This window comes from Paenibacillus sp. FSL R5-0486 (assembly GCF_037975155.1).
GTDB lineage: Bacteria > Bacillota > Bacilli > Paenibacillales > Paenibacillaceae > Paenibacillus > Paenibacillus amylolyticus.
The window spans coordinates 230,686-346,028 of record NZ_CP150237.1; the positions used below are offsets into that span (position 1 = coordinate 230,686).

At 47.6% G+C, this 115,343-nt stretch carries 87 protein-coding genes, 17 tRNA genes, 3 rRNA genes and 1 riboswitch (2 of these 108 only partly in view); of the genes, 85 read left to right on the forward strand and 22 right to left on the reverse strand.

Features of this window, described 5'->3' with window-relative positions:
- On the reverse strand, nt 1-37 hold the start of the coding sequence (locus MKY01_RS01090; RefSeq protein WP_036616292.1) for a 2-keto-3-deoxygluconate permease. It extends 950 nt beyond the left edge of the window; 37 of the gene's 987 nt are visible here — the first part of the coding sequence; it begins with the start codon at nt 35-37; the stop codon falls past the left edge of the window.
- Nucleotides 38-204: 167 nt separating this feature from the next.
- A complete protein-coding gene (locus tag MKY01_RS01095) occupies nt 205-1,887 on the reverse strand; it encodes a PrpR N-terminal domain-containing protein (RefSeq protein ID WP_339285027.1) in 1,683 nt (560 codons plus the stop codon).
- 228 nt (nt 1,888-2,115) lie between these two features.
- Here MKY01_RS01095 and MKY01_RS01100 point away from each other — a divergent pair, with 228 nt between their 5' ends.
- The 24 genes from MKY01_RS01100 to MKY01_RS01215 all read left to right on the forward strand — a co-directional run bounded on the left by MKY01_RS01100 (nt 2,116) and on the right by MKY01_RS01215 (nt 35,597).
- Complete coding sequence (locus tag MKY01_RS01100) at nt 2,116-2,334, forward strand: hypothetical protein (protein ID WP_100526457.1); 219 nt, start codon at nt 2,116-2,118, stop codon at nt 2,332-2,334.
- Between the two features lie 306 nt (nt 2,335-2,640).
- Entirely contained in the window at nt 2,641-3,345 is a 705-nt protein-coding gene (locus MKY01_RS01105; RefSeq protein ID WP_282319720.1) for a PspA/IM30 family protein, read from the forward strand.
- Between the two features lie 36 nt (nt 3,346-3,381).
- Nucleotides 3,382-4,413: a TFIIB-type zinc ribbon-containing protein gene (locus MKY01_RS01110; RefSeq protein ID WP_339285030.1), complete on the forward strand. Its 1,032-nt coding sequence runs from the start codon at nt 3,382-3,384 to the stop codon at nt 4,411-4,413.
- Nucleotides 4,410-5,210 (forward strand): TPM domain-containing protein, encoded by an 801-nt coding sequence (locus MKY01_RS01115; RefSeq protein WP_339285032.1) that lies wholly within the window; start codon nt 4,410-4,412, stop codon nt 5,208-5,210. The genes MKY01_RS01110 and MKY01_RS01115 overlap by 4 nt, the downstream gene beginning before the upstream one ends.
- Before the next feature lie 78 nt (nt 5,211-5,288).
- Nucleotides 5,289-6,332 (forward strand): SPFH domain-containing protein, encoded by a 1,044-nt coding sequence (locus MKY01_RS01120; RefSeq protein WP_339285034.1) that lies wholly within the window; start codon nt 5,289-5,291, stop codon nt 6,330-6,332.
- A 189-nt stretch (nt 6,333-6,521) separates the two neighbouring features.
- On the forward strand, nt 6,522-6,749 hold the full coding sequence (locus tag MKY01_RS01125) for a DUF896 domain-containing protein (protein WP_339287056.1): 228 nt from the start codon (nt 6,522-6,524) through the stop codon (nt 6,747-6,749).
- Nucleotides 6,750-6,835: 86 nt separating this feature from the next.
- A complete protein-coding gene (locus tag MKY01_RS01130; RefSeq protein WP_339285036.1) occupies nt 6,836-7,792 on the forward strand; it encodes a ring-cleaving dioxygenase in 957 nt (318 codons plus the stop codon).
- 201 nt (nt 7,793-7,993) lie between these two features.
- Nucleotides 7,994-9,082: a low temperature requirement protein A gene (locus MKY01_RS01135; RefSeq protein ID WP_339285038.1), complete on the forward strand. Its 1,089-nt coding sequence runs from the start codon at nt 7,994-7,996 to the stop codon at nt 9,080-9,082.
- Nucleotides 9,083-9,349: 267 nt separating this feature from the next.
- Complete coding sequence (locus tag MKY01_RS01140; protein WP_127546427.1) at nt 9,350-12,133, forward strand: glycoside hydrolase family 3 C-terminal domain-containing protein; 2,784 nt, start codon at nt 9,350-9,352, stop codon at nt 12,131-12,133.
- A gap of 186 nt (nt 12,134-12,319) precedes the next feature.
- Entirely contained in the window at nt 12,320-12,511 is a 192-nt protein-coding gene (locus MKY01_RS01145; protein WP_017691199.1) for a hypothetical protein, read from the forward strand.
- Nucleotides 12,512-12,960: 449 nt separating this feature from the next.
- Nucleotides 12,961-13,725, forward strand: coding sequence for a copper homeostasis protein CutC (locus MKY01_RS01150; RefSeq protein ID WP_127546430.1), 765 nt, complete (start codon nt 12,961-12,963; stop codon nt 13,723-13,725).
- 30 nt (nt 13,726-13,755) lie between these two features.
- Nucleotides 13,756-15,216: an alpha-L-fucosidase gene (locus tag MKY01_RS01155; protein ID WP_127546433.1), complete on the forward strand. Its 1,461-nt coding sequence runs from the start codon at nt 13,756-13,758 to the stop codon at nt 15,214-15,216.
- A gap of 1 nt (nt 15,217) precedes the next feature.
- Entirely contained in the window at nt 15,218-16,999 is a 1,782-nt protein-coding gene (locus tag MKY01_RS01160; RefSeq protein ID WP_282319719.1) for a beta-galactosidase family protein, read from the forward strand.
- A 105-nt stretch (nt 17,000-17,104) separates the two neighbouring features.
- On the forward strand, nt 17,105-17,971 hold the full coding sequence (locus MKY01_RS01165; protein WP_339285048.1) for a sugar phosphate isomerase/epimerase: 867 nt from the start codon (nt 17,105-17,107) through the stop codon (nt 17,969-17,971).
- Nucleotides 17,972-18,264: 293 nt separating this feature from the next.
- Entirely contained in the window at nt 18,265-19,323 is a 1,059-nt protein-coding gene (locus tag MKY01_RS01170) for a Gfo/Idh/MocA family oxidoreductase (RefSeq protein ID WP_339285050.1), read from the forward strand.
- A 1,000-nt stretch (nt 19,324-20,323) separates the two neighbouring features.
- A complete protein-coding gene (locus MKY01_RS01175; protein ID WP_339285052.1) occupies nt 20,324-21,736 on the forward strand; it encodes an alpha-L-fucosidase in 1,413 nt (470 codons plus the stop codon).
- A gap of 530 nt (nt 21,737-22,266) precedes the next feature.
- Nucleotides 22,267-23,211 carry an ABC transporter permease subunit gene (locus MKY01_RS01180; RefSeq protein ID WP_223868815.1) on the forward strand — a complete coding sequence of 315 codons (945 nt, stop codon included), beginning with the start codon at nt 22,267-22,269 and terminating at the stop codon, nt 23,209-23,211.
- Between the two features lie 15 nt (nt 23,212-23,226).
- On the forward strand, nt 23,227-24,135 hold the full coding sequence (locus MKY01_RS01185; RefSeq protein WP_017691189.1) for a carbohydrate ABC transporter permease: 909 nt from the start codon (nt 23,227-23,229) through the stop codon (nt 24,133-24,135).
- 129 nt (nt 24,136-24,264) lie between these two features.
- Nucleotides 24,265-25,902: an ABC transporter substrate-binding protein gene (locus MKY01_RS01190; RefSeq protein WP_339285054.1), complete on the forward strand. Its 1,638-nt coding sequence runs from the start codon at nt 24,265-24,267 to the stop codon at nt 25,900-25,902.
- A 175-nt stretch (nt 25,903-26,077) separates the two neighbouring features.
- Entirely contained in the window at nt 26,078-28,297 is a 2,220-nt protein-coding gene (locus MKY01_RS01195) for a helix-turn-helix domain-containing protein (RefSeq protein ID WP_339285056.1), read from the forward strand.
- A gap of 45 nt (nt 28,298-28,342) precedes the next feature.
- On the forward strand, nt 28,343-30,655 hold the full coding sequence (locus tag MKY01_RS01200; protein WP_339285057.1) for a glycoside hydrolase family 3 N-terminal domain-containing protein: 2,313 nt from the start codon (nt 28,343-28,345) through the stop codon (nt 30,653-30,655).
- Nucleotides 30,652-33,798: an alpha-mannosidase gene (locus MKY01_RS01205; RefSeq protein ID WP_339285059.1), complete on the forward strand. Its 3,147-nt coding sequence runs from the start codon at nt 30,652-30,654 to the stop codon at nt 33,796-33,798. Before MKY01_RS01200 ends, MKY01_RS01205 begins: the two co-directional genes overlap by 4 nt.
- Nucleotides 33,799-33,836: 38 nt before the next feature.
- Nucleotides 33,837-34,712 (forward strand): sugar phosphate isomerase/epimerase family protein, encoded by an 876-nt coding sequence (locus MKY01_RS01210; protein WP_339285060.1) that lies wholly within the window; start codon nt 33,837-33,839, stop codon nt 34,710-34,712.
- A gap of 12 nt (nt 34,713-34,724) precedes the next feature.
- Nucleotides 34,725-35,597 (forward strand): sugar phosphate isomerase/epimerase, encoded by an 873-nt coding sequence (locus tag MKY01_RS01215; RefSeq protein WP_339285062.1) that lies wholly within the window; start codon nt 34,725-34,727, stop codon nt 35,595-35,597.
- 58 nt (nt 35,598-35,655) lie between these two features.
- Here the strand turns inward: MKY01_RS01215 and MKY01_RS01220 are convergent, their stop codons facing one another.
- Both MKY01_RS01220 and MKY01_RS01225 read right to left on the reverse strand, forming a co-directional pair.
- Nucleotides 35,656-36,417 (reverse strand): MerR family transcriptional regulator, encoded by a 762-nt coding sequence (locus MKY01_RS01220; RefSeq protein WP_339285064.1) that lies wholly within the window; start codon nt 36,415-36,417, stop codon nt 35,656-35,658.
- A 15-nt stretch (nt 36,418-36,432) separates the two neighbouring features.
- Entirely contained in the window at nt 36,433-37,308 is an 876-nt protein-coding gene (locus MKY01_RS01225; RefSeq protein ID WP_315371086.1) for a CPBP family glutamic-type intramembrane protease, read from the reverse strand.
- A 177-nt stretch (nt 37,309-37,485) separates the two neighbouring features.
- On the opposite strand from MKY01_RS01225, the gene MKY01_RS01230 reads away from it, so the two are divergent.
- From MKY01_RS01230 to MKY01_RS01240, 3 genes are all read left to right on the forward strand, one after another.
- The gene (locus MKY01_RS01230; RefSeq protein WP_017691180.1) at nt 37,486-37,713 is read left to right on the forward strand and encodes a hypothetical protein; all 228 of its coding nucleotides are present in this window, start codon (nt 37,486-37,488) and stop codon (nt 37,711-37,713) included.
- A gap of 79 nt (nt 37,714-37,792) precedes the next feature.
- Nucleotides 37,793-38,353, forward strand: coding sequence for a hypothetical protein (locus MKY01_RS01235; RefSeq protein ID WP_339285067.1), 561 nt, complete (start codon nt 37,793-37,795; stop codon nt 38,351-38,353).
- Between the two features lie 167 nt (nt 38,354-38,520).
- Nucleotides 38,521-38,949 carry a VOC family protein gene (locus MKY01_RS01240; RefSeq protein WP_036616351.1) on the forward strand — a complete coding sequence of 143 codons (429 nt, stop codon included), beginning with the start codon at nt 38,521-38,523 and terminating at the stop codon, nt 38,947-38,949.
- Nucleotides 38,950-39,065: 116 nt separating this feature from the next.
- Here the strand turns inward: MKY01_RS01240 and MKY01_RS01245 are convergent, their stop codons facing one another.
- Nucleotides 39,066-39,923 carry a hypothetical protein gene (locus MKY01_RS01245; protein ID WP_339285069.1) on the reverse strand — a complete coding sequence of 286 codons (858 nt, stop codon included), beginning with the start codon at nt 39,921-39,923 and terminating at the stop codon, nt 39,066-39,068.
- A gap of 220 nt (nt 39,924-40,143) precedes the next feature.
- Between MKY01_RS01245 and ytxJ the strand changes: the two genes are divergently transcribed.
- The 7 genes from ytxJ (at nt 40,144) to MKY01_RS01280 (ending at nt 50,355) form a co-directional block, all read left to right on the forward strand.
- Nucleotides 40,144-40,683: a bacillithiol system redox-active protein YtxJ gene (gene ytxJ / locus MKY01_RS01250; RefSeq protein WP_339285071.1), complete on the forward strand. Its 540-nt coding sequence runs from the start codon at nt 40,144-40,146 to the stop codon at nt 40,681-40,683.
- Nucleotides 40,684-41,107: 424 nt separating this feature from the next.
- Nucleotides 41,108-42,781, forward strand: a complete 1,674-nt coding sequence (gene kdpA / locus MKY01_RS01255) for a potassium-transporting ATPase subunit KdpA (protein WP_339287058.1) — start codon at nt 41,108-41,110, stop codon at nt 42,779-42,781.
- Nucleotides 42,782-42,989: 208 nt separating this feature from the next.
- Complete coding sequence (gene kdpB, locus MKY01_RS01260) at nt 42,990-44,990, forward strand: potassium-transporting ATPase subunit KdpB (protein ID WP_339287060.1); 2,001 nt, start codon at nt 42,990-42,992, stop codon at nt 44,988-44,990.
- Nucleotides 44,991-45,051: 61 nt separating this feature from the next.
- The gene (gene kdpC / locus MKY01_RS01265; RefSeq protein ID WP_339285072.1) at nt 45,052-45,612 is read left to right on the forward strand and encodes a potassium-transporting ATPase subunit KdpC; all 561 of its coding nucleotides are present in this window, start codon (nt 45,052-45,054) and stop codon (nt 45,610-45,612) included.
- A 100-nt stretch (nt 45,613-45,712) separates the two neighbouring features.
- Nucleotides 45,713-48,052, forward strand: a complete 2,340-nt coding sequence (locus MKY01_RS01270; protein ID WP_339285074.1) for a histidine kinase — start codon at nt 45,713-45,715, stop codon at nt 48,050-48,052.
- Between the two features lie 7 nt (nt 48,053-48,059).
- The gene (locus MKY01_RS01275) at nt 48,060-49,652 is read left to right on the forward strand and encodes an ATP-binding protein (RefSeq protein WP_339285076.1); all 1,593 of its coding nucleotides are present in this window, start codon (nt 48,060-48,062) and stop codon (nt 49,650-49,652) included.
- A 1-nt stretch (nt 49,653) separates the two neighbouring features.
- The gene (locus MKY01_RS01280; protein ID WP_127546488.1) at nt 49,654-50,355 is read left to right on the forward strand and encodes a response regulator; all 702 of its coding nucleotides are present in this window, start codon (nt 49,654-49,656) and stop codon (nt 50,353-50,355) included.
- Between the two features lie 117 nt (nt 50,356-50,472).
- On the opposite strand, the gene MKY01_RS01285 is transcribed toward MKY01_RS01280, so the two are convergent.
- On the reverse strand, nt 50,473-51,774 hold the full coding sequence (locus tag MKY01_RS01285; RefSeq protein WP_339285078.1) for an alpha-glucosidase/alpha-galactosidase: 1,302 nt from the start codon (nt 51,772-51,774) through the stop codon (nt 50,473-50,475).
- A 202-nt stretch (nt 51,775-51,976) separates the two neighbouring features.
- Between MKY01_RS01285 and MKY01_RS01290 the strand changes: the two genes are divergently transcribed.
- Nucleotides 51,977-52,798 (forward strand): AraC family transcriptional regulator, encoded by an 822-nt coding sequence (locus MKY01_RS01290; protein WP_339285079.1) that lies wholly within the window; start codon nt 51,977-51,979, stop codon nt 52,796-52,798.
- An 82-nt stretch (nt 52,799-52,880) separates the two neighbouring features.
- A riboswitch (cobalamin riboswitch) is annotated at nt 52,881-53,074 on the forward strand.
- Between the two features lie 718 nt (nt 53,075-53,792).
- Here the strand turns inward: MKY01_RS01290 and MKY01_RS01295 are convergent.
- From MKY01_RS01295 to udk, 4 genes are all read right to left on the reverse strand, one after another.
- On the reverse strand, nt 53,793-56,651 hold the full coding sequence (locus tag MKY01_RS01295) for a DUF5704 domain-containing protein (RefSeq protein WP_339287061.1): 2,859 nt from the start codon (nt 56,649-56,651) through the stop codon (nt 53,793-53,795).
- A gap of 538 nt (nt 56,652-57,189) precedes the next feature.
- On the reverse strand, nt 57,190-58,476 hold the full coding sequence (locus MKY01_RS01300; RefSeq protein ID WP_282319701.1) for an S-layer homology domain-containing protein: 1,287 nt from the start codon (nt 58,474-58,476) through the stop codon (nt 57,190-57,192).
- A gap of 333 nt (nt 58,477-58,809) precedes the next feature.
- Entirely contained in the window at nt 58,810-59,139 is a 330-nt protein-coding gene (gene csaA, locus MKY01_RS01305; protein WP_062837691.1) for a chaperone CsaA, read from the reverse strand.
- A 112-nt stretch (nt 59,140-59,251) separates the two neighbouring features.
- A complete protein-coding gene (udk, locus tag MKY01_RS01310; protein WP_017691162.1) occupies nt 59,252-59,884 on the reverse strand; it encodes a uridine kinase in 633 nt (210 codons plus the stop codon).
- A 312-nt stretch (nt 59,885-60,196) separates the two neighbouring features.
- Here udk and MKY01_RS01315 point away from each other — a divergent pair, with 312 nt between their 5' ends.
- The 4 genes from MKY01_RS01315 to MKY01_RS01330 all read left to right on the forward strand — a co-directional run bounded on the left by MKY01_RS01315 (nt 60,197) and on the right by MKY01_RS01330 (nt 65,569).
- Nucleotides 60,197-61,042, forward strand: coding sequence for a PRD domain-containing protein (locus MKY01_RS01315; protein ID WP_339285081.1), 846 nt, complete (start codon nt 60,197-60,199; stop codon nt 61,040-61,042).
- A gap of 126 nt (nt 61,043-61,168) precedes the next feature.
- Complete coding sequence (locus tag MKY01_RS01320) at nt 61,169-63,097, forward strand: beta-glucoside-specific PTS transporter subunit IIABC (RefSeq protein ID WP_282319699.1); 1,929 nt, start codon at nt 61,169-61,171, stop codon at nt 63,095-63,097.
- Nucleotides 63,098-63,145: 48 nt separating this feature from the next.
- On the forward strand, nt 63,146-64,603 hold the full coding sequence (locus MKY01_RS01325) for a family 1 glycosylhydrolase (RefSeq protein WP_036674654.1): 1,458 nt from the start codon (nt 63,146-63,148) through the stop codon (nt 64,601-64,603).
- Between the two features lie 6 nt (nt 64,604-64,609).
- Nucleotides 64,610-65,569, forward strand: a complete 960-nt coding sequence (locus MKY01_RS01330; RefSeq protein WP_282319698.1) for a 2-keto-3-deoxygluconate permease — start codon at nt 64,610-64,612, stop codon at nt 65,567-65,569.
- A gap of 104 nt (nt 65,570-65,673) precedes the next feature.
- Here the strand turns inward: MKY01_RS01330 and MKY01_RS01335 are convergent, their stop codons facing one another.
- Nucleotides 65,674-66,357, reverse strand: a complete 684-nt coding sequence (locus MKY01_RS01335) for a type 1 glutamine amidotransferase domain-containing protein (protein ID WP_074093101.1) — start codon at nt 66,355-66,357, stop codon at nt 65,674-65,676.
- Nucleotides 66,358-66,740: 383 nt separating this feature from the next.
- Between MKY01_RS01335 and MKY01_RS01340 the strand changes: the two genes are divergently transcribed.
- Complete coding sequence (locus MKY01_RS01340) at nt 66,741-67,205, forward strand: hypothetical protein (protein ID WP_282319697.1); 465 nt, start codon at nt 66,741-66,743, stop codon at nt 67,203-67,205.
- A gap of 114 nt (nt 67,206-67,319) precedes the next feature.
- Here MKY01_RS01340 and MKY01_RS01345 read toward each other — a convergent pair whose 3' ends face one another.
- Together MKY01_RS01345 and MKY01_RS01350 are read right to left on the reverse strand one after the other, a co-directional pair.
- Complete coding sequence (locus tag MKY01_RS01345) at nt 67,320-70,340, reverse strand: DEAD/DEAH box helicase (protein ID WP_282322247.1); 3,021 nt, start codon at nt 70,338-70,340, stop codon at nt 67,320-67,322.
- A gap of 5 nt (nt 70,341-70,345) precedes the next feature.
- Complete coding sequence (locus MKY01_RS01350; RefSeq protein ID WP_339285084.1) at nt 70,346-72,124, reverse strand: hypothetical protein; 1,779 nt, start codon at nt 72,122-72,124, stop codon at nt 70,346-70,348.
- A 280-nt stretch (nt 72,125-72,404) separates the two neighbouring features.
- On the opposite strand from MKY01_RS01350, the gene MKY01_RS01355 reads away from it, so the two are divergent.
- Nucleotides 72,405-73,223, forward strand: coding sequence for an endonuclease/exonuclease/phosphatase family protein (locus MKY01_RS01355; protein ID WP_339285086.1), 819 nt, complete (start codon nt 72,405-72,407; stop codon nt 73,221-73,223).
- Between the two features lie 162 nt (nt 73,224-73,385).
- Here the strand turns inward: MKY01_RS01355 and MKY01_RS01360 are convergent, their stop codons facing one another.
- On the reverse strand, nt 73,386-74,213 hold the full coding sequence (locus MKY01_RS01360) for a methyl-accepting chemotaxis protein (protein ID WP_017691152.1): 828 nt from the start codon (nt 74,211-74,213) through the stop codon (nt 73,386-73,388).
- A 599-nt stretch (nt 74,214-74,812) separates the two neighbouring features.
- On the opposite strand from MKY01_RS01360, the gene MKY01_RS01365 reads away from it, so the two are divergent.
- From MKY01_RS01365 to MKY01_RS01540, 36 genes are all read left to right on the forward strand, one after another.
- Nucleotides 74,813-77,056 (forward strand): glycoside hydrolase family 88 protein, encoded by a 2,244-nt coding sequence (locus tag MKY01_RS01365; RefSeq protein WP_339287063.1) that lies wholly within the window; start codon nt 74,813-74,815, stop codon nt 77,054-77,056.
- A gap of 262 nt (nt 77,057-77,318) precedes the next feature.
- Nucleotides 77,319-78,659, forward strand: a complete 1,341-nt coding sequence (locus MKY01_RS01370; protein WP_339285088.1) for an ABC transporter substrate-binding protein — start codon at nt 77,319-77,321, stop codon at nt 78,657-78,659.
- A gap of 47 nt (nt 78,660-78,706) precedes the next feature.
- Entirely contained in the window at nt 78,707-79,657 is a 951-nt protein-coding gene (locus tag MKY01_RS01375; RefSeq protein ID WP_036616398.1) for a sugar ABC transporter permease, read from the forward strand.
- Nucleotides 79,654-80,502: a carbohydrate ABC transporter permease gene (locus tag MKY01_RS01380; RefSeq protein WP_100526499.1), complete on the forward strand. Its 849-nt coding sequence runs from the start codon at nt 79,654-79,656 to the stop codon at nt 80,500-80,502. The genes MKY01_RS01375 and MKY01_RS01380 overlap by 4 nt, the downstream gene beginning before the upstream one ends.
- A gap of 28 nt (nt 80,503-80,530) precedes the next feature.
- On the forward strand, nt 80,531-82,399 hold the full coding sequence (locus MKY01_RS01385) for a sensor histidine kinase (protein WP_339285090.1): 1,869 nt from the start codon (nt 80,531-80,533) through the stop codon (nt 82,397-82,399).
- Complete coding sequence (locus MKY01_RS01390; RefSeq protein ID WP_339285092.1) at nt 82,396-84,000, forward strand: response regulator; 1,605 nt, start codon at nt 82,396-82,398, stop codon at nt 83,998-84,000. Before MKY01_RS01385 ends, MKY01_RS01390 begins: the two co-directional genes overlap by 4 nt.
- 51 nt (nt 84,001-84,051) lie before the next feature.
- Nucleotides 84,052-84,585, forward strand: coding sequence for a GNAT family N-acetyltransferase (locus tag MKY01_RS01395; protein ID WP_339285094.1), 534 nt, complete (start codon nt 84,052-84,054; stop codon nt 84,583-84,585).
- Nucleotides 84,586-85,216: 631 nt separating this feature from the next.
- A 16S ribosomal RNA gene (locus tag MKY01_RS01400) occupies nt 85,217-86,769 on the forward strand.
- Nucleotides 86,770-87,083: 314 nt separating this feature from the next.
- Nucleotides 87,084-90,009 (forward strand): 23S ribosomal RNA (locus MKY01_RS01405).
- An 80-nt stretch (nt 90,010-90,089) separates the two neighbouring features.
- Nucleotides 90,090-90,206, forward strand: a 5S ribosomal RNA gene (gene rrf, locus MKY01_RS01410).
- Together the 16S, 23S and 5S rRNA genes with 17 tRNA genes alongside form the textbook arrangement of a ribosomal RNA operon.
- 38 nt (nt 90,207-90,244) lie before the next feature.
- A tRNA-Ile gene (locus tag MKY01_RS01415) sits at nt 90,245-90,318 on the forward strand.
- Between the two features lie 35 nt (nt 90,319-90,353).
- Nucleotides 90,354-90,429: transfer RNA gene (locus MKY01_RS01420), tRNA-Ala, on the forward strand.
- 1 nt (nt 90,430) lies between these two features.
- Nucleotides 90,431-90,506, forward strand: a tRNA-Asn gene (locus tag MKY01_RS01425).
- Nucleotides 90,507-90,510: 4 nt separating this feature from the next.
- A tRNA-Glu gene (locus MKY01_RS01430) sits at nt 90,511-90,582 on the forward strand.
- A 6-nt stretch (nt 90,583-90,588) separates the two neighbouring features.
- Nucleotides 90,589-90,664: transfer RNA gene (locus MKY01_RS01435), tRNA-Val, on the forward strand.
- 17 nt (nt 90,665-90,681) lie between these two features.
- Nucleotides 90,682-90,755, forward strand: a tRNA-Met gene (locus tag MKY01_RS01440).
- 27 nt (nt 90,756-90,782) lie between these two features.
- A tRNA-Asp gene (locus MKY01_RS01445) sits at nt 90,783-90,860 on the forward strand.
- Nucleotides 90,861-90,877: 17 nt separating this feature from the next.
- Nucleotides 90,878-90,953, forward strand: a tRNA-Phe gene (locus tag MKY01_RS01450).
- 20 nt (nt 90,954-90,973) lie between these two features.
- Nucleotides 90,974-91,049 (forward strand) — tRNA-Thr (locus MKY01_RS01455).
- A gap of 9 nt (nt 91,050-91,058) precedes the next feature.
- A tRNA-Tyr gene (locus MKY01_RS01460) sits at nt 91,059-91,144 on the forward strand.
- A 10-nt stretch (nt 91,145-91,154) separates the two neighbouring features.
- Nucleotides 91,155-91,230 (forward strand) — tRNA-Lys (locus MKY01_RS01465).
- 6 nt (nt 91,231-91,236) lie between these two features.
- Nucleotides 91,237-91,317: transfer RNA gene (locus MKY01_RS01470), tRNA-Leu, on the forward strand.
- Nucleotides 91,318-91,327: 10 nt separating this feature from the next.
- Nucleotides 91,328-91,402: transfer RNA gene (locus tag MKY01_RS01475), tRNA-Gly, on the forward strand.
- A gap of 7 nt (nt 91,403-91,409) precedes the next feature.
- A tRNA-Arg gene (locus MKY01_RS01480) sits at nt 91,410-91,486 on the forward strand.
- A gap of 17 nt (nt 91,487-91,503) precedes the next feature.
- A tRNA-Leu gene (locus tag MKY01_RS01485) sits at nt 91,504-91,582 on the forward strand.
- Between the two features lie 7 nt (nt 91,583-91,589).
- Nucleotides 91,590-91,663 (forward strand) — tRNA-Pro (locus MKY01_RS01490).
- A 10-nt stretch (nt 91,664-91,673) separates the two neighbouring features.
- Nucleotides 91,674-91,744, forward strand: a tRNA-Gly gene (locus tag MKY01_RS01495).
- 395 nt (nt 91,745-92,139) lie between these two features.
- Nucleotides 92,140-94,005 carry a 3D-(3,5/4)-trihydroxycyclohexane-1,2-dione acylhydrolase (decyclizing) gene (gene iolD, locus MKY01_RS01500; RefSeq protein WP_339285095.1) on the forward strand — a complete coding sequence of 622 codons (1,866 nt, stop codon included), beginning with the start codon at nt 92,140-92,142 and terminating at the stop codon, nt 94,003-94,005.
- A 53-nt stretch (nt 94,006-94,058) separates the two neighbouring features.
- Nucleotides 94,059-94,949 (forward strand): myo-inosose-2 dehydratase, encoded by an 891-nt coding sequence (iolE, locus tag MKY01_RS01505; protein ID WP_339285096.1) that lies wholly within the window; start codon nt 94,059-94,061, stop codon nt 94,947-94,949.
- Between the two features lie 211 nt (nt 94,950-95,160).
- A complete protein-coding gene (gene iolC / locus MKY01_RS01510; RefSeq protein ID WP_339285098.1) occupies nt 95,161-96,171 on the forward strand; it encodes a 5-dehydro-2-deoxygluconokinase in 1,011 nt (336 codons plus the stop codon).
- A 99-nt stretch (nt 96,172-96,270) separates the two neighbouring features.
- Entirely contained in the window at nt 96,271-97,746 is a 1,476-nt protein-coding gene (locus tag MKY01_RS01515; protein ID WP_339285099.1) for a CoA-acylating methylmalonate-semialdehyde dehydrogenase, read from the forward strand.
- Between the two features lie 69 nt (nt 97,747-97,815).
- Nucleotides 97,816-98,868 carry an inositol 2-dehydrogenase gene (gene iolG / locus MKY01_RS01520; RefSeq protein WP_076329989.1) on the forward strand — a complete coding sequence of 351 codons (1,053 nt, stop codon included), beginning with the start codon at nt 97,816-97,818 and terminating at the stop codon, nt 98,866-98,868.
- A 110-nt stretch (nt 98,869-98,978) separates the two neighbouring features.
- Nucleotides 98,979-99,785 carry a 5-deoxy-glucuronate isomerase gene (gene iolB / locus MKY01_RS01525; protein ID WP_036607990.1) on the forward strand — a complete coding sequence of 269 codons (807 nt, stop codon included), beginning with the start codon at nt 98,979-98,981 and terminating at the stop codon, nt 99,783-99,785.
- 129 nt (nt 99,786-99,914) lie between these two features.
- A complete protein-coding gene (locus MKY01_RS01530) occupies nt 99,915-100,922 on the forward strand; it encodes a LacI family DNA-binding transcriptional regulator (protein ID WP_282319679.1) in 1,008 nt (335 codons plus the stop codon).
- A gap of 330 nt (nt 100,923-101,252) precedes the next feature.
- Nucleotides 101,253-101,780: a hypothetical protein gene (locus MKY01_RS01535; RefSeq protein ID WP_282319678.1), complete on the forward strand. Its 528-nt coding sequence runs from the start codon at nt 101,253-101,255 to the stop codon at nt 101,778-101,780.
- Entirely contained in the window at nt 101,777-102,286 is a 510-nt protein-coding gene (locus MKY01_RS01540; protein WP_051449808.1) for a GNAT family N-acetyltransferase, read from the forward strand. Before MKY01_RS01535 ends, MKY01_RS01540 begins: the two co-directional genes overlap by 4 nt.
- 148 nt (nt 102,287-102,434) lie before the next feature.
- On the opposite strand, the gene MKY01_RS01545 is transcribed toward MKY01_RS01540, so the two are convergent.
- The 3 genes from MKY01_RS01545 to MKY01_RS01555 form a co-directional block, all read right to left on the reverse strand.
- The gene (locus MKY01_RS01545; protein ID WP_076254902.1) at nt 102,435-102,794 is read right to left on the reverse strand and encodes a hypothetical protein; all 360 of its coding nucleotides are present in this window, start codon (nt 102,792-102,794) and stop codon (nt 102,435-102,437) included.
- A gap of 261 nt (nt 102,795-103,055) precedes the next feature.
- The gene (locus MKY01_RS01550) at nt 103,056-103,895 is read right to left on the reverse strand and encodes a DUF4261 domain-containing protein (protein ID WP_282319677.1); all 840 of its coding nucleotides are present in this window, start codon (nt 103,893-103,895) and stop codon (nt 103,056-103,058) included.
- Between the two features lie 76 nt (nt 103,896-103,971).
- Entirely contained in the window at nt 103,972-104,328 is a 357-nt protein-coding gene (locus tag MKY01_RS01555; RefSeq protein WP_315371169.1) for a DUF1304 domain-containing protein, read from the reverse strand.
- A 266-nt stretch (nt 104,329-104,594) separates the two neighbouring features.
- Here MKY01_RS01555 and MKY01_RS01560 point away from each other — a divergent pair, with 266 nt between their 5' ends.
- On the forward strand, nt 104,595-105,128 hold the full coding sequence (locus MKY01_RS01560; protein WP_017691131.1) for an MOSC domain-containing protein: 534 nt from the start codon (nt 104,595-104,597) through the stop codon (nt 105,126-105,128).
- 16 nt (nt 105,129-105,144) lie between these two features.
- Here the strand turns inward: MKY01_RS01560 and MKY01_RS01565 are convergent, their stop codons facing one another.
- The 3 genes from MKY01_RS01565 to MKY01_RS01575 are packed head-to-tail and all read right to left on the reverse strand — an operon-like array spanning nt 105,145 to nt 107,286.
- A complete protein-coding gene (locus tag MKY01_RS01565; protein ID WP_282319675.1) occupies nt 105,145-105,984 on the reverse strand; it encodes a helix-turn-helix transcriptional regulator in 840 nt (279 codons plus the stop codon).
- A 28-nt stretch (nt 105,985-106,012) separates the two neighbouring features.
- Nucleotides 106,013-106,750 carry a WecB/TagA/CpsF family glycosyltransferase gene (locus MKY01_RS01570; protein WP_282319673.1) on the reverse strand — a complete coding sequence of 246 codons (738 nt, stop codon included), beginning with the start codon at nt 106,748-106,750 and terminating at the stop codon, nt 106,013-106,015.
- On the reverse strand, nt 106,747-107,286 hold the full coding sequence (locus MKY01_RS01575; RefSeq protein WP_282319671.1) for an SUKH-3 domain-containing protein: 540 nt from the start codon (nt 107,284-107,286) through the stop codon (nt 106,747-106,749). The genes MKY01_RS01570 and MKY01_RS01575 overlap by 4 nt, the downstream gene beginning before the upstream one ends.
- Nucleotides 107,287-107,511: 225 nt before the next feature.
- On the opposite strand from MKY01_RS01575, the gene MKY01_RS01580 reads away from it, so the two are divergent.
- Both MKY01_RS01580 and MKY01_RS01585 read left to right on the forward strand, forming a co-directional pair.
- Nucleotides 107,512-107,961 (forward strand): SRPBCC family protein, encoded by a 450-nt coding sequence (locus tag MKY01_RS01580; protein WP_017691129.1) that lies wholly within the window; start codon nt 107,512-107,514, stop codon nt 107,959-107,961.
- Nucleotides 107,962-108,138: 177 nt separating this feature from the next.
- Nucleotides 108,139-109,668 (forward strand): PAS domain-containing protein, encoded by a 1,530-nt coding sequence (locus tag MKY01_RS01585; protein WP_076329983.1) that lies wholly within the window; start codon nt 108,139-108,141, stop codon nt 109,666-109,668.
- Nucleotides 109,669-109,813: 145 nt separating this feature from the next.
- Here MKY01_RS01585 and pyk read toward each other — a convergent pair whose 3' ends face one another.
- Nucleotides 109,814-111,229 (reverse strand): pyruvate kinase, encoded by a 1,416-nt coding sequence (gene pyk / locus MKY01_RS01590; RefSeq protein WP_036607968.1) that lies wholly within the window; start codon nt 111,227-111,229, stop codon nt 109,814-109,816.
- Nucleotides 111,230-111,341: 112 nt separating this feature from the next.
- Here pyk and MKY01_RS01595 point away from each other — a divergent pair, with 112 nt between their 5' ends.
- A complete protein-coding gene (locus MKY01_RS01595) occupies nt 111,342-112,121 on the forward strand; it encodes an AraC family transcriptional regulator (protein WP_036607966.1) in 780 nt (259 codons plus the stop codon).
- A gap of 132 nt (nt 112,122-112,253) precedes the next feature.
- Here the strand turns inward: MKY01_RS01595 and MKY01_RS01600 are convergent, their stop codons facing one another.
- A complete protein-coding gene (locus tag MKY01_RS01600) occupies nt 112,254-112,925 on the reverse strand; it encodes a phosphatase PAP2 family protein (RefSeq protein ID WP_282319665.1) in 672 nt (223 codons plus the stop codon).
- Nucleotides 112,926-113,229: 304 nt separating this feature from the next.
- Here MKY01_RS01600 and MKY01_RS01605 point away from each other — a divergent pair, with 304 nt between their 5' ends.
- The 4 genes from MKY01_RS01605 to MKY01_RS01620 all read left to right on the forward strand — a co-directional run.
- A complete protein-coding gene (locus tag MKY01_RS01605; protein WP_076329981.1) occupies nt 113,230-114,018 on the forward strand; it encodes a CPBP family intramembrane glutamic endopeptidase in 789 nt (262 codons plus the stop codon).
- Nucleotides 114,019-114,168: 150 nt separating this feature from the next.
- The gene (locus MKY01_RS01610; RefSeq protein WP_036607962.1) at nt 114,169-114,405 is read left to right on the forward strand and encodes a hypothetical protein; all 237 of its coding nucleotides are present in this window, start codon (nt 114,169-114,171) and stop codon (nt 114,403-114,405) included.
- Nucleotides 114,406-114,800: 395 nt separating this feature from the next.
- On the forward strand, nt 114,801-115,001 hold the full coding sequence (locus MKY01_RS01615; RefSeq protein ID WP_024633772.1) for a cold-shock protein: 201 nt from the start codon (nt 114,801-114,803) through the stop codon (nt 114,999-115,001).
- A gap of 188 nt (nt 115,002-115,189) precedes the next feature.
- Nucleotides 115,190-115,343, forward strand: partial view of a cold-shock protein gene (locus MKY01_RS01620; RefSeq protein WP_017691121.1) — the 5' portion only. Its footprint extends 74 nt past the window's final position; only the first 154 of its 228 coding nucleotides appear in the window; its start codon is at nt 115,190-115,192; its stop codon lies off the right edge, out of view.

Below are 115,343 nucleotides of genomic sequence, written 5' to 3' on the forward strand. Positions count from 1 at the left end.
CGCCAGGGATGCGATCTAAAGTTGCTTTAATGTTCATAGTAGTAGCTCCTTATGAAGTAATCGTTTTTATGAAGCGCTTGCAGGGATTATATTATCCCATATCGTTTAATATAGCAACAATAAATTATTGTTAAATTTTAAATACGCTGTTAACTGTTTAAAAATGCAACACATAAAAGCGATAAAAAAGACGCAAACTTAAAGTTAATCTTTAAGTTTACGCCATAATGTGGCCCGGTTAATCCCCAGACGCTCTGCGGCCTTTGATTGATTGTTATTTTCCTCCTGAAGCACGAACTGAATAACTTCTTTCTCAATCTCCTTCAGCGTACCGTTCAACTTCATTGGGCTTGAAGAAGGTTGCTGATCCAGCAAGCGGGACAAGGTAGCCGTGGTGATTACATAATCTTGTTCGTTGAGTGCAGCCTGCTTGATCAGATGTTTCAGCTGGTTGACATTCATATGTGTGATCTGATCTTGGATCAGCTGTAGAGCATCTTCTTTGATTCTCACCGCAGTAGTTCCGTATTTGTGGTAGTAATCCGTCAGGAAATGCTGCATCAGTGGAGCCAGATCCTCTGGTCTATCCGCAAGATTTGGCATCATGATTGTATTAAGCTCCAGATCAAGTGACCACTGCGGGTTCATTATCTGTTCCCCGAGTATAAACACCCCAATCTGATTTTGAAGGCAGTTCTGGATAAAGGCGAGCAACTCCGGATCTTCCATACGTGTTTCCATTTGGTTAATCTCTACATTTCTAACCTTGGCGAGTGGTATCTTGTGCAAATGACCGGGCGGAACTTGCGAGAGATCCATCTGTAATAAGAGTCCGCCACCTGAGTACATCTGATGAATATGTTTGACCAGAAAAGATTTACCGGAATCTGCTTCACCCCGCAGATAGATCGGTTCATGATTCTCGTAGTGTGCCCGAATGTTCTGTAATACCGCCTGCATGGCAGGGGATTCGGCAACGATAGGCTCCATCGATGCGTCCGTAAACGTTGTTATGCCGAATTGTGCAAAGGCATAGGGTTGTCCTTTTTCCAGCATATATACCTTGTAGTTCTTGTTGTCCAGGGTCGTTTCATAGGCGTTAACCGTGAGCTGGTAATCGTCCACCATGAACACATTTTGGATCTGGGATTGATGGAACTCCAGGCTGGTGTTGGTCAGATATATGTGATTATCGGTTAGCGGATTTTTCTCAAAATCGGTCAGGTTCTCGAATACAACTTCATTCCGTTCATTTAAAATAAGTAAATTGGGATGTTCCCGTGTAACCAGGTCATTCAGGATGATCGATATCGCATGATTTTTGCTCAAATAACGGTAGACCAGCTGTGCATCCTCCATCGCTCTAAGGATGGATTCCTGGCCAGATTGGATTAACAACCCCTCCAGACCATAGGTCTTCGCAGTGTTGACGGTGATCACATCTCCGACAATCTGTCGGTACCCGGAAGCTTTCAACTCCAAGAGTAATCGTGCCACATCTTCCGAGCTATGTATGGTATAGACCTTGAGGGGCAGATCCATCAGATCAATAATGGATTGTGCACCAGAGGTGATGTTGGAGAAGCCAACAATAGCTGTTTGGCCGTTAAACTGGCTTGCCAGTGTAAGTGAACGAATCATATCATAGCCCGATAACTGCACATCAATGACGGGAATGGTCACTGCTTTTTTAATGAGTTGGGCGGTTCCGCCGCGGCTGATGATAATCTCTGCACCATTTTTCTCAGCTTGAGTTGCTAATTCCACACCGTTTGCCAAGTCGCCCACGTCCGTCTGAATGGCTAACTGGGGAAAACGAGGAATGCACTCTTGTATGATAGGAATCATCGATTCGTAGGGAGCAATAAAGTGAACTCGTGTACGCATAATTTTCCTGCCTTTATAGAAAACTTTGATCCCCTTATTATAGCCAACTTGCGAAGGAATGGCACCTATGGGGGAACCAGCCCTGTTGTATCTGCAAAATGCCTGTGTGTTATGCCTTCATAACTCTCCGAGTGGAATGTGATGAAGTACACTGAATCGAATCGTTATGTATTTCAAAATTAATGCATAATTGCACAAGATAAGTATAGAGAAATGAGGAGATTTCATATGGGAGACATTCATAAAGTAGCTGAGCCGGATCACATCATTAAGGATGTTGTCGGGAAGTTCCCGTGCAGGGTGCTGTGGAGTGAGGGCCGCCCATGCTTGGAGTATCAGGGGGAAGAGGATGTGGCGTTAATAACCGAATACGTCCATAAAACGTATAATGTTGAACTATTGGATGTGTTTTTCACAGCGGTGGAAAGCCTTCCGGTCGAGCCGTAGTTAGGTAGGGATTTGTGGATTGCGGGCAAAGGACTAAAACTCATAATACCGATCCAAATCGGATCGCAGAGGAAAGTGTGCTGTTCATTAAAGGACTGTGATTGAGGAAGAATGATACTGATAATTATGAGTGATTTTTTTTGATTATAAGGCGACACTATAAGTGCTCGTCTTTTCTTATATTACGTTTTTATAGTACGGATTTGGATCGTAGTAACTCCACTTGCCATCGTGAAATGTGAAACGTATGTGGGCGTATTCATGTATTATAGTATACATATGAACTTTTCGGAGGAGGAACAAGTAATGGGAATCTTATCGAGGTTTAGAGACGTGATGAAGGCCAATGTGAACCACATGTTGTCTCGGGCGGAAGACCCGGAGAAAAGTGTGAATGAATATATGCGCAGCCTGAGCAGTGATCTGGGTCAGGTGAAGGCTGAAACGGCAGCGGTGCTGTCGGATGAGAGCCGTGCGAAGCGAGCATTCGATGAGTGCAGCACCGAGGTCAAGAAGTTACAGCGGTATGCGGAAAAATCGACGGAGTCGGGAGACGAAGACAAGGCACGTGGTTTTCTGGAGAAGAAAGTGAAGCTAGCTGACAAATTGAACGAATTACAGGTTGCCTATGAACGTGCTTCTGCCAAAGCGAAGATGATGAAACATATGAATGATAAACTCGTTGCAGATCTGGGGAAATTGGAGGCGCGGCATGCAGAACTGAAAGGTCGCATCGCAGATGCAAAGGCGCAGCAACAGGCCAACGAACGGAATGCATCTGCGGGCAGAGCTGATGCTACATTGAAGGCCATGGAAGACAAGGCGAATCAGGCGCTGAACGAAGCAGAGGCTTTGGCAGAACTTCGTGCTGGGGCACAGGAAGATGATTTGGACGAATTAATTGCCCAGTTGGAGAGGGACATGAACGCAGATGCGGGTAATAATGAGAGTGCGTCGCCAAGTGCAGAGGAAGAACTCGCAGCGATTCAGGAAAAGCTGAAGAATAAGTAATACGTTACACCATTTCGTTAACATTGAGGTGAGCAGATGCCGGTTATTGAATATAAATGTCCAAACTGCGGCAGTGGTATGATCTTTGACAGTGTGTCAGGTGCATTATCCTGTCCCAGCTGCGGCCGCGAGGACAACATAGAGCAGATCCCCGATCCCTTGAAGAGACAAGTATTCACCGAAAATGAGGTCAAAGAATACCACTGTAACAGCTGCGGAGCTGACATTGTGACAGAACCGGAGACCAGTGCGACGACATGCAGTTTCTGCGGTGCAGCGGTTGTACTCAGTGATCGGCTGACAGGCAATCTGGCCCCCGCGATGGTGATTCCCTTTTCTATTAACAAGGATCAAGCCAAGCAGGCTTTCAAAAAGTGGTGCAAAAACGGCCTTTTAACGCCAAGTGGCTTCATGTCCGCCGATCGGATTCAGAGCATTACCGGCATGTACGTGCCGTTCTGGTTGTACGAGTTACATAACAAAATCGAAGTGCATGGTCGTGGCACCAAGGTCAGATCCTACACCCAGGGCGACTACCATTACACGGAAACACAGCATTTCGATATATACCGCAGAATTCGGCTGAATTACGTGAATCTGCCCATCGATGCATCGGAGAAAATGAAGGATGAACTGATGGATAAGCTGGAGCCTTTCCCATATAACCAGCTGAAATTGTTCAAGACCCCGTATCTGGCGGGGTACATTGCGGAAAAATACAGTTATACGGACGAGGAACTTTTTCCACGGGCCAAGGATAAAACGAGATCGTACATTGATTCTTATATTGCCTCAACTGTATCCGGATATACCAGCGTGAGCTACACGGACAAACAGATTGATACTACGCTCAAAAATGCAGACTATGTGCTGCTCCCGGTGTGGATGGTCAACTATGACTACAATCGGGCACAGTATACCTTTGCCATGAATGGTCAGACAGGGAAAGTGGTCGGCAAACCACCGATCAGCAAAGCCAAAGTGGCAGGATGGTTCGCAGGGGTATCAGCGGTCTCGTTGTTGTCACTGAAGCTGATTTCCTGGATGATGGGAGGTGGATTCTTATGAGAAAAAGAACCCCTCTGGCCGTGATGGCTACGCTCATTTTACTTATGATCACCCTTGTTGCTCCGTTGATTCCCATGTCATCGGTATCCGCAGCGGAGAGCAAAAATCTCATCTACGATGAGGCCAACCTGCTGAGTGAGCAGGAGATAAGTGAATTGAATCTACTTGCGAATCAGTATGGTGCGGAACGGCAGACGGATTTTGTAATCTATACCTCCAATAACGAGGAGCATAAAAGTGAAAAACTGCTTACCGAAGACTTTTATGACGATCAGGGATTTGGTTACGATAAAACGCATGGAAACGCAGTTATTCTTACAATAGACATGTACAATCGGAAGATGTATCTGGCTGGTTTTCACAAAGGGGAAGAGTACATCGATAATGGCAGAGCCGATAAAATTACGGCCAAAATTGCCCCAGATGTATCGGATGGAAAATATAGATTGGCTTTTGAAAAATATCTGGAGCTCTCCTACGAATATATGGATCTTAAGCCCGGGGTAAACCCGGATAATATCCTCTTCAATACGTGGTTTCAACTTGCTGTATCCGGGGCAATCGGAGGAATTGTAGTTGGTGTAATGACCCATCGTTCTGGAGGACGTGTCACGGTCAATCGTGCGACTTATGAGGATTCCAGTAACTCCAGTGTAATTGATCGTCAGGATCGGTACATTCGTACAACGGTCACCAAACACAAGATTGAGAAGAACAATAACAACGGTGGCGGAGGAGGCGGCGGAGGCACCACCCAAGGTGGCCATTCCCATAGCGGTAGCAGCCGATCTTTCTAGCATCACGGACATTCGCAATAACTTAATGCAGGCATGTTGGGTACACAATGCTTACTAATAGAAGGGATGGGAATTAGTATGGGATTTTTTAGAAATCAGTTTTCGAATGTGGTGGAATGGGAAGAATTCAGAGATGACATGATATTTTGGAAGTGGAGTAACCGAGAGATCAAGAAGGGGAGTAAACTCATCATCCGTTCCGGTCAGGACGCCATTTTCCTGAATAACGGTAAAGTGGAAGGCATTTTCGAGGACGAAGGATCATTTAATATCGATTCCGAGATCATTCCATTTCTTTCTACATTAAAAGGATTCAAATTTGGATTCAACAGCGGCATGCGGGTCGAAGTCTTGTTTGTAAATACAAAAGAGTTCACCGTTCGGTGGGGCACACAAAGTCCGGTGTTGATTCCAACACCACAACTCCCGGGCGGGATGCCGATTCGGGCGAACGGTACATTTAATTTTAAAGTAAGTGACTATGTCACCCTGATTGATAAGATTGCAGGCATCAAGCAGAGTTATCTGGTGGAGGATGTCAAAATCCGAATCACTTCCGTTCTGGATCAGCTTCTGATGAAGTGGATTAGCCGCGAAGGGAAGGATATGTTCAACCTGCAGGCCAACGCATCGGATATTGCCAAAGGTATTCAGGAAGATCTGGATATGCAGATGATGGACATCGGCATTGGGATTACCGGTTTCCAGGTGATGAGCTTCAATTATCCAAAAGAGATTCAGGATATGATTACAAAGACCGCTTCGCATGAGATGATTGGTAATCTGCAAAAGTATCAGCAGGTGAGTATGACAGACGGTATCTCATCCGGTAAAGTACAGGGCGGCGGCGCGGCCTCAGATATGGCTGGTATGATGATGGGTATGAACATGGCCAATGAAATGATGAAGAACATGAACCAGAATCAAGGCCAAAACCAGAACAATAATTCCAATTCGTCTCAGAATCAGAATAACGATCAGAAACCAGCGGGAAATAGCAACGGTGGTTCAAATACATCTTCATCTACAGAAGGCAACAAGAAGCCAAACTTCTGCCCGAACTGTGGAGCCAAAAATGAAGGAGCCAACTTCTGTCCAAATTGTGGTCAAAAGCTGGGCTAATCAAATAAATACATGTAGGGCTAGTCCAGCAGTGGTTGAGTTATTGCGGAGCTAGCCCTTTTTAATTTTGATAAAAGAGTTGACAACAGATCACAAATCATTTATCTTTAACTTAAGATATTTAATTTAAATATAAATAGCAACCCAAACAAATATCTTTAATCCATTACACAAGGAGAGATCAAGATGATGATCCCAACATTGACCAGAATAAATGAACTTTCAAGAAAAGCCAAAGAGGGCGGATTGACGGAGATGGAGAAAGAGGAACAGGTTCGTCTTCGCCAGGAATATCTGCAAACTTTTCGCGGTTCGGTCAACGACATTCTGCTGAATGCAACCATCTATGATCCCAACGGCGATGACGTGACTCCTGATAAATTGAAACAAAAACAGGCCAATCAAAATAACAACTAGAGTATAATTCGCTAGATCATATATCTTAATTTAAAGATAATACAAACTTACTATAAATCACTTACCAAACCAAGGAGGAAATAATCATGACTATTCAAACAGCAGGTATTCACCATATTACAGCTTTCGCAGGAGATCCACAGGCCAACGTTGATTTTTATGCCGGAGTTCTTGGACTTCGTCTGGTGAAAAAAACAATCAACTTCGATGCACCTGATGTATATCATCTGTATTTTGGCGATGAACACGGAAGCCCAGGTACCATCATTACCTTCTTCCCATCCGCTGGATCACCACGGGGCAAAATTGGCGGAGGTCAGGTCGGCATCACTTCCTATGTCATTCCTCCTGGGTCGATTGGCTTCTGGCAGAACCGGCTGGAACAGTATAACATTGAGGTAACCAAAACAAGTCGTTTCAATGAAGACCTGCTTCAATTCGAAGATAGCGAAGGCCTACGGCTTGAGCTTGTTGAACGTGAAGAAGGAGCAACCAGCACTTGGGCACACGAAGGGATTCCAACAGATAAAGCGATCAAAGGCTTCGGTGGTGCTGTCCTGTTCAGTGTTAATCCGCAAAGAACGATGGATGCTCTTGAGAAAATCATGGGATTTGTCAGAGTGAGTGAAAATGAAGAGTATGCCCGTTTCCGGTCCAGCGGGGATATCGGTAATGTTGTAGATGTTCCAGTGACCCGCATACCTCTGGGTATGGGCGGCGCAGGAACCGTGCACCATATTGCATGGCGCGCAAAAGACGATGAGGAGCATGCACAGTGGAGCGAAGCTGTACGTGATTACGGGTATCAACCGACTCCTGTTCGGGATCGTCAGTATTTTAACGCAATCTACTTCAGAGAAGCTGGCGGCATTCTGTTCGAAATTGCTACAGATCCTCCGGGCTTTGCCAAAGATGAACCTGCTGATTCGCTTGGACAAAAATTGATGCTGCCTGAGTGGTTTGAGAAATACCGGCCTCAAATTGAGGACAATCTGCAACCGATTGAAGTAAGAACACTCGCACCTGCTACAGCTGCGAATTAATAAGAGTTCTATTAGAAAAAACCTGAAAACGAAGCGTTCGCCTAAAAGCTTTCTGAAAGAAAGCTACATCGGAAGCATATGCTATCCCCGGATTTTCCCTTAGGAAAAGGGAATCAAAAAAATCTGGGGATAACAGCGATTGAAGGGTTACTCGTCATCGAAGTGTATGTGTAAATGAAAAACCTAAAGGAGCAACGAAGGATGATGGAGAAAAAGGTTACCTGGCTGGAGCTGTTTTACGATCTGCTCTTTGTAGCAGCGGTCGCCAAAGCGGGTCATGTCTTGTTGCATGCCGAACATGGAGTAATTACGTTTGAATATTTAATGAAGTTTGTGCTTATTTTTATCCCTGTTTGGTGGGCATGGGTCGGTCAGACCTTGTTTATTAACCGCTATGGTCAAGATATCCTGATCCATCGAATATTCCTCATCCTTCAGCTTCTGTCCGTTATGGTCATGACGGCAAGCCTCTCTACCCATTTTGACCAATACTACCTGTCCTTCTTCATTGGATATATCGGCTCACGGGCATTTACGGCGATTCAGTATCTGACGGCTCACAAGTCAAAAGGCGAGCATCAGCAGCAAGCGGCTCGTTACTTGGGTATCTGTTTCCTTATTGGCATATTGATCTCATCAGGTTCATTGTTCTTCGATTCCTGGTTACGCTACGTGATTTTGTATGCGGGGATTGCTGTGGACATTGTGCTTCCGCTGATCGGACGCAAAAATCTGGTGAAGGTACCGGTTCAGACCCATCACTTGTTGGAACGTTTCGCGCTCTTTACACTTATCCTGCTGGGTGAATCCGTGGTAAGCATTATCGCTGTGCTGCAAGCCGATCACTGGGATATGAAATCCATTCTGTTTGCCGCCTTTACGTCCATATTTGTCATTGCGATGTGGTGGCAGTACTTCGACAACGTGGAGAAAAAGGTCAGCAAAGAGATCCAGACTGCCGGGCAAGCGATCATATACGGCCATCTGTTCATCTACATCTCCATGAGTATGATCGCTGCTTCAATTCAGCTGTTATATCAGAATCAGTTAAACTATGTGTTCATGCTAGGGTTTGTATTTGGATCAACGCTGTTATATTTCTTGTCAACTTCCCTTGTGTTTCATCGCTACAGACACGCACATCTACGACTCCGGCCACGTCATCTGGCAGTCATGGTGGGGTTACTGGTGGCATTTGTCCTTGTTGATCTGGTCTACCGGGTTCCTGCTTATGTGATCATGGGCGAAGACATGTTATTCTTCTTGGTGTATGCGAAACTTACGACTTAATATGAGTAATATAAAATCAAGAAAAGTCACGGACAACAGGTGTCCGTGGCTTTTTATTATGCTGCTAATCCTGGACATTTTTTAATAATATATATAAAGCACAAATCTAATTTAATTTCTTCTATAGAATCTGTTAATATGAGACTATGTACAAGTGAATCTACCAGATCATAGAATATCTTTTATATCAAATGAGCGTACGTTTTGTTAGTTCATTTTATATATAGCGATTCGTAGATATGGGGATGACAATCAGGAGGGAAATCATTGAGCACACATCAAATCGGAGTTCCATTGGAAGGGTTTGCAGAGTTTAGTCGTACGGTTGCCGCAGAAGGAGCCGTTTTACTCAGAAATGAAGGCCAAGTGCTTCCACTTCGTGAAAACGAAAACGTTTCAGTTTTTGGACGGATTCAAGTCAATTATTATCGGAGCGGCACGGGTTCAGGCGGTAGTGTTCATGTGGCGTACACAACGAATCTATTGGATGGTCTGCGCAGCAAAAAGAATATAACGGTCAATGAAGAGCTGGCAACTGTCTATGAGAAGTGGATTGAGGAAAATCCATTTGATGATGGCGGAAAAGTATGGGCGGCCGAGCCATGGAATCAGAAAGAAATGCCTTTGACGGATGAACTTGTTGCACAGGCTAGAAGCAAATCCAGCAAAGCCATTATCGTGATTGGACGTACAGCAGGAGAAGACCAGGATAATGCGGATGCGCCAGGAAGTTACCAACTGACAGAAGATGAGAAAGCGATGTTGAAGCAAGTTACTTCGCAGTTTGAACACACAATCGTTGTGCTGAATGTCTCAAATATCATCGACATGAGCTGGTTAAACGAAACGTATCTACATCCGATCCAAAGCGTAATTTACTCCTGGCATGGCGGTATGGAGGGTGGTAATGCGATTGCCGATGTGCTGGCGGGGGACGTTACACCAAGCGGTAAACTGACAGATACGATTGCATATTCCATCGAAGATTACCCTTCGACAAGCAACTACGGCAATGAGTTCAAGAACCTGTATCAGGAAGATATCTATGTAGGTTATCGTTATTTCGAAACGTTTCGACCTGAGCGCGTTCACTTTGAATTCGGTTACGGCCTGTCTTATACGACGTTTTTGGCCCAACACGAAGAAGCAAAATCAGTGTCCAAAGACGGCGAAACCTACATTGAAGTTCGTGTAAATGTGACCAACTCAGGTACAACATATGCTGGCAAAGAGGTTGTGCAAGTCTATTATGAAGCACCACAAGGCAAACTGGGACAACCGGTGAAGGCTTTGGTGGCTTTTGGTAAAACAGGATTGTTGCAGCCGGGCGAGTCAGAACTTCTGACGATCAACTTCCCAATCCATGCCATGGCATCTTACGATGATGCAGGCGTTACAGGTCTTGCTTCCGCGTACGTATTGGAAGAAGGCACATACCGACTGCACGTAGGAACCAGTGTGAAACAAGCGCAGCATATCAGCATTGATGGCCAGGATGGATATGTGATTGAATCCCTTCAATTAGTGGAGCAACTGCAAGAAGCGATGGCCCCAACTGAAGATTTTACACGAATGAAACCAGGTTCGCGCAAGGAAGATGGATCTTATGAACTGACTTATGCAGAAGTACCGAAACGTAAGATATCCATGGCGAACCGGATTGAGCAGAATCTCCCGCAAACGCTGGAGCAGACGGGCAACCAGGGCCACAAGCTGAGTGACGTTAAGGCTGGCAAAGTAAGTCTGGAAACCTTCATCGCTCAACTGAGTGATCAGGATCTGGCGGCGATTGTCCGTGGCGAAGGCATGAGCAGTCCGCTCGTTACTTCGGGGACGGCATCTGCATTTGGTGGTGTCAGCGACAGCCTGTTTAACTACGGTATTCCGGTAGCATGTACGGCAGATGGCCCGTCCGGTATTCGTATGGATAGTGGCGAGAAGGCAACACAGGTATCCATTGGTACGTTGCTTGCCGCGACATGGAACAAGGATCTTGTTGAAGAGTTGTACGTGATGGAAGGACAGGAATTGCTGAGAAATCAGGTAGATACCCTGCTCGGACCTGGACTCAATATCCGCCGGAGCCCGCTCAATGGCCGGAACTTTGAATACTTCTCCGAAGATCCACTGATCTCGGGTGTATTTGCCGCAGCATGTACGAAAGGTATCATGAAGGGTGGTTCCAATGCCACACTGAAACACTTTGCCTGCAACAACCAGGAGAAACACCGCAGTAAAGTAGATGCTGTTGTGTCCGAACGTGCACTGCGTGAAATTTACCTGAAAGGGTTCGAAATCGCTGTAAAAGAAGGCGGAGCCAACTCCATCATGACTTCCTACAACCCGGTTAACGGGCACTGGGCGGCATCCAATTACGACCTGAACACCACAATTTTACGCGGCGAATGGAATTTCGAGGGAATCGTAATGACCGACTGGTGGGCGGATATGAATGATGTGACCGAAGGTGGAGAAGCTGATCGCAAATACACCAACTGGATGATTCGTGCCCAGAATGATCTTTACATGGTTGTACCGAACTACGGCGCAGAGATCAACGGCTGGGGCGATAATACGATTGAATCCTTGGAAAATGGAACATTGACTCGCGGAGAACTGCAACGCTCGGCGATTAATATCTGCAAGTTCATCATGAATGCACCGGTGTCCGGCAGAAAACATGAGATTGTAGAGAATATCGCTTCTTTCCAAGCGAATGCATCCCTATCTGCTGCACAAGCTCAGGCGCTGGTTGAGAACGCACAGGTGAAACCTGCGGTAGCTGAACCCGTCTACATGAAAGTGGACGAGGCAGGTCATTATCGGATTATCGTACAGATCATGTCCCCTGAGCCGGAACTCGCTCAAAGTGCATGTAACCTGCTCCTGAATGATCAGTTGGTGACCACCATTCAAACGAATGGTACGGAAGGTAAATGGATCAGACAGAAACTTGTCAAAGTAGATCTTGAAGCAGGACTGTATGAATTGAAACTGGACTTCACCAAACCAGGTCTCCAGATTGATTGGATCGAATTTAAGCAGGTGTAGAAGATAATCGGAAATATCAGGTGATAAGAGCAAAAAGGTTTTTCTGTCATTCAAAGCAGAATACGTTGGTATATGACAAAGGACACTGTACGCGGGTGTCCTTTGTTGTAACACAGAATAGCTACTGTTATGATAGTGTTATGAGATTCGTAGTTCTGAACAATGGGGTCAGGGGTGTTGCGAGGAATGAGAAATTATAATTTTTTGAGTCCAATCCTGCTGGTTGTGGTGGCGCTTATTGTAAGAGGCCTGGTGACTAACCTGGGAGTTCTTTTCGGACTATCACAAGAAGTGGCGAGTAATATTGCCATGATAGCCATGATTATTGCTGCACTGATTATGTTTAATCGAATGACGAAGGCTCGGCGTAGAAAATAGAAAAAGCTCGGATAACCAGAAGGTTATCCGAGACACGAAGACATCCTCCGGGTGTCTTTTTTGTATTGACGTTCTGATCCTAACGTTTTAGACTATTGCTAATTGATAATAACATTATAAATAACAAAAATAACAAAAATCATCAAACAAAGTATATGATGTCCGTTGCACTCTCTATTTGCTAGCCCATTCCGGTCCCCAAAGGAGAACCCATTCATGAAGATCATTGCCCACAAACAATATATCTTTCAGGAAGGTCAGCCTATTCGGATTGCGTTCCGGGAAGCTGACCGTCGCCCATAATGATGAAGAAGGACCGTAGGAGCGCTGATGAAGCGTTCAATCGGTCCTTTATGTCATGGATCAAGCTGTGTGCAGTTCGAGAGATGTGTATCGATACGGGTTAACGGTTCTGGAATAATCTACGATGAAGTGAAGGGAGCGACCTTATGGAAAGACAGCCTGTATTGGAAGTCATTGCTGTGAATGTGGAAGATGCCAGAGCAGCTGAGGAGGGAGGGGCTGATCGGATTGAGCTGGTGTCTGCGATGTCTGAAGGAGGACTTACGCCCAGTTATGGTGTCATGGAGCATGTGGTGTCCCAGGTATCCATTCCGGTGTATGTCATGATCCGTCCGCATAGCCGCTCGTTCCGCTATAGCGCAGATGACATCCACGCCATGACCCGGGATGTACGCGTGGCGAGGGAACTTGGAGCCGCTGGCATTGTGATCGGTGCCCTCACCGGAGCTGGTGAAGTCGACCTCATATCCTTGCAATCATGTATGGCCGAAGCTCAGGGTTTGGGCGTTACGTTTCATCGTGCAATTGATGTGAGCACAAGCCTGACTGAGGCGCTCAAGGCCATTAACACATTGGGCAACGTGGAGCGTGTGCTTACATCGGGAGGGAAACAGACAGCGCCTGAAGCCATACTGGAACTGAAACAGCTTCAGCAATTGGGGCAAACCTTGAACATCGCTGTCATGGCAGGGTCGGGGATCACCATAGAGCGGATTCAAAAGCTAGTGAGTCAGACAGGTATTACGGAAATCCATATGGGATCAGGCGTGAGGTACAAAGGCAGCTTTAATTATCCCATTGATCCACATTTGGTTGAAGAAACCAAGCAGCAGTTATTGCTTGCGTCACATCCATTCATGGACAGTAGTGCACTGAGTAGTGGTCCAAGCAAGGGTGGTCCAATGATATAGGGATGCGCTAAATAAAAGGAGTGATACGCCATGAATCGTGAACTGCAACCAGCCGAATGGATTAAGTCCGCAGCACAGGTCAGCCCATCCGAACGGCAGCTGAGATGGCAGGAGATGGAGTTCTACGCGTTTATTCATTTTACAGTAAATACATTTACGGATCAGGAGTGGGGCACTGGGGAGGAAGACCCGGCGATATTCAATCCTTCTGAACTGAGCGCGGTGCAATGGGTGCAGGCGTGCAAGGCTGCGGGGATGAAGGGGCTGATTTTGACATGTAAGCATCATGATGGATTTTGTTTGTGGCCCAGTCAGTTTACAGCGCATACGGTCGCGGCTAGTCCGTGGAGGAATGGTACGGGGGATTTGGTTCGGGAAGTCGCCGATGCCTGCCGTGAGGGTGGGTTGAAGTTTGGCGTGTACCTGTCTCCTTGGGATCGTCATGAAGCCACTTATGGAGATTCGGAGAGGTATAACGAGTTTTTCCTCCAACAGTTGCGCGAGCTGCTTACGAATTATGGCGACATCTTCTGTGTATGGTTTGATGGTGCATGTGGTGAGGGTCCGAATGGCAAAAGGCAGGTCTATGACTGGGACGCCTATTATGCGCTTATTCGTGAACTTCAGCCTGAGGCTGTCATCTCGGTATGTGGCCCGGATGTTCGCTGGTGTGGCAATGAGGCAGGGCATACACGGGAATCGGAATGGAGCGTTGTGCCAGCGCATATGCAGGATAATGAGAAGATTCAGGAGCAATCACAACAGGTGGATGATGGTGAGTTTGCCACAAGGATCAATACGCAGGACAGTGATTTGGGAAGCCGGGAGGTCATTCGTTCCCAAGGTGAGCAACTGATCTGGTACCCTGCAGAGGTGAATACCTCGATTCGCCCAGGATGGTTCTATCATGCCAGTGAAGATGATCAGGTCAAAACACTGGAAGAACTGCTCGCCGTTTATTACGGCGCAGTTGGAGGCAACGCCACCTTTTTACTCAATCTGCCACCGGATACGCGTGGTCTCATTCACGAAACGGATGTGGAGCGACTACAGGAATTGGGAGATTCTCTACGTACTATTTTTCAGGAAAATTTCGCCTTGCAGGCGCTGGTAAAAGCATCGGAGACGATGGATGAACAACATGCCGTATCGGAAGTGCTGACGGAACGACGGGATACGTATTGGTGTCCTCACGAAGGAACAGAGCAGGCTTGGATCGAGCTGGATTTGCAGGAAGAAAGATCATTTGACCGGGTGGTGCTGATGGAACATATCCAGACAGGTCAACGGATTGAGCGTTTTACACTGGAGTTACAGACGGCAGATGGTGGTTGGGAAACGTTCTACACGAGGACGGTGGTGGGGTATAAGCGAATTTGCTGTTTCCCACAGGTCACATCGAGAAAGATGCGATTAAGCATTCATGAATCCAGATGGTATCCTACGTTGTCCGGGTTAGGCATATATCTGAGCGAGCGGGGAGGGTTGTAACATGGCGGTGCTGACGTATAAAGGTTCACAATTTATGTATGATGGTGAGCCCATTCGGATTTTGTCGGGTGCCATCCATTATTTTAGAGTGGTCCCCGAATATTGGGAGGATCGGTTACTCAAGTTGAAAGCCTGCGGTTTCAATACGGTGGAAACGTATGTGCCGTGGAATGTCCATGAGCCGCAGCCGGGTCGGTATTGTTTTGAAGGCATGGCTGATCTGGAACGTTTTATTCGCATTGCGGGAGATGTGGGTCTGCATGTGATTGTTCGTCCAAGTCCTTATATATGTGCCGAGTGGCAGTTTGGCGGATTACCTGCCTGGCTCCTTGCTGATGATGAGATTCGTCTGCGGTGTAATGATTCAAAATTTCTGGCGAATGTGGATCGTTATTATGATGTGCTTTTGCCCAAATTAAAACCCCTTCTTAGCACCCATGGCGGACCGATCATCGCGATGCAGATTGAAAATGAGTACGGCAGCTTCGGGAACGACGCGAGTTACCTGCGATATTTACGTGAGGGCATGGTGAAGCGCGGTATGGATGTGTTGTTATTTACCTCGGATGGACCGACAGACCACATGCTGCAAGCGGGATCGGTGCCAGGACATCTGGCTACGGTTAATTTTGGATCAGGAACGGAGGGAGCGTTCGCCAAGCTGCGTGAATATCAAGCGGACGAACCTTTAATGTGCATGGAGTATTGGAACGGCTGGTTTGATCACTGGGGTGAGTCGCATCATACCCGGGAAGCCGCAGATGTGGCTGGTGTGTTTGAAGAGATGCTTCGAGCAGGAGCCTCGGTTAACTTTTATATGTTCCACGGTGGAACAAACTTTGGATTTTATAACGGGGCGAACTGTCAGCAAAAGGATCAATACGAACCAACGATTACAAGTTACGACTATGATTCACTGCTTAGTGAATCGGGGGAGCCGACAGCGAAGTTCCATGCGGTGCGTAATCTTATTGATCGGTATAGCAATGAAGATCTGGGTGAGCTTGTGATGCCAGAATCGAAGGGGACCATCGCTTATGGGCGGGTGGAGTTGACCCAACAGGCGTCATTACTGGCGCAGATGGACCGGATATCAGCCCCGGTGCAGCGTACGAATCCGGAACCAATGGAGAAGCTGGGTCAGGATTATGGCTTTATTTGTTATCAAACCCGAATATCCGGCCCAAGGGAGCGACAGGAACTGGTGGTTCAGGAGGTGCATGACCGTGCGCTTGTGTTTGTTGATGGGCAATTTCAAGGTGTGTTCGAGCGGGGCAATACGGAATTATTGATTTCCTTTGAAGTACCGCCAGAGGGCGCAGAACTATTGATCCTTGTCGAAAATATGGGGCGAATTAATTATGGTCCATACCTGAGAGATCCGAAGGGGATTACGGAGGGGGTACGACATGGCTTTCAATTTTTATATGATTGGACGATTCATTGTCTGCCATTAACTGATCTGTCGGGTTTACAATTTAGTGATGTGATTAGCGAGGCAATTAACGAAACAGTTAATGAAGTAAAGGGACCAGCATTTTATCGAGAAGAGTTTAATATCACGAATGTAAGAGATACTTTTCTGCGTCTGGATAGCTGGACCAAGGGAGTTGTATTTGTAAACGGATTCAATCTGGGGCGCTACTGGAATAAAGGACCGCAAAAAACGTTATATGTACCAGCCCCGCTCCTTCGTGAAGGTGAGAATGAAATCATGGTATTCGAGCTTCATCAGACGTCTGAACTGGCCGTAACGTTTGTAGATACACCGGATTTGGGCTAGAAAAAGGAAAATTGGTGAGCCAAACGATTAATGAGAATTGTCGTGTCCGCCGGAAAAAGGTATACGTTGGGTATGGACACGTCCTAAAGGAGAGGATGAGGAAAAATGAAAGTTGGACTCAGCACCTACAGTCTGCAACAAGCATTGGATCGCAAAGAATTAAACGTACCAGATGCCATTCGTTGGATCGCCGATCAGGGCGGGGAACATGTGGAGATTGTACCGATGGGATTCAGTCTGATCGATAATCCGGAGTTGATTGATGAGATTAAAGCTGTGGCAAAAGAGGTCGGGATCGACATTTCCAATTACGCCATCGGCGCAAACTTCGCTGTTCAGGAGGACGCCGAAGCGTTGGAGCAAGAGATCCAGAATGTGATGCGACATGTGGATGTGGCTGCTGCGCTCGGCGTGAAGCTGATGCGTCATGACGTGGCTTTCCGCCCTGCACCAGAGGGAACTGTAGCACAGTTCGAGATCGACCTAACGGTACTGGTGAAAGCCTGTCAGCGGATAGCCGATTATGCAGCGGATTTTGGAATCACAACAAGCGTTGAGAACCATGGGTACTATGTGCAGTCGAGTGAGCGAATTCAGCGTTTGTTACACGAAACGGCGCGGAGTAACTTTAAGACCACGCTGGATGTCGGCAATTTCCTCTGTGTGGACGAAGACCCGGTGAGTGCCGTGAAAAATAACATTCCGTACGCGTCGATCGTGCACGCCAAAGACTTCTACTGGAGACCTTCCTACCGGAACCCCGGTGAAGGCTGGTTCCAAACCTCGCATGGCAATTACCTGCGCGGTGCCATTGTGGGCCATGGCGATATCGACATGCCTAAGGTATTCCGTGTATTGAAAAAATCCGGGTATGACGGATATATCTCGGTTGAATTTGAAGGCATGGAGGATTGCAAAACCGCCTCACGCATTGCCATGGAAAACGTCCGCCGCCTATGGGAAGAGGCATAGGGCTGAGTACTTGTTTTAAATGAAATATGACTTGTTACGTATGGCTCAGACAGAAAGTTAGTTCAGTCAGAAAAAGTAGTGGAGGGGGCGAAATCGATTCTGAAGAAACGAAGCTAAAAGCTTTCTGCAAGAAAGCTACTTCGTAAGCATTAACTCGCCTTTATCACAGGATTTCCCCTTTTGAGAAAGAGGATTAAAGAAATCTGGAGATAAGAGCGATCGGAAGAACGATTCGCAACCGGAACGTCTACCTGTTGGACGTTAATTATTTTATTTATGGAGGAATCAGCACTATGCCCAAATTGAAAGTCGCCGTTATCGGTGCCGGATCCATATCCGATTGCCATTTGCAAGCGTACGCCAGTAACCCGGAGGTTGAAATATACGCCATCTGTGACCTGAATGCAGTACGTGCCACTGAAGTCGCGAAGCAATATAATGCACCTCATGTGTTTACCGATTATAAGGAACTGCTCGCAATGCCCGAAATTCATTCCGTCAGCATCTGTACATGGAACGACTCCCATGGGGAGATTAGTATTGCTGCTCTGGACGCGGGCAAAAACGTGCTGTGTGAGAAACCACTATGCCAAACCGTTGAGGATGCGCTCGAAGTAGAGAAGGCCGTTCACCGCAGCGGAAAGCTGCTTCAGGTCGGTTTTGTTCGCCGCTATAGCGACAATGCACAAATTCTGAAGAAGTTTATCGACGAGGGTGAACTGGGCGAGATCTATTATGCCAAAGCCTCCAGTCTGCGTCGTCTAGGCAATCCGGGTGGCTGGTTCTCGGATATCAACCGCTCCGGCGGCGGCCCGCTGATCGATATCGGGGTACATGTGATCGACATATGCTGGTATCTGATGGGCAGACCGAAGGTGAAATCCGTCTCCGCTAACGTATCCAATCGATTAGGAAACCGCTCGAACATTAACAATCTATCGTTCTACAAAGCAGCGGACTATGATGCAGAACAGAACACCGTTGAGGATATGGCAAATGCCCTGATTCGTTTCGAGAACGGCGCAAGCCTACTCGTGGATGTCAGCTTCACGCTCCATGCCAAAGCGGATGAGACTTCGGTCAAGCTATATGGCGACAAAGGCGGTGCCGAGCTGGAGCCGGAAATTTCGATCATAGGTGAGAAATTCAATACCATTTTGAACATGACCCCACAGGTAGATTTTAAATCCTTCGATTTTATGGGATCGTTCCGCAATGAAATCAACCATTTTATCGATAGCACACAGGGCCGCAAAGAAACACTTAGCCCCGTCGAAGACGGCGTCGAAGTGATGAAAATGCTCTGTGCCATCTACGAATCGGCACGCCAGGGCCGCGAAATCACGCTGTAAAGGTAGGATTGTATTTCGTTGATACTTTACTGCTCCGTTTCATTAAAAGTTATGAGCACTTCGCTCCTTTTCAATGAAAAGCTCCGCTCCGAGCAGGTATGATTCGTCCTCTCCGCTTGCGGTTGGAGCAGAGCATGGAGCGAGCGCTAACGAATCTCAGACATCTTATTTAAGGATTCGGAGCGCTAGCAGAAATCTAAGGAACCTGACACACGCTATATCAGAATAAACAGCAGTTTACAGCGTTTTTACCACCTAATTTCGGGAAATAACGTGTCTGATGTTCCTTACAATTTAAAAAGAGGAACAAAAGGCTAAATAAGACGCCCTGTGTTCCTTAGAAAATTCTCTACCTATTCACCAGGATAAACGGGCTTGGATTTTAAGACGTTTTAAACGCAGACATCCATCATCGTATATCTTCCCTGAACTGAAGTTGAAGACACATCCTTTAGAGACTTACCGTTTACGCTATAACAGAGAGTGCAGAACCAATCCAAAACAACGAATCGCACTCTCTCTGATCTTGTATTCCCTATAGAAACGAGGGAAATAAGGGGTCCATAGTGATTGGAGAGGGCACCGCAATCGCAACGACGGACAGACTAACCCTTTATAGGTTAAGCGCATCGTTTACACCAAAAAGGAGAACGCAAAACCAATCCAAAACAACGGAGTGCACTTTCTCTACCCTTGGATTTCCCTATAGGAAATCGGGGGAAATAAGGGGTTCCATAGTGATTGAAGATGGCACCGCACTCGAAATAACAAAGTTACTACGCCCCTTAATAGTTAAACTAGCGTTTACGCCAAAACGGAGAGTGCAGAACCAATCTGAAGAAGCGAAGCGCTCGCCTTTATCACTGGATTTCTAACAATTATACAGTGAAATAAGAGAAATCTAGGGATAACAGCGATCGAAAGATGGTACTGCACTCGGAGTGACCAGGCGTAACATGCATGGTTTATCTTTTATCCAATCCAGAGGAGATGAAACAGGATGAGCGAAACCAAAGAAACCGTACTGGAGCAGGAAGAGCAGATTGTCGAAGCCGGCGTGCACAATTTTAGCAAAGAGGACGAGTGGATCAAACCGGAGGACCCGCTACTGAATGAGCGGTTGGAGTGGTTCAAGGATCAGAAGCTGGGGTTGATGATGCACTGGGGGCCGTATTCCCAGCTTGGCCTCGTGGAATCCTGGGCGCTGAGCGATGAGGACGGCGATTGGTCGCGCGATGACATCGACTGGACGGATGACATGGAAGACTTCAAGCGGGAATATTTTGATCTGAACAAAACCTTCAATCCGATTCGCTTCCAGCCTGAGGAATGGGCACAAATGGCGGCAGATAACGGGTTCAAATATTTCCTGTTCACCACCAAGCACCATGACGGTTTCTGTATGTGGGATACCAAGACGACGGATTACCGGATAACGGGCAAGGACACGCCTTTTCATACCCATAAGTATGCGGACATCTGTCGAGCATTATTTGATGCATTTCGGGCCAAAGGACTGGGCATCTCAGCGTATTTCTCCAAAGCGGACTGGCATACCCCGTATTACTGGGCACCGGGCATGGAGCGTGGACGTCATATGTGGCGCGGCCCGTCGTATGATCCCCATAAGTATCCCTGGCTGTGGGAGAAATTCGTGGAGTTCACACATGAGCAGATCATGGAGCTGCTGACGAATTACGGGCGAATCGAATGTCTGTGGCTGGATGCTGGATGGGTGCGCGAAGGTCGCCATGGTCAGGATATCAGGCTGGGAGAAGTCGTGGAACGGGCGCGTCAGACCACACAACCTTGGCTTCTGTCCGCAGATCGCACCGTGGGTGGGCCGTATGAGAATATCGTTACCCCCGAGCAGACCATACCGGAACATCCGATGAACATTCCATGGGAGAGCTGTATTACGGTGGGGAACTCCTTTGCCTTCGGATTCGATGATCAGTATAAAACGGGAAGACAGCTGGCACATATTCTACTTGAAGTTGTGTCCAAGGGCGGTAACCTGGCGCTGAATGTAGGTCCACAACCCGATGGGCGTCTGCCAAAAGGGGCAATTCGAGGCATCAAGGGCCTCGGTGAATGGTTGGGTACTCATGGAGAAGGCATCTATGGAACCCGGATCTGCGGGCCATATTTTACGAAAGATTGGGCCTTCACTCAGAAGGAAGAGATCAACACCGTATATGCCTTCCGTTTGTACCGAAACGAGAATGATACCGTACACCCACAGTTGGTCATTCCTTATCTGGAAAAGGTAGAGCGGATCGAACTCATCGGTAGCGATGACGTACTTTCGTATCAGCAGACAGAAGACGGGCTTCTTGTGGATCTACCACAATCCGCTGCAACGAGTGAAGCTCCGATCACACATACGTTCAGATTGGTCACAAGCGCATAGAGGTTGTTCAAAAAGTCCCCAATTGATCACGAAGTAAACCACGAAGCGAACTCGACATCGAATCTTGCGTTCACCTTCGGAGTCCGGTGCTCATGTAGGTTTGCCTACACTCCGCTCCTCCTCCTTCAGGCTCTCGCAACCTTCTCGGTGCTGAATCGTTAACTTTTTGAACTTGCATGTAAGAATGCCATGTCAATTCCGGGGGAGATATAACCACCTCCGGAATTTTTTTATTCATACATAAGGGACACAATTCCCAATAGAAACGGCTCGCAATCGCTTGTCACACAAGGGTTTGTGGAATAAAGAGAAGTCGGAGAAAATTGCAAATTGATAAAAGTTTATCGGGCGATGTACTATCAAATCAAGAAAGCGCTACCTGATATGAATGTTTACATCATGTTTGTTAAACAAGGAACTAGGAACAGAAAAAAGGATGTTTAAGGGATGTAAATGTAATGTATTATTACACTTGAGGTGTAGAAGGAGTGACGCAAATGAGTCGAGCTACGGAAAGCATACCCGCCAAGATGGAACTCCAACAGAGGAAACATGTGGAGCCCAAGCGGCAGCATCCATTCATCAAAAGCCTCAAGAAACACTGGGAACTCTACCTGCTCGTGTTGCCCCCGGTATTGTATCTGTTAATCTTCAAGTACATTCCTATGGTGGGTGTCCAGATCGCCTTCAAGGACTTCAGTGTAGTCAAAGGAATCTGGGGAAGCCCGTGGGTCGGATTCAAACACTTTGAAGCCTTCTTCCAATCTCCAAACTTCTGGCTGTTAATCAAAAACACGATAGGCATCAGCTTTTATTCCTTAATTGCCGGTTTCCCCATTCCGATCCTTCTGGCGCTGGCGCTGAATGAGATTCGAACGGGTTACTTCAAAAAGACTGTGCAGATGGTCACTTACGCTCCGCATTTTATCTCAACGGTTGTTATGGTATCCATTATCATTCTGATGCTCTCCCCGCATGTGGGCGTAGTAGACAAGCTGTTCACACTGCTCGGCTTCCCGATGACGAACTTCATGGGTATTCCGGAATACTTCAAATCGATCTATGTCTGGTCAGGTGTGTGGCAGGGCATGGGATATTCATCAATTATATATATCGCAGCTCTTGCTGGTGTTGATCCATCTCTCTATGAAGCAGCAAAGATGGACGGCGCATCAAGGCTTCGGAAAATATGGCACATCGACCTCCCGTCGCTCGTTCCAGTCACCGTTATCATGCTGATTCTGAGTCTGGGCAGCATTATGGGCGTGGGCTTTGAGAAAATATACCTGATGCAGAATCCACTCAACACAAGCGCTTCGGAGGTCATCTCCACGTATGTGTACAAGGTGGGTCTGATCGGGGCGAATTTCAGCTTCTCCTCGGCAGTAGGGTTCTTCAACTCCATTATCAACCTGATCCTGCTGGTTATCGTCAACGGCATATCGCGCAAAGTATCCCAGAACAGCTTGTGGTAAAGGAGGAGTTTATCCATGTTCAACCTGATTAATCGTAACCGGATCAAGGACCCACTCGGTGACCGCATTTTCATGACATTCAACTATATCTTTCTGTTCGCCATACTGCTAACAGTGTTTTATCCGCTTTTGTATATCATCAGTTCTTCGTTCAGCTCTTCACGAGCCGTGACATCCGGTCAGGTGTGGCTGTTCCCGGTAGACTTTAACATCAAGGCGTACATCTCCATTTTCAAAAGCCAACAGCTTATGCTCGGTTTTTATAACACGATCATCTACACCGTGGTGGGCACGTTCATTAACGTGGTGCTGACCGTCATGCTGGCGTATCCTTTGTCACGAAAATCGTTCTATGGACGAGGTGCCATCATTATTTTCATGATGATCACGATGTTCTTTGATGGTGGTCTGATTCCCACCTACCTCTTGATGAAGGATTTGCACCTGCTCGATACACGTTGGGCGATGTGGCTGCCCGGGGCGCTCGCAGTATTCCAGGTCATCGTGGCAAGAACTTTCTTCCAATCTTCCATTCCGGAAGAACTCGGGGAGGCCGCGGAAATGGACGGTTGCCGGGATATCCGGTATCTGATCAGCGTAGTTCTTCCCTTATCAAAGCCCATTCTGGCGGTCATGACACTTATGTATGCCGTAGGCCACTGGAATGCGTACTTTGATGCATTGATCTACCTGCGTTCCGAGAAATTGTTCCCTCTACAATACGTGCTTCGCAATCTGCTTATCCTGAACGCGGCTGATCCGGCGATGCTCGCCAATACCAGCCAACAGATGCGGGACCAAGGGTTCGAGCAGGTGTTGAAATATGCACTGATCGTTGTGGCGAGTATTCCAATTCTGATCATGTATCCATTTGTACAGAAGCATTTTGTTAAAGGGGTCATGGTTGGTTCCCTCAAAGGTTAATCCTTGTGAGTTAAGCCTGGTTGCCTCTTGAAAGGAGGTGGAAGGAACACGCCGGCTTCCGGGGTCGATTTTATAAACGTGCAGTACAAGTCAATAATTTGCCGTTATGAACAAAAAGGAGGAGTCAGATTGAGAAAATCTTGGATTTCGATGTTGTTTCTGGTCTTTGCTTCGATGGCTTTGTTGTCCGCATGCAGTTCATCCGAGGAATCGGGTGGAAGTAGCGACGGTAGCGGGGAGAGCGGCGGTCCTGTAACCATGACCCTCTTTGCTCCGCAAGGCAAAGCGTCCATGGAAGAGAATGAATTCACCCAATTTATCGAAGACAAGTTCGACGTTACCCTAAAATGGGATCTGGCCCCAACGGACGCTTTACAGGATCGCAGACAATTACTGCTGGCTAGTGGTGATTATCCCGAAGTGTTTCTTCACGGCAAGTTCACCACCTCAGATCTTCAAACCTATGGAAAACAGGGCGTGTTCCTTCCGCTACAAGATCTGATTCAGGAGTATGGTCCGAATCTGTCCAAGATTATGGAAGAGAAGCCATACTTCAAAGAAGCTATTACGGCACCGGATGGCAACATCTATGCGCTGCCGATCTTCAATGAATGTTACCACTGTACGTATGCACAGAAATACTGGATCAACACGGAGTGGCTTGATAATTTGGGCCTGAAAATGCCAACCACAACTGATGAACTGTATACCGTTCTGAAGGCGTTTAAGACACAAGATCCAAACGGTAACGGGAAAGCGGACGAGATTCCACTTACAGGCGCACCGAACAAGTATGTATGGAATGGCAACATTGATGCCTACCTGATGAATAGCTTTATATACAATGACAACGACAAATATCTGATCGTGAACGATGGCAAGGTGAGTTTTGCCGCCAATCAGGAAGGCTGGAAGAAAGGGCTGGAGTACATGAACAAGCTCTATGCAGATGGCCTGATTGATCCGGCTTCCTTTACACAGAATGATCAGGCAATTGGACAGCTGGGGAACAAGGAAGGCGATGAAGTGGTCGGCTCCATTACAACGGCGCTGGTCAGTTATCTCGTGAATACTTATGACAAAGACATCACCCGTCACCAGCACTGGGAGATCGTTCCTCCATTGAAAGGACCAGATGGAGTGCAGACGACAGGCGCCACGCAGAGCGTAGGTGAGTTTGAGTTTGCCATTACGAACAAAGCGACAGAAGCACAGCAGATTGCCGCCATCAAAATCGTAGACTACATGTTCAGTGAAGAAGGTGCGCTGTACGCGGAGTATGGACCAACTGAAGGAAAAGGCTGGAAGAAGGCAGATGCCGATGAGAAAAACATCAATGGTGAGCCGGCCAAATACAGCTACTACAACCTGCCTGAGCGTGATCCAAACGTTGTTGTGAACGAGAGTTGGTCACAGATCGGAGCACATGACTTGTCCAACACTTTCCGTAATCTGTTTGCGGAAGGACAGAATCCTTTAGAAGCAGAGGGTTATGGTACACGTCTGGCTCAAGCTACCAATGTGTATGAACCTTATGCACCCAAAGAAGTATACCCTTCGAACGTATTTATTCGTCCAGAGGATACGGAATCAGCTGCACAACTGACTACGGCCATCAAGGATTATGTGCAGACGAATATGGCACAGTTCATTATTGGCAGCAAGAGCATTGATAAGGAATGGGATTCGTATGTCAAAGGCTTTGATGGTCTCGGACTGAGTAATTACCTTGAGATCTACCAGCGTGCCATTGAGAAGAATCAATAATTGAAGGATTCAATATAGAGGCTGTCCCGTCTGTCACCCGTGACCGGGACGGTCTTCTCCTATGACAACCCCACGTCATCCGATATAATGTACTGAATATTTATGGGAAATTAGCGATCAGCACAGATGTTTGTCGTCATTCAGCATGAACAGTAACGGTGGGGGGATCTCGGAGATGAACAACAATTGGTTTAGACGTTTGCTGTTATCGTATCTGCCTGTTTTCTTTATTGTGACGACCATTCTATTCTTTATTTTCTTTCAAGTATTCAATGAACAGAACCGCAGAGAAGCGCTCAAGGCCAATGAATTTCTGGCCTCTCAGGTCACGCAATATCTGGACAACTCCCTGCGTTCCATCGACTTCAAGGTACTGCGTGAGATTTTGACCAACCCTAACTTGAAGAATTATTTCTCGGTATCTGGCAGCGATGATGTGTATGCCGGCATTCAGGCGGTCCAGGTGGTTGATGAATTGAAAATAGAGTATCCGCTGATTGATTCAATTTATCTCGTTCGATACGGGGATGGCACGGTCTTCAGTAACGGGAAGGCTGTTCCGATTGAAGAGTTCCCGGATGCAGACTTTATTGCAGATAGCCGGTCAAGGGATGAACAGAAGTGGGCAGGGGCACGAGCGTTCCGAGCTTTTCCTTCGCAAGCGACGGAGCAGGTGATTACGATTGTGCGAACTGTAGGAAACGGCAAAGGACTTGTGGTGACAAACGTGGACCTAAGTACCCTGAGGAAATCCATTATGCAGATGTATGATCCGGAATTTACGTTTGTGAACATCTTCAACCGTTCGGGCGGCAATCTGTGGGATAGCAGCATGCCAGGAGGGGTTGCAGCTTCTACTAAAACCACGTCGGGAGAAGTCTTCTCCGAATTTACGTCGAGTTATAGTGGTTGGAAGGTGCAGACAGGTCTTAACAATGGAAAAATCGTCAAATGGACGCTGCAATTTTATAATATCTGGTTTGCCTTTGCTGTAGTGGTTGTGTTGATTGGTGTGGTGTGGGTGATCTATGTTACCCGCAGAAACTACAAGCCGATTCAGCAGATTGTCACGTTAATTCAGACCGTCTCTTCGCAGAAGCAATCGGGGCTCAACTATGGCAAGGAGAATGAGTTTCGATTCATCCATACAACGCTGGAACGCATGATTGATCAGACGAGACAATATCAGGAGGAGCACGAAGAGAATCTGATTTTGCAGAAAAAAATGTTCTTTCAGGAGTTGCTGGAGGGCACACGAGACTTTACGAGCACGGAGCTGACAGCGGAGATGAAGAAGTTCAAACTGCCTGAGCTGGAGCATCATTGGGCCGTCATGGTAGTTGAAATGGATCGGTATGATGCATTTGTGACGGAGTATCATGATCAGGACCAATCCCTCTTGAAATTTGTGTTATCCAGTATCCTGCAGGAGAGTGCGCGTCATGAAGGAACGGAAGTATGGGCTGAATGGATCTCCGATCAGCGTTTGTACGCCATCCTCTGGATTCCGGCAATGGAACAGGCCGAGGAGACCGAGCACCGATTGCTGGCTGGTTATCTGGACAGAATCGATCAGTATCTGAACTTCACTGTGACCATTGGTGTTGGTCGGGTCGCTGTTGATATTCGGGGGTTGAGAGCTTCATTGAAAGAAGCTGTGCACGCGCTGGAGTACAAGGCTGTACTGGGCATAAATCGCATCATTCCGTGTAGTGATGTGCCGAATTCGACCAATGATGTGTATGAGTTTCTGAAGACCATCTCACTGCTGGTGCAGGCGATGCGTTTATCGGACGATGTGTGGGAAAAGCATTTTGAGAGACTGTTTGAACAAATCAGTGAGTCCGTTCTGTCCCGTCAGGAGATTATGAATACGATCCAATTGTTATTTCAACATTACAATCGGGAATTCGCCGAACTTCCACGAGAGTATCAGGAGTCATGGGCCGCTATATTCACCCCACTTCTTCCAAGGCTGGAGGGCTGGGAGACGTTAGACGATCTGCGTGAGCTGTGCTGGGAAGGGTTCAGAGAACTGGCGTTGCAGATGCAGACACTGCACTGTTCCCGAAAACACAGATCACATATTCTGGAGATTCGCAAATACATCGAAGAGCATTACAACAATCCTGATCTGTCACTGAACTACCTTAGTGATCTATTCGATATTAATCCGAAGTATCTGAGTAAGCTTTTCAAGGATGAGATTGGGGAGAAGTTTGTGGATCTGCTCATTAGTCATCGCATTGAAAAAGCCAAGCTGCTCATGCAGGAGACGGATAAGGCTATTCAGGAGATCAGTGAGGAAGTGGGTTACACGAACTATAATTCCTTCAACCGGGCTTTCAAGAACGTGGTGGGTGTGGCACCAAGTGACTACCGCAAAGCCATGTGAGTGCATGCGCCTAACTAATTCCGAACGCATAAGGAGAATGTGCATATGGACTATAAAGATGCTTCGCTTCCCATTCAGGAACGGGTTCAGGATCTGATCGGACGGATGACAACGGCAGAGAAGATTGGACAACTCATTCAGCCGATGGGGTGGAAGACGTATGATAAAGCACCTGATGGTACAGTACAGGTGACGGAAGAGTTCAAAGCGGACATTGAACAGGGCGGTGTCGGTTCTCTGTATGGTGTGCTCCGGGCCGATCCATGGACTGAAGTGACGCTGGAAACGGGGCTTACCCCACGGCAGGGAGCCGTTGCCACGAATGTTATTCAACAGTATGCCATGGAGCATTCCCGGCTGGGCATTCCCATTTTGTTCGGGGAAGAGTGTTCCCACGGGCATATGGCGATCGGGGCGACAGTATTTCCGGTACCGTTAATGGTGGGTAGCACGTGGAATATGGAGTTATACCGCAAGATGTGTGAAGCCATCGCTGTGGAGACCCGGAGCCAGGGGGGAGCGGCAACGTATTCCCCGGTGCTTGATGTGGTACGTGACCCGAGATGGGGACGGACAGAGGAATGTTTTGCCGAAGACCCATACCTAATCGGTGAATTTGCAGTAGAAGCGATGAAGGGACTGCAGGGTGACCGCCTTGATTCCAACCAGACGATTGTCGCTACACTTAAGCATTTTGCGGCTTATGGCAGCTCGGAGGGTGGGCGCAATGCTGCTCCAGTTCATATGGGCTTACGTGAATTACATGAAATAGATCTGTTGCCGTTCAAAAAGGCAGTGGAAGCCGGGGCTTGCTCCGTGATGACCGCATATAACGAGATTGATGGCGTACCCTGCACGTCCAGCACGTATCTGCTGAATGATCTTCTGCGGGAGCAGTGGGGTTTTGATGGATTTGTCATTACTGATTTTGGTGCTATTCAGATGCTGGTCCATGGACATAACACCGCCGAGAACGGGGAGCAGGCGGTGGCACAGTCCCTTCAAGCAGGAGTGGATATGGAGATGTCCGGGTACATGTACCGCAAACATCTTGGTCAGGCGCTTGAGCAGGGATTGATCGAAGAGAAGGATCTGGACTTGGCTGTGCGGCGGGTGCTGGAGATGAAATTCAGACTTGGTCTGTTTGAACAGCCTTTCGTAGATCCTGACTTTGCAGAACAGGTCATCGGATGTGAAGGCCATACTCAGCTGGCAAGGGAAGTTGCACAAGAGGGGATTGTTTTACTGAAAAATGAGGGAAATACTCTTCCGCTTGCCAAAACAGGTACGATGCTAGCTGTCATTGGTCCGAACGCGAACCATATCTATAACCAGCTTGGGGACTATACCTCGCCACAGCCGAGAGAACAGATCGTCACGGTACTGGATGGCATTACGCGCAAGCTTGGTGTGGATTCGGGTCAGGTGCTGTACGCACCCGGTTGTCGGATTAAAGGCGATTCCAGGGAGGGCTTTGCACAAGCGCTCGCCTGTGCGGAACAGGCTGATGTCATCGTGATGGTGATGGGTGGTTCCAGCGCCCGCGATTTTGGTGAAGGTACGATCGACTTGCGGACAGGTGCGTCTGTGGTAACCGATGATCCATGGAACGATATGGAGTGCGGTGAGGGCATTGACCGGGCGTCTTTGAATCTCATGGGTGTTCAATTGGAGCTGGTGCAGGAGGTACATAAGCTGGGGAAACCCGTTATCGTTGTGTATATTAACGGCCGCTCCATTGCTGAACCTTGGATTGATGAGCATGTCCATGCCATTGTGGAAGCGTGGTACCCCGGACAGGAAGGTGGTAACGCGATTGCTGATATTCTGTTTGGCGATGTGAATCCATCTGGCCGCCTTACCGTCTCCATTCCCAAGCATGTTGGGCAACTTCCGGTCTACTATCATGCCAAACGCACTCGTGGCAAACGGTATCTGGAGATGGATCTGGCGCCGCAGTATCCGTTTGGATATGGACTGAGCTACACCGAATTCAAATACGAGAATGTAAGAGTAATGCCAGAAATCATCGGCCCGGACGATGAAGCTCAGGTGATGGTTGAAGTCACGAATACCGGAGCGGTTGCGGGAAGCGAGGTTGTGCAGTTGTACATCACGGATGTGTCGGCTTCGGTTACGCGGGCTGAAATGTCACTTAAGGGTTTTCGTAAAATTCATCTGAAGCCAGGACAGACCCAGACCGTTACATTCCCTGTGCAAAAAGAACACCTCGCACTGATCGACTCTCGTCTCCAGTCTGTCGTAGAACCGGGTGAATTCAGGCTCATGGTTGGCCGCAATTCTATGGATTGGACCGCCTGCAGTCTGCACATCCAGAAGGTGGAGGTGGAGGTATGATTCGAATTCAGCGATTCATCGAAGATCTGAAACAGCGACAATGGCTGGATACGATCGAGCTTCCAGCGTGGGAGATGCAGAGGGCCAGATACATTCGGCCAGGGGAATACGAGTACGAACAGGCAGAAGTAAATAAAGATGAGCCGGCAGACAAGGCCATGCAAAGCTTGAATCCGCTGAAAAGCGTACACGGCACGACGTATTTTCTGAGTAATCGTGTGGAGATTCCGGCGGAATGGCAAGATCAAGCTGTTGGGCTGATCTTCGAGGCTGGAGGAGAAGGGCTACTTAAGGTGAATGGCATACCTTATCACGGATTGGACCGGAACCACGGGTTCGTACCCCTTCCGAGAAGTCGGGTAGGAAATACACCGCAGTTGGAGATTGAACTCTACGATCCGATTCCAGAGCCGCATGATCCACTCAACCGACAAGCTGTCATTCAGCCGCCTATTCAGGGCATTCGGGCAGCGTTGGTTCATGTTAATCAGCCACTGCAGAGCCTGATGTACAGCGTTACGGTACTCGCCGAGTCGCTCCGGGCATATAACGAGAAGGAGCCCAAGCGGATGGCACTTGTTCAGGCTATTCATCAGGTGATGGATAACATGTACAATGACCCGGAACGCTGGAATGATGCAACCTGGATACAGAACTTCGAATATGTATTAGCACAGTCAGTACAGCAGGAAGACCCGGAGGAATATCGAAGTGGCTTCATGCATCTGGTTGGACAATCCCACATTGATATTGCCTGGCTGTGGCCTGTACGTGAGACGGTTCGCAAGTCCAGTCGCACGTTCTCGACCATGTGCACCTTGATGGATACGTACCCGGATTTTGTGTATTCCCAGAGCCAACCGCAGTTGTACGCCTTCGTGAAGGATCATTACCCGGAGCTGTACGAGCGAGTTAAAGCCCGTATTGCTGAAGGCCGCTGGGAGCTGGTCGGAGGCATGTGGGTCGAGCCGGATCTGAATATTCCGAGTGGCGAGTCGTTAGTTCGGCAGATTCTGTATGGACAGAACTTCTATCAGGCGGAGTTTGGCAAACGCTCCAACATCGAGTGGCTGCCGGATACCTTTGGCTACTGTGCTTCCTTGCCGCAGATGCTGAAACTCGCGGATATTCCTTATTTTATGACCACCAAGCTGAATTGGAATGATACCAATGCGTTTCCGTATGACCTCTTCGACTGGGTAGGCATTGATGGTACTTCCGTGCTGGCATATCTGAATCATGGGGTGAATGAACATACGCGTCCCAAAGATGTGGATGAACATTGGCAATCATTTAAACAAAAGGATGTTCACCCTGAGCAAATGTTGCTTTACGGACATGGCGATGGTGGTGGCGGCGTGACGAATGAGATGGTGGAGTTTGCGGAGCGATCCCATTTGATGGTGGGACAGCCAATCAGCAAATTCAGCACAGCAGGGGCTTTTTTTGAAGATATATCGTTAAATAATCCGACGTTGCCAAAATGGCACGGGGACTTGTATCTGGAACTGCATCGCGGAACGTATACAACTCATGCGAGGAACAAACGTAGCAACCGTAAGGCAGAGGTATTATACCGGGAAGCGGAAATCTGGGGGCAATTTGCCGGGGCTTACGGCGCGCACACGAAGAATGATTTGGATGAAGGCTGGAAGTTGATTATGCTCAACCAATTCCATGACATTATTCCGGGAACGTCGATTCCAGAAGTTTACGTAACGTCCACCGAGGAGTACACGAAAGTATTTGCACTGGGTACATCCGCACTGCGGGAAACGCTGGATACCCTTGCGGAAAACATTGCAACAGATGAAGTCGATGGTCTCCCCTATATTATATTCAACAGCCTCGGCTGGAAACGCGGAGAAAATATCACCATTACAGGGGATGCCGACCTCACCAAGGTGGCTGCATTCGATCGTCAAGGAAACCGTCTGGCCTGTGATCTTGAACAAAAGGAGGACAAGTATACGTTGCTCGTGCATGTTCCGTCGATTCCTGCTTTTGGGTATACAACCATATGGCTGCGCGAAGCATCGGATGTTATCCTTCCAGTAAGGGAAGAAAAATCCTTCCCTTCCACGTGGGAAACTGAATTTTACACGCTTGAGTTTAATGACTTGGGAGAGATCACTCGATGGTATGACAAAACGGTAGGACGTGACTGGCTGAAGCCTGGTGATCGGGCGAATGAGTGGCAGTTTTTCCACGACAAACCGACGTACTGGGATGCATGGGATATCGATCCACGATTTGAATCCCAGCGAGCTGGTGCGGTGCAGTTGATCTCCAGAGAGATTGTACAACGCGGGGCTACGCGAGATGTACTGCGTTTTGTATGGAAGCTGAATCAGTCGGAGATCAGTCAGGATATCATTTTGCATCGTTACCAGCGGCGTGTTGATTTCCGTACAAAAGTGAACTGGAATGAGAGCCATAAACTGCTCAAGGTGGCATTTCCGGTGGACCTGGTGGCAGCCAAAGCGGCTTATGAAATTCCGTTTGGAGCGTTGGAGCGTCCAACTCATAACAACACCAGTTGGGAGCAGGCGCAGTTCGAGGTTTGTGGACATCGTTGGGCGGATATCTCGGAGGGCAACAGCGGTGTGAGTTTGCTGAATGATTGCAAGTACGGGTATGACATCAAGGATCGGACGATCCGCCTGTCTCTGCTTCGTGCTCCGAAATGGCCGGATGAACATGCCGATCAGGGCGATCATGAATTCACGTATTCGATCCTGCCCCATCAGGGCGATTGGCGACAAGCCGGCGTCGTTCGCCGGGCGATGGAGCTTAATCATCCGGTGGAGGTTGTTGCAGCGAGTCAGTCTTCGGGTCACTTACCAGCTGAACATGCTTGGGTTCAATTCCACAGTGAACATGTTATTCTGGATGCAATCAAGCCAGCGGAAGACGGTTCGGGAACAGTACTACGTTTCTACGAATCATCCGGAGGTCGGGAAACGGTGCAGGTTCAGTGGGCTGAAAAGGAAATCAAAGCGTCCATCATTAATCTTCTGGAGGATGAGATCCATCCGTTGGCTTGTTCAAACGGCACAATTGAACTGACATTCAAACCGTATGAGATCAAGTCGGTGAAACTTGTTGATATCAGTAATGAGTCGAACCTTACATTTACATGAGAACGTAGAGTTACTCACTCAATCACAGGAGGTATGACATGAAATTAACGAATAAGATCGGTGTCATCGTGGATAGCTTTGGCGTAGGTGTACGGGAAGGGTTGAACAAGGCCAAAGACGTAGGTGCAGAAGGTGTGCAGATCTACGCCGTCAAGGGAGAGATGGACCCTGAAAATTTGTCACCTGCGGCGCGTAAAGAGTTGAAGAGTTACATCGATTCTCTGGGTCTTGAAATTTCAGCACTGGTTGGCGACCTGGGTGGACATGGTTTTCAGGTCAAGGAAGATAATCCGTGGAAAGTAGAGAAGTCGAAGCGGATCGTGGATCTGGCCCTCGATCTAGGCACCAACATTGTCACTACACATATCGGCATTGTTCCACATGACCCTTCATCAGAAGTTTATGCCACGCTGCATGTTGCTTGTGAGGAACTGGGCCAATACGCCAAAAGTGTTGGCGCATACTTTGCCATTGAGACAGGACCGGAAACGGCTGCTGACTTGAAAGGATTCCTGGATACGTTATCGACCAACGGAGTATCGGTGAATTTTGACCCGGCGAATATGGTGATGGTGACCGGAGATGATCCGGCGAGGGGCGTTCATCTGCTCAAGGATTACATCGTACATACTCATGTTAAGGATGGTGTGCGGCTGAAGGAAGTTGACCCACGAGACGTATACGGAGCGGTCGGTTATGCCCCTATGGATCACGATAAGATTGCCGAGATGGTCTCTTCCGGGACTTTCTTCCGTGAGGTGCCGCTGGGCGAAGGTGGCGTTGATTTTGACGGATACTTTGCAGCGCTTCAGGAGGTTGGTTACACCGGTTATCTGACGATTGAACGCGAGGTTGGTCATCAGCCGGAGGAGGATATTCGCAAGGCGGTTCGATTTATCCAACAATATCGATAGGGAGCTGAGCAGATGAAAGTGGGCCTGAGCACGTATAGTTTGTTGAACGATTTGAATTCCGGTGAGATGACGGTGCTGGATGTAATCGACTGGATTGCGGCGAACGGCGGCGAGCATATGGAGATGGTGCCTTACGGTTATACCGTGGAGGATAATCACGATCTGGCGGATGCGATTCGGGAACGGGCAGCGTCTGCGGGTATTGAACTGTCCAACTACTCGATGCCAGCGAACTTCGTGCAGGAGACGGAAGAGGCGTTTGAAGAGGAGATGGCTCGGGTCAAAAGACATGTGGATGTCGTACACCGGATGGGTGTAAAACATCTGCGTCATGACGTCACGGCGTTTACCCTGCCAAAGGAGAAGATGACCATCGCCTGGTTCGAGCAAAATCTGCCGCTGATGGTGCGGGGAAGCCAGATCATTGCGGACTATGCCGCGCAGTTTGGTATCACGACAACCATTGAAAATCACGGCTTCAGCGTGCAGGCGAGTGATCGGGTGCAGCGTGTTCTGCATGCTGTAGATCGTCCGAATTTCAAAACAACACTCGATATTGGCAACTTCATGTGTGTGGATGAGAATCCGATCATCGGTGTCATGAAAAATCTGCCGTACGCTTCTCTGGTCCACTTCAAAGATTTTTACTTCCGTCCTTATGATGAGCATCCAGGTGAGGGTGAATGGTTTACGACAGCCTACGGTAACTTCCTGCGAGGAGCGATCGTTGGACAAGGTGACATTCCAATTCGTAAAATTGTAAAGCTGATCAAAGACTCCGGCTATGATGGCAATATTACAGTGGAGTTCGAAGGCATGGAGGAATGCAAATCCGCATCCAAAATCGCCATGGACAACCTGCGTCGCTTCTGGGAAGAGGCGTAACAAAGCATGATGAAACATAATAAGGGAATGGATCAAGGGCCACTTTTCGAAGTGGCTCTTATTGTTGATCATCAGGATTCTGGACTGTCCATCGGTCCAGGATCATTTCGATGTAACGCATGGTTTCCGTTGTCATACCATATACACGAGCTGACCGATCATCCCCTGGGGTGATATAATCCCAATATTTTTCTGCCAATTCTGCATTCCCTTGAAAAGCCCTTTCAGCATAATCAGAGATTCGGATGGCCAGTAACCGTGAGGCTTCGGAATCCGGAGGTTCCATCTTGCATGTATGAACATCTTTAAGAATATCGGCCCATTCCATTGATATTGAATTGTTCTGATTATTCAGAGGTAACGATTCCATTTCTTCAGGTGTAAAAACATCTTGACGGAACTTGCCCGGAGGTTGATCCAGTTCACGGATGAAACCCAGCATCTCATCCAGACTGATTTTACCGGAGGCTCTGATGGCATATATGGTTGAAAAAAGAAGATGCTCTACCTTGCTTAATCTCTCCTGCTGTTCCTTAACGACGGCCAGTTGTTGTTCCAACGTATTATTCCATAAAGTGAGATTACTTTTTGGTTCAGAGCGAGTAGCATCCTGATCGAGGAATTCTCCAATCTCATTCAATTTAAAATGCATTTTCTTCAGAATGGTAATCTGCTGAAGCCGTAAAATATCCTTTTCACCATATAAGCGATACTGATTGTTCTCATTACGGGCCGGTCGCAGTAAACCCAGCTTTTCATAATAATGAAGTGTTCGGATGGATACTCCGGTATGTTTGGATAGTTGTCCAACGGTATACAACAGCAGATCCCTCCCTCATGATTTATGTATTCTCCACCAGCGCCATGCATTGAGCACCGCCAGAATGATCCCACCGACGAAGATTATCATCATATACAAAATAAATATTTCGGCCAACCCATTATCTTGCGCGGTATAGCTTAACAATGCCGGTCTATCACCTGGCATAACAACGAATCGGGCTACTTCCAGGTAAGCGACATGAAATCCGATGGAGGCCCATAGAGAACCGGTCAAACTGCGCAGAAGCTGTAACGTAATTCCATAGGTCAAGAGTAGGATCATATAATCCAAGGTTATCCGGTTTCCGGCATCCATACCGACGAGCTCTTGCAATAGGCTGACACTCATCGGAACCAGCAGAAAGAGTATGATTTGAGTTACATAAGCGAAAAACACAGGAAGTCGCAGTCTGAGGCGTAATCCATCATAGACCATGCCTCGCATGGATAGTTCCTCTGGCAAAGCTTCGTACAAGAAAGCAATACAACTATTAAGTGCAACAGCAAGCAAGAACTCGGCTGAGAAGTGCCACTCCGTAATCGTAATCCAGTTGTTCATACTGGCTATCGCTAACCCGATGAAGGCCAGAGAAGTGGCAAATAATGCGCCAAAGAGCAAGTGAATTATGCTTTTTCCTGTCAGAGGAAGAAGAACGGACTTCATATGGAAGTGTCTTCGAATGACGAATAATACGGGTAAGACGATACTAATAATGACAACAGCCTGGATGAGATGAACCATCCATTCAGCAGCACCAATAGTGCTGACAAACTCCCCTGCGAGTGTAGCAAAAAACAGACCCAATGTCATCGTCAACCAACTCATCCCAATAATGGATATTCCACTGCTGCGTCGTTTCTTGGTTACATGTTCAGTTGACATACTCATGCTAATCCCCTCCTGAAGCCAGTATAAACCCTCGAGTTAACGTCAGGGTCAAGCAGGAAATATGCCTATCAGAATATGGTTCTGCGCAAGGATTAAGTTACGAGCAGCACAAGTGTGGTATACTGGATATATTCAGCCTGATAATAACTGGCTATGGATAGGAGATGTCACTGATCTATGCAGGTATTCGAGGACTGGAATCAGAAAGTAAAGAGGACGTTTAATGCTACGAACCCAGAGGTAGTGTTGACGGTATCGGAAGCTGGAAGTTTGCTTGGTTTGACCAAAGACCAGATGAAACTGTACGTGGACAAGAACAAACTAACGAAGGTCCCGATCATGAGAAGTGTTCACCGATACCTCTTATTGAAAAGTGAAATAGATAACATCGTTCAAGCTCGATAACTTCATAGGATTGAACACAACCATTTTACCGATAGGATTCGGGAGAGTGGTCTTTTTTTTATCTGAAAGGGGACGGAACGTGCTGAATAAAGTGTCAAATTGGTTCTATCAGCGGGTGAATTGGAAATGGGTTGCAGCTGCGGTTGTTGTTTTTGCCTGTTTCATTGCATATATTCTGCCCTGGCAGGCGGCAAAGTCGGAGGAGGCCACCGGTGGAGGGCAGTCTCCGGATTCCTCTTTTCTGTACACTGCGGATGATCTGTATCAGATGGCTGAGCATTATGGTGAAGCAGGGCGGAGCGCCTATATTCAGGCACGGTTCACATTTGACCTCATATGGCCCTTGGCCTATCTGTTTCTGTTGGTTGTTCTGTTATCGATACTATATCGCGTGCTTCCGGTAAAGAGTCGTTGGCGCTGGGTGAATCTGATCCCGGTCTTAGGTTGGGCTATGGACATGCTTGAAAACATAGGTGCGTCCCTGATCATGCATCGTTATCCTGAACGTACGCCTGTGCTTGCTGAACTCACTCCAATATTTACCCTGTTGAAATGGTGTCTGATCTATGCCAGTTTTGCAGCACTGGTTCCGGGTGTTCTGATCACTGCTCTCTATTATATACGCAAGCGTAAGAAGTAGTGGAGCGAGGGATGGATTAAGAATATGTTGGTAACCCTAATCGTGTAAAGGTCCGCAGTGATGAGTGCAGAAATATACGCTTGTCAAAGGACAACCTGTTCATATATACTCATGTCGCAAGTGGCGTGAATCGTATAATTACAAGAGCCCAAGGAGATGAAGAACGCATGTCGATCAGCTTGAATGTGTATCTGGTTACAGACGGTAATGGACGTGAAGCGGTAGATTTTTATCAAAAGGCATTTGGAGCCGAAGTGCTCGCGCTTCAAACATTTGGCGACGGTCCATCTGACCCGAATCACCCCATCCCGCCAGAAGCGAAAGACCGTATTATGCATGCTTCTTTGCAGATTGGCAGCTCGGTATTAATGTTGTCTGATACGTTTCCAGGTATGCCGTACACTGTAGGTAATCATGTTACGGTTACTGTGAACACGGATACGACGGATGAAGCCAAAGCGATTTTCAACCAGTTGCAAGACGGTGGCGAAGTGAAAATGCCGATACAAGAAACGTTCTGGAGTCCAGCCTACGGTTCGGTTGTCGATAAGTTTGGCGTACAGTTTCAGATCAGTGCTACGCCGGGACAAGCTTAAGAGTGTACTCTTCACTAATATAAACTTCAAATGGAAAAAACCTCCGCAATCTGCTTTGAGCAGTTGTGGAGGTTTTTTTGCTTTTTTTGTAATGACTCGTGATTAATCTTCCTTGATTAGTCTTCCTTCTGAATCTTGGAAGGATTGTTGATTTTATAGGGAACCGGGTTACGTGTCAGCTTCTTCTTGATAATTTTCGCTTCAAACGTGATAACATCTCCCACTTCCAGTTCCTGTTTCTTAACGGTGGCACTGTGGCTTGACCAGGCTTCCCCAACATCAATGACGTCTGGCTCCGTAATGGTAACTGCTTCATAGATGATGACTTCATCGTCATTGTCAGAGAAGTGATTCGGTACGGTGGTGAACTCTTTGACAACGGCACTCATCTTCACTTTGCCTTCGGGCAGATCAATCTTGACGCTCTTAGCTTTGCTCGCTGTTTTGGCTTTGGGTTTGGCATCACTGGCTGCCTCAGACTGAGGTCCAACATACTCTTCTACTAGCCCATCCGGATCACCCTTCATCCCCGAGGAGAATTCATCTGTGTCCGTGTCGTCCGAATCATCCAGATCCGACGGAATTTCATCCGGATTAACCAAGGCATCTGGAGTTTGCGTAAGTTCAGCAGGGGTAACTGGTACGACTGTATCCGAAGTTGAGGGTTCTGTGCTGCGATCTGACCCGACATTACTTATGCTTCTGGCGCTGTAACTGGACGCTTGCATTTCCTTCAGATACGACGGGTGAATACAATGCTTTTGTCCATTATCCAGTTGAATAACGGCTGCCATGTGATCGACATATCCAATGATGGTGCACGGCATGTTTAATCCGTTTCCTTTATAATAGAACGTTTTGAGTTTGGTCGCTTTACCAGAAAGCAGACCCCACTCCTGACATTTCTCAATCAGTTCATCTTCGTTATCCAGCGCAATAAAATCCTGCGGTTCAATCATAAATGCGTATGTCATATGGAATTTCCGCCCTTCCAATCCATTCTTCATGTTCATCGTTTCCAAATTACAACCAGTGTATCACAAATGAGCATTTTGCATAAATCGAAACGCTGAAATCTGTACTCGGAGATGAAGATTATCAACGCCTGCTAACAGAGGCCTATGCTATAATTTGATCAGAATGTAAGGTGGGAAGGTTGCCTTGATATACATATTTCAGGAAGGGAAGATCTGCATGAAGAAAAAAGTAAATCATCAAGCTGTATGGCTTGCTATAGGTGTTGCCATGGGAGTCAGCATTGGTACGGCTACGAAGCAGCTTGGACTCGGGATTGCTTTTGGCTTGGCGCTTGGCATAGTGATTGGTTCGGTGGTTAGCAAACGTGCAGGGTCAGACTCGGAACATATGCTCAGCGAGCATGTCCGGGAATTGCACAAACCAGATGACTGGGAAGACGCGCTGTATTGCTCGCAGGATCATCCGGTGCTTATCCTGAAACACAGCACGACTTGTCCAACCAGTGCGAGAGCGTACAGAGAGTTTATGGCGTTTGTAGGCACCCATGCATCAGATCCCAAACAACCTATGGACTTCCGCATCGTCAAAGTGATTGAAAATCGCTCGTTGTCCCGTCACATTGCGGAAGAGACAGAGGTTCACCATGAGTCACCACAGGTACTTCTGCTCGATCAGGGGCAAGTCGTCCATCATACCTCTCATGGCAAAATCACGAAGAAGAGATTATTGCAGTGGGCACAGAATCTATTTGGATAAATAGTAAACCTTATAGACCCGTTCTTTTCAGCCCATTGCTGAGGAGAGCGGGTCTTTTTTACGTTTTTTTTACACCCATGGAGGCATTTCTTTACCCCTTTTTTACAGCGTTTCATATTACGATTTTACATGTAGCAGGTGCAGAGAACGGTAGAGAGAGGGAGGAAGGGCGCATGGTGAATGATGCCATGATGATTGGATTGGTTGTGCTGCTGTTTGCGGTTTTCTGGGGATTCGTGAAATTCTGCGAGAAGGCTTGAGGGTAGAGAGGGGGATGCCAAATGATTGTCATCGGCATGATTGTGCTCTCACTGGTGATTTATCTCGGTTATGTGCTGGTGAAGCCGGAGAAATTCTGATGCTGACAATGTGCGTAATGCACGAACAAGTGAACGTCGAATAGGGAGGAAATGCGGATATGGGTATCGGTGTAGTGCAAGTAGCGGTGACGCTGCTTATCATCCTGCTGCTGGTGAAACCGGTGGGAAAATATATAGTGAACGTGTTTGATGGACAGCGAACGGGGTTGGATCGGATTTTTGGTGGACCGGAGCGACTGCTCTATCGAGTAATGGGAGTACGCGAGAACGAATCCATGGGGTGGAAAAAGTACCTAATGGCTGTTCTTCTCTCCAACTTTGTAATGTTGGTGTTGATGTTTCTGGTGCTGCGGCTGCAAAAGTATTTACCGCTCAATCCGGATGGCATCGGCAATATGCCAGCGGCGCAGGCATTTAATACGGCCGTATCCTTCATGACCAACACGAACTGGCAGTCGTATACGGGCGAGAACGCCTTGTCGTATCTGTCACAGATGCTAGCCGTGACGTTTCCGATGTTTACGTCGGCAGCAACGGGATTTGCAGTGGCTATTGCGTTCATTCGCGGGCTGATAGGCCGCCGGGATGAACTGGGGAACTTTTACGTCGACCTTGTACGGTCGATTACGAGAATTTTTTTACCGCTGAGCTTCATCGTGGCCTTGTTCCTCGTGTTCCAGGGGGTGCCTCAGACACTCGCGGGAGCGGTGAACGCAACCACGCTGGAAGGCGCGCAGCAGACGATCTCACGTGGACTGGTCGCCTCACTGGAGTCGATCAAACACATCGGAACGAATGGTGGCGGCTGGTTTGGAACCAATGCTGCACATCCATTCGAGAATCCGACGGCCCTGAGCAATCTGGTGCATATCGTCTGTATGATGCTGTTACCCACTGCACTGGTATACGCCTTCGGCTTGAGGGTCAATAACCGGAAGCAGGGTTGGGCATTGTTCGCAGCGATGAGTTTTCTTTTTCTTGTGATGTTGACCACAGTCTTTGTCTCCGAATATCGCGGTGTACCTGCGCTGGATGCAGCAGGCCTTCAGGGCAATATGGAGGGGAAAGAGGTCAGGTTCGGCATACCCGAATCGGCTTTATTCACGGCAGTCACGACGGCGGCTACAACAGGTTCGGTCAACAATATGCACGAGTCGCTTACTCCGCTTGGAGGTCTGGTGTCACTGGCTCAGATGATGCTCAATAACGTGTTTGGGGGCAAAGGGGTAGGGCTGATCAACGGACTGCTGTATGTGATTCTGGCTGTGTTTATCTGTGGATTAATGGTGGGACGGACACCTGAGTTTCTGGGCAAAAAAATCGAGGGCAAAGAGGTGAAGCTCGCATCCATCGCCTTGCTCATTCATCCTTTGATTATTCTGGGGCCAACGGCAATCGCGCTTATGCGGCCCGAAGCCATTGCGTCCATCTCGAACGGGGGCATGCATGGCCTGACTGAAGTTCTCTATGCTTTTGCCTCGGGTGCAGCCAATAATGGATCGGCCTTTGCCGGACTGAATGCCAATACAGACTTTTACAACATCGCGATTGGTATCGTTATGCTGCTGGGAAGGTACGTTTCGATGATCGCCATGCTGGCTATTGCGGGTTCACTCGCCACCAAACGGGTTGTGCCTGTAACTACGGGCACGTTGCGGACACACACACCTCTGTTTGCTGGCATTTTGGTCATGATGATCATTGTAGTCGGTGCGCTTACGTTCTTCCCGTCGCTTGCCCTTGGACCGATCGCAGAGCATCTGGCAATGATTCAATGAGAGATATGACAGGGGAGCAACAGAGGAATTGGTATAAGGACGTAACGTACGGAGGTGGCAGTGCACGATGAATGCAGTCGAACGAAAGAAGGAGCAGACGATGCAACACATGGATACAGAAATGTTTAGAACGAAGGGCAATGAGCCAGATAACAACCGTGGTAATATTCAACGTGATCCCGGATCGAAACGGTCGTTAAGCAAGGATATGATACTTCAGGCTTCACTGGATGCGTTCAAGAAACTAAATCCGGTGGTCATGATCAAAAATCCTGTCATGTTTATTGTCGAGGTGGGTACATTCATTACGCTCTTATTATGCATCAATCCAGATCTCTTCACCGCATCCGAGGCTGGGCGCGGGTACAATATCGCCGTGTTTTTCATTTTGTTGTTCACGCTGCTGTTTGCCAACTTCGCGGAGGCACTTGCAGAAGGTAGAGGTAAGGCGCAGGCGGATACGTTACGCAAGACGAAGTCGGACACCCTGGCCAATCTGGTGCAGAAGGATGGAACCATCCGGCAAGTATCTTCGACCCAGTTGAAAAAAGGCGATATGGTCCGTGTGGAAGTCGGTGAACTGATCCCGACGGACGGTGAGATTATGGAAGGCTTGGCCTCCATTGATGAATCGGCCATTACCGGAGAATCCGCCCCGGTCATCAAGGAAGCAGGGGGAGATTTCTCCTCTGTTACCGGAGGTACACGCGTCGTGTCCGATTACATCGTCATGCGTGTTCAGACCGATCCTGGGGAGTCATTCCTTGACCGGATGATCTCTCTGGTTGAGGGTGCTCAGCGCCAGAAAACACCTAATGAAATCGCGCTGACAACCCTGCTCGCCGTTTTAACCCTGATCTTTCTGATCGTCATTCTAACAATGGTCCCGATGGCGAATTACCTGGGTATTCGACTGGATCTGGCGACCCTAATCGCACTGCTCGTCTGCTTGATCCCAACCACAATTGGTGGATTACTGTCTGCCATTGGTATTGCCGGGATGGACCGTGTTACGCAGTTTAATGTGCTCGCCATGTCGGGTAAAGCGGTGGAAGCAGCCGGGGATATCGATACGTTGATTCTGGACAAAACGGGGACGATCACATACGGAAACCGTATGGCATCTGAATTCATTCCAGTTCAGGGCATTACTTCATCAGAGATGACGAGGGCTGCTTTACAGGCTTCTGTGCGAGATGAGACCCCGGAAGGGCGTTCTGTTGTGGAATTGGCAGGCAAACAAGGTCAGAGCTGGTCTGAAACGGGGTATGCCAATGCGGAAAATGTGGAGTTCACGGCAGAGACCCGGATGTCTGGTCTGAATCTGATCAGCGGAATGAAGATCCGCAAAGGAGCGGTGGATGCAATCAAACGTTATATTGCTTCCGAAGGAGGCCGTATACCGGGAGATCTGGATGAGATTGCAAATCGTATTGCGAAGGCCGGAGGCACGCCGCTTGCTGTTGCCATCGATGAACGAATCTACGGTGTGATCTATCTGAAAGACACTGTGAAGCCAGGGCTGAAGGAGAAGTTCGCTGAGATGCGCGCCATGGGCATCAAGACCATTATGTGTACAGGCGACAATCCGCTGACCGCAGCAACCATAGCGCTGGAAGCGGGCGTGGATGATTTTATTGCGGAAGCGAAGCCCGAGGACAAGATTGCGGCGATCAAAAAAGAACAGCAGGAGGGCAAGCTCGTCGCCATGACGGGCGACGGTACCAACGATGCTCCTGCTCTGGCGCAGGCCGATGTGGGCCTGGCGATGAATTCGGGCACCATGGCGGCCAAGGAAGCGGCCAACATGATTGACTTGGATTCCGACCCGACCAAGTTATTGTCGGTTGTCTCCATTGGCAAACAGTTGCTGATTACACGCGGCGCACTGACAACCTTTTCGATATCCAATGATATCGCGAAGTATTTTGCGATCATTCCAGCCATGTTCATTCTCGCTATGCCGCAGCTTCAGGCGCTGAATATTATGAATCTGGCTTCGCCGCAGTCCGCGATCCTGTCGGCGCTCATCTTCAACGCTATTATTATTCCGCTGCTTATTCCCATCGCGATGAAAGGGGTTAAGTATCGGGCGATGTCAGCCGAACGACTGCTTGGTCGCAATGTGTTCATCTATGGCGTAGGTGGTGTGATTGTACCTTTTATCGGCATTAAGCTGATTGATATGGTTCTGTCGGGGATTCTTTAACGAGAAAACAACGCTTATCAAAATTGTCCTTCTATCCTAATGAATTCAGGAAGTGATCTGTATGAACATGTTCTTGCCCGCCGTACGGTTATCCGTTGTGCTTATGCTGATATGCGGCCTAATCTACCCGCTTGTAACGACTGGTGTAGCCCAGCTTCTCTTTCCTGCGCAGGCGAATGGCAGTCTGATTACGCAAAATGAGAAAATCATCGGCTCGTCCCTGCTGGCGCAGGATTTCCAATCGCCGGGGCTGTTCCAGCCCCGGGCATCAAATGCTGGTTATGATCCAACGGCTTCGGCCGGTTCCAATCGCGCTGTAGCCTCAGAGGAGTATATCGGCGAGATGAAAGAAAAGATTGCTCAGCTTAGGCAGGAAAATCCGGGATTGAAGCAGATCCCTGCTGATCTCGTGACGGGTTCAGGCTCTGGACTTGACCCGGATCTCTCTCCCGAAGCCGCTGAGGCACAGATCCCACGCATTAGCAAAGCTACAGGGCTTAGTGAACAGCAGCTTGTGCAACTTGTAAATGAGCATACGCAAGGCCGGCAAATGGGTATATTCGGGGAACCGCGTGTGAATGTAACGGCTCTGAATCTGGCGCTGACAGCAGAACTGAACTAACGAACATATTAGCCTGCTCACGATATATCGGGAGGGGCTTTCTCTATTTTTTCTTCATATTTTAAGACACGCTCTAATAAGAAAGGGGGGAGAGGGACGGATGGAAGACAGCTTCAAGCGCAAGTCACCGGAAGAGATGATGAAGATGATTACGAAGCTGCAACAGGGTACGCTCAAAATCTACATCGGCCCAGTCAGCGGATCGGGCAAAACGTATCACATGTTGCGGGAAGGGAACACGTTGCGCGAGCAGGGCATTAATGTGGTCATCTGTGCCGTGTCCACGATGCGCAGACCGGAAACGGTAGAGCAACTTGGCGCACTCGAACGGATTCCAAGCATTCACTGGTTACGCGAGAGTGATGATGTAGAGATGAAGGATCTGAACTTGGATGCACTATTGGCACGTAATCCGGAGGTTGTGCTGGTGGATGGTTTGGCACATCGCAACAGAGAAGGTACTCGGTATGCTACCCGGCTGGAGGATATTCAGTTTTTGCTCCGAAACAATATCAGTGTCATGACAACGGTGAATGTGTATGAGCTGGAAGGCTATACAGAGCTGGCACGACAACTTACGGGGATCGCAGCAGAATATACGGTGCCTGCCGATACATTGGAGCTTGCGGATGAAGTGAAGCTGATAGACGTCACACCAGAAACCATACTGAGCCGTCTGGCAGAAGGTCATCTGAAGGGGCATGAGGGAAAAGTAGTTTTTCGTCAAGGCAATCTGGGTATTCTGCGCGAACTGGCCCTGAGATTGGTTGCAGAAGGGGTGAATGAATCCCTGCGTGAGCATCGGGAGGAGATGGGAATTACCGTCACAACAGGCATCATGGAACGGATTCTGGTGTCCACGCAATATCATTGGAATGGCTCCATCTATATCCGGCGTGGACAACAGATTGCCAAACGGCTGAATGGTGATCTGTGCGCCGTGGTTTTTCGGAATATGAAGCAGCCATTAACCAAGGAGGCAACCGTATTTCGGCGCAATATGATCAAGTTGGTGGAGAAGTTTGGCGGCCATATGGAGGAACTGTCCGTATTACACCGTCGCAACATCCCGTCTACGCTGGCGCGTTACGCCATGGAGCACCAGATTACCCGGATTGTGATGGGACACTCCCGGCGTACACGCTGGCAGGAACTATGGCAAGGGTCCGTTGTTAACTCGCTGCTGCGCAGATTACGTGGTGTCGATCTGTTTCTGGTTGCTGATCGAGCGGCCCGGGAGGGTGAACGTGTGGTTCCGGCTAAAGTTAACGATGTGGAGTCGCTGACATACCGCAGACTAAGCGAGCAGGAAATGAAGGAACAGATTGGCCAGATTCAGCGCGGTACATTCAAAATATATATCGGAGCCGCACCAGGTGTAGGCAAAACCTACATGATGCTTCGGGAAGGCAATGATTTGCTCCGTAAGGGCATCGATGTGCAAATCGGTTTGCTGGAGACACATGGGCGGGCGGAAACCGTGGAGCAGATGGGTCACCTGTCTGTGATCCCTCGCGCGAAGTGCGTTTATCAGGAGGCTCGTCTGGAAGAGATGGACACGGAGGGTATTCTGCAACTTTGTCCGGAAGTGGTGCTTGTGGATGAACTGGCGCATACGAATGTGCCCGGAAGTGTCCGGCAAAAGCGTTATGAAGATGTCCTGCTCCTGCTGAATGCAGGCATCTCGGTGATTACCACAATGAACGTACAGCATCTCGAAAGTCTGAATGATGCCGTTGAACATATTACCGGTGTTCGTGTCCGCGAGACCGTACCCGATCGGATCATTCAGATGGCGGATGAGGTGCAGTTGATTGATGTGGCACCCCAGGCCTTGCGGCAGCGCATGAGGGAGGGTAAAATCTATGCAACTGCCAAGGTCGAGCAAGCCCTTGCGAATTTCTTCAAAATCGGTAATCTGATTGCCTTGCGAGAACTTGCCCTGCGCGAGCTGGCGGACGATGTCGATGAACGGCTTGAAACACAGCAGGCCAAAATTGCACTTCGAGGACCTTGGCGCAGACAGGAAGCGGTCTTTGTATGTGTAAGCAGTGATCGTCATGCCGAGCGGCTGATCCGGCGCGGATTCCGTATGGCTTATCGTCTAAAAGCCATCTGGCATGTACATCATATCCACATAGGTGAGTCCATGAGTGACGAAGTGAAATGCCATCTGGAGGCGTTGGAGCAGCTGACGATTCGGCTTGGTGGTCAATTTCATATTCATCACAGTCCAAGGCTGCGGGATATACCTGAGATTTTGGCCAGAAAGGCATCGGAGGCGAGAGCAACCCAGTTGGTGGTCGGGCAGGCAAGACGGGTGTGGTGGCTAAATGGCTACCGTGGCTCAGGTTCGGTGGTCAACCGACTTGTACGCTTGTCGCGGCATCTGGATGTATTGATCGTTGCAGATTATGATTATGAACTGAGCGGGATGTGAATCGATTTTGTCAGAACGAATAAAAAAAGAAACGCGGGCAGCCCATGGGAAAAGAGTTCCGGCATATGTATGGGTGACCCTCGGGGTGATACTGCTAACCTTGTTGCTTCATGCCATCGGCATGAGTGGAGATCTGGTTAATGTAGCACTAGTATACCTATTTCCTGTACTGGTGAGTGCCGTGTATTGGGGAATGGGGCCAGCTGTATATACCGCGAGTTTTAGCGTCATTATGTTTGACTTCTTTTTTGTCCCGCCATATTTGAGCTTTACGGTTGAGGACTTGAGATATCTCATCTCCTTTGTTGTGTATCTTGCGGTGGCGATCCTGACAGCGAGTCTTGCAGGTCGATTGCGACAACAGTTGGAGATGGTAAAAGCACGCGAGGCTACGACTAACTCCCTGTACGCATTGAGTCGTCAGATGACAGCCATTACGGATCTGAATACCTTACTGGTTAACATTGCAACCCAAGTATCGCTTACCCTGGGTAAGCCGGCGGCTGTGTATCTTCCGGATGGGCAGGGGGATCTGCTGGTTACAAGCTCTTCTGCACAAGCATCAGAAGGGGAAAAGGATGGTTGGGGAGATGGAGAGTCGGAGATTGCCATTGCAAAATGGGTGTATCATCACGGACAGATCGCAGGTAAGGGATCATCCACTTTGCGGGAATCTCTCGGGCTATATGTACCGCTACGCACAGAGGAGCAAATTCATGGCGTGCTCGCCGTAAGCATGGACGCTGGCGAGATTCATGAGCAGCAAGAAGAGCTTCGTCTGTTGGAGGCATGCGGAGGACTGGCCGCAGGTGCTATTGCCCGAGTGAAGCTGGCGGAAGAGGCCAGATTGGCGCAGATTACTGCTGAATCAGAGCGCATACGCACAGCGCTGCTGGATTCTGTCTCTCATGAATTGCGTACGCCCCTAACCGCCATTATCGGCTCGGCTACAGGATTGTTGGAGAATGATACGCTTTTTACACCCGAGGATCGGAGAGAATTAACAGGCAACATTCGGGATGGAGCCTTGCGTATGAATCGTCTCGTCACAAATCTGTTAGGTATGGTTCGGCTGGAGAGCGGCATGTTGCAACTGAACCGGAAATGGTGTGACGTGGAAGATATAATCAGCGTTGTACTGACACAAGTTCGGGAATTCAGTCCGCATCGTAACATTCAAGTCGAACTACCTGATGACCCGGCCTTTATCTACGGAGATGAAGTATTGCTGGAGCAGGTGCTGGTCAATATCGTCAGCAACGCCATCAAATATTCGCCCGACGAGACCCAGATTGTCATCATTGTGGCGAGTGACAGAAGTCCGAATCAATTGACGATCATGGTTGCTGATCAAGGCATCGGTATACCGGAAGCAGAAAGAATACGTATATTTGATAAGTTCTATCGCTCAGAGTCGACTCAGCATGTCACAGGGACGGGGCTTGGTCTGGCGATCTGCAAAGGTATTGTGGAAGTCCACGGAGGTACCATTGTGGCAGAGCCGAATCCGGGCGGGGGAACGAGAATGCGCATAGATATCCCCATGGAGGCTCACGGATCACGGTTTCCCTATTCAGAACAAGGAGAGGTTGAAGAATGACATGAACGCACCACTAGGGGCTCGCATACTGGTGATCGATGATGAGCCGCAGATTCGCAAATTGCTCAAGGTCACCCTTCAGGCACACCAATTCGAACTCTACGAGTGTGGGGATGGCGAAGAGGGCGTTATTCAGGCCAGTATTGTACATCCGGATCTGATCATCCTTGATCTTGGTTTGCCGGGCATGTCTGGCATGGAGGTACTTCGCCGGATTCGCGAATGGTCACAGGTACCGATTATTGTGCTGACAGCGAAGGATCAGGAGGGAGACAAAATTGCCGCTCTGGATGGTGGTGCAGATGATTATGTAACTAAACCATTCGGGATGGGTGAGTTGGTCGCCCGTATTCGGGTGGCGCTGCGTCATGTAGCCAAAACGACGGATGAGCCAATACTGCGCTTCGGATCACTAACGGTTGATCTGGCCCAAAGGCAGGTCGAACTGGAGGGGACTTTGGTCAAATTAACCCCGACGGAATATGAGATGCTGAAGGTGCTCGCCTCGAATGCGGGGAAAATCATCACTCAGCGTCAGCTTTTGCAGCAAGTATGGGGAGGGCATCACCATGAGTCTGACAGCCACTATCTTCGGGTATATGTGGGACATCTGCGTAAAAAATTAAAGGAAGATCCGACGAATCCGCGATATATTCAAACGGAGCCTGGCATTGGTTATCGCTTTTTGCTCCCCGCCGAGTAAGGTTTAAGGGAGCGAGACATTTCTGATAAATGATGTGATGCACCATTATGCAGATGAGTGCTATGGAACGAACAAAACACCGTCCCCTTTAACAGCAAAGGAAACGGTGCTTTTATATTATGACGTGTATTTTGGCAACCAGTCGCCGTGAGCCTCAATCAACTCATCACACATCGCTACGATGTCATCGATAGACAGTTCCGCAGCCGTGTGTGGATCAAGCATGGCGGCGTGATAGATATGTTCTTTTTTGCCAGTGATTGCCGCTTCAATTGTTAGTAGTTGCGTGTTGATGTTTGTCCGGTTCAGTGCTGCGAGTTGTGGAGGCAAATCCCCAATGTAAGTAGGGCTGATTCCTGATCCATCCACCAGACAAGGTACCTCGACACATGCCTCGCGCGGCAGGTTCGTAATCAGTCCGTTGTTCATGACGTTGCCGCCAATCTTGTATGGGTTATTCGTCTCCATCGCTTCGATAATATGCGATGCGTATTCACGGCTACGGGTATGTTCAATATTTTCGCTGGCAAACAGCTTGGTACGCATTTCTTTCCAGCCTTCAATCTGGTTCACACAGCGGCGTGGATACTCATCCAATGGAATGTTGAAGCGTTCAATCAACTCCGGGTAATTCCGTTTGATGAAGTAAGGGTGGTACTCAGCATTGTGCTCGGAGGATTCCGTTACATAATAGCCAAAACGCTGCATCAGTTCATAACGAACCATGTCGTCATGCTGTTCCTTCTGTTTTTCTTTCGCCAGACGTTTAATCTCGGGGTACAGATCCTGCCCGTCTTTTGTGACTTCGAGCAGCCATGCCATGTGGTTGATGCCTGCAATTTTGGCTACGACACCCGTCTGATCGATCCCCAGTGCATCAAACAGATGTGGTACACATACCTGCACACTATGACACAATCCTACAGTTTTGATCCCACCATGCACATTCATGACGTTGGTAAGCACGGCCATCGGGTTGGTGTAGTTCAGGAACCACGCATCTGGACATACTTCCTGCATATCTCGGGCGAAATCCAGCATGACCGGAATCGTCCGCAAGTTACGGAAAATTCCGCCAATGCCGAGTGTATCTGCAATTGTTTGACGCAGTCCGTATTTCTTCGGAATCTCGAAGTCTGTAATGGTACATGGATCATATCCACCGACCTGGATAGCGTTGATGACATATTTGGCCCCGCGTAGCGCTTCTTTGCGGTCAGGATATACGTTCACAACGCAACGACTTCCGAGTGAACGGGCCAGACTGGTCAACAAACGCTCTGAGTCGCTCAAGCGTTCAGCATCAATATCGAACAATGCCAGCTCAAAATCCTGCAGTGCTTCGGTCATCATGACATCACCCAATACATTTTTAACAAAGACAGTGCTGCCTGCACCGAGGAACGTAATTTTATTCATTTAAGTTTAGCCTCCCTGAAAAATGTTGTACCCCAACTATAGGCCGATTCGGCGTATATAACTATGGCTCAAACCCTTTCAAACATGTCATAATCCCATTTTTGTTCCCGCTTTCAACTAATATGGAAGCACTTTAGCTGTTATAATATAAATAGACGAAATGAAGAGGTAAGCGGAACGAAGTCAGGATGGAGGGAGAAAAATGAGTCGCATTGAGATGAATGTGGTTCCCGCAGGCTGGACACAGATGGAGTTGCTGTTGTTGTTTTTTGGGTGGGAGGCATGTGACCCTGCGCATTATTGGGGACCGGGTGTACGTGATTCTTACATTGTGCACTACATCCATGAAGGACAGGGTACCGTGTACATGGGGGATCGAGAATACAAGCTTAGCGAGGGACAGGGTTTTGTCATTCTCCCGGACACACTCATTCATTATGAGGCAGATCCGAAGGAGCCCTGGACATATTCGTGGTTCGGTTTTAAAGGCATACAAGCCAAAGCATTCATGCAACGTGCTCAATTGAGCCCGGAGCGTCCGATATATGATGCCCAGGATACAAATACGATGGAACAGTTGTATACGGAGATGGTCCAGGCTTCCACGCGTCCGGGAGGCGATGTGATGAATCAAAGTCTCTTGTACCGCTTGATGGCAGAATTAATCTCTTCTTCGCCTGTAGAGGAAGAAATAGGACAGCTTCTTTCGAACAAAGAGACGTATATCCGACAGGCGGTGCAGTTTATGGAGAACAGGTACAGCCAGCGAACCTCCATTCTGGATATTGCCCAAGCTGTGGGGCTGGATCGCACGTATCTGTCGGGATTGTTCAAAGAGCGATATGGCATGTCGCTACAGTCCTTTTTTCTGGAGTACCGCATGAATCGGGCTGCCGAACTTCTTCAGAATCCAGGGCTGTCGGTCAGTGAAGTGGCCCATTCTGTCGGTTATACGGACCCATTACTGTTTTCCAAGATGTTTAAGCGAGTGACGGGTGTGTCTCCAAAGGGTTCGAGAAATTGAGATTAGACGTATTTAGTGTTTCAAATTTGAAAGAAAAGTTTTGATCATTAATCGTCCCCCGCTATACTGATACAGAAGTGTAATTGAATATGTGGAACTTGGTGCTTTGCCCGTCAGGGTGGAAGCTTAATAGGAAAGTCCGGTGTGATACCGGAGCGGTCCCGCCACTGTAACAGAGGAGTCAAGTAGCGATAATCCACTGGTTTAAGCCGGGAAGGAGCTGCAAGTGACGATGATTCTGGAGCTAGGAGACCTGCCAGGTTTAAGAAACACAGTAGTACCCTACGGGAGATAGGAAGGTGTTTAGAGAGCATGATTTTTTCTGAAAATCTGTTTATTTAAGGCGTCCTCATCCAGTAACACGGAGAAGGACGCCTTTTTTGATAGAATTTATAAGTTTTCATCGGAGCTGTGGATGAAGAACATCATGGCACATAAATAAAGTTGTGGGGAAGGACGTTAGAGCACTTGAGCAGATATATCGTTAAACGATTATTACAATTGGTAGCAGTATTGTTCGGCATCACGTTCCTGACGTTCCTGCTAACCTACCTGTCTCCTGGAGAAAGTCTGTCAGGATAATACTAATGTGCGGGTTTTCTTTATAGTCTAAGTAAGGTTATGAAAAAAGAATGATGCAAGAAGGGTTACCCCAGAAGTCCATAGATGACTTTCAGGATAACCCTTTTGTTGTATAACAGGCATGTTGTGTGTAGTTGGGATGTGACACTGGAATCACTTGTGAATGCTTTATCGTATGTGGTTCAGTACACCTATATCATTAAGCACACCATAGTTTTACGCAGGCTGTATAGTACTTAGTCTGACACTTCATGGCTATTTTATCATACAATTATTGATTGCTTCCTTGGGTGATTATCGCTTTACAGATATTCAGTCTTATTTTGGAGAGGTACTCCGCATACAGACTCTTCGGTCCACATGCAGTTGGCTACATATGCTTAGCCAGTCGTGCTGACATGAGAGATTCAAACTAGTGCGGTACTTGGGATTGGAAGTCATTCCGGCTAGACTGATCAGCATGGTAAAAGACAATATCGCCATCCTTCAGCGGCCAGGTTCTACCTTGACTGTCTGTTGGCTTTTTGTTGAAACCTTCCATCTGCCATTGATTCATCAGTGGTGCATGAATGTATTGCAGATGGGGCGCCTCTGTATTTCCATTCCGCAGGCTCTCCATGTTGAAGTTGACTACGATAAAACCATTCTTTAGAAAAACATTCGATTTCTCATCCAGTTGATTTTGTCGAGCAAGAGGTTCGAGATCTGTACCTTTTGGTACGGCATATACATCGGCAGGTAAGCTGTACTCCCCGTACCAGCGCTGGATTGATGCATTGGCCCGGTCCACGTTGACCCCGGAAGGAATCTCCGATTTGGGCCCGATGAGTGTCCGAATCGGAGCGGAAAGGATCATCCAATCATAACGACCTACCCATGTTTTTTGATGAGAAGTCTGATCGACCAGGCGAACCATATGTTCTGCCAACGTACGCTGGCTGCGTTCTTCCGCTGTCAGTTCATAAGTATACTGATAACGTGCTGTATCACCTAACTCTGTGCCGGGTACATTTCGAAGCCGTGAGTTCAGCACAACAAAGCGTTTCTCCAGATCCTGAGACGATCCGATACGGATCAGGCGTTCCTGGCCTCGATGGTAGTACAGATCCACTTCTTGTCGGGAGGACCCGTCTTTACTCACAAAAGCAAAAGTGGGTGTAATTCGAATACCATCCTGTTTGCCAAACATATTGCCCTTGGTCTTCAGATTGAACTTGAAATGGTACCCTGTCTTCACAGTCGCGTTAGCGAATCCCTGCACCGGATGGCTTCCTGGTCGGATGGGCAATACAAATGGAGCCAGATTACCTCGTGGATCACCATCAATGCTATTCATCCCAGTCCAGTAGCTATAGCCCGTTGGGTCGGGACTGCCCAATTGCTTGCGAAATACATTTTCCCAGTTGTAATCGGAGATATCAGTGACGTGAAAATCATATAACCTTCCGATGACATCTACCGGTACGGTATCTGCTACAACATGATGTGCCAGATTGGTATTGGCATCCTGTTGCTCGGTAAAGTTTGCAGGTGCATTCTCTGCAATATTGCGGAATACAATATGGTATTTGCCTTCGTCTACCCATACAGGGAGATAGAATGTGGTGTCCAGTTGATTGACCGGAATATCCACCCATGTCTTAGCAGGGATAAACTGGCTCCGATCTGCGTTATAGACATCAAACGGGAATTGCACCTGTTTGATTCGAAAATATTTGGCATAGTCCCGATTCCCATAACCGGGATAACTCACTGCGTCCAAGTGCTGTCCCGATGTGGGAATTCGCACAATGAACGGGCGTTCCAGAATGAGTGCAGCGCTGGTTGGGTCTGGTACGGTTTTCTGATTATGCGGCTGATCATCCGATACCCAGGCGTAGTTGACGACAGGGGTGTGTACGGTGACCGTGTTGATGCCGTTAATCGGTAATATTTTATTGGCACCGCCATTCACGTTACCCGGTAGCAAATCATAATAGATTTCACCAGAGCTTGTGGTGTTTGCTTTATTAAGCAGGGAATTGCTGATCATATTACCCGGTTTGTACAGCACATCACGCCCAATCATCGTTGGATTAGGAATATTGGATGGCGTTGGGCCATCTTTGGTTGCTTCCACATCATTCATAATGGTTGTGTTGTTGAATTTCACTAGATCATTATTCACTTTACTTTGAGGTGTGTTGGATTCAGCCATCCCTTTTAACCGTGATGTATCATCAGGCACACTGGGAGGTTGGTTCAAACCACCTGTTAATTTGGGTGGAGTATATGAGATTGAAGTGGTTTGCCCTGGTCGTACATGGCTTTCTACGGCTTCATCATTTTTAGACTCTAGTGTTGGTGGTGTGTATCCTGTTGGATTCATCGTAACGGTCTCACCGGGCAAAGCGTAATTATTCATGGTTGCTTTAGCGATCTTGTATACTTCCAGATTGTTAATTTTCCAGTAGGAGTAGTCTCTTGTGATCTGGAAGTTGTATGGCTTGGGTACCGTGTCGTTCGCGGGTACAGGTGGCCCTGGTGTACAACCATCATCATCACATTCCTCTGGTCCAGGTACTGTCCACTCTCTGTCGTACGAGATTGTGACATTACAGTTGTATGTAACTTTACCGCTCATTTTCGCCCAGGCTTGTTTAAACAAATAATTGTCAGCAAAGGCATTTGTGTAGAGTGATTCGGAAGTAGGGATTCCTCTTAACACATTGAATGTCTCATTATCTCTGTTATCTGACTTGATAACACCGTTGGTATTTGGATCGAGATCATTCATGCTCATAATGGTTCCAGCAGAAGGTGGTCCAATCGTTGGTGTGCAACCTCCACCACCGCCCCCGTTACCGTCGCCCTCGCCAGTACCTGGGTTCTCTTCAACACCAATGTTTGTAGTGGTAGTTAACTGAAATCCATCTTTCTTCCACAGTACGGTGATGGTTGTAGTTCCCCTACTGACAGCTTGGACTAATCCGGAATTACTAACGGTAGCAACACCAGGATTGGATGATTCCCATGTCGTTGTACCACCGCTACCGGTGTTTACATTGGTCTCCGCTCCAAAGTTTCCATCTCCAGTTTTCGTCTTGACCTTAGCATTAAGTTGTTTGGACTGGTTCAAGCTAATTTGTCCACCAGCGGTTAGGTTGATCTCTTTGGTTATTTCAACAAGACCTTTCCAGTAAAGATCTGTATTGAAGATGTAATCAGCTGACCATTTAGGTGGGTTATATTCTCTAGCAGCTGTTGCATTGATAACGCCGCCTATTTTCATTGTGAACACTGTTCTTCTACCATTAAAGGAGTCAACAGAAACTAGTTTAGGCATATTCAAATCTGCATTGTAATGTTGGTTGTCGTCCATATAATGAGGCATTAGGGACACCTCGGTTAATTCTGATCGTGGATAAGGATCGCTGTTTTTATCCATATAAACTGCAGGTTTGTATACTTCTTTATCAAGATCAAGATCAACACAAACTGTCGAAGAAACGGGACGATTTGTTGATGAATCGTTAGCTAGTAAAATATGATCATTAGGCCCACTACATCCGCCATCAACACTCCATCTTAAATCATCAATTTGATAAATATAAATGCCGATATTGGTCATTTTTTGTCCTTCAACAGGTATAACTTTTAGTTGAGATTTCGCTGGTGTTTCCGGTACCATATATTGAGGCTTTATTGCAGGTTTAGTACCAGGTCCGCCACCGGCGTGCACAAATGAATAAGGTGTTAATAGAGAGCAGATGGTTAGAAAGGCTATCAGTAATTTACTGATAGCTGGCTTTAACTTTAAATCGTTTATTTTATTTTGTATCGATGACACTAAAGATTGCCCCCTCTTTGGATTCTAGGATCACAGCTCTCGTCACAGATTGATTAAAATGTAACATTCCTCGTGCCCAATATATAGGGTTTTTAACTCCAAAGACTCCTCTATTCAAGGTGTAATCTCCTGTTTTTGGAGCCTCATATGACAAAAATGATTTTGATTGAGGGGAAGCCAAAGGATTAAAGGTAGCTGAATTAAGGAGACTTCCGGCTTGTGGTTGGTTCATGGATGCCGATTTAATATTTAAATCAAACTCGACGAAAGAGAAATATCTATCGTTTTGGAGCTTTACTCCTTCATCTAAAAAAACGGGATAATAGATGCTACGGTTATTGCTAGCGACATTAGTATCTACAATAATCCAATTCAAAACTTTAAGATCAGCATAATTTGTATCGGTAACGATTTCTTTGTTTCTAACTTTCGAAAAGTCATTAGTCACAACTTCATCGTATTTCTGATTGCCTGATAAAATAATTTTCCTTTCAGGTGTTTTCTGGTACTTAGGCGCAATAATATTCAAATTCGTCCCCGTCAAACCCACCGCCCGCAGCTCATTCAGACCCTGAAAATCGGCAGGTTTTGCCTTGGCAACTGTTGCATAACGGGCAATCAACACAGCAACTTCCGCTCGTGTTGTAGTACGATCAACGCCAAATGTTTTATCGTTTGCCACACTCATAAGTCCTGTTCCCAGGGCAACGGCTACTGCATTTTTTTGAGCGCTTGCGAGTTTACCTGTGAAATATTCCTTTGCGGGCACAACGGTGTTGGTTACATCAGAGAGTGCTTGTTTGTACTCAGGATCAACCACGGTTAGCCCTTGCGTTAGCCAAGTAGCCATTTCGCCTCGTTGAAGAGCGCCTTGTGCACCCAATTTTCCCTTGTAATTAGAAGGGTTGATAAAACCTTTTGCGATAGCAATTGAGACACCGCTCTTTGCCCACTCGGGTATGTCTGTGAAATTGTTTTGTTCTTGTGTCGTTGCATTAGGCTGGTCGGATAGACGCCCCAGGATACTTGCCATTTCAGCTTTGGTGACAGGTGAGCTTGGTTTAAATGTCCCGTCGGTATACCCCTTGAAATAACCTTGTTCCACGGCTGAATTAATCGCTGCGGATGCCCAGTGTGTAGCTGGAACGTCCTTGAATGTAGTTGTAGCTTGTACGGCTTCTACAGAACTCCCAACACCTCCAAAACCTGCGATACCCCCTGTTAATAAAGCTAATGCCGTTACGCCGGAAATCATCATTTTTTTCATGAATCTTACTCCTCTCAATTGTGAGTTTTTTTCCTTGATATGTACTTTTCAGGCTACTAGATACTAAATTTGTAATAATAATCAATATTCTACCATGTATAACTAGGCTGTTGGTATGATATATCAAGAAAACTCCTCCTCTCCGCTCAATCCTTACTACTTCTCCAGACTTACTTTTCCTCAAAAAACACAAAAAAAGGCCACGAATCCGCAGATTCATAGCCTTATGCTTTAAGGTTTCCAACATATGTAGTTCCATCAATAATCAATAAATCAAGAATACTCGATTTCCAAACATTTGAAAAGCCCATATTCTTCTTACTCAAAATAAAGTCAGGCTATCGGTGTTCCATTAGGTAATGGACTATCCGGTGTGAGCAAGACAACATCGCCTTCACCGGGCACGCCGCCCAGCACAAGCACTTCGGAGACAAAACCGGCAATCCGGCGAGGTGGAAAATTAACTACAGCAACGACCTGTTTGCCAATTATCATGTCAGGGGTATAGCGCTGGGTGATCTGAGCACTGGAACGTTTCAGGCCAAGTGGTCCGAAGTCGATCGTCATTTTAATAGCGGGTATGCGAGCCTTGGGGAAGGGTTCGGCTTCCACCACGGTACCAACCCGGATGTCATGCTGCATGAACTCTTCAAAAGTAGCCATAGGGGTAGATCTCCTTTCAACTATTGGGGATTATTATAAATGAAAAATCAACAAAAAATCCAGATTACGCTGTATCGTAACCTGGATTTCTGTTGTGGTGCTTTGTAGCTAGTTAAGCCCCATTCCAATTCTCTCCGGTGAGGTATTTCTCAGTGAGGATGGATAACATCTGAATGCCTACTTCATTATGTCCGCCTTCTGGAATAATGATATCAGCATACTTTTTGGATGGCTCGATAAAAGCATCATGCATCGGTTTTACCGTTTCGAGATATTGTTTGTATACGGATTGGATCGTGCGTCCGCGTTCTTCAATATCCCGCAGTACTCTCCGCAGAATCCGCACATCGGAATCGGTATCAACAAATACTTTGATGTCCATCAGACTGCGAAGATGTTCGTCGATCAGCACATGCAATCCTTCTACAATGACAATATGGTTCGGTGCCAGTTCAACCGTCTCATTGGCAGCACGGTTATCTATGGTGAAGTCATATACGGGGGCATACGCCGCTTGGCCTTTTTTCAACAGGGTGAGATGCTCAATCAACAGATCATTATCGAATGCAAACGGGTGATCGTAATTGGTGAGTCGGCGTTGCTCAGGTGTGAGCTGCGACTGGTCTTTGTAATAATTGTCTTGGGATATAAACGTAACCTTACCTGATCCCAGACGGTCTATAACGGAGCGAGCTACCGTCGTTTTACCGGAGCCGGTTCCTCCGGCGATACCAATGATGAGCATGGTTGTTCCATAAGCCTCCCTAGAATGGCAGCATAATCATGAATAAAGGGCACTGATCCACAATCGATTCAGCACCTTTACCCACATGTCTGTCTGTGAATACACAATTCCTTCATTGTACCACAGCGCTTTGTTTTTTTCATCTGCTTTGCAGAGCCATGTTTCCCTAAGATTGGATGATTGACTTTTTCGAAAACAGCACTATAATAAACTTATATTCATAACACGGACTGTTACTGGGGAAACCAGGCATGACCGAATTCGATTGCTTTACTGTAATCGCTTTCGGTCTTTTTTTATTTTTGTTGGGGGGTGAGAACATTGAAGGTTATCAAGAAAGTAAACAATAACGTAGCCATCGCTATTAATGAACATAACGAAGAGGTTTTTGTCGTAGGTAAAGGGGTCGGATTTCTGAAAACGCCCTATGAGCTGACGGAGACGGACTTGGTGGAAAAAATATTTGTAGCACCAAAGAACATCCGTATGTATGACCTGCTGAACAGTATTCCGATTGAGGATATTTATCTCGCAGAGGAAGTCATCAAGCTGGGCAGTCAGATCCTGAATAAAACATTTAACCCGAATCTGCTTCTCACCCTGTCCGACCATATCAGTTTTGCATTAACCCGAACCAGAGAAGGTATCCGTATCAAAAACCCGCTGGAATGGGAAGTGCGGACACTCTATCCGGACGAGACCCGGGTGGGGGAGGCTGCGCTGAAGCTGATTCAGGAAAAAATGGATATCGCTCTGCCAGCAGCCGAAACAACATTGATTGCTCTGCATTTTGTTAATGCACAGGTTGGATCGGGAGAGATGACGGATACCACCAAGGTGACTACAGTTACGGGAGAGATCCTGTCCGTGATCAAATATGCGCTCAAAATTGACTTTCAGGAGGATTCCATCCATTTCATGCGCTTTGCCACACATATCCGGTATTTCATTCTGAGGCAGATGAGCGGTAAGTCCCTCAAGGATGAGAATGAATCGCTGTTCCTGATGGTGAAGGAGAAGTTTCCGAAAGAACTGGCTTGTGTGGAGAAGATTGCTGATTTCCTGAAAAATAATTACGGCTGGACCTGTTCGGATGATGAAAAATTATATCTGATTCTGCATATCCAACGATTGATCTCAAATGAACCAACGGAATGAACTAACCGAATAATCCATATTGGACTGTTACTGATTCGATCAGGCATGACCAAGCGTAGGGAATGACGATTCCCCGGCTTGGTCATTTTTTATATATCCAATTTATTCATGTAGAGGAGAAGGGTCATGAACAACAAAGACTTGGCTAAAAACGTACTTGATCTCGTTGGCGGCGAGCAAAATATATCGGGTCTGACACACTGTGCAACCCGTTTGAGATTCGTTTTGAAGGATGATAACAAAGCAGACCTCAAGGCGCTGGATCAGCTCGAAGGCGTGCTCAAGGCACAAAATTCCGGTGGACAGGTCCAGGTTGTTATCGGTGCCAAAGTAGACGCGGTATATAGTGAAGTGAAGAATCTAACTTCTGACAAGATTGGAGAGCTTACGGAGTCTACAGATAGTGGACCGAAAAAGAGACGTAACCCCGTCAACGTAGTGCTTGAAACCATCGCAGGTATATTCACGCCTGTTCTGCCAGCACTTGTTGGTTGTGGGATGATCAAATGTTTGGCTACCGTTATAACTGCCATGGGTTACCTGGAAGGCTCCGGTTTCCTGACGATCATTAACATGATCGGGGACTGCATTTTCTACTTCATGCCGTTCTTCCTGGCTGTCAGTGCAGCAAACCGTTTCAAAACCAATCCCTATTTGGCGGTAGCTCTTGCTGCGGGACTAATGCATCCAACCATTTTGAACGCTGCGGCTCAGATTGCTGAGACGGGTGTAAATAGTATTGATTTTCTCGGCATGCCGATTCTGTTGATGAAATATTCCTCTTCCGTCATTCCAATCATTTTGGCGGTATGGATTATGAGTTATGTGTATCCAATTGTTAATAGAGTAATTCCCAAGTTCTTGCAGGTCCTGCTTACCCCAATGATTGTTTTGTTCATTATGATTCCAGTGGAATTAATCGTGCTTGGCCCAGTAGGTTCATATATCGGTGACTGGTTGACGAATGGCATTAACTCATTGTTCTCAACCGCAGGTGTTCTTGCAGGTGCGATTCTTGGATTTTTCAAACCGATCATGGTTATGTTCGGTATGCACTATGCCATCATGCCGATTCAGGTTCAACAAGTGGCTACACTGGGCGCAACCGTGTTGTTACCAACGGCACTAGCGGCGAATTTGGCTCAGGCTGGAGCAGCCTTTGGTGTGTTTGTCCTAACGAAGAGTAAAACGATGAAATCAGCGGCTGCTTCGAGTGGATTCACCGCTTTATTCGGGATTACCGAGCCGGCGATCTATGGTGTAACGCTGAAATACAAACGTCCGTTTTTCGCAGGTTGTCTGGCAGGAGGATTAGTTGGTGGATTCTACAGCTTGGTGCATACAACAGCGAATGCAATTTCACTTCCAGGTGTATTGGCAATTGGCACGTATTCATCGGATCGTTACATGTATGTCGTTATTGGTTGTGTTGCCGCAGTTGTACTCGGGTTTGTATTCACGCTGTTGGCTGGCATCAAGGAAGATACTGAAGGAAGTAAATCAAAGCAGCAAGCTACGAATAAAGTAAATAGCAATCAGACAGTCGTTGCCACAGAGGTAACTCCAGCATCCATATCATCACTGACAACCACATCTTCTGACATGCTTATCGTTAGTCCAATGACAGGAGAGATCAAGCCGATCTCTGAGGTAGAAGATCAGGCATTTGCACAAGAGTTAATGGGTAAAGGCATTGCAATCGTTCCGACAGATGGCAAGGTATATGCTCCATTTGACGGGGTAGTCGAAGCACTTTATCGCACCAAGCATGCCATCGGATTGAAAGCTGCGAATGGTGTCGAGATCCTGATTCATATCGGAGTGGATACCGTCAGTCTGAAAGGGAAATATTTTAACGCCCATATCGAACAGGGACAGACAATCACGGCTGGGGATTTATTAGTGGAGTTTGATCCAGAAGGCATTACGTCAGCAGGATATAACACGATTACATCGATTGTGGTAACCAACATGCAACAGTATGGAGACGTACTGACCACAGCGACCAGCGGCCCGATTCGGGAGAGCGAAGCGCTAATGAAGCTGATCCCTTAAAACTTGAAATAAGACCTTAATAACACGTAATAACAGGAGGAAACTAAAATGACGAATTCCAATTTTCCAAAAGATTTTTTATGGGGCGGTGCACTGTCTGCCTGTCAGGCCGAGGGAGCTTATAATGTGGACGGCAAGAGTCTGACCATCCCTGAAGTGATGAAATTTAACGAGAAGAACGACCGCAAAGTGACCAAGCAGATCAGAGTGAATTGGGAGATGATTGAAGAGGCCAGGAATGACCCGGATACCGTGAAATATCCGAAGCGCCGGGGAATCGATTTTTATCATAACTTCCGTGAGGATATCGCCTTGTTTGCTGAAATGGGCTTCAAAGTATTCCGTTATTCTATTTCATGGGCCAGAGTATTTCCAGGTGGCGACGATGCCGCTCCGAACGAAAAGGCACTAGAGTTCTATGATCAGGTTATTGATGAATGTCTTAAACAGGGTATGGAGCCCCTGATCACCATCAGTCACTTTGATACACCAATTGTACTGATGGACAAGTTCGGAGGATGGTATAACCGCAAGCTGATCGATCTGTATGTGAACTATTGTGATGTGTTGTTTAATCGCTACAAGGGCAAAGTGAAATATTGGGTGACATTCAACGAGATCAACATGAGCGTGAAAGCATCGGCCAAAACGCTGGGAATCATTGATTATGATGCTCCAAATTATGAAGAAATGCTGTTCCAGGGGCTGCATCATCAATTTGTAGCTGCGTCCAGAGCAACCAAGATGGCTCATGAGATTGATCCGAATAACCAGATCGGAAGTATGGTGGCTTATTTTACAACGTATCCTTACACTTGCAAGCCGGAGGACGCACTCCAGATGCAACAGGATGATCAGATGAAAAATCAGTTCTATCTCGATGTGCTCAATAAAGGCGAGTACCCTTACTATAGTAAAACGTATTTCAAAAACAAGGAGATCCAGCTGAATATCGAGGATGGCGATCTGGATAGCATTCGCGCGCACACGGCTGATTTCGTGGGGATGTCGTATTACAACTCGATGATTTCCAGTAGTGATACCGAACAACTCGAACTAACGGCAGGCAATGTACACAGTGTATATAAAAACCCGCATCTGCCCGCTAACGAGTGGGGTTGGCAGATTGATCCCATTGGCCTGCGGTATACGCTGAATCTCGTCTATGATCGGTATCAAAAACCTGTCTTCATTCTGGAGAATAGCTCAGGTTTCTACGATAAACTGAATGAAGACGGAACGATCAACGATCCTTACCGGATTGATTTCCTGAGCAAACATATCGAACAGATGGGACTCGCCATTGCGGATGGGGTCGAGGTGTTGGGATACACGATGTGGGGGCCAATCGACATGATCAGTTCAGGGACTTCCGAGATGAGCAAACGGTACGGATTTATCTACGTCGATCAGGACGACTATGGCAATGGTACGCTGAAAAGATATCGTAAGGATTCCTTCTTCTGGTATCAAAATGTGATCCGTACCAACGGAGCAGAACTGTAACGCACCATGAACATTTTGGGTCGTATCCAAAAAATACCCGGCGGCTTGCTGATTGTTCCTATGCTGGCCGCCGCGGTCATCAACACGGTGTTTCCATCATTTTTTCAGATCGGAGATCCAACAACAGCGCTGTTCACATCGAGCGGTACCATGGTGCTGATCGGTATGATTTTACTGATATCAGGAACACAGCTTAACTTGTCACAGCTTCTGGTGACCTTGAAAAGAGCAGGAGTGCTCTGTATCTCCCGTATCCTCATCAGCTGCCTGTTCGGCTGGGCGTTTGTGCACTTTTTTGGCATAAGTGGGGTTGGAGGAGTGTCTGCGGTAGCCTTCATTGCCGTTCTGACCAGTTGTAATCCGGGATTATATCTGGCCTTGATGAACACGTACGGAGATGATGTGGATCGTGCTGCGTTTGGTATTCTGAATCTGATCGCCGTACCGGTTATTCCGGTCATGATATTGAATTCGGCAAGCGGTGTCGGTATCGATTATCTCAGTGTACTTGCTACGCTAGTACCTTTCTTCATCGGGATACTGCTTGGTAATCTGGATAGCAACATCCAGAAGATGTTTGCTCCGGGAACACTGATTCTACTACCTTTTCTAGGTACCAGCTTTGGGTCCAATATTGATCTGCGTATTGCATTTCAGTCCAGTCTGTCCGGTTTGTTGGTCACGGTGTTATTTTTGCTGATCTGCATGTTGCCGCTCATTGGAATCGATCGCACGATATTAAGACGACCCGGTTACGCAGCGGCTGCGACATGTTCGGTTGCTGGATTGTCCATGGTGGTGCCTTCGATGGCTGCCGGGTTCAATCCGGCGTATGCGCCATATGTAGACACAGCTATCGCTCAGATTGCGTTTGCCGTGATCCTGACGTCGGTGACAGTGCCTTATATCGTGAAGCGTTTGGCTGGCGGAACAGCAACGGAAGCTTCTGCTTCGACAAATCACTAGAAAAAAACAGCATGTGTTCTGTCAGATTATGACGGATCACGTGCTGTTTTAATTTGTTCATCTATATGATCTCCTGGGGGAGGAGAGGGATCGATCGGTTTATTTTACAGACCCAGCAGTTGTTTAACACTTTCAGCTACAGCTTTGCTAGATTGCGGATTCTGTCCTGTGACCACGCGGCCATCTGTTGTGACATAGGAACTGAAGGCAGCAGCTTTATCATATTGTGCAGCGCGTTCTCTCAACGCATCTTCCAGCAGGAAAGGAACATACTCGGTTTGTTGAGCCAATGTTTCTTCTTCATTCGTGAAGCCGGAAACGGTTTTGTCGTTGATCAAAAGCAGGCCGTTGGACAGCTTCACATTCAACAGGGCTGTAACCCCGTGGCACACGCCGGATACAACGCCACCTTTTTCATAGATATCACGAGAAAGCTCTTGAAGTTCGGCATTGTCCGGGAAATCCCACATTGTACCGTGACCTCCTGTGAAGTAGATTGCATCGTAGTCACTCGCGTTTACTTCGCTAGGTTTCAGCGTATTTTTCAATTGGTTCATGAACGTTTCATTTTCGAAATAGGCTTTGGTGCTCTCATCCAGAGAATCGCCGAGGCTTTTCGGATCAAGAGGTACGTTACCACCTTTAGGGCTAACCAGATCGATCTGAACATTGTCATTATGGTCAAACTCTTCAATAAAGTGAGTTGCTTCGCTCAGCCACAAGCCAGTAGGCTCGTCCTTTGTTGCATACTTATCTACATTTGTTAGAACAACCAGTATCTTTTTCATATTAAAACCTCCCGTAAAATATATAACATAAATTTATAATAAATATCACAAAATTAAATTGTGTAAAATATATTATTAAATATAACATAACCATTTTCTAAAGTAAAATCATGAACGTATCGTCAATCTCCAATGTGACTTTCAAGCGTTGGAGTAAAGAACAAACTAGTCGTAGTAAATATACCCGTAAGAATGCACTTTTACTTATTATGCCCTGCTTAATTTACTCAAATTGTAAGCGGAGGTAGGCGGGTGTAAGGGAAATCGAGATTAATTCAAATTTGAAGTTAATTTGATTGTACAACTAGTTCTTTTGATTTAGAATGGCGGAAGATGCCAACAAAAAACTGGTACAAATTACATATATACTTGGAGGAACATTCATGAAACGTTCAGGCAAATTTTTCGCTTCAACAGTGGTTGTTGCTGTTGCTGCAGTATCCATCGTCTCTTCAGCTTCAGCGAGCACAGTTTCAGTCTCCAACATCTCTGGCGTAACACCTATCAACATTAGCAGTATGGATATCGAAACGGCTTTGATGATGGTTCAGAGCGAACGCGCCAAATTGCTGGATGCGCAATTGCAAACGCAAATCCAGGAAGTACAGAACCGTAATCAACAGATCGCGGAGTTGAACTCTCAATTGCAGGTAGCCCAGCAAAACGGGGATGAAGCAGCTGTTCAAAAGCTGAAAGGCCAAATTGATGCAGCGGGCAATTCCCAACAGATGGACATGCTTCGTCTGCAGTCCATGTCCAACAAGCGCAATGAAGCGTTTGATGTCATGACGAACTTTGTCAAAAAAATGCAGGATTCAAGATCATCCATCATCGGTAACATGCGTTAAGAACGGATGATTAACTGCTACAACAACACAAAAAGAGCGAAGCCGGAATTCAAATTCCGAAACTTCGCTCTTTTTGTATTTCTCTTTTTTATGATATATCTCATCTAATCCAAGTTAGCCTGACCAGTCACGCCGCCGAGTGAACAGATCCTGCAACTCATCCGTGGACAATTCGGTAATCCAGTTCTCAGAGCTTGTGATGATGTTATCGCTGAGCTGCTGTTTGCTCTCCAACATCTCGTCGATCCGCTCCTCCAGTGTGCCAAGAGAGATGAACTTATGCACCTGAACATCCTTGGTCTGACCCATCCGGTAAGCCCGGTCGGTGGCTTGATTCTCAACAGCAGGGTTCCACCAGCGATCAAAATGAAAGACATGATTGGCAGCCGTCAGATTCAATCCCACACCGCCTGCCTTGATGGACAGAATGAAGACGGACGGTTGCTTATCCTCAGGCAATGTACGGGATTGGAATTCCTCAATCATACGATCCCGTCCCGTTTTGGACGTACCCCCGTGCAGATATAGCACAGGTTCCTGCAACTCCTGACGCAATACCTGTTGCAGCATCTGACCCATACCGATGTATTGGGTGAAAATCAGGCATCGCTCGCCCTCGTCCCGTAATTCGCGGACAAGTTCCATCAGTCGTTCCAGCTTCGCGGAGCGACTAATCAGAATCGCCATATCCTGCGGGCTGTACACGTCATAAGCAGATGTCAATGCGCCGTCTTCGGGCAGTTCCTCTGGCAAGGCTTCTTTGGTCAGCAGAAGTGGGTGATCACACAGCTGCTTGAGCTGGGTTAACGCCGATAGAATGGCACCTTTGCGCTTGATGCCTTCCAGCTCTTTCATTTTATCCATTAGGGCCTGTACGGACTGGTCATACAATGCACTTTGTTCGCCCGTAAGGTGAATGTAAGTCTTCATCTCGTTTTTGTCCGGCAGATCTAGCTGGATATTGGGATCTTTTTTCTTACGGCGTAGCATGAATGGTTTCACCAATTGCTGTAGATCCTGCATGCGCTGCTCATCTTTATCTTTTTCAATGGCACTGATGAAGCGAGTCTGGAATGCCCGGGCGTTGCCCAGATATCCTGGATTGATAAAGTCATAGATCGACCACAGCTCGGATAACCGATTCTCGATCGGCGTACCTGTCATGGCAATGCGGTGTTTCGCAGGGAAGCTGCGGACAGCCAGCGACTGTTTGGTCTGAGCATTCTTGATATTCTGTGCTTCATCGAGACAGATGCATGACCACGTATAGGTTTGTAACATCTCCTGATCCAGTGTAGCCGTAGCAAAGGACGTGATAATAATATCCACCTGCTCGGTCTGATCCCGGAATTCTTCTCCACTTAATCGGCGTGCGCCATAATGCAGACTGACATTAATGGAGGGTGCGAAGCGGCTAATTTCCTTTTGCCAGTTGCCCAGTACGGAGGTTGGGCAGATCAGAAGAACCGGGGCTTGTCCCGGCTTACGTGGTTCATGATCCTTGATGTGTAACAGATACGTGATGAACTGAATGGTTTTCCCGAGACCCATATCATCGGCAAGACATGCCCCAAGTCCGAATCTGCGCAGGAAACCAAGCCATGCAAAACCTTCCTTCTGATACGATCGCAGCTCGGCATGAAGCCCTGTCGGAATGGGCAGGGAAGGTGCGCCGCCTTGTCCGCCCCCGAGTTGTGCAATAACCCGGTTCAGGTGCTCATTCAGTTCTACTTCCAGCCGAATGTTTTGATCATCCTGTGGTTGCTGCTCTTCCTCGGTTTGTTGTCCTTCCTTCCATTTCTGGTTGCGATATTCCCGTTGCTCATTGTGTAGCAGATGCAGGTGCAGAATATCCTGGAATGAGAGTCCCTGTTCCCGATCTACACCGCCCATGGCACGACGTATCTGTTCCAGCAGATCGGGGTCGAGAGGAACCCATTCTCCACGGAAGCGAACCAGTCGTTCATTACGGGCAACAAGGTCGGCGAACTCATCTTCGCTGAGATCGGTGTCACCAATCGCAATTCGCCAGTCAAAATGAATAATCGAGTCCAGTCCAAAGAATGACTGTCCCCGTTCACTGCCTTCCTCCGGCTGCACCTTAGCACGCAGCTTTGGTTTCTTCTTACGGGCTGCTTCCCACCAACCAGGCAGCAGAACTTGCCAGCCCGCTGCGAGTAACCGCCCGCTATCCTGCGTCAGGAACTGCCAGGCTTCCTGATCTCCCAAAGGATCACTCAGCACATCCCGCCTGCCGCTAATGGAGCTTCCAAGACGCGGCAGATGTGCACGCAACTGATCCAGCCATCCGGCGGAGCGATCCAGAATGAACGGTGTCCATACCTCTGGCCATTCGCCTTCAAGTCTGCCCCGTGAATCCAGCATGACGGGCACCAATACAGCGGCATCCAGCTTGTTCTGCAACACCAATCGCAGCCGCCAAGATGGCTCATCCTCGTCCGGCTCCTGCAATTGCAGCATGGGTCTGAATGGTGCGGCATCTGCTTTCCAGCCAATGGATACGAGCCAGGACTGAGCATCCATCCCGGCTGTCTTGGGTAGAGTGCCGCGCTCTGGGAACAACTGCGGGAATTCACGCCGCAGATCCGTTGCAGCTTCTTCCGAACTGTACCAGCGCTGGAATACAAAGGCGGAATAGGCCGCCCCAAGTCCTTCGACATAACTCTCGTCCGTTTGCTGAACCGCTTTGGTAAGCGATGCCCGATCCTGCTTTTTCAAGCTATCCGGGTCCCAGGTCCACTGAAGCTGTCCTGCACGGTATGCCTCGAAGCTAGGTACGTATTTTCGTTTCTCTATGGAGGATGCCAGTGCTGGAGCTAGTCGAATCAGATGTTCCGCTTGTTCGTCCCACTTCCATTCAATATGAAGCAGCGTATGCATCTCGGCAAAAAAGGGAATCACTTCTTCCGCAGGCAGAACAACCAGCTCAATCTCCTCAATCTGCCGAACTTCCAGTTCGGTCCCGTAGAAGGAAGGCGCATGCCAAGCGAACAATCGCTGCTTAAGCGACTGTCCCGGTACAAAGTGGTGTGTGTTGAGTGCTCCGTAAAACAAAGCATCACCATATCCGGTTAAAGCGACGTGAACCTCAATCGTTTCAGTGTAAGGATGAATTAAGCTCATGAGATCAGTTTACCTTTCCGAAGCTCTTCCTGCAGGGCGCGCAGTCGACTGTTACGAACAGCGAGTGTGGTGATGAATTGCTCCCAGTGCGCTTCTTGCTTCATTTTTTTATAGATTTTGGACAGACGTTTCAGCAGCTTCACGGCTGCTTTGTACCCGTCCCTGTTTTTGTGTCCGATATAACGCTCCACTGCCTGATGATAGAAGGGAAGTAGCAGCTCAGGTGCATCTTTTTCGATTGGTTGCAGCATCGCTACGCGGAATTCGAGAGGTTCCGTTCCCGTACTCAGCTGAAAATCAATCCATCTGCGCCACTGTCCACGCGAATGCATAGCATCCTCGTAGGCGGGGCGGGAGTGGGGAAGCATACTGACAAGCGTGTCCCACATACGGTTCTCTGCATCGGGCAGATGTTGAATGGCCGTATCCCATAGATGCATGTAATCATTCAAAGGTGTATTACGCCGATTCGCCAGAAGGGGGCCAAGTTGTACCAACCAATCCCCAAGTCGCTTCCATTCAGCCGAATCTGCGAGTATATGGAGAAAATGCAACAGTTGTTCTGGCGGGAAGCCGTAGGCCGAGCTTCCATGGATGAGTCGCTGCCATGCCTGATCATCTTGCCCTAGATGGAAGTGCATCCAGCTCTGCGCGAGTATGAGTGGTAAAGGCAGTGTTACGGCTTTGCCTGGTCTATCACTACTACTTCCGTTATTTTGAGCGCTACCCAAGACACTCCCACCTGACTGGGAAGGTGACGAAGCGGCGGTTATATTGCGTTCTATATCATCTAAGATGGCCTGTTCCGACACTAACATGTCCCGCGACCCTTGCAGCTCAGGTACGATCCAGTTCAACCACAGTTGTCGATAGATCGGAGTGAAGAACATCATGCTGGCTGTCTCAGTCATCATCTGTTTACGTAAATAAGCTGAGGTTTCAGACAGTCTGTTCCAAAGTTGTTCAAGCTTGTTTCCCTTTAGACCTGACAGGTCTAGCGGATGGTTAAAGATCCGTTCAATGTCTTTCTGAAGTGCATCCACCGCGAGCTGGGCAGGGTAGCTCAAGTACACGGGGGTATGAGTGATTGAATTACGAGCCGGCGGCACGCAGAATCGGATGAGGTGCAGCTGCACATGTAGTTCAAAAAGTTGGTCCATTGCAGCGGACAGCCTTGGTTTAATGGCATACAGCTCGTCCGTTGCTTCCTGTACGTAGGATGTGCTTGCTGTGCCAGTACCCAGCCGTCTCAGACATGAGTGGAATAGTTCGTGCCATTCCGAGATTTCGAGATCAGCAAGCTCTGTTGCACGTTCCTTGATCTGGCTGTATTGGTTGTTCGGAATGTCCATATCCTGTTGTTCATCGGCATCTGCATAGCTGGATATTCCTGCGGACATGGCCCCGACGGGTTTGGTCGTTTGTTTGAGTGCAGTACTGGAGTGCGCATTCACAATCGCATGCACAGGTCGCTCCAGTTGCTCGGCATAACTCATTAATACAGCCGTCATATGTTTGCATACGGAACTCACCGGGCAGGTACAATGACTTGTAGTCAGGGATTGCATGCTTAGTGTGACCTCGTACTCTTCCGATCCTTGTACAACGGCCGAGATCCCTTGTTGTTCGGAATAGGTTAATGGTCCGACACGTTTCTGTTTATAATATTGGAATCCGCGCATGATCGTCAGGTTATTAAAATGCTCTGCAACCTGCCTGATCAACTGTTGCCACTGCGCATCATCCATCCTCATGTTATTCGGTATGTTCATCATTCCATCTCCTGGGGTAAACATAGGTTCAGTAATCACCACGTCTATGACGTGATGTTGTAAATTTGTTGTATCCATCATATCAGTTATGAGCCAATCCGTGCATGGGTTATGAAGAATTTGAAGTTATTTTAGACCAACTGGAATCAGGATGAACACGTCGGTTCTGCTGGCGGCTGACATGCAAGAATGCACCATATTGTGTATGCTTATGGTATGTATTCCTATCAGGAACGATGCAGGCCGGGAAAACGGCCATACTACACACAACAGGAGAGAGCATATGAAAATACTTACGTTAAACACACACGCTTGGGCGGAAGAGGATCAACTGAACAAGATCAGTCAGCTGGCTGATTTTATTAATACACATCAATTTGACGTAATTTCCATGCAAGAGGTTAACCAGTCCATGCAGGAAGCGGCGCTTTCAGAAGAAGAACTGAAGATGTATTATGCTACTGAATCCGACGCTGTGATTAAAAAAGACAACTATGCCTACGTCCTGCTTCAGCAGCTGACAGAGCAATATTACTGGACGTGGATTCCCGCGCATGTTGGGTTTCAAAAATACGATGAAGGATTGGCGATCCTTAGCCGGACGCCGATTAAGCAGGCTTTTGGGGAATACGTGTCCCACATGCGGGATTATAACAACTATCGTACACGCAAGATTGTGGGAATTCAGACGGTCGTTCAAGGTGAAGCAACCTGGTTTGTGAACGGACATTATAACTGGTGGGATGATGCGCAGGAACCTTTCAAGGGACAGTGGGAGTTGACGGAGAGCAAGCTTGCCCCCTACATGGACCAGCCGTTATATATAATGGGTGATTTCAATAATGTCGCGGAAGTGCGTGGTGAAGGCTATGATTATATGATGAGCAAAGGCTGGAATGACCTGTACACCACAGCATTGCAAAAGGATGAAGGAGCAACCGTGGTGAAGGCCATTGCCGGCTGGGCAGATAACAAACGCGATCTTCGGATCGACTATATTTTCTCCAATCGTCCGATTCAGGCTAAATCTTCTACCGTGGTCTTGAACGGTAAAAACGGACCGGTAGTATCTGACCATTTTGGCGTCGCTGTAGAGATATAACAGCCGTGTGAGCATAAACAGTAAAGGTGATATCACCGCAAATACGAAACAAAGCCTCCGCTGACTTCCTGTAAAGGGAAGTGGCCGGAGGCTTTTTACATTCTAAATCATTTGTTATGTACATTTCATATCGTTTGTTCTTTCTGTTGTGGAACTCTATTGTTATTCGAGCGCCAGCATCTGATGTACAAACTTTTTCAGATTCGCGCTTGTCTCACTAAGCTGTTCGATACTTTCCATGAACTCGGTAACAAGCTTGGCCTGATCCACTGTTGCGGTTGTAATCTGACCGATCTCCTGCTCCATATGTTTCATGGAATCTTGCACGCTGCCTAGGGACGATTCAATATCAGCCGCTGCTTGTTTCGTATGATCCGACAGCTTGCGTACTTCACTGGCAACCACACCGAATCCGGCCCCCTGATCGCCCACACGGGCTGCCTCTATCATGGCGTTTAGTCCAAGCAGATTGGTTTGTTCCGATACTTCACGAATGACGTTTGTTACTTTACTTACACTGACCGAGTTCTCTGAAGCTTTTTTGGAATTGCGCAGAATCTCTTCCGAGGTCGCAGAGAGTTCTTCGGAATGTGCAGCAATCTGCTGAATGCCGCCGACGAGCGCATTAATGGTTGTTTCGTTTTCACGGATCAGCGTTTCCAGTGTCATGTGACTATCCAGTGCGTAGTTCACACCCAATATACCCACGACCTGATCGTTCTCTTTAATAGGGATTAGAATGGCATCAAAAGGTCTGCCTTGCAGATCACCAGGCATGCGTGCCACGGTACGGGAATCTCTGTTAGTCAGCATTTTGAAATGTTTATAATCATCATGCAGCTCATCCCCAACCTTCACGCCAATCTCCAGACTTTTTGCTTCGGAAAAATACAATACTTTCTCATGATCATTAATGGATATGGATATGTCGTCACGGAACATTTGGCTAACAAAAGGCATAGCATTTACCAGAGATTCAAGAGTATTCAATGTGCATCTTTCCTTCCCGATACAAAAAGTGGAATTTTTCAATCTATATAAGTTGAACTAAAGATATATTCACACGTACACTCCGATGACAGAATAACCTTCCAATCGCTGTTATCCCCAGATTTTTTGGATTCCCTTTTCTCAAGGGAAAAATCCGGTGATAGCGTATGCTTACGATGCAGCTTTCTTTCAGAAATCTCTTAGGCGAACGCTTCGCTTTTTCAGTTTTTTTCTGTCCTCTACGTTTCTGTGTAAATGATTAGTTCAACATATATAGTTTCTATATCGGTCACGTTTTCTCGTTTTTAAACTATTGTTTAAATTTAAGTTAACCTAGAGAGAAAAGGCGACTAAATCCGATATAATTGTAAGCGTAATCAAAAATCTGTAGCCACCACCGAACATGTCAGTTATACTGGGATTATTATTCGGTATTCAGAAGATAACCAAGGGACATACCTATTTCCCGGTAAGGGGATTACCCACCTAGGTTAAGCGCTATACTTTATTACTGCATATTAGTTTGGTGCTCCAGTGTGGATGGTATGAATGTTATGATATAAGACTTTATTTCAACGGGAGAAGGATGTGTGCCATCGATGACGACCTATTTCAGTGAACCACAGAGCATGTATTACCGATTTGGAGAAGATCAGGATCAGGTGTTGAAGGTACTGGCCGAGAGGTATATTGGAGCCAATGCACAGGCTGATTTTGTATATCGGGTATTCCAGAAGTCTGGTATTTTGCAAAATGAAAAAGGGCTTTATGATCTGAATTTAGGTAAACGCTTTCCTGATGCGCCTAAAGACCATATATCCTACGCAGCTGCATTGGTTTGGGGGGACGAGGACCGGAATCTGGACGTGTTGGTCCGCTGTTATGGGCCTGTTCGTTTCTATTTCAATGAGCAGTTGGTCTATCGCTCTACCGTAATAGATGAGATTAGTCCAGACGCAACGGTGAAGCTCAGCATCGATATCAAGCCTGGTTGGAACACCATTTGGCTGGAGATGAAAAACACCCCTGCCGGATTTGGCTGCCAATTTGGGTCAGATGAAGGAAAAGTGCGCATTTTGAATGTATATGCTCCATTTCAGGAGAGACAGGGGCAAGCGGGGTGGGTGTTCTCCCAACCGAACCCAGCCACGAGTAAACAACCGGACCTGCTTGGAAAAGAATCAGACGTCAGCTTGAACTGGCTGCCTGAGACAGGCTGGTCTGATGAAGTTAAAACCAAGCCAGCTTTCGAGCGAATATTCGGAAATCTTGCTGGTAAGCATGCTTATGCTTGGACCCATCTGAACAATAACGATTCAACCGGGAATGCAGTGCGATTGTCAGGTCAATCTTCCGGTTCTCTAAGTATATGGATTAGCGGCAAGCCTGTGGCGCAAGTGAAGGAAGCGGGTCCGTTCGAGGTGGATGTACCAGCCTCTTTTGGGCGGAGTGACCTGCTTGTCCGAAGTGAATATGACGATACGGCTGGACCTTGGCATTTTAATTTGAACGCAACCGTGTCGGGTAAGCCGCTCTCACTGGAACTTCCTCAGCGTGTGCACGGAGCTAATGGAGAGTCTTGGTTATATGTTGGACCTTTTGAGTCGGAGGTTGAACCGGACTTGGCGGATCTGACTCGAACGGACCGAGTGTATCAAACGGGTCTAGAACAGACGTATTGGCGCTTAGATCGACCGGATGCTTGGATCAGACCTTATTATGAGAACGCAATGTTAAGCAACAAATGGACAGTGGGCAGTGTGACCAATTATGGTCGCTGGGATTATCCATTGGGTGTCACTGTATATGGTCTATTACGGACGGGGCGTTATTTGCAAAGACCGGACATTACACGTTATGCGGCTGAGCATGTGCAGGCATGTACCCAGATGTATGAATACTCCTTATGGGATCGGGAGCAGTATGGTTTCCCGGCAGTCAATCAACAATTGGTCATGCTGAAAATGCTGGATAACTGTGGTTCTTTTGGTTCGGCCATGCTAGAAGCGTATTCCGAGTGTCATGAACCAACGTTTCTTCCGATTGCTGAACGGATTGCAGATTTCATGCTTTCCCGCCTGGAACGGCAGGAGGATGGTGCATTTTATCGCACATGTGTAGGGGAGTATGCCGAGAATACCATGTGGGCAGATGACCTCTATATGAGCACGCCGTTTCTCGTTCGTTATGCACGGGTGACAGGCAACTCAGCCGCATTGGATGAAGCCGCCAGACAATTTTCACTGTATCGGAAGTATCTGTTTATGCCTGAGTTCAAGATCATGTCCCATGTGTATGATTTCAAATACGGACAGGCAACGCAGATTCCATGGGGACGGGGAAATGGCTGGACACTGTTTTCCTTGACAGAGGTATTGGAAGCTTTGCCAACAGAGTATCCCGAGCGCCCAGCCTTAATAGATTTCTTCAATGAGCTGTGTGAGGGGTACGCAGCGCTTCAAGGGGAAAGCGGGTTGTGGCATCAGGTGTTGAATGTTCCGCAGACGTATGAAGAAGCCTCATGCACGGCAATGTTTGCCTATGGTTTTGCGAGAGGTGTACGCTTTGGCTGGTTCAAAGACCCTGAAGTTTACGTCACAGCTGCCGAGCGGGCTTGGAAGGGACTTATCTGCAAAGCGATTGATCGTCAAGGGAGTGTGCATGGCGTGTGTAGCGGATCACGATATGCGTTTACGGCAGAGTATTATGATCAGGACTTGCGTACCGTTACCAATGACAATCACGGAATAGGCATTATGATGCTGGCAGGGACTGAAGTAGCAAAAATGAAGAAACATTTGGCTGAGCACAGGGTGTCTTCACCTGCGGTCTCACATTCCTGACAGACCACCGAGGTCTGATTTTCATACTATCGTTTCTATACAACAGTCTTCTGCTCCACGTAATACGGTTGTATATCCGTAATCATATTTGAGACGGGATCATCACCGCCGGGAATATCATTCCTGGTGGTTTTTGATTCCTGTAACTCCTTACTTTTTTGACAGGAAAGCTTACTTTTGTTTATGTCATGTACAGTAATAGACCGATACAATAGGTTTTGTAAGCGATTCCATAAATGCAAAAAGGGGAGGAAATTCATTTATGATGATTACAAAAAAGTGGGTAACCCTGTTCTGTCTGTCCCTGTTATTGTTCGCTACAGCCTGTTCTGGAGGGGCCGCCGATACATCTTCTTCTTCTGGGGAAGCAAGTGGAAGTGAAGGAGATTCATCAGGCAAGATTGAACTGCGCATGACCTGGTGGGGATCACAGACCAGACATGATCTGACGACCAAAGTGATCCAATTGTTTGAAGAGAAACATCCGGGAATCACCATTAAACCTGAATATTCCGGTTGGGACGGTTACTTTGACAAGTTGACTACACAGGTAGCCGGTTCAAATGCACCAGATATCATCCAGATGGATTACGCCTTTTTGACTGACTTTGCCCGGCGTGGTGCCTTGCTTGACCTGACTCCGTTTGCAGAGAGCAAAGAGCTGCGGACAGAGGATCATGATCAGAGCATGATTACAGCCGGTTCGATTGACGATAAATTATATGCAATTACCCTCGGAGTTAACGCACCAGGTGTCATCTATGACGCCACCGTATTTCAGGAATTAGGTATAGAAGAACCACAAGAGAGCTGGACATGGAAGGATTTTGGGGATATTGCAACCAAGATCGCCGCAGCCAAAGGTGAGGGGTTCTATGGATCGGCAGACATTTCCGGTACAACGAACATGTTTGAAGTGTTTATTCGGCAATCCGGGAAAGGATTGTTTGATGGTGGCACAATGACAGCTACCAGCGAGGAGCTTCGACAATGGTTCGATATGTGGAGCGCACTACGCGAGAATGGTGGAGTGACTACAGCGGAGATAACGGCATCCACAACCAATGCGCTGGAGACACGACCGATCTCACTGGGCACAGCCGCCATGGACTTTGCATGGTCCAATCAATTGCTGACATTCCAGCAGGTGAACAAAAACCAGGATCATAAGCTGGGCATCCAAGTGCTTCCGCATGGTGTAGGTGAAAAGCAAATCGGTGAATATCTGAAACCAGGTCAGTTCCTCTCCGGTTATGGCAAAACCAAACATCCAAAGGAAGTTGCCATGTTCATTGATTTCATGGTCAATGATCCAGAAGCAACCGCTATTCTTGGTTCTGAACGTGGGGTGCCGGTCAATTCCAGCATTCGTGAACAGATGCAGCCTACGCTGCCGGAAGCGGAGCAAACCATTTTCCAATTTATCGATACGGTATCGAAGAACTCCAGCGAGATTGACCCGCCATACCCGCAAGGATTTGCTGAAGTGGACACAAGTTTCAAGAGCGCAAGCGAGCAGATCGCCTTCGGTCAAGGTAATACTCCAGATGTCATTGCCCAGTTTATTGAAGGAGCCAAGGCTACGCTTGGATCGAGTCAATAATGATTGAAACTGTCTCACACTTCTAATTCTGCGGGGAGGTTGCGAAGATGACGACATCACAGGTCAGTCAAGCCCGAATCGAGCGTGTAACTACCCGGCGGGTCAAACGGAGATATGCGCATAATGGAGCCGCACTTCTGTTTCTCGCCCCATGGCTTGTCGGATTGTTATTCCTTACCCTAGGTCCAATGTTGGTATCGTTATACATCTCTTTCACCGATTACAGTATCCTGGCCGCCCCTTCCTGGGTCGGTCTGGATAACTACACCACGATGTTTACATCGGATAAACTGTTCACCCAGTCGCTCAAAGTCACCTTCACGTATGTCGCTGTATCCGTACCGGTCAAATTGATTTTCGCGCTGCTTGTAGCGATGTTGCTGAACAAAGGGATTCGAGGACTCGGTATTTACCGTACGGTGTATTACATCCCGACATTGCTTGGAGGTAGCGTGGCGATTGCGATGTTGTGGCGTAAAATGCTGGGTGGGGACGGGCTACTCAATAGTGTTCTTGCCATGGTAGGCATTAAGGCGCCCGATTGGGTTGCCAATCCGAAGTATGCGCTGTACTCCATTGTGCTGTTATCCGTGTGGCAGTTTGGATCATCGATGATTATTTTCCTGGCAGGCTTGAAGCAGATTCCACCCGAGTATGATGAAGCCTCAGCGGTAGATGGTGCAGGTCCTCTGCGGAGATTCTTCTATATAACGTTGCCGATTCTGTCACCTGTCATCTTCTTCAATCTCGTCATGCAGCTGATTACGTCCTTTCAATCGTTCACGCAGGCTTTTGTTATCAGTAACGGTAGCGGAGGACCAGTGAACTCAACCTTAATGTACTCTCTGTATCTGTACAAAAAAGGATTCTCATTCTTTCAGATGGGCTACGCTTCCGCGATGGCCTGGGTGCTGGTCATCCTGATTGGCGTATTTACATTGCTCGTATTCCGCAGTAGCAAGCTGTGGGTGCACTATGAGGATGGTGGGAAATCATGATTGGACAACGAAACTCTACAGCATGGGTCGTCAGCAAACATGTGTTGATCTCAGGCATCGCCTTTGTCATGCTCTACCCGATCCTCTGGATGCTGGGCAGCTCATTCAAACCGGGACATATGATCTTTACAGAGACCTGGTTTTGGCCACAGGAATGGAATTGGCAAAATTACATGAATGGCTGGTCGGGAATTCAGGGCAACCCGTTCGCCCGCTTTCTGACCAACTCTGTCATCCTGTCGCTTGGCGCCGTACTGGGCAATGTCATCTCCTGCTCTATGGCGGCGTATGCCTTCGCCCGACTAAATTTTCGTTTCAAAGCCATCTGTTTCGGACTGATGCTTATGACGATCATGTTGCCCCATCATGTGACGCTGATCCCGCAGTATATTCTCTTCAACCACCTGGAGTGGGTGAATACGTATCTGCCGCTTGTGGTGCCAAAATGGCTGGCGACCGACGCCTTCTTCATTTTTCTCATGGTACAGTTCTTCCGGGGATTGCCCAAAGAGCTGGATGAGGCAGCAACCATTGATGGATGCGGTCCTGTGAAAATATACACCAAAATCATCATTCCACTGGCTTTCCCAGCATTGGTTACCACGATGATCTTTACGTTCTTGTGGACATGGGACGACTTCTTCAGTCAGTTGATCTACCTGAGTGACGTTAGCAAATACACCGTGCCGCTAGGTCTGCGCCTGTTCCTTGATTCCAGCTCTCAATCCGATTGGGGCCCGATGTTTGCCATGTCGGTGTTGTCGCTGGTGCCATGTTTTATCGTATTTATCGTGTGTCAAAAGTACTTCGTGGAAGGAATCGCGACCTCTGGGCTCAAAGGGTAATTCCAAGACGAAACGAGTTGATTTTTCCATGAGGAAAGGAAGATGGTCTTTATTCATTAATCAAAAGCTGCAACAAAGCAAGCTCTCCACGTTGATGGTGACTTGCTTTATTGCGTTTAACCTCCTGCTCGTCTCGGTTGTGGTCTGGCTGGCATATCAGTCTTTCTCAGCAGTCACCTTTGCCGAGATTAGCAAAGCACGCCTGGCTCTTCTGAACGAAAGCACACGTCGGGGATTTGATTTCATCACAGGGGTAACCGGAACTTCCTATGCCTTGGCAAGCAATCGGGAACTGTCCAGTCTGCTCGAAACGGCTGATACGGGCAGGCTTGCACAGATTCACCAGCGGAGAGAGGTCTCTCGAATTCTGGATCATACCATGGTCGTGAGTGAAGGCATCACTTCCATCGAACTGTATACGGATGCCTTTAATGAAGTGACAGTGACTATGGCTGATCGCATATTTCCGGTGGACACCATCGCACACGACTCTTGGTTTGCTACGCTGGAAAAGGCTGATGCGGCTTGGGTTCCGCTGCGTGAGAACGAATCTGGCCAATCCCTGGTCGGATACGCCCAACGGATTTTCGACAGTCGTGGCGGGACGGTTGCCTATGTACTCATTCGACTGAGTAGAGCCGACATCGTACGCAGGTTTGCTGATGTACCCATGGTGCTTGATGGAAAAGTCCTGTTGGTAGATACGGCTGGTAATGTCGTAATGCAGATGGGGAGAGTTGATCCAACAGGGGAGAATGAACGAGCGGATCGAAGAAATGAAGCGAGTACAGTACAGGAAACGGGTGAAGCTGTAAATTCATCTTCTTCTATTATAGATAGTGCATGGATTCAGGAACATGTCCAGCATGGTGCAGACGGGTACGAAGTAGTTTCCGGCCAACCCGGAGGTGCTCAATTGGTGCTGTACTCCAGGCCAGCGATGCTTCAGTGGCGCCTCGTACAGACTATTCCGGTATATACACTGTTATCTCCGCTCAGACAAGCAGGCTGGCAGATCCTCGGCATCGCCGTGCTGGGACTGTTATCCTCGGCTGTGCTGGCGTACCTGTTTGTAAGGCAGATCATCCGGCCTTTGCGACAATTAATCAAACGAATGAGACAACTGGAGAAAGGGGACTTCGATACCCGGGTCCAACTTTCGTTTACAGAGGAATATGCCCATTTGGCTTATGGCTTTAATCACATGGCTTCACAGCTCACGACGCTGATGGAACAGGTGAAGGATGAGAGCCGGGCCAAGCGTGAAGCCCAGACGGGCTTGCTTGAGGCCCAGATCAAACCCCATTTTTTATACAATACCCTCGACATGATCCACTGGCGCGCACTTGATTACGAAGCCAAGGATATCAGTCGCATGATTGTACAACTCAGTAAGCTGTTACGGATCGGACTGAGTGGAGGGAGACTGTTTATACGGGTTCGTGATGAGTTGGAACATGCCCGTTGCTACGTTAACATCCAGTCAGAGCGGCTGCCGTTCTCCATTCAATATCAGGAGCAGATCGATCCGCATATTCGCGGTTGTTACATTCCCAAGATCATTTTGCAGCCCTTCATCGAAAATGCCGTTATGCACGGGCACCCTGAAGAAGGCACACTTCGAATTCAGGTGCATATGCACGAAGTGGTTGGCCCGCATGAGGATATCGTCATTCGTATCACGGATAATGGGCGGGGGTTGCCGGAGGGGTGGAAACTCGAAGAGACGTGTGGCATCGGCGTACGGAATGTACATCAGCGCATCCAGCTTTATTGTGGGAAGAGGTATGGTGTTCAACTGAGCGATAGAGAGTCAGGTGGAGTGGAAGTGACCATTACGCTGCCGCGTATTGAGACCGACGAGCAATTAAATCTATGGCTGGACGGTGAAAAATGATGAAGACGATTATGCTTGTTGATGACGATCCTCATATTGTAAAGGCATTAACAGATCATATCAATTGGCCTTCTCTGGGCCTAAGCATTGCAGGCACTGCTTCCAATGGCTTGGATGCGCTGAAGCTGTTTCAACGCATGCATCCAGATGTCGTTATGACTGACGTATATCTACCGGGGATGACCGGGCTTGAGATCACACAGACGTTGCGACGTGATCATCCCCACTTGCCGATCATTATTCTTAGTGGATATGACGAATTCGAGAACGCCCGGGCAGCCATGCGCTGGGGGGTGAATCACTTTTTGCTGAAGCCGGCAGAGGTTGAGGAGATTGAGTCTGTGCTGCGTGAGGTGTTACTGGAACAAGATGTGCGAGAGCGGCATGAGCGACTGGAGCAGACGTACAAGCAGGAGGTTGGACGGGTACTTCCGTATTTGCGCAAACAATTTCTTCACGAACTGCTGACTACGCGATATCGGGCAGACGAGCTGCCCAAAGAACGCATGGACTATATAGGCATTCATATGTCCTCCCAGACACGCGCCATTAGTCTGCAACTGAATCGCCCCGTATTTTTGACACGGATGAAAGAACGGGATTGGCAGCTTCTCCGCTATGGGGCGGCCGATATTATTCAGGAGACGGTGAAGGAGCACGCGGCGCGCATGAATGGTCAGGTAGAGATTGTTGATTATTCGGATCAGGTATTTGTGTTGCTTCTATTAGGAGATAAAGATCATTTGGAGGAATGCCTGCCACTCGTGGAGAGGATGATCGATCAGATCTTTACGTATCTGAAAATTGAAGTGAGTGCTGGAATCGGAAGATCCAAAAGTCACCCATGTGAGGTGATAGATTCCTATCTCGAGAGCAGGGAAGCGGTGGAAACAGCAGAGTTTCAAGGTGGAAGTCGTATCTACCATTATGAAGCGTCTGAGGATACAGAACCAAGTGTGACCGATTATTCATTATTGCTTCGTCAATGGAATGAGGCTTGGGCGGATATTCGACCTGACCTGGCGGAAGAGGTATGGCATCATATTTGCCTTTTGCTGAAAGAGGGGAAATGTGTTGGGATACAGGATGTGCAGGTTGTGGCCGTCAGTCTGTTCGACACGTTGATGCATAGCTGGAACCGACTTCATCCTATGTTAGCGCCGCCGCTAGCGATGAGTGATTTTTTGCGTGAAATTCAATTGAAATATGCGTTGCATGATCTGGTAAGCTGGATGGATCGTATTATCTGCGACTGGCTGGAACAGATACGTAAGGAGATGGGCGAGAAGAAAAGCAATAAACTTATCGAGCAGGTGAAACAGTATGTAGAGCTTCATTACGCCGAAGAGATTAGTTTTGAAGCGATAGCCAAGGGGCTGTTCGTACATCCGAAGTATCTGAGTCAACTGTTCAAAAGGGTGACCGGTGAGAATTTCGTCAGTTATTTGAACGGGTACCGGATTCAGAGGGCGTTGGAACTGTTGCAGTCGGGACATTACATGGTGTATGAGGTGAGCGAGATGACGGGGTTCCGTAATGCAACGTATTTTAGCCAGGTTTTCAAAATGCTTACGGGCAAGAGTCCGTCTGAGGTGGGGTAGAGCGATACAGGTATAGTAATTAAATAAAGTGGAAGAGGAGGTATGGTTCTTATGATGATCGATCAGCAGGAATATTACATTAAAGGCTTATCTTACTCCATTAGATCGGCAGAGGAAAAGGATGCTGAGGCCTTGTCTTCACTACGTGTACAAATCGATGGGGAAACCGAGAACATGGATCGTGAAGAGGGCGAGGCGTATATCGACGCAGCCGGGTTTAGGCGGATCATCCATTTGGACACTGAGAAGTCAAGGAATCTGTTCTTTGTTGCTGTTGTGGGATACTCCCGATGTGAAGGTACAGAGCTGAAGCGCTTTTGCCATAAAGTTGAGTTCGGCGTGTGTGTAGCCAGAGAGTTCTGGGGGCATGGGATTGGCAAGAACTTGTTAGAGAAGTCAATAGAATGGGCAGACCAGACTGGTGTAGAGAAGATGACGTTGAACGTGCTGGCATCCAATGAAAAGGCAATCGAGTTATACCAAAAGAGTGGCTTCGAGATCGAAGGTATTTTGAAAAAGGATCGTAGACATGCGGATGGACAGTATTACGACACGATAGTGATGGGCAGGTTCAGAGACTTATAAGGGTATAAAAAGTGAAAAGCAGAATCTAAATAAGCTCACAGCTTATGGAGTTTAATTATTAGATTTGATACCGACATAATAGATAGCAGTGTTATTGAGAAGATGTATTATGTTTCTTATCTTATAGAACGAATGTAATGATGTTGAATGAGTCTATTCACAACCTATTATTTAGATAGATTAGACCGGTGAGTGTATAATAGGATATAGTAAGAGGATATTGCCATTGGAAAAGAGATTATGAAGAGGTTGAATCAAATATATAATCAGTTTTTAGATGGGATATTTTACAAGTAGCAATTGTGTTGTGTATATGATATATTCTAATTCCGGCCAAGAAAACACGGTTTACACGGTGCGGTAAGCGAATGAAATGAGCTTCGAAAGAAACTTAAAAAAAGAGCTTGCTAAGTTGGTTCGGAAGTGTTATGATATAAAAGTTGCTGAAGAGAACAACATTCGGTAACGAAACGAGTTTGATCTTTGAAAACTGAACAACGAGTGAGTAAACATTCTGCTTGCAGAATGAACGCAAAAGTTTGAGACAAGCCTTGGCTTGAATCGACTGGAGCACAAATGAGATTTTTAATCTCGTCAGATTCAAAATGAGCTTATCGCTCTTTTCAATACTTTATTGGAGAGTTTGATCCTGGCTCAGGACGAACGCTGGCGGCATGCCTAATACATGCAAGTCGAGCGGACTTGAAGAGAAGCTTGCTTCTCTGATGGTTAGCGGCGGACGGGTGAGTAACACGTAGGCAACCTGCCCTCAAGTTTGGGACAACTACCGGAAACGGTAGCTAATACCGAATAATTGTTTTCTTCGCCTGAAGGAAACTGGAAAGACGGAGCAATCTGTCACTTGGGGATGGGCCTGCGGCGCATTAGCTAGTTGGTGAGGTAACGGCTCACCAAGGCGACGATGCGTAGCCGACCTGAGAGGGTGATCGGCCACACTGGGACTGAGACACGGCCCAGACTCCTACGGGAGGCAGCAGTAGGGAATCTTCCGCAATGGGCGAAAGCCTGACGGAGCAATGCCGCGTGAGTGATGAAGGTTTTCGGATCGTAAAGCTCTGTTGCCAGGGAAGAACGCTTGGGAGAGTAACTGCTCTCAAGGTGACGGTACCTGAGAAGAAAGCCCCGGCTAACTACGTGCCAGCAGCCGCGGTAATACGTAGGGGGCAAGCGTTGTCCGGAATTATTGGGCGTAAAGCGCGCGCAGGCGGTCATTTAAGTCTGGTGTTTAATCCCGGGGCTCAACCCCGGATCGCACTGGAAACTGGGTGACTTGAGTGCAGAAGAGGAGAGTGGAATTCCACGTGTAGCGGTGAAATGCGTAGATATGTGGAGGAACACCAGTGGCGAAGGCGACTCTCTGGGCTGTAACTGACGCTGAGGCGCGAAAGCGTGGGGAGCAAACAGGATTAGATACCCTGGTAGTCCACGCCGTAAACGATGAGTGCTAGGTGTTAGGGGTTTCGATACCCTTGGTGCCGAAGTTAACACATTAAGCACTCCGCCTGGGGAGTACGGTCGCAAGACTGAAACTCAAAGGAATTGACGGGGACCCGCACAAGCAGTGGAGTATGTGGTTTAATTCGAAGCAACGCGAAGAACCTTACCAGGTCTTGACATCCCTCTGATCGATGCAGAGATGTATCTTTCCTTCGGGACAGAGGAGACAGGTGGTGCATGGTTGTCGTCAGCTCGTGTCGTGAGATGTTGGGTTAAGTCCCGCAACGAGCGCAACCCTTATATTTAGTTGCCAGCATTTCGGATGGGCACTCTAGATAGACTGCCGGTGACAAACCGGAGGAAGGTGGGGATGACGTCAAATCATCATGCCCCTTATGACCTGGGCTACACACGTACTACAATGGCCGGTACAACGGGCTGCGAAATCGCGAGATGGAGCCAATCCCAACAAAGCCGGTCTCAGTTCGGATTGCAGGCTGCAACTCGCCTGCATGAAGTCGGAATTGCTAGTAATCGCGGATCAGCATGCCGCGGTGAATACGTTCCCGGGTCTTGTACACACCGCCCGTCACACCACGAGAGTTTATAACACCCGAAGTCGGTGGGGTAACCGCAAGGAGCCAGCCGCCGAAGGTGGGATAGATGATTGGGGTGAAGTCGTAACAAGGTAGCCGTATCGGAAGGTGCGGCTGGATCACCTCCTTTCTATGGAGAATCGTTTCCTGCAACGGAAACATTCAAATAGCAGACTAGATCTGCACAAACTACTCACTCGTTGCTCAGTTTTGAGAGCTCAAACTCTCAAACAGCTTGCTTTTGCATGGAGCTTGTTCTTTGAAAACTAGATATCGAAACGAAACAAACGCGAATTAGAACATTCCTTTTTAGCTGAACTTGTGTTAAACAAGTTTCAATAAAAACGGTAGTCAAATTGCTTTTGTGATGGTATCGGGTGAGAGCGACTTTTGGCTTTGCGCAAGCAAAACAAGGGAAGCGAGCGGCCGAAACCGGAACAAAATGGTTAAGCTACTAAGAGCACACGGAGGATGCCTAGGCGCTAGGAGCCGATGAAGGACGTGGCGAACAACGAAACTGCCTCGGGGAGCTGTAAGCAAGCTTTGATCCGGGGGTGTCCGAATGGGGAAACCCAGCTGGGGTAATTTCCAGTTACTCATAACTGAATACATAGGTTATGCAGAGGCATACCAGGGGAACTGAAACATCTAAGTACCCTGAGGAAGAGAAAACAATAGTGATTCCGTCAGTAGCGGCGAGCGAACGCGGAGAAGCCCAAACCAAAGAGCTTGCTCTTTGGGGTTGTGGGACGTCTCACATGGAGTTACAAAGGAACCGGTTAAGCGAAGAGGTCTGGAAAGGCCCGCCAAAGAAGGTAAAAGCCCTGTAGTTGAAAGTCTGTTCCCTCCGAGACGGATCCCGAGTAGTGCGGGGCACGTGAAACCCCGTATGAATCCGGCAGGACCATCTGCCAAGGCTAAATACTTCCTAGCGACCGATAGTGAAGCAGTACCGTGAGGGAAAGGTGAAAAGCACCCCGGAAGGGGAGTGAAATAGAACCTGAAACCGTGTGCTTACAAAAAGTCAGAGCCCGTTTTAGGGGTGATGGCGTGCCTTTTGTAGAATGAACCGGCGAGTTACGTTCCCGTGCAAGGTTAAGGTGAAGAGCCGGAGCCGCAGCGAAAGCGAGTCTGAATAGGGCGACTTAGTACGTGGACGTAGACCCGAAACCGGGTGATCTACCCCTGTCCAGGGTGAAGGTGCGGTAACACGCACTGGAGGCCCGAACCCACGCATGTTGAAAAATGCGGGGATGAGGTGGGGGTAGCGGAGAAATTCCAATCGAACTCGGAGATAGCTGGTTCTCCCCGAAATAGCTTTAGGGCTAGCCTCGGAAAACAGAGTCGTGGAGGTAGAGCACTGATTGGGTGCGGGGCCCGCAAGGGTTACCAAGCTCAGTCAAACTCCGAATGCCATAGACTTACTTCCGGGAGTCAGACAGTGAGTGCTAAGATCCATTGTCAAAAGGGAAACAGCCCAGACCATCAGCTAAGGTCCCCAAGTGTGTGTTAAGTGGGAAAGGATGTGGAGTTGCACAGACAACCAGGATGTTGGCTTAGAAGCAGCCATCATTGAAAGAGTGCGTAATAGCTCACTGGTCGAGTGACTCTGCGCCGAAAATGTAACGGGGCTAAACACACCACCGAAGCTATGGCTTGATGCTTTGCATCAGGGGTAGGGGAGCGTTGTATAAGGGTTGAAGGTGTACCGTAAGGAGCGCTGGACATTATACAAGTGAGAATGCCGGTATGAGTAACGAAAAGATCAGTGAGAATCTGATCCGCCGAAAGCCTAAGGGTTCCTGAGGAAGGCTCGTCCGCTCAGGGTAAGTCGGGACCTAAGGCGAGGCCGAAAGGCGTAGTCGAAGGACAACAGGTCGAAATTCCTGTACCACCGTAAGCCGTTATGAGCAATGGGGGGACGCAGTAGGGTAGTGACGCGGACTGATGGATGTCCGTCTAAGCAGTGAGGCTGATGTGTAGGCAAATCCGCACATTGTAAGGCTGAGCTGTGATGGGGAGCGAAAATTATAGTAGCGAAGGTCATGATCTCACACTGCCAAGAAAAGCCTCTAGCCAGGTGATGGTGCCCGTACCGCAAACCGACACAGGTAGGCGAGAAGAGTATTCTAAGGCGCGCGGAAGAACTCTCGTTAAGGAACTCGGCAAAATGACCCCGTAACTTCGGGAGAAGGGGTGCCCCGGTAGTGTGAATAGCACGAGGGGGCCGCAGTGAAAAGGCCCAAGCGACTGTTTAGCAAAAACACAGGTCTGTGCGAAGCCGTAAGGCGAAGTATACGGGCTGACGCCTGCCCGGTGCTGGAAGGTTAAGGGGAGTGGTTAGGAGCAATCCGAAGCTGTGAACCGAAGCCCCAGTAAACGGCGGCCGTAACTATAACGGTCCTAAGGTAGCGAAATTCCTTGTCAGGTAAATTCTGACCCGCACGAATGGCGTAACGACTTGGGCGCTGTCTCAACGAGAGATCCGGTGAAATTTTAATACCTGTGAAGATGCAGGTTACCCGCGACAAGACGGAAAGACCCCATGGAGCTTTACTGCAGCTTGATATTGAATTTGGGTACGATCTGTACAGGATAGGTGGGAGCCTTTGAAGCATGAGCGCCAGCTTGTGTGGAGGCAACGTTGGGATACCACCCTGATCGTATCTAGGTTCTAACCTGGTACCGTAATCCGGTGCGGGGACAGTGTCAGGTGGGCAGTTTGACTGGGGCGGTCGCCTCCTAAAGAGTAACGGAGGCGCCCAAAGGTTCCCTCAGAATGGTTGGAAATCATTCGAAGAGTGCAAAGGCATAAGGGAGCTTGACTGCGAGACCTACAAGTCGAGCAGGGACGAAAGTCGGGCTTAGTGATCCGGTGGTACCGCATGGAAGGGCCATCGCTCAACGGATAAAAGCTACCCTGGGGATAACAGGCTTATCTCCCCCAAGAGTCCACATCGACGGGGAGGTTTGGCACCTCGATGTCGGCTCATCGCATCCTGGGGCTGAAGTAGGTCCCAAGGGTTGGGCTGTTCGCCCATTAAAGCGGTACGCGAGCTGGGTTCAGAACGTCGTGAGACAGTTCGGTCCCTATCTGTCGTGGGCGTAGGAAATTTGAGAGGAGCTGTCCTTAGTACGAGAGGACCGGGATGGACGTACCGCTGGTGTACCAGTTGTTCCGCCAGGAGCACCGCTGGGTAGCTATGTACGGACGGGATAAACGCTGAAAGCATCTAAGCGTGAAGCCCCCCTCAAGATGAGATTTCCCAGTATGTAAGACCCCTTGAAGACGACGAGGTAGATAGGCTGGGGGTGGAAGTGCAGCAATGCATGGAGCTGACCAGTACTAATCGGTCGAGGGCTTATCCAATAGCAAGTGATAATTCGCATGTTTCGTTTCGAATCTAGTTTTCAGAGAACAACACTCTGAAATGTAAGCTATGCTATGCGTTTGGTGGCGATGGCGGAGGGGTTCCACACGTACCCATCCCGAACACGACCGTTAAGCCCTCTAGCGCCGATGGTACTTGGACCGCAGGGTCCTGGGAGAGTAGGACGCCGCCAAGCGAAACCCCATTGGGGTATTTTTTTTCGAAAATTGATAAGGGCCCTTAGCTCAGTTGGTTAGAGCGCACCTCTGATAAGGGTGAGGTCGGTGGTTCGAGTCCACCAGGGCCCATAGCAAGACCACAACAATGAAATACACCAGAGTATGGGGCCATAGCTCAGCTGGGAGAGCGCCTGCCTTGCAAGCAGGAGGTCAGCGGTTCGATCCCGCTTGGCTCCACCATTCCCTGATAGCTCAGTTGGTAGAGCACTCGACTGTTAATCGAGTTGTCACAGGTTCGAGCCCTGTTCGGGGAGCCAGTAAGGCCCGTTGGTCAAGGGGTTAAGACACCTCCCTTTCACGGAGGTAACAGGGGTTCGAATCCCCTACGGGTCATATTATGGAGGCTTAGCTCAGCTGGGAGAGCATCTGCCTTACAAGCAGAGGGTCGGGGGTTCGATCCCCTCAGCCTCCACCATATAAACTTTATAACGACGCGGGGTGGAGCAGCCCGGTAGCTCGTCGGGCTCATAACCCGAAGGCCGCAGGTTCAAATCCTGCCCCCGCAATTATACTTTCCTTTGAGAAAGTGATCTGGAACCGTGGTGTAGTTGGCCTAACATGCCTGCCTGTCACGCAGGAGATCGCGGGTTCGAATCCCGTCGGTTCCGCCATTTTTTTATTCTAGTAAGGCTCGGTAGCTCAGTCGGTAGAGCAGAGGACTGAAAATCCTCGTGTCGGCGGTTCGATTCCGTCCCGAGCCACCATTTATAACACCATGTAATACGCCGGTGTAGCTCAACTGGTAGAGCAACTGACTTGTAATCAGTAGGTTGGGGGTTCAAGTCCTCTCGCCGGCACCATGTAATCCTGGAGGATTAGCGAAGCGGCCAAACGCATCAGACTGTAAATCTGCTCCCGTACGGGTTCGGTGGTTCGAATCCATCATCCTCCACCAGTTTTTCTATGAGTCATTAGCTCAGTTGGTAGAGCACCTGACTTTTAATCAGGGTGTCGAAGGTTCGAGCCCTTCATGACTCACCATTATATGCGCGTGTGGCGGAATTGGCAGACGCACTAGACTTAGGATCTAGCGTCTTTGACGTGGGGGTTCAAGTCCCTCCACGCGCATCCTTTATTTGCGGAAGTGGCTCAGCGGTAGAGCATCGCCTTGCCAAGGCGAGGGTCGCGGGTTCGATTCCCGTCTTCCGCTCCAATATTTTGCGCCCTTAGCTCAGCTGGATAGAGCGTTTGACTACGAATCAAAAGGCCGGGAGTTCGAATCTCTCAGGGCGCGCCATTATAACTTCATATTTTGCCGGCGTGGCGGAATGGCAGACGCGCTCGACTCAAAATCGAGTGGGAAACCGTGGAGGTTCGAGTCCTCTCGCCGGTATAGATAACGGGATGTAGCTCAGCTTGGTAGAGCACCTGGTTTGGGACCAGGGGGTCGCATGTTCAAATCGTGTCATCCCGATTTTTTTTATGCGGGTGTAGTTCAATGGTAGAACTTTAGCCTTCCAAGCTAATAGCGTGGGTTCGATTCCCATCACCCGCTTATATATTGAAAAAGAAAGAGACGGTACTCACCGTCTCTTTCTTTTTTTCTGCATTCACAGGCATATTGACCATGATTGTATACGAAGATCATGGATTATATAGCTGATTAGCATGTACCAACATGTATCCCATCCTCACGATATATTCCCCTCTCTTTTAAGTCTGTCCTTAGTCATTGTGGAAGTGTTCAAATAGAGAAGGTCTAACACATGTTTGAACACAAGAATATCTTTTCTTTATCACAATTTATAAAAACGCTTACAAAAATAGCTTGCGTAAATCATTAACCTGTAATACCATATCAATTAAGCGCTTAACCTTTAGGGGTAAGGCGCTTAAACTTAACTTAGATTAAGCGCTTAACCCGTAAAGGAAAGGACGGCGATCAAACTCATGAAAACAATTCGATTAACGATGGCTCAGGCACTGCTTCGATACCTGGATCAGCAATATATCTCGGTTGACGGGGTGGAAACCAAGTTTGTGAAGGGAATCATCGGTATTTTTGGACATGGCAATGTAACAGGCATTGGAGAAGCGCTGGAGCGCAGTCCGGGAAGCCTGACGTATATGCAAGGCAAGAACGAACAAGGAATGGTGCATACGGCAGCGGCTTATGCCAAGCAGAAGAACCGTAGACAGATCTATGCATGTACTACATCCATTGGACCTGGTGCTTTGAATATGATTACGGCGGCAGCTACTGCAACGGTGAACCGAATTCCGGTTTTATTGCTTCCTGGAGACAACTTTGCTACACGGGAACCGGACCCGGTACTTCAGCAGTTGGAAGTGAGCAGTGATTATACAATCTCAGCCACTGATCCATTCAAAGCCGTCAGCAAGTACTGGGATCGCATCGTTCGTCCCGAACAGTTGATGATTGCTGTTACACAGGCCATGCGTGTGCTAACCGATCCAGCAGAGACGGGAGCAGTAACGCTCGCATTGCCGCAGGATGTGCAGGCAGAAGCGTACGATTACCCGGAATCTTTCTTTGCCCGCAAAGTACATTATCTGGATCGTCGTCCCCCGGTACAGGCAGCCATTGAACGGGCAACGGAGCAGATTGCCCGAGGCAGAAAGCCGCTGCTCGTTGCAGGCGGCGGTGTGTTGTACTCTGAGGCGTCCGTTCAACTCGTGGAGTTCGCCGAGGTATTTGGTATTCCGATCGCCGAGACGCAGGCGGGCAAGAGCGCAGTTTCTTGGGACCACCCACTAAATGTGGGGGCCATCGGGGTTACGGGCTCTCTGGCAGCCAATAGGCTGGCGAGAGAAGCAGACGTTGTGATCGGCGTCGGTACGCGGTTCTCGGATTTCACGACGGCGTCCCGCTCTGCTTTTCAACATCCGGAAGCGTCATTCATCAACATCAACTTGAACAGCATGGATGCCGCCAAGTTAGGCGGAGAAGCCATTCTGGCAGATGCACGCGAAGGATTGCAGGCTTTGCAGAAGGAATTGCAGCAAAGACGATATCGCAGTGCATATGGTGCATCTGAAATCGCTGATCTCCGCGCTGAGTGGAATGCAGAAGTGGATCGGCTGTATGCAGCTCAACATGAAGCAGGGCTGGCACAGACTACGGCAGTCGGCATCGTTAACCGGACCATTGATCCATCTTCCGTCATAGTGTGTGCGGCAGGCAGTCTGCCGGGTGATCTACATCGTCTGTGGCGTGCGTCTGTACCAAAGACATACCACATGGAGTATGGATTCTCCTGTATGGGGTACGAGGTAAGTGGAGCGTTCGGAGCAGCACTTGCCGAGCCGGATCGTGAAGTGTACGCCATGGTAGGGGATGGCAGTTATCTGATGCTGCATTCGGAGTTTGTGACCAGTTTGCAGGAACAGAAGAAGATGACTATTTTATTATTCAACAACAATGGATTCCAATGTATTCATAATTTACAGCGGGAACATGGTAGTGACGGGTTTGGCAATGAGTTCCGTTATCGGGATTCCGAGAGTGGACGACTGACGGGGAATTACATGCCAATGGACTTTGCTGCACACGCCCGAAGCATGGGAGCCAAATCCTATAGAGCGGAGACAGCAGAACAGCTGGAACAAGCACTCCGAGATGCGAAGAACGAAACAGTGAGTACGTTGATTGAGATTCCGGTCGTGCCTGGAACCAACGCAGGTGGATACGAGTCATGGTGGAATGTGGGTGTACCTGAGGTATCTGCCGAAGAAAAGGTAGTTCAGGCTCATCACACCATGCAAGCCAACCGTGCCAAAGCAAGACCGATTTAATCCGGTTTAATATAGTGAACCACAATGTTGAACGACAAAGGAGACGTGGAGCAATGAGCAAGCTGCCATTCCAGCTTGGGATTCATCCGATCAATTGGGTCGGTGAAGATGTGAAGGAGCATGGTGATGCGACAACGTGTGCACAGATTCTGGATGACATTCAGCGTCTTGGGCTGACGGGTACAGAGATGGGACGTAAATATCCTACCGATTCTGCTATATTGCGTGAGGAATTGAGCAAAAGGAATATCAAGCTGGTCTCCCAGTGGAAATCTGTACTTTTCTCCGACCCGGCATATCGTCAGTCGGAGCTGGACAGTTATCGCAAACATGCGGAATTTCTGCAATCCATGGGCAGTAAGGTAATCAGTACGGCAGAGGTAGGCGGGTCACTTCATTTTGATCCAAGACGGACACCGAATGAAAAAGAAGTGCTCAGACTCAGCGAATCTGAATGGCATATCCTCGCTGAAGGATTGAACGAAGCAGGAGCTATTGCCCGCGAACTTGGGTTGAAGCTTACGTATCATCATCATGGAGGCACAGTGGTAGAGCAACCGGATGAGATTGATCGACTGATGGAGCTGACAGACCCTTCTCTCGTGTATCTGCTCTATGATACTGGTCATGCCTACTATGGCGGAGCCGATCCACTTGAACTGCTGCGCAAACATTATGATCGGATCGCCTATATCCATCTGAAAGATATCCGCCCGCATGTGCTGGATGAAGCACGCGCGGAGCAGTCTGACTTTGTCGGTTGTATTCGTAGAGGAGTGTTCACTGTACCAGGCGATGGATGCATTGATTTTGCACCAATTCTACAAGAACTGATCACACGAGGGTACGATGGCTGGGCGATGCTTGAAGGAGAGCAGGACCCTGCGATTCATAACCCATATGAGTATGCGAAGCGATCTTTGAAGTATATGGAGTCGTTATAGCAACACAGCTGATTCGTTTAGCATTGCAGCGGTCAGAGGCCACACCTATGAAGCGAAAAAGGAAGAAGGCCAGCAAGATTATAAAGTTACGATTGGAAAATAAAACTGACTTACTCTAGCCGTTTACGAGTTCTTACGATGGAATGAGTAACTAGTCTAGATATCCATATAGAACATGGAAAATCCCACTACAGAAAGGGGCTCACATGCAATGACTTACGTATCCTTTCCGGTATCCAGGAAGAAGGATTTCACCGCGATTGGCCGCTTGTGCATCGACTTGAACGCCAATGAGATCAATCGCCCGATGGAAGAGACGATGACGTTCACGAAGTATGTAGGTGGCTCTCCGGCCAATATTACGATTGGCATGTCCAGACTGGGTATGAAGACGGCTTTTATCGGCAAAATCGCAGGTGACCAGATGGGCAGATTCATCCAGAGTTATTTGGAGAAGAACGGCATCGACACATCAAATTTAGTTACAGATGACACTGGAGCGGTGACAGGGCTTGCTTTTACCGAAATCAAAAGCCCAACGGATTGCAGTATCCTGATGTACCGGGACAATGTAGCGGATTTGTTATTACAGGCGCAAGAGGTACAAGAGCAGTTGATTGCTGACTCCAAAGTGCTGTTAATCTCAGGCACAGCCCTCGCGCAGAGCCCATCCCGTGAAGCCGTATTACAGGCACTAACGTATGCAAAAAAACATGGCACAGTTATTGTGTTTGATCTGGACTATCGCCCATACACATGGACATCGGACGAAGAGACAGCGGTCTATTACAACCTTGCAGCCGAGAAATGCGATATCATCCTCGGCACACGTGAAGAGTTCGACATGATGGAGACATTCGACCACAATCCGGATCATAGCGATCAAGTAACTGCACAGAAATGGTTTGATTTCTCGGCGAATATTGTAGTAATCAAACACGGCAAGGAAGGGTCCATTGCTTATACGCGTGAAGGGCTTTCCCATCGTGCGGACAGCTATCCGGCAAAAGTGGTCAAAACGTTCGGCGCAGGCGACTCTTACGCGGCTGGGTTCCTGTATGGATTGATGCAGGGCTGGACAATTGAGCGCAGTATGGCGTATGGCAGTGGCGCAGCAAGTATCGTTATTTCAAGCCACAGCTGTTCGGATGCAATGCCAACGGTGGAACAGGTGAATGACTACATTGAACGTTGCAATCGGGGCGAGATTACCGTGTCTTGAAGCTCGTTGCAATACTTTGAATAACACACTCATACAGATCAACATCAATCATATAAGTTCAACATAAGGGATCACACATAAGCGAAGGGAGACAGGGCTATGGGAAAAGGAATTTCTGAAGCGTCTGCAACAGCGACAATGGTACAAAACTGGATCGGAGGTGCCTGGGTAACCCCAGCGTCAACTCGCACGGAGCCAGTGGTGAATCCGGCTACAGAAGAGGTTATTGCACATGTGCCACTGTCCGAACAAGCGGACGTGGATCTGGCGGTTCAGACAGCACGAGAAGCGTTCAAATCCTGGAGCAGCACACCGGTTCCGCGCCGTGCACGTATTCTGTTCCGCTACCAGCAGTTGCTGGTTGAACATTGGGAAGAGCTCGCTCGCCTGGTGACACTGGAGAACGGTAAAAGTTATGCCGAAGCGTACGGCGAGGTATTGCGTGGCATTGAATGCGTCGAGTTCGCGGCAGGTGCCCCGAATCTGATGATGGGCAAACAACTGCCTGACATCGCGACAGGACTGGAGTCGGGCATGTACCGCTACCCAATCGGCGTAATTGGGGGGATTACCCCATTCAACTTCCCGATGATGGTGCCGTGCTGGATGTTCCCGCTGGCTATTGCGTGTGGTAACACCTTTGTCCTGAAGCCGTCCGAGCGCACACCGCTGCTGGCAGGCCGCCTGGCAGAGCTGTTCAAGGAAGCGGGGCTTCCTGACGGCGTGCTCAACATCGTTCACGGTGCGCATGATGTCGTGAACGGGTTGCTGGAACATAAGGATGTTCAAGCGATCTCCTTTGTCGGATCACAACCTGTAGCTGAATACGTCTACACCACTGCATCCAAGCATGGCAAACGGGTACAGGCACTGGCTGGTGCCAAAAACCACTCCATCGTTATGCCAGACGCCGATCTCGATCTAACCGTGAAAGAGATTACCAGTGCAGCCTTTGGCTCAGCAGGGGAACGTTGCATGGCATGTGCGGTTGTTGTCGCTGTGGGTGATGTGGCTGACGAACTAGTACAAAAGCTGGTGGAAGCAGCAGACCGCATTACCATTGGTAACGGTATGGATGATGGCGTGTTCCTCGGTCCTGTCATCCGTGGACCACATAAAGAGCGTACACTCAGTTACATTGAAGCCGGAGAGCAGGAAGGCGCGGCATTGATTCGGGATGGACGTAAGGATCAGGCGACAGGTGAATCCGGTTATTTTGTAGGGCCTACGGTATTCGACCAAGTTGATAGCAATATGAAAATTTGGCAGGATGAGATCTTTGCTCCGGTACTCTCGGTGGCAAGAGTGTCTACGCTGGAGGAAGCCGTTGAGCTGGCGAACCGTTCCGACTTTGCCAACGGGGCGTGTCTGTTCACCCGCAGCGGAGCGAGTATGCGTCAATTCCGTGAAACGATTGATGCGGGCATGTTGGGTATTAACCTGGGCGTACCTGCACCAATGGCATTTTTCCCGTTTTCCGGTTGGAAAAAGTCCTTCTATGGTGATCTACATGCCAATGGTACGGATGGTGTTGAATTCTACACTCGCAAGAAGATGGTAACGGCGCGCTGGTAACAACCAGAGCATCACTCGGGCTAAGGGGAACGCCCAGCCCATATGGACGCACATAGGGAGGATAACGGAATGGGCAAGGACAAAGTGAGAATTGGCATCATCGGTGCTGGACGGATCGGCAAAATTCATGCAGACAATCTCCTGCGTAACCCGCATGCCGAGATTGTGGGAATCAGTGACTTATTTGCAGGTCCTGAATTGGAGGCTTGGGCCTCCAGTCGTGGCATCCCTGTTGTAACAACGAACAGCAGCGAGTTGATCTCGATGCCTAATGTAGACGCGGTGCTGATCTGTTCTTCAACAGATACACATGTGCCGTTGATCGAACAGGCCGCCCAGGCGGGCAAACATATCTTCTGCGAGAAGCCGGTCAGCATGGATCTGGCACAGACCCAAGCGGCGGTAGCGGCAGTTCAGAAGGCTGGCGTGAAGCTACAAATTGGATTTAACCGCCGCTTCGATCACAATTTCAGACGGATACGTGCGCATGTGCAGGATGGTACGATTGGTGATCCACATATTATCAAAATTACGTCTCGCGACCCGAGTCCGCCTCCTGCGGAGTACATCCGGGTGTCTGGCGGGATCTTCATGGACATGATGATCCACGATTTTGACATGGCCCGTTATCTGTCCGGGAGTGAAGTGGAAGAAGTGTACGCTCAGGGCAACGTGCTGATCAATCCGGTTTTTGCGGAACATGGTGACGTGGATACAGCGATTGTAACGATGACTTTTGCCAATGGAGCGATTGGTGTCATTGATAACAGTCGTCAGGCTGTATACGGGTATGACCAGCGTGTTGAAGTGTTTGGCTCGATGGGCAGTGCCGCAGCGGCGAATGATCATCCGAATACGGCTGAAATCAGTACAGCGGCCGGGCTCATGCGCGACAAACCGTTACACTTTTTCCTGGAACGCTACAATGAAGCATATGTACAGGAGACAGCCCTCTTTATCGATGCAATCATTCATGATACACCGGTTATCGTTGATGGCCACGATGCAGTACAGGCAGAACGAATTGCACTGGCAGCAAAAATGTCCATGGAGCGGGGAAGACCTGTGAAGCTGAGTGAAGTCCCTGGGGTGTCACTGGAATCGCAAACGGCAACGCCATAGGTGGATGATTAAAGTCACTTTTTTCTAATAGAGCGTAAGAATGGTCCAAGTTTTGTTTTTTATAAGTATCAGGTTGTTGTGGACGATTACAGAAAGGAGTGGATGACAAGATGTCAGAACGTATTGTGAAACCCGTGGTGAACCCGGAGGGAGACGGTACACTTATAAACGTAACACCGGAGTCGGCGGGGTGGGAATATGTTGGCTTTCAGGTAGCGAAGCTGGCGGAGGGGGAGACGCTAACCCGTGAGAGCGGTGATCAGGAACTCTGTGTGGTGCTTCTCAGTGGTTTCGCCAATGTAAGTACCCGGGAGCACACATGGGATAATATCGGAAAAAGAATGAGTGTTTTCGAGAAAATACCTCCGTACTCGGTCTACGTCTCAACTTCCGATCAAGTACAGATCACAGCACGTACCGAACTGGAAATCGCTATATGTGTTGCACCCGGTAAAGGAACGCACCCGGCTCGTCTCATTGCACCCGAAGATGTAGGGGTAGAGGCGCGAGGGTATGGTAATCTGGAACGCCAGATTCACAACATTTTGCCGGAACAGAAGGAAGCGGACAGTCTGCTCGTTGTTGAGGTATTCACACCAGATGGGCATTGGTCCAGTTACCCGCCACATAAGCATGATCGGGACGCACTCCCGGATGAATCTTTGCTGGAAGAAACGTATTATTTCCGCGTGCAGCCTGAGCAGGGGTTTGCCATTCAGCGCATATACACGGACGATCGTTCTGTGGACGAGACGCTAGCAGTGAAAAACGGTGAAGTGGTGCTTGTTCCGGACGGATATCATCCGGTAGGCGCTCCTCCGGGGTATGAGGTCTACTATCTGAACGTGATGGCTGGACCAACCCGGACCTGGAAATTCCATAACGATCCTGACCATGAGTGGTTGATGAAAAAGTAAAAAAGTTCATGCTACGCACATTGTGCTGGCTTCAAGTTGCGTATGCAGACTTCCCCCTGCATAATGAGAAGAAGAGAACAATTATCTATGTATAACGAAATTTATATATAGCACAAATGGGGAAAAACAATGAAAGCAACCATATACGATATAGCACGCGAGGCGGGTGTATCCATTGCAACCGTCTCGCAGGTCATTAATGGCAAAGGCAAGATCAGCGAGAAGCGGCGCGCTGAGATTATGGAGATCATGGAACGCCTTCACTATCAACCCAGTGCGATCGCAGCTGCACTTACAGGGAAGCAGACGTATACATTGGGGCTGCTCGTACCGGACATCTCAAACCCTTATTTTGCAGAACTCGCCAGAGCCGTGGAGGATCGAAGCCGTCAATTGGGTTACAGCGTGGTCATCTGCAGTACGGATAATAAGGACGAGCGGGTAGAGCGTTATCTGAATCTGCTTCAGCAAAAAAGGGTAGATGGCATGATGATCGGAACCGGGATCGATAATGCAGAAATTTTGTCACCCCTCTTGCAGCAGTCTATCCCTGTTGCTCTGATTGCCCGTCATATGCCATCCCTGTCGGTTCATACAGTCACCATTGACGACATAATTGGCGGAGCACTCGCAGCGGAGCATTTGCTTGAACTGGGGCACACCCGTGTAGCGGTTCTGTCGGAACCGTCCAAAGTCAGCAGCAGTCAGGAACGTGTACGTGGATTCCGTGAAACACTGATTAAGGCAGGCCATACGCTGGAACCGAATCAAATCCGAGAATCGGCAGCTGACCTGAGCTCGGCCAAAAAAGAGGCGTTACTGCTGCTCGGTGAGAAGGATCACCCGACAGGTTTGTTCTGTTGTAATGACATTCAGGCCATTGGTGCACTTCAGGCAGCCAAAGAGCTGGGGCTACGCGTGCCAGAGGATGTGTCGATTATCGGGTTTGATAATACCATTCTGGCTTCGGTAACCAGTCCACCGCTTACGACCGTTGCCCAGCCAATTGAAGAATTGGGACATCGCGCTGTAGATCTGTTGATTGAAGAGTTAAAGGATGAACAAAAAGAGCCACAGAAGATTGTGCTGAAGCCTGAGCTGGTTATCCGAGAATCAGCAGGTCGTGTATTGAGCTGAAAACAAATAGTTTTCGGCGTACGCTGAACAGATGTGAGGTCAAGTCTACGTATGTCATATTCATGCTCGGGATAAGGGTTATCGTCTTACCTGTTCTGAATAGGTAATAAAACAATATAACAAAGTAACAAACAAGCCGCGCTCACCCTATGGGAGAACGCGGCTTGTTCATTTAAATGTTCCAATTTTAGTGTAGCCCAAAAACGTCATCGTAATTGAGGGACCAGAGATAAGAAATGACATTGGAACAGAAGGAGTGAGATGTTATACTGGGATATATCAATAATTACCAATTTATATGTTTTATGTAGATCTAGAGAGGGGATTGGGATGAGTAGACAAATCAAGATGATTATGGGTATCGTCATGATTATTGTTTTTTTAGCTATTGCAGTGCGTATGTATACCTCTGGTCAATATACTAAGTATATCCCCAGCAAACACACGACGTTTCGAGCAGAGGTCACAGATCATATGACGATGCTGGATACATTGGATCGACTGACGATTAGGAAAATCTCCGACAATGAACCGTATAATGAAGATGATGAAGTGACGATTACAGATCCCAATAAGATTAGAGATATGCTGAAGCTATTAAAGGATGTTGATCTTAAAAGAGTACGGGAATTCGACGTTTCCGAAAGGAATCCGCATTACTATGAGTGGCGACTTACCATTAATAAAGAAGGTCGCTTTACCGATGGATTTGGACTGACGTTTTATAATGAAAAGTCCATCTCAATCTACAGCGAGGCAAAAACAAGAGACAAATTTCAGGACTACGAGATTACCAATGAGTTTAATCTGAATGAGATGGACCGCCTTTTTGAAAAGCTGAAGGAGGAGCAAACATGACCATCATAACCAACTATTATGTACGCCCTATTGAAGAACAGGATATCCCCTTTCTGTGGGAGATGTTATACGCATCCCTGCATAGAAGAGAAGGTGATGAACCTTTTCCAATCGAAAGTATTCATACTCCCGGACTGTCCAAATACGTTGAAGACTGGGGAAGAGAAGGGGATTTCGGGTATGTTGCAGTTGACCAGCAGGGCAAGAGACTAGGTTCAATAACATTAAGATTCTATACGGATCAGAATGCGGGATACGGTTATGTGAATGCAGCTACGCCAGAGATGGGGATGGCTGTAACGGAAGATGCACGTGGAAAAGGAGTAGGTACCTTACTGCTTCAGACCGCATTAGATGAGGTTGAACGGCGGGGAATTGCAGCAGTCTCGCTCAGTGTTGACCCGGATAACCAAGCGATTCGCTTATATAAGCGGTTAGGATTTGTGGAGGAGTCCCTAAATGGTACATCAGTAACGATGGTACGTGTAAGTAAACTTGAATCTTAAATGATGAGCGTTCGGATCACTGGGAAAACTGAGTAAACCACGTGGAACTGCAAAAGAAGAGGCGTTTCCTCATGGGAACGCCTCTTTCTGTGTGCCATGTACAGCATCGGTATCTCTCTTATTATACTAAGTCCGTAGCACTTTAATATTATTTCAACAAAAATGCCAAAGCCTCGTCATACGTTTCCCATTGGAATTCAGTCTGGTGCGCCGATTCTTTGGAAATCCGATTCAATTGCATTTTGGCGATTGCACCACCTACCGCTACACTGGCTCGTTTCATACCCCAATGTGTCAGTAATTTCTGGTGTTCCACAATTTTTTCTTTGGTGTCTTGAGGGAAAGCCTTCATGTTCCGCATATCTACTAGCACATCAAACGAATTTCCCAATTGTTCCGCTATTCTCTGGATTTCTGTATTCGTTTGTTCGACATGTTCAGGAGAAACAATACCTTCCCAGATAATTTCAATAATAGGTTTAGTTGAATCCAAACGTCTAACAGACATGTAGGCAACTCCTCGATAATAAAATAAATATGTAATATATGAGACTATAAGCCTATTAATTATACCTTTTTATAACGAGAATGAAAACTAAATTCATAATTAAGTGGTTCTTATGGACTACTTATTCCTAGGGAAGTTAAATTCAGGGATTGTTATCATATCTTCATTGGAAGGAAGGTTAAATAGCTAAAAGCCGCCCAGAGAATGAACTCCAGACGGCCTCTATAACTGTAACATGATAAATTGAAAATCCTACGTAAATTAGAAGCCAATCTTCAAACTGTTACCTTCCGTTGCTACACCTTTGGAAAGGGAAATGCTCAGCTTTTGTTCTGCCGAGAAGCCTAGTGTTTCCCCATCATGCAGTGTGACGTCGTTCTCAACCACATACGTTGTGGTCATGAACATCATCTCAAATACATCGCTTAAGGATTCAGACGATTGCATAATCTCCATCTCTTCTTTTCCAAAGTTACGTAGTCCGTAAGTGTAAGCTGAAGCGCCTTCGGCATTTTGGAATAATCCGATGAAAATCCAGAGCGAGACGGGCAACTCATCATGTTTGATCCCACGGCTGGTTTCGACATACTGACTGGCTTCAACAACAAGTGGGGCCATGTATATGGCAAGCGCGTGATCCAACTGTAACAAAGCACTCGCTGTTTGAGTGAACAGAACATGTCCTTCAATTGCATCTGTTGCGTTCAGAACAGAGACAATAATCTGAGACTGGTGCCGTGAGGTAACTTGCTCCGCTTCTCGCCAAAGGATATTGAGTTTGGCATTCTCCTCAACTTCACAGTCAGGCACAGGCGCGGCAATGTGGGCACATACTACCTGCATTCCATTCACTTCGAAAAAGAGATTGCCCTCCTCTGGGCGTTCTTCAATCTCGATATCCCATTCGTTCTTCATGTTCCTGATGAAGAGGTCAAAATCACAATCGTCACGCTCCAGCAGGACAAAACCCACGATGGTTTCACTGTAATTCGTCGATTCGACAGCACCACCTGAAGGTAATTTCTCCTTTTTGCGCCGCCGAAGCTTGTCAAACAATCCCATGACATGTTCTCCTTCCAATTCCAGAACGATTCTGGTCATTGTACACTGCTATCTATTCACTACCTTACCATAAAGGAGTTAACATGAATCGAAGCAATGCACCATTCGACAGAAATTACAGGAACAGAACTAGCAACAACGCAATGATCGCAGGCAAACCTTGTTTGATAATGATCGACCGTGAAGAAGTTGCTCCTCCATAAAGAGCCGCAATAATCACACACGCCAGGAAGAAAATCTGAATATGCTGTCCAACGGCAGCATCCGGATATACGAGTCCCCAGATCAGACCTGCCGCAAGAAATCCATTGTAAAGACCTTGATTGGCCGCGAGAGATTTGGTGGATCTGGCGAATTCCGGCGTGAGATTAAAGGTTTTCATTGTGCGTGGACGAGTCCACATAAACATCTCCATCACCATGATATAGAAGTGTTCGACAGCTACAAGAGCTACAAAAATGATACTAATCAAAGGAAACACCTTGCTTTCTGATATGTAATTTATTTACTTGTCCATCCTAGTATAAATGTTTGCAACAAGAACGGAAAGAGCAAATTTAATTTGTAACAATTTAATTGCGTATTATTAAAATCATTTATCGTTATCCAGTTGAGTTATGATGTTGAAATTAAAAAATGGTTACAAAGGTAAGCATACGCCGATTGTCGACAATCCATTCATTGGGTAATAATGAACAATAAAGAAGTAATATTGCTCAGGAAAGGGAGGAGATTACTATGGGAACAGTTCAATTCGTCATGTTGGCTGATGATCCATCCACATTTGTGACCCGAGTTGTACCTTTTATCGACATTGAGCTTGCAGGAATTCCGGGTGACCGTCATTATGGTCTGCTTCGTCCGGCGGACTCACGTCAGAAAATCTACAAGCGTGGCACACCGATTGCGAATCGCCGCCAGATCAGTATTGTGTCTGAGGAAGAATGTGCTCTTATTGCTGAGAAAATGAACATTCCTGAAGTGCGTCCAGAGTGGCTTGGTGCCAATATACTGGTTCGTGGCATTGATCGATTGACGGAACTGCCTGCTGGAACGCGGCTCCTATTTCCGAACGGGACAGGGTTAATATGTGAAGGGGAGAACCTTCCCTGTGTACATCCGGGAAAAATGATTGAACAATTCTATGAACAGGACGGTTTGCGCAAAAAATTCGTGCCTGCGGCTCGCAAAAAACGTGGGATTGTATGCTCGGTTGAACGGGAAGGTGTAATTCACACGGGGGATACCATAGAAGTCATTCACCTGTCCTGATTTTCAGGACAGGTTTCTAATTGATCAGCCCTCGGCGCTCACCATGCGGATGTCTAGAGTGTAAGTATTCCTCTGGTGTACTGCCAATAATGGACTTGAAATCTCGGATGAAATGGGATTGATCATGATATCCAAGATCCTGAGATAGCTTAATCAGGTCACAGTGAAGACCGCGGTCCATCCATTCTGCAGCATTTTGCAGACGATACAACTTGATTACCGTTTTGGGTCCGATGCCCACATACTGATTGAACAGCCGTTGAAGCTTTCGGGTATGCATATTCCAATAAGAAGACAGATCATCCACTCTCAGCATCTCTCGGTTCTGTTCAATCTGTTGCACAATATCATTAACCATTCTCGCTTGAGCATCTTCAGCAGGAAGGTGTGCACACAATAGCTGGTCGATGTAACTGATTTTATCCGCATCATCCCCCGCCCCAAGAAGCCGGTCTTCCAAGGACTCCGCTGTGACGTCCAGAATATTGGATACATTCATCGGTTGACCGTACAATGAAGAGACAGGAGCGCGGAGGAAGGGATGAAACCCTCCTGGGTTGAACTTCACGCCCAATACACGACCTTTCCCGCTCACAAGATAGGAGAATTTACGTCCCGATGGTCCGAAGAAAAACGTATTGTTCCGTTCCACAACCAGATTGACACAGGGGTTAGGCACGACATGTTGGGGATACGGTTCAAGTCCAGTCAGATCCCACGATACGATCCAGTAATGTTTAACAAAAGGGCGAAGTGCTTCGGAAGGAGCATGGCGTGTCAGTTGATATTTATGATCACCTTCATTCAGATTCAGCAGGCCCATACTTGGTCTGTCTCCTTGTTCTACCTGTTGCATCCGAATCATCCCTCCTGCTCATCTCACATTATTTAGGTTCTCTGAACAACAATGCCCGCACAGCAAAACGGGGTAAAATGAGTTGCCTGCGCCATCTCGAAGGTTGACTGAGGAGGCGATAGAGCCATTCCAGGTTAAGCTTCTGCCATATCGCAGGGGCACGTTTGGTTTTGCCGGCCACGATATCGAGACTGCCTCCAACACCTATGGCTACACGAGCGTTCAACTGGTGGCGATACTTGTTAATCCAGTGTTCCGCATGGGGGGCGCCAAGAGCCACGATAAGAAAGTCTGGTTGAGCAGTACAAATCTCTTCCACAATCTGTTGTTCCTCATCTGCCTGGAAGTAACCATGGTGTCTGCCTTTTACAACAACTCCCGGATAACGTTGCGCAATAACTTTCACGGCCTCTTCACTGACACTTTCTTCTGCTCCCAGCATGTAGAATGACCAGTGTTTTTGATTGCCTTCCTCCAATAAACGAAACAGCAGATCACAACCGGTTACCCGTTCAGTCAATTGACCGCCCCGAAAACGGGATACCATCACAATGCCAGCACCGTCAGCTGTGACCAACCCGGCTTGATCGACGACTTTCCGAAGAGAGGCATTCTTTTGACAGGACATAACAATCTCGGGATTACCTGTGATGACATGGAAGAGTTCATTGCTTTCCTGATCTACGACTTTATCAAGGATCGCAACGGTTTGATCCATCGTGACATTGGGAAAAGGGATACCCATAATATTGGTTGATTGGCTCATATCTCATTTCCTTTCTTATTCCATCCCATGAGTGAATGGGGAACAAGCTTTTGCATGTGAAGTTCATGTATCATACTGTCAATCAGATTATCGAATGCATGTACGTTTGGATCATAGTCGTGTAACAGATACAGTTTGCCCGAACGGCCAATGGCTGTGACTGCGGAATAGTAGTATCCGGTTAATCCAAGACAATAACAATCTTCATTAGCGTATTTCAAGATCGAATGCATCTCTGTGGAACAACGTAGTGTCTCTTCAGCATTCGGAATAAAATGAACTTCATATTCATGCCAGGGGCTTTCAGCCAGCACTTCCCCGGAGATGTGGCTATAGTATTTAAAATATATAATTTCATCTATTCCCCAAAACTCTTCTAGAAACGATCGGGCAGCCGGAAATAAATCTGCGGATGTAGGGCACTGCTCTATGTATGCCGAGATGTCAACGCATCGGTTCTCATACCAACCCGCTTTCTGCAGCAACTGAATCATTTGTTGATAGGGTAACAATGAGGATTGTGACGTTCCAGTCATATTGAACAGACCTGTTATTTCATTCCAGTTTAGTATATCTGATCTTCTGGGAAAGCACTATATAGGCGCAATCCGTTGGGATCATGGTATAACATTCCCAGCAACATAAAGAGCTTATATTTTACCTGTTGTCGCGTTTTTACAATACGGCCTTTGGGGTATAACGATAGGATAGGAGTGCGAGCTTGGCAGATCGCGTATCCAATACATAAAGGGAGTGAGTCCATGGAACTGAAATATGAATTCTATATCAATGCAGGACTGGAAGAGGTGTGGAATGCTCTAATATCACCAGACGGCACACGGAACAGCTTTTTCGGCAGCGAACTTCGCACCAATTTCCAACCAGGCCAGCCGTTTGCTTATGTAGGGCCGGGCAATGATGGTGCGGAGACTGTCCATGTGTATGGAGATATATTGGAATTTGAACCGTTGTCCAGACTCAGTTATCAGGAGCATCCCGGGCCGTCGTACCATGCGAATCATGCCGAGCTTCAATCCAGAGTGGTCTTCCAGTTGGAAACTGTAGGTGAGTGTACGAAGCTGACGCTGATCAATGATCAATTTACAGATAACCATCCTTCCATTGCGAATGCACAGAGCAGCTGGTGGATGATTCTAAGCAGCATCAAAACTTGGGTGGAGACGGGGAAAACACTGAATTTTGGCTGGTAGCTGGTAAGAGGCAGTCATTTAAGAATTATTTTCATAAAAAATAAAGGCAATTAATATAAGAACCATTGCTGTTTCAGCGCTGGTTCTTGTTTTTATACAAAATTAAGACCATTGCTCTACACTTAATGTCTGATAATGTCGAAATATATATCATATGAGCTAAGAGGAGAAATGAGCATGTTTCGTAAACGTACTGAATCGACCAAACCCCTTCGTACAGATACTCATCAGAGATTATTGGAGTATAGTCGTAAACTGGTAGCAAACGCAGAAAAGGGCAACTATGACGCATGGATCGAAGATGGCATTGAGTTTCAGGATACTGATGAAATAGCTAGTAATATCAAAAAAGCAGTACATATGATGAAAGCACAAAACGAAGCCGTGGAAATGCGCCTTAGAATGCTGAATCAGGCGATGAATGTGGGATTATGGGAATCTGAAATTGTTGCCGGTGATCCACTGGATAACAATAATATCGTCGCATTTTCGAATGAATTCCGCCAAATGTTAGGCTTCCATAATGCCAAGGATTATCCCGATTCATTTGCAAGCTGGGCGAAATCGATCTATCCGGATGACAGACCCCACCTGGTGCAGGAGATTATGAAACATGTGAATGACACAAGAGCAACAACTGCCTATAACGTCATCAGCCGTATGATTACAAAAAGTGGAGAAATCCGCTGGTTCCGATGCCTTGGACAAGTCATCAGAAATCAGGCTGGAGTTCCGGTCAAACTCCTGGGCATCATGTTTGATATTCATGAGGAGAAGAGCAAGTCTGATGAGCTGGAAGCACTCGTCACCCGATATGATCTGGTTAACCGCGCCTTGGTGGAGGCTCCGTGGGATATGACCGTTGTGGCTGGAGATGTAGTTAATCCGAACAATGAATTTTGGTGGTCACCCCAGTTCCGTAAAGAATTAGGGTTTAAAGACGAGCAGGATTTCCCGAATGTGTTCAGCAGCTGGAGCAGCCGACTTCATCCGGAAGACCATGATCGGACGATCAACGAATTTGCCAGACATATGAACGATTACAGTGGTCGTACACCGTACGATCTGGATTATCGTCTGCAACGCAAAGACGGGGAGTATCGGTGGTATCACGCGGGTGGGGAGACCATTCGGGATCAGGATGGAGTACCACTCCGTGTAGCTGGAACCATTCGAGATGTTACCCATGAGAAGAATAAGGAACAGATCGTGGAAGCCATGAATCTGAAAACAAAACAATTGTCGGAGTCCATTGGCGAGATGGTACGTGGAATCAACTCGATTACCGATCAGGCACAGGATCTGGTGACTGCGCAGGAATTATCTGCCGATGCAGCCATTCAAGTGAAAAGCAGTGCAGATGATACGAAGAATATCACCGTATTTATTCGAGAGATTGCCAGTCAAACCAATCTGCTGGGGTTGAATGCAGCCATTGAAGCTGCACGAGCGGGAGAGCTGGGACTGGGATTTGGCGTCGTTGCAGGTGAAGTGCGGAAACTGGCTGATCACAGTTCGGAGGCCACAGTAAATATCGAAGATAGCATGCAGAAAATGAAAACACTGATTGATCAGATTCTTGAACATATCGGTAATATGTCCACGTTAACGCAAAATCAAGCTGCTCTGACACAACAGGTGAATGCTTCAATGGATGAGATCAACACCATGTCACAGGATCTGGTTAATTACTCGAGGAATCTATAATCTCGAAGCCGTTTGTTATAACATCACGATCATTGGCAACAACATCAACAAAAAACCACCGGGCAGCATTTCTGCTCCCGGTGGTTTTTTGTATTTCTATTTCTATTTTATAGCTAAGATATATAGCTTCAGTTCAGTTATTGAATTAAACTTGTTGAACTTTGATCAGGTTTGTATTACCGGATTGACCGATTGGAACACCAGCGGACAACACAATGATATCACCTTTTTCAATGTAACCTGTTTTGATTGCGTTACGCGTAGCAGACTCGAACATTTCATCCGTTGTGGTTACTTTGTCGCCCATAACCGGAATAACACCGGAGAGCAGGCAGATTTTCGCCAATACTTCTTCATGTTGTGTAACTGCGATGATTGGTGCTTTTGGACGATACTTGGAGATCATACGTGCTGTGAATCCACTCTCAGTTGAAGTGATGATTGCTTTTGCATTCAGTACGAGGGAAGAACTTACAGCGCCCTGACTGATAACTTCAGTAATATCAGCGATCTGTTGAGCCGATTTTTGTGCGAATTGCTCTTTGTAATCGATCATCGTTTCAGCACGGCGAGCAACAGCAGCCATCGTGCGCACGGATTGTACCGGATATTTACCAGCAGCTGATTCACCGGACAACATCACAACGTCAGCACCTTGAAGTACAGCATTGGCCACGTCACTAACTTCGGAACGAGTAGGGCGTGGGTTCACTTGCATGGACTCCAGCATGTGTGTAGCTACGATAACTGGTTTACCAGCGCGGTTACATTTATCGATCATTTCTTTTTGCATCATTGGTACGTCTTCGATCGGAACTTCAACCCCGAGATCTCCACGAGCTACCATGATGCCGTCAGATGCTTCAATAATATCGTCCAGGTTGGTCATACCTTCCTGGTTTTCGATTTTGGAGATGATCTGAACGTGGTCTACACCGCGTTCTTTCAAAATGCTGCGGATTTCACGGATGTCATCACCTTTACGAACAAAGGATGCTGCGATAATTTCGATATCGTTTTCGATCCCAAATCCGATGTGCATAACGTCACGCTCGGTTACACCTGGCAATGTCGTTTTGATTCCTGGCAAGTTAACCCCTTTGCGTGGTTTCAGAATGCCGCCACTGATGATTTTACAATGGATATCGGATCCTTCCACAGACAGTACAGTCAGATCCACAAGGCCATCATCGATGAGGATACGATCGCCAGGTTTCACAACGAGGTTCAGTTCCGGATAGTTTACCGAGATACGCTCAGCGTCACCAAGAATTTCTTCGGTAGTCAGGATCAGCTCTTTACCAGCTTGCAAATGGCAGGATGCTTCTTTCAGTTTACCGATACGTACTTCCGGCCCTTTGATGTCCATCATGATCGGTATATAGGTGTTCAGTTCGGAAGCTGCTTTGCGGATATTATTAATCCGTGTAACGTGATCTTCCAGTTCGCCATGAGCCATGTTCAGACGGGCAACGGTCATACCTTCCTGAATCATTACTTTTAACAATTCGATTGAGTCACAAGCAGGTCCCATGGTACAAATAATTTTTGTTTTTAACATGCTAATTTCCTCCTCATATTTAAGCTTATATGTGTATTGTAGCGTTTTCTGTCGAATCAGGGTATGAACTATAGTACAATGATTAGAGTATAGTCCGATAATGAGGTGTGTTATGGTCACTCCACTTGAAGTACGACATATTAATGGTGTCGGTTGGTACGAAGAAGCTGTGCAATCTCAAGAAACTTGGCGGCTTAGCTTGGTTACTTATGGAAAATGTGTATATTGGGTGAACGGTGATAAACAGATCATGGAAAAGGGGGAATTGCTCCTCATTCCAGGTGGTACCCCATATTACGGCAAGAGTATTCCTACAGTAACGCACACACAGATTGTAATTCAATTGCAACGCGACCATACCGAAACTCTGCCTGCACTGGAACGGTATGAGGCTTTGCGGCATAAACCTGGATGTTACGAACTGATCCATCAACGCATGAGCGCTATTTATCAACAATGGCAGGAGCGTCCGTCTTATTATGTCATGATGAGCCAAGCCTTATTGATGGAAGTGTTGATTTATATGAACAGGGAGCTTGATCGTGGAGTTATCCCGCCGGAGAGGCATAATCATGTTGAACGGATGAAGCGATATATTGAGCGGCATTATAGGGAGAAAGTGACGAAGGAAGAACTCGGGGACGAGATCAATAAAACTCCCAATTATGCTGCCGCATTATTCAAAAGCATGACAAATCAGACCATCAGTCAATATGTCCATGATCAACGGATGAAACGAGCCATATATCTGCTCACTGAGTCACAACTCTCCATCCAGGAAATTGCCGAATTTCTCGGCTACCGGGACCTGTCTTATTTTTACCGCATATTCAAACGTATAACCGGAAGTCCACCGTCTGACCTTCTTCATGAACGACCACCTATAGCGTGAAACGCGTAGTCCAACCCAAATAAAGTTCTTCTATATAAGTAGGTTTAATTAAATGAGTACAAAAAAAGAGGGCCTATGCCCTCTTTTGCTGTATAGCAGGATCATCATCCCACCTGTTACATATATATGTCGTTATACATGACTGCTTGGGTTAGAAGCTGTGAGTGGCTGCTTCCCTTTTTTTCGTGCCTGCCCAAGACGAAGAGCAAAGACATGTACAGTCCAATACGCGGCCTCAGCAAACAAAATGCCTCCAGCGATGTCCAGCAAGGAATGCTGTTTTACAAACACCGTTGAAGCAATAATCAACCACAGCCATACCGACCAAGAAATCCGTGCCAAAGGCTTAAAGTTCAAGTGTCTGTTGATCACAATAAACAGCAAGTAGCTGGTCAGAACGTGAACACTTGGGAAACAGTTGAAGGGCGCATCATTGGTATAGATAAACTGTACTAACACGCTGCTCAGATCAGTTCCGCCGATCTCCGGGCGCGGGACATGGGTAGGGAACACAGCAAAACAGACATTGGCAGCCATGACACCAACATTATAGGTAATCAACGTACGCCAGAATAGTGACTTGTTCCTCAGACCCAAATAGAGAAATCCAAGATACAGAATGGGCATCCAGCTAATGTACGGATAAATAAATTCTTTGAGAAAAGGAATCTGTGTGTCAATCCAAGCATAATTGTAGAAGACATCACTTCCGGTGTTGCTGCCTAGAAATACGTAAATGGAGCCTTGGAGCGGTATGCACAGAATAGCCAGTAAATGCCCCCAGCGCTGAAAGAATGCTTTCATAGTATCCCCCTGATTTCATTATGCATTGTGAGTCTATCGTTATGGGTACTTCATAGATATAAGACGCTGAAGAGTCGCCACACCCCTGCAACTTTGAACTCTTGTAATACTATAATGGACAGATAAAGGTATAAGCCATACCTGATTTTAGGGGAAAAGAGGTTAGGATAAGTCTCTTTTTTGTTACTTTTATAATTTTATCCATAATAGGGATATTCAATATACGGATGATGTGATACAACTATATTGGCATATAAGTTCTTATGACAACGGAAAACATAAATGAAACGAGGTAGGCAAATGTATGATTAATGCGCAATCCAAGCCAAAACATTCCTTTTCCGAGCGCAAACCTGTGCTCACCGTTGTGATTATTGAGCTGCTTCTCCTGTTAGCCGTATTTGCAGCAGGGGCCATTGCAACGATAAAACAACTCGACTACACTTCCCCTGTACTCATTTCCTTTACACCCATCGCCATTGTTCTGATGATCTATCTGACGTTAAGGCGCAAGTGGAGAGAGACTGGTTTCCGATCTTTGCGAAGTATCCCAGCTGGCCATGCAAAGTATTATATTCCACTACTCCTTGTACTGGGTACACTTGCCCTGAAAGGATTTGGGGAGCTGAGCTTGTCACGGGTAGCCTTTTTCATCTTTTTTACCTTGCTCGTAGCTTTTGTTGAGGAAACGATCTATCGGGGGCTTATTTTCAAAACATTGCTTCAAAAAAGTGCAGTGGCCGCAGTTGTGACCTCCAGCATCTTGTTTTCCATTACACATCTATTGAACGCATTGTCTGGTCAGGATATGACAGATACGATCATGCAATTGATCTATGCGCTGCTCCTGGGAGCTGTATTGGCGTTATTGATGCTGAAGAACGGAAATATCGTACCGCTTATATTGTTTCATTTCATACATAATCTGATTCAATTTCTAGGGAATGATCTGGAGGACACAGGTACACTTCCTTACGATCTGTTTATACTGGCAGTACTGATTGCTTACTGTGCATGGTTAGTGTGGAGCATTCGAACAAATTCGTCTATTCCATCCAAAGGGAGTGAGCAAGCGAATACGGTTGTTCATTAAGGTTCTTTCCGGTATTGCTTGAAAGTAGTTATCATACAGTTTCCCGTCAGCAGTTGGATCATGGTATACTTCAGTCTGGCGGGAAGACAGATATGTTCATGATACGAGGTCTGCCTATCCGTACAATAGGTTTAGACAGTAGGTGATATAGTGGAGAAGACAGCACAAGGTGTAGCAGAATGGATGGTACAGGAGATTAAATTCACAGGAACACTTCATCAGGAAGCTGCCATAGAATATGTGAAGACCCATTTTGGTGAAGAGTTTGTTTTTGTGAACGAGAACGGCAATACATCATTGTCCAAGGAAGTGAAGAAAGCTTTCCGAAAGCTTCATCGTGGGCAGATCGCCTGGGATCGGGATGCATTTATGTGGGCATGGACATAGTGTGTTATACTGGAGTAAGATGATTCGTTGGTTGTGTTGGATATGCATGTCAGAATATTATATAAAAAATGTATAAGATGGATTAGATCTGCATATCCTTTCATAAGACCGTACACAAGTGATCAGGCACATAAGCGTGATAAACCCTGGTCCCACGCGTGTTAATAACATGTATTTCCAAAGCTGTTTGAAAAGAAAATACAAAGATTTGCTTTTTGGCTGAAATGGAGTTATAATAAAAACAAGTTGTAGAGAGTGGAAAACCTAATTCATATATTGTAAAGGGCGATCACTTATAGGTTTATGACTGGTACCTTTTTCAATGTGTGAATTTTTATTTGCTTGCTGCAAAGAACAAAGGAACATGTTAATCTTTATTTGGAGGTGTAATTCACATGCAAAACGGAACAGTAAAATGGTTCAACGCTGATAAAGGCTTCGGTTTCATCGAAGTTGAAGGCGGAGAAGATGTATTCGTACACTTCAGCGCTATTACAGGCGAAGGCTTCAAAACGCTGGACGAAGGTCAACGCGTGCAATTTAAAATTGTACAAGGAAACCGTGGTCCTCAAGCAGAAGAAGTTGTAAAACTGTAATTAAAGCATAGCTGCCTTTAACATGTTATAATGGTAAAGGCAGCTTCTTTTTTTTGATCAGTTATATAAAAGTCGGCCCATTAGTTGTCGAGGCAGGAGTCCGGTGGGACGTTAAACTTCCGCTAAGTGTAGTCTTCTGTGAAATAACGTCGGTTAGATGTTTTTCCATAACAAAGGGGGTAGAAGTCATGTATAATCGCAAAAAACCGTTGGAAGAGATTCCACAAGCTGATGCGGCAATCTGGGAATGTACGAGTGATACGTGCAAAGGATGGATGCGGGACAATTTTGCGTTTGATAACGTACCTACTTGTCCGATATGTGCTTCTGAGATGGTCAGCA

What these genes read in the sequence shown, in the direction of transcription:
- MKY01_RS01095 (WP_339285027.1), bottom strand. Translation starts at nt 1,887, where the DNA reads ATGCGTACACGAGTTCACTTTATTGCTCCCTACGAATCGATGATTCCT.
- MKY01_RS01100 (WP_100526457.1), top strand. Translation starts at nt 2,116, where the DNA reads ATGGGAGACATTCATAAAGTAGCTGAGCCGGATCACATCATTAAGGAT.
- MKY01_RS01105 (WP_282319720.1), top strand. Translation starts at nt 2,641, where the DNA reads ATGGGAATCTTATCGAGGTTTAGAGACGTGATGAAGGCCAATGTGAAC.
- MKY01_RS01110 (WP_339285030.1), top strand. Translation starts at nt 3,382, where the DNA reads ATGCCGGTTATTGAATATAAATGTCCAAACTGCGGCAGTGGTATGATC.
- MKY01_RS01115 (WP_339285032.1), top strand. Translation starts at nt 4,410, where the DNA reads ATGAGAAAAAGAACCCCTCTGGCCGTGATGGCTACGCTCATTTTACTT.
- MKY01_RS01120 (WP_339285034.1), top strand. Translation starts at nt 5,289, where the DNA reads ATGGGATTTTTTAGAAATCAGTTTTCGAATGTGGTGGAATGGGAAGAA.
- MKY01_RS01125 (WP_339287056.1), top strand. Translation starts at nt 6,522, where the DNA reads ATGATCCCAACATTGACCAGAATAAATGAACTTTCAAGAAAAGCCAAA.
- MKY01_RS01130 (WP_339285036.1), top strand. Translation starts at nt 6,836, where the DNA reads ATGACTATTCAAACAGCAGGTATTCACCATATTACAGCTTTCGCAGGA.
- MKY01_RS01135 (WP_339285038.1), top strand. Translation starts at nt 7,994, where the DNA reads ATGATGGAGAAAAAGGTTACCTGGCTGGAGCTGTTTTACGATCTGCTC.
- MKY01_RS01145 (WP_017691199.1), top strand. Translation starts at nt 12,320, where the DNA reads ATGAGAAATTATAATTTTTTGAGTCCAATCCTGCTGGTTGTGGTGGCG.
- MKY01_RS01150 (WP_127546430.1), top strand. Translation starts at nt 12,961, where the DNA reads ATGGAAAGACAGCCTGTATTGGAAGTCATTGCTGTGAATGTGGAAGAT.
- MKY01_RS01155 (WP_127546433.1), top strand. Translation starts at nt 13,756, where the DNA reads ATGAATCGTGAACTGCAACCAGCCGAATGGATTAAGTCCGCAGCACAG.
- MKY01_RS01160 (WP_282319719.1), top strand. Translation starts at nt 15,218, where the DNA reads ATGGCGGTGCTGACGTATAAAGGTTCACAATTTATGTATGATGGTGAG.
- MKY01_RS01165 (WP_339285048.1), top strand. Translation starts at nt 17,105, where the DNA reads ATGAAAGTTGGACTCAGCACCTACAGTCTGCAACAAGCATTGGATCGC.
- MKY01_RS01170 (WP_339285050.1), top strand. Translation starts at nt 18,265, where the DNA reads ATGCCCAAATTGAAAGTCGCCGTTATCGGTGCCGGATCCATATCCGAT.
- MKY01_RS01175 (WP_339285052.1), top strand. Translation starts at nt 20,324, where the DNA reads ATGAGCGAAACCAAAGAAACCGTACTGGAGCAGGAAGAGCAGATTGTC.
- MKY01_RS01180 (WP_223868815.1), top strand. Translation starts at nt 22,267, where the DNA reads ATGGAACTCCAACAGAGGAAACATGTGGAGCCCAAGCGGCAGCATCCA.
- MKY01_RS01185 (WP_017691189.1), top strand. Translation starts at nt 23,227, where the DNA reads ATGTTCAACCTGATTAATCGTAACCGGATCAAGGACCCACTCGGTGAC.
- MKY01_RS01195 (WP_339285056.1), top strand. Translation starts at nt 26,078, where the DNA reads ATGAACAACAATTGGTTTAGACGTTTGCTGTTATCGTATCTGCCTGTT.
- MKY01_RS01200 (WP_339285057.1), top strand. Translation starts at nt 28,343, where the DNA reads ATGGACTATAAAGATGCTTCGCTTCCCATTCAGGAACGGGTTCAGGAT.
- MKY01_RS01205 (WP_339285059.1), top strand. Translation starts at nt 30,652, where the DNA reads ATGATTCGAATTCAGCGATTCATCGAAGATCTGAAACAGCGACAATGG.
- MKY01_RS01210 (WP_339285060.1), top strand. Translation starts at nt 33,837, where the DNA reads ATGAAATTAACGAATAAGATCGGTGTCATCGTGGATAGCTTTGGCGTA.
- MKY01_RS01215 (WP_339285062.1), top strand. Translation starts at nt 34,725, where the DNA reads ATGAAAGTGGGCCTGAGCACGTATAGTTTGTTGAACGATTTGAATTCC.
- MKY01_RS01225 (WP_315371086.1), bottom strand. Translation starts at nt 37,308, where the DNA reads ATGAGTATGTCAACTGAACATGTAACCAAGAAACGACGCAGCAGTGGA.
- MKY01_RS01230 (WP_017691180.1), top strand. Translation starts at nt 37,486, where the DNA reads ATGCAGGTATTCGAGGACTGGAATCAGAAAGTAAAGAGGACGTTTAAT.
- MKY01_RS01240 (WP_036616351.1), top strand. Translation starts at nt 38,521, where the DNA reads ATGTCGATCAGCTTGAATGTGTATCTGGTTACAGACGGTAATGGACGT.
- MKY01_RS01245 (WP_339285069.1), bottom strand. Translation starts at nt 39,923, where the DNA reads ATGACATACGCATTTATGATTGAACCGCAGGATTTTATTGCGCTGGAT.
- ytxJ (WP_339285071.1), top strand. Translation starts at nt 40,144, where the DNA reads ATGAAGAAAAAAGTAAATCATCAAGCTGTATGGCTTGCTATAGGTGTT.
- kdpB (WP_339287060.1), top strand. Translation starts at nt 42,990, where the DNA reads ATGATACTTCAGGCTTCACTGGATGCGTTCAAGAAACTAAATCCGGTG.
- kdpC (WP_339285072.1), top strand. Translation starts at nt 45,052, where the DNA reads ATGAACATGTTCTTGCCCGCCGTACGGTTATCCGTTGTGCTTATGCTG.
- MKY01_RS01270 (WP_339285074.1), top strand. Translation starts at nt 45,713, where the DNA reads ATGGAAGACAGCTTCAAGCGCAAGTCACCGGAAGAGATGATGAAGATG.
- MKY01_RS01280 (WP_127546488.1), top strand. Translation starts at nt 49,654, where the DNA reads ATGAACGCACCACTAGGGGCTCGCATACTGGTGATCGATGATGAGCCG.
- MKY01_RS01285 (WP_339285078.1), bottom strand. Translation starts at nt 51,774, where the DNA reads ATGAATAAAATTACGTTCCTCGGTGCAGGCAGCACTGTCTTTGTTAAA.
- MKY01_RS01290 (WP_339285079.1), top strand. Translation starts at nt 51,977, where the DNA reads ATGAGTCGCATTGAGATGAATGTGGTTCCCGCAGGCTGGACACAGATG.
- MKY01_RS01295 (WP_339287061.1), bottom strand. Translation starts at nt 56,651, where the DNA reads ATGAAAATAGGCGGCGTTATCAATGCAACAGCTGCTAGAGAATATAAC.
- MKY01_RS01300 (WP_282319701.1), bottom strand. Translation starts at nt 58,476, where the DNA reads ATGAAAAAAATGATGATTTCCGGCGTAACGGCATTAGCTTTATTAACA.
- csaA (WP_062837691.1), bottom strand. Translation starts at nt 59,139, where the DNA reads ATGGCTACTTTTGAAGAGTTCATGCAGCATGACATCCGGGTTGGTACC.
- udk (WP_017691162.1), bottom strand. Translation starts at nt 59,884, where the DNA reads ATGCTCATCATTGGTATCGCCGGAGGAACCGGCTCCGGTAAAACGACG.
- MKY01_RS01320 (WP_282319699.1), top strand. Translation starts at nt 61,169, where the DNA reads ATGAACAACAAAGACTTGGCTAAAAACGTACTTGATCTCGTTGGCGGC.
- MKY01_RS01325 (WP_036674654.1), top strand. Translation starts at nt 63,146, where the DNA reads ATGACGAATTCCAATTTTCCAAAAGATTTTTTATGGGGCGGTGCACTG.
- MKY01_RS01330 (WP_282319698.1), top strand. Translation starts at nt 64,610, where the DNA reads ATGAACATTTTGGGTCGTATCCAAAAAATACCCGGCGGCTTGCTGATT.
- MKY01_RS01335 (WP_074093101.1), bottom strand. Translation starts at nt 66,357, where the DNA reads ATGAAAAAGATACTGGTTGTTCTAACAAATGTAGATAAGTATGCAACA.
- MKY01_RS01340 (WP_282319697.1), top strand. Translation starts at nt 66,741, where the DNA reads ATGAAACGTTCAGGCAAATTTTTCGCTTCAACAGTGGTTGTTGCTGTT.
- MKY01_RS01350 (WP_339285084.1), bottom strand. Translation starts at nt 72,124, where the DNA reads ATGATGAACATACCGAATAACATGAGGATGGATGATGCGCAGTGGCAA.
- MKY01_RS01355 (WP_339285086.1), top strand. Translation starts at nt 72,405, where the DNA reads ATGAAAATACTTACGTTAAACACACACGCTTGGGCGGAAGAGGATCAA.
- MKY01_RS01365 (WP_339287063.1), top strand. Translation starts at nt 74,813, where the DNA reads ATGACGACCTATTTCAGTGAACCACAGAGCATGTATTACCGATTTGGA.
- MKY01_RS01370 (WP_339285088.1), top strand. Translation starts at nt 77,319, where the DNA reads ATGATGATTACAAAAAAGTGGGTAACCCTGTTCTGTCTGTCCCTGTTA.
- MKY01_RS01375 (WP_036616398.1), top strand. Translation starts at nt 78,707, where the DNA reads ATGACGACATCACAGGTCAGTCAAGCCCGAATCGAGCGTGTAACTACC.
- MKY01_RS01380 (WP_100526499.1), top strand. Translation starts at nt 79,654, where the DNA reads ATGATTGGACAACGAAACTCTACAGCATGGGTCGTCAGCAAACATGTG.
- MKY01_RS01385 (WP_339285090.1), top strand. Translation starts at nt 80,531, where the DNA reads ATGAGGAAAGGAAGATGGTCTTTATTCATTAATCAAAAGCTGCAACAA.
- MKY01_RS01390 (WP_339285092.1), top strand. Translation starts at nt 82,396, where the DNA reads ATGATGAAGACGATTATGCTTGTTGATGACGATCCTCATATTGTAAAG.
- MKY01_RS01395 (WP_339285094.1), top strand. Translation starts at nt 84,052, where the DNA reads ATGATGATCGATCAGCAGGAATATTACATTAAAGGCTTATCTTACTCC.
- iolD (WP_339285095.1), top strand. Translation starts at nt 92,140, where the DNA reads ATGAAAACAATTCGATTAACGATGGCTCAGGCACTGCTTCGATACCTG.
- iolE (WP_339285096.1), top strand. Translation starts at nt 94,059, where the DNA reads ATGAGCAAGCTGCCATTCCAGCTTGGGATTCATCCGATCAATTGGGTC.
- iolC (WP_339285098.1), top strand. Translation starts at nt 95,161, where the DNA reads ATGACTTACGTATCCTTTCCGGTATCCAGGAAGAAGGATTTCACCGCG.
- MKY01_RS01515 (WP_339285099.1), top strand. Translation starts at nt 96,271, where the DNA reads ATGGGAAAAGGAATTTCTGAAGCGTCTGCAACAGCGACAATGGTACAA.
- iolG (WP_076329989.1), top strand. Translation starts at nt 97,816, where the DNA reads ATGGGCAAGGACAAAGTGAGAATTGGCATCATCGGTGCTGGACGGATC.
- iolB (WP_036607990.1), top strand. Translation starts at nt 98,979, where the DNA reads ATGTCAGAACGTATTGTGAAACCCGTGGTGAACCCGGAGGGAGACGGT.
- MKY01_RS01530 (WP_282319679.1), top strand. Translation starts at nt 99,915, where the DNA reads ATGAAAGCAACCATATACGATATAGCACGCGAGGCGGGTGTATCCATT.
- MKY01_RS01535 (WP_282319678.1), top strand. Translation starts at nt 101,253, where the DNA reads ATGAGTAGACAAATCAAGATGATTATGGGTATCGTCATGATTATTGTT.
- MKY01_RS01540 (WP_051449808.1), top strand. Translation starts at nt 101,777, where the DNA reads ATGACCATCATAACCAACTATTATGTACGCCCTATTGAAGAACAGGAT.
- MKY01_RS01545 (WP_076254902.1), bottom strand. Translation starts at nt 102,794, where the DNA reads ATGTCTGTTAGACGTTTGGATTCAACTAAACCTATTATTGAAATTATC.
- MKY01_RS01550 (WP_282319677.1), bottom strand. Translation starts at nt 103,895, where the DNA reads ATGACCAGAATCGTTCTGGAATTGGAAGGAGAACATGTCATGGGATTG.
- MKY01_RS01560 (WP_017691131.1), top strand. Translation starts at nt 104,595, where the DNA reads ATGGGAACAGTTCAATTCGTCATGTTGGCTGATGATCCATCCACATTT.
- MKY01_RS01565 (WP_282319675.1), bottom strand. Translation starts at nt 105,984, where the DNA reads ATGCAACAGGTAGAACAAGGAGACAGACCAAGTATGGGCCTGCTGAAT.
- MKY01_RS01570 (WP_282319673.1), bottom strand. Translation starts at nt 106,750, where the DNA reads ATGAGCCAATCAACCAATATTATGGGTATCCCTTTTCCCAATGTCACG.
- MKY01_RS01575 (WP_282319671.1), bottom strand. Translation starts at nt 107,286, where the DNA reads ATGACTGGAACGTCACAATCCTCATTGTTACCCTATCAACAAATGATT.
- MKY01_RS01580 (WP_017691129.1), top strand. Translation starts at nt 107,512, where the DNA reads ATGGAACTGAAATATGAATTCTATATCAATGCAGGACTGGAAGAGGTG.
- MKY01_RS01585 (WP_076329983.1), top strand. Translation starts at nt 108,139, where the DNA reads ATGTTTCGTAAACGTACTGAATCGACCAAACCCCTTCGTACAGATACT.
- pyk (WP_036607968.1), bottom strand. Translation starts at nt 111,229, where the DNA reads ATGTTAAAAACAAAAATTATTTGTACCATGGGACCTGCTTGTGACTCA.
- MKY01_RS01595 (WP_036607966.1), top strand. Translation starts at nt 111,342, where the DNA reads ATGGTCACTCCACTTGAAGTACGACATATTAATGGTGTCGGTTGGTAC.
- MKY01_RS01600 (WP_282319665.1), bottom strand. Translation starts at nt 112,925, where the DNA reads ATGAAAGCATTCTTTCAGCGCTGGGGGCATTTACTGGCTATTCTGTGC.
- MKY01_RS01605 (WP_076329981.1), top strand. Translation starts at nt 113,230, where the DNA reads ATGATTAATGCGCAATCCAAGCCAAAACATTCCTTTTCCGAGCGCAAA.
- MKY01_RS01615 (WP_024633772.1), top strand. Translation starts at nt 114,801, where the DNA reads ATGCAAAACGGAACAGTAAAATGGTTCAACGCTGATAAAGGCTTCGGT.